The following is a 115,343-nucleotide window of genomic DNA, read 5'->3' as shown; positions in this document are numbered from 1 at the left end:
CACTTCGGGCCGATCCCTGGACTGGCGTTACGCTGGAAAATGGACTATCCGCCAGAGAAGGTGCTGAGGCGGTCAATCTGATTCAACGTTATGCGGTAGAGCATTCCAGACTGGGGATACCCATCCTGATTGGAGAGGAATGTTCGCATGGACATATGGCCATTGACGGAACGGTCTATCCAGTTCCCCTTTTACTGGGGAGTACATGGAATGTGGATCTATACCGGGAGATGTGCCAGGCAGTAGCACGGGAGACACGTGCCCAAGGTGGTGCGGTCACCTATTCTCCGGTATTGGATGTTGTGCGTGATCCGCGCTGGGGACGTACCGAGGAATGCTTCGGTGAAGATCCGTATCTTATCGGGGAACTGGCGGTTGCCTCCGTGGAAGGACTACAGGGTGAAAGTCTTGACCGTGGGGATACAGTAGCGGCAACGCTGAAACATTTTGTTGGTTATGGCAGCTCGGAAGGTGGACGTAATGCAGGGCCTGTACATATGGGCTGGCGCGAACTGCTGGAAGTGGATCTCTATCCATTCCGCAAAGCGGTGGAAGCGGGCGCTGCGTCGATCATGCCAGCATATAACGAAATTGATGGCACGCCTTGCACCGTGAATACGGAATTGCTGGAAGATGTTTTGCGTAAGGATTGGGGCTTTGACGGTCTGGTCATTACGGATTGTGGTGCGATTAACATGCTGGCAAGTGGGCATGATGTCGCGGCGGATGGAATGGAAGCTTCCGTACAGGCGATTGAGGCAGGCATCGATATGGAAATGTCCGGTGAGATGTTTGGGCAATATCTGATGCAGGCTGTGACAGAAGGCAAGCTTGATATGCAGGTTCTGGATCAGGCTGCCTCTCGTGTGCTGGCGTTGAAGTTCAGACTGGGCTTATTCGAACAGCCTTATGTGGATGCCGATCGGGCAGCAGAAGTCATTGGAAGTGAAGCGCATATTCAACTGGCACGCCAGTTGGCTGCGGAAGGGGTTGTACTTCTCAAAAATGAGGCTGACACGTTACCTCTCTCGTTAGCAAATGTGGGCCGGATTGCCGTGATCGGCCCAAATGCGGATCAGGCCTACAATCAACTGGGCGATTACACATCTCCGCAACCGAAGTCGAAAGTGGCGACGGTACTGGATGGGATTCGCATTAAGCTGGCTAATCATGTGGATGGGCAAACGGAGAAGAGTTCTGTTGGTGCTTTGACTGGTGACAGCAGTACAGATCAGGTTCTTTATGCACCAGGCTGCCGGATCAAAGGTGATTCGAAAGAAGGATTCGAGCGTGCCCTTGAAGTTGCCAGCCAGGCAGATACGGTCATTATGGTGGTTGGTGGCTCCAGTGCACGTGACTTTGGAGAAGGAACGATCGATCTGAAAACGGGTGCTTCCAATGTGTCCGATAACTCTTGGAATGATATGGAGTGTGGCGAAGGGATCGACCGGATGACGTTGGGTCTTGCCGGAGTACAGTTGGAACTCATTCAGGAGATTCACAAGCTCGGCAAAAAACTTGTCGTTGTTTACATTAATGGTCGTCCCATCACTGAACCTTGGGTAGATGAACATGCCGATGCGATTCTGGAGGCGTGGTATCCGGGTCAAGAGGGCGGGCGTGCCATTGCAGATATTTTATTCGGTGATGTGAATCCGTCAGGCAAATTGACGATCTCCATTCCGAAGCATGTCGGCCAATTACCGATCTATTATAACGGCAAACGTTCCCGAGGCAAACGTTACCTCGAAGAGGATTTGGAGCCACGTTATGCATTTGGATACGGACTTAGCTATACCACATATGAGTACAGTGAACCGCAGCTGAGTGCTGCATCTATGACAACTGATGATTCAGTTACGGTATCGGTGAACGTGACCAACACCGGCCGTTATGCAGGTGCAGAAGTTGTACAGATGTACATCTCTGACGTGGTCAGCTCACTAACTCGTCCGGCCAAGGAACTGAAGGGGTTTGCAAAAGTGAACCTGGAGCCGGGAGAGACACAGACCGTGGAATTCCACATCGGGGCCGAGCAACTGCAGTATATTGGTGGTGATTTGAAGCCTGTCGTTGAACCGGGACAATTCCATATTCATATCGGCAGCAGCGTAAACGATACGCAAATAGCCGAACTGACCGTAGGGGAGGCGTAAGACGTTGGAACGTATCAGACGATTTATTCGCGAGTTGTCCGAACATCAGTGGCTGGAGCAATTACAGCTGCGCAACTGGGACATTACCCGCGCTTATTATCATGTGCCAGGACAGTATGAGGATCAGGGTGAGTACCCCGAAGGGCAAGATTTTGAGCGTTTTCCGAGCAAACAGGGAACGACTTATTTTTTCAGAACACGTTTGGAGATTCCTGCTACATGGCAGCAAACACCTTATGGGCTTGTATTTGAGACAGGCGGAGAAGGCTTGCTTCGGGTAAATGGGAACTCTTATCAGGGCCTTGACCGCAATCATACCTACGTCACGCTTGATCCATCCAAAGTCGGAAACGCTCCAGAACTGGAGATCGAGATGTTTGATCCGGTACCTGAACCTGTAGACCCGTTGAATCAACAGGCGGTTATTCAGCCGCCAATCACATCAATTACGAGCTTGCTGGTGAGACCCAATGAAGCGGTTCGTAGTCTGATGTATACCGTCATTATTGTCCGTGATTCGGCTGTGTTGCTACCGGAAAGTGACTTTCGGCGGGTTCGCCTGTTAGAACTGGTGTATCGTGCGATGGATCAATTTGTAGGCATGTCAGCAGAAGAGATTGAGCAGGGAGAGGGTATTCGTCAGATTGAGAATAATCTGAAGCATCATGTGCGTGAGATTGGTGGAAACGCGGAAGGTCTGGAGCATATGGTGGGACAGTCCCATATTGATATTGCCTGGCTGTGGCCTGTACGTGAGACGGTACGCAAAACGAGCCGTACTTTCTCCACCGTGGATGCACTCATGAATGAATATCCGGACTATGTTTATTCCCAGAGCCAACCCTTACTATATGCGTTTCTGAAGGAGCATGATCCCGAGCTTTACGCGCGGGTGAAGCAGCGGATTGTAGAAGGCCGCTGGGAACTGGTTGGCGGCATGTGGGTTGAGCCGGATCTGAACATCCCGAGCGGGGAGTCCCTGATTCGCCAGATGTTATATGGTCAGCGTTTCTATATGGAGGAGTTTGGCAAGACATCACAGATTGAATGGTTGCCGGATACGTTTGGGTATTGTGCCTCCCTGCCACAGATTTTGAAGCATGGCAATGTGGAATATTTCATGACAACAAAGCTCGGATGGAACGACACAAATGTGTTTCCATACGATCTCTTCCACTGGGTGGGCATTGACGGCACACCGATCCTGTCCTACCTCAATCATGGTGTTAACGAGCATACGTTGCCGAAGGATATTCATGATCACTGGCAGTCCTACCGTGAGAAAGCGGCTCATCCGGAGCATATGCTTCTATACGGACACGGAGATGGCGGCGGTGGCGTAACACGCGAGATGCTGGAGTATGTGGATCGCGCAGACTTGATGGTTGGACAGCCTGCGAGCCGATATAGCACAGCTGGAGCTTTCTTTGCCGGAATTGAAAAGGAGCAACCTGTACTTCCGAAGTGGCATGGCGATCTGTATCTTGAGTTACATCGGGGAACCTACACGACCCATGCGCGCAATAAGCGCAACAACCGGAAAGCGGAGGTTCTGTATCGAGAAGCTGAGCTGTGGAATACACTCGCTCTGCCAGATATGGAGGCAGATGCAGAAGCTGAAGTGCGTTCGAATCTGCATGAAGGCTGGAAGCTGATTTTGCTGAATCAATTTCATGATATTATTCCGGGCTCGGCAATTACGGAGTCCTACGTCACTTCGAATGAGGAATATGTACAGGTATTTGAATTGGGCAGAACCGGACTGGATCAAGGCATTGCTGCATTGACAACGGGTATCAACACAGAGGGACCGGAAGGTTCAGTAGCCTATGTTGTATTCAACAGCCTGGGCTGGAAACGGAGTGCAGTCGTTCAACTTCCTGTGCAGGATGGCTTGGATCGCTACGGCATCGATGAAGAAGGTCAGCGCTTGCGGATGGATCGGGAGGATGGCAACATGTCTATTCTCGTGACAGACATTCCGGCGTTTGGATATAAAACGATTTGGCTTGTACCGGAAAATACAAGGGAAACGAATGTACGGGAAATGACCACCCTTGCCGCACAACCAACCTTTAATGATACATGGGATACCGCCTTTTACCATGTGCAGTTCAATGAACGTGGGGAGATCACCCGCCTGTGGGATAAAAATGCAGAGCGTGAGATGCTGAAGCCGGGAGAACGTGGTAATCAACTTCACTTCTTCCACGATCGTCCAACGCTCTGGGATGCATGGGATATCGACAGTCGTTATGAGGAACAGATTGCTGGCGAAGTGGAACTGTTGGAGAAAAAGCTGGTGCTGGCGGGTTCAACGAAAGATGTCCTGCGCTTCCGCTGGAAGCTACATCAATCGGAAATCACACAAGATATCGTCTTTTATCATGATTCACGACGTATCGACTTCCAGACACAGGTGAACTGGAACGAAAATCACAAACTTCTGAAAGTTGGTTTCCCGATTGATGTGGTGACCTCCAAGGCAACATTTGAAATTCCATTTGGCTCACTGGAACGCCCAACACATCGCAACACAAGCTGGGAACAAGCGCAGTATGAAGTCTGTGGACACCGCTTCGCGGATGTTTCCGAATATGGATACGGCGTGAGCCTGCTCAATGATTGCAAATACGGGTACGACGTGCAGGGAAGCACCATTCGTTTGTCCTTGCTGCGAGCACCAAAATGGCCTGATCGCACGGCTGATCTGGGAGAACATGAATTCACCTATTCCCTGTATCCACACGACGGAGACTGGAGAACAGCACACACCGTACGTCAGGCCGCCGAGCTGAATCATGAGGTGACAGTACAGCAAGTGAAACAAGTGCATCAAAAGGGTCAGATACAACAAGAGCAGCAGATAGAGCAGGTACAGCAGAGCGGAGGTACTGAAGTCGATCCAATTGCAGATGCAACTGCAACTGCAAATGCAAATGCGGCACCTGTACGTCCAGCAACAGGCTCCTGGATTAACTTTAATAGTAATCACGTCATTCTGGATACCGTCAAAATGGCAGAGGATGGACAAGGCACTGTGCTGCGTTTCTATGAATCATCAGGCAAACGCGAAACCATCACATTGCAATGGCCACATGCCTTTGAGCAAGCGTACCACTCCAACGCACTGGAAGAACCCGTCCAACCACTGGCCCATACCCATGGCCAGATTACACTATCTTTTAAACCTTACGAAATACAAACCGTGCTACTGCGGTAAACCTTTTTGAAATATTTTTGAGCTATACATGTTCAACTAAACATTTACACGATAACGGAGAGGACAGAAAGAATTCGAAGAAGCGAAGCGTTCGCCTTTATCCCCGGATTTACCCTTTAGAAAAGGGAATCAAAAAAATCTGGGGATAACAGCGATCGGAGGATATTTCTGACCGCGCAGTGGTCCCGTGTAAATTTTGTTTCATCCTATAGCTACACCATTCAATTTGTTTAAGGAGTTGCACTCATCCATGGAACAGTTCAGATTACCCAAAATACCCATGCCACCTGTTGCTTTGCCACAATCCATTCAGGCCGTGCTCGAAGAAGCAGAACAGAAACTGGCTCACCGACCAAAACTGCTTCAATTATTCAAAAACTGCTTCCCCAACACCATCGAAACAACAACCAAGTTGATGGAGGACGGTACGACTTTTGTTATCACGGGAGATATTCCGGCTTCCTGGCTGCGTGATTCCGTGGAGCAGGTGGTACATTACATTCCGTTTGCAAAGGAAGATGAGGACCTGCAGCGCATCATTGGTGGGCTGATCAAACGTCATATCCAGTATGTTCACATCGATCCATATGCTAATGCCTTCAATGAGACGGCCAACGACTGGCATTGGAACACCACGGACGAGACCGAGATGTCACCTTGGGTGTGGGAACGCAAATTTGAGATCGACTCATTATGTTTCGTTGTGCGCCTGGCCTATTTATATTGGAAGGAAACCGAACTGACTGACATTTTCGATTCAAGCTTCAAAGCAGCGATGCGTAAAATCGTGGACCTGTTCAAAGTCGAACAGCATCACATGGAACAATCTCCATATCGCTTTACTCGCAATAACGGTATCCCAACAGATTCCCTGCGCAATCACGGAAAAGGTATGCCAGTCAACTACACGGGTATGATCTGGTCCGGTTTCCGTTCCAGTGATGATGCGTGTGATTTCCACTACAATATCCCTGGCAATATGTTTGCGGTTGTTGCATTGCGCCAAATGCAGGAGTTTGCGGAGTGGGTGTTCCGGGATATGGAACTTTTGCAGGAATTGAAGGATCTGGAGCAGGACGTGGATCACGGTATTCAGTTGTACGGGATTTATCGTCATCCGGAATTTGGACCGATCTATGCATACGAGACGGACGGTTATGGCAACCACTGTCTCATGGACGATGCCGGTACACCTGGACTCATGTCCATTCCATATCTGGGTTACGTTACAGCGGATGATCCGATCTATCAGAATACGCGCCGCTTCGTTCTGAGCAAAGAGAACCCGTTCTATTATGAAGGCAAGGTTGCCAAAGGAATTGGTAGCCCACACACACCGCCCGATTACATCTGGCATATGGGCTTATCCATGCAGGGACTGACTGCGCAGTCTGCCGAGGAGAAACTGGAGATTATTCGCATGCTCGAAGCGACAGATGCAGATACGGGGTATATGCATGAAGGCTTCCACGCCGATGATCCAACGATTTTTACACGAAAATGGTTTGCATGGTCCAACAGCCTGTTCTCCCAGTTGGTCTATAAATCCATGAAGGATGGCCTGTTATGAGTATCCAAATTAATGATCAAAAGCTGATTATCTTCGCTGACCCTGCGTTTCCAGTGGATGGTGCTTTTCCAACGGAGCAGGCTCTGAATGCATGGAAAGCAGTCAAAGAGATCACCGTTGTAAACGCCGATGAACTTGCAGAGATTTTGAAGGCCACGGCTGGTGAAGGATGTCTGGTCAATCTGCATGCACCCTATTTTCCCAAGTCCGCCTGGACGGAGATTGCAGCTTACCTGCACCAGGGCGGAAGCCTGATCAGTGTGGGGGGCGAACCCTTTAAACGTCCGGTTCGATATGAGAATGGGGCATGGGTTGTAGAGTCCGAGCAGACCGCGTATCATCAGGAACTCTATATTCATGAGGCGTTGAACGTATCTGCTGCGAATGTGCAGTCGTACACGTCATCTGAACAGATCCTGCTTCTCACTGGGAAAGAGGGACTGTTCGAGAAGGCAGATACATGGAATCTGGTTCCACATACAACCAAAACAAGTGATCTGCCCCACCAGATGGGTTCATCCGGCCCCATGAGTACGCAGATTTATCCGTTACTTCGTGGCATGAGCAAGGATGGACGCAGTGTCGCCGCTCCGGTCGTTCTGTGGGAAAACTCCCGCGGGACTTTCGTTGGTTCACGATGGATATTTGTGCAGCTGCCGCTGACTACCTCATTCTGGACGCAGGATGGCGCTGACGAGATTGTGAAGTGGGCGCAATTCTGTGCGCAAGGTGTAACGGAGTTATCCCTGAAAACAAATTATGCTTCGTATGAGCCAGATGAACGGGCTGTACTTACACTTCAAGGCCAGATTTTACAGCGTGCAGGCAGCAGGCGTACAACGTCTGAGCTGTGGACATTCGACATAACGGTCGAGCATGAGGATCGCACAAGTGGCACGACGGAAACGGTATGGAGCCATCGACTGGAGATGGAACTTTCCGGTGAGCAGCGTTTCGAACGTATACTTCTCCCGGTTTCCCTTGAAAGTGGGCTGTATCGAATCATATGCCACGCGCAGGCTCCTGACGGTGAAGTTCGGACCTTGCGTCAAGGCTTCTGGGGACAAGATGCAGCATTGCTGGCAGAAGGGGAAGTGATTACCCGCAGCAGGGACTATTTTGTAAAAGACGGACGTCCTCTCCCTGTTGTAGGCATGACCTACATGACCTCCGATGTGGCACGGAAATTTCTCTTTCTACCGAATGCGGATGTCTGGGATCGGGACATGGCTCAGATGGCAAAAGCCGGCATCAACTGGATTCGGACCGGAATCTGGACCGCCTATCGCAACATGATGCAGGTAGACGGACATATGGCAGAGGATGTGCTTCGTGCTATTGATGCATTTATTTTAACGGCGAAACGCCATGGCTTACAGGTCACATTCACCTTTTTCTCCTTTACACCGGAGACATGGGAAGGCACGAATCCGTATCTGGACTTGCAGAGTGTCGAGGCTCAGAAACGTTTTATCCGCAGCATCGTCAGTCGTCACACGCATACAACACATGTGGACTGGGATCTGATTAACGAGCCATCCATGTTTGATCCGGTGCGTATCTTCTCAGCTGGCCCACGCTCGGCGAGGGATTCATGTGAACAGCAGGCTTATATCGCTTGGCTTCAGCAGCGGCATCAGACGATTGAAGCGTTGCAGGAGGCATGGAACATGTCACCGAAGCAGCTTCCGAACTTTGCAGCCGCGGTGATCCCGGAGGCAGAAGAGATTAACTTTGATGTACAGGACATGCACAAGGCCAAAAAGGGAACACGCTGGCTTGATTACTGTCTCTTCTCTATGGAGATGCACAATGTTTGGGCAAGAGAGCTTGTAGGTACGATCAAAGACCTGGTTCCCGATCATCTGGTTACCGTGGGACAGGACGAAGCCCTTGGTGCACAGCGTCCTTCTCCGTTCTTCTATGAACGTGAAGTGGATTATACAACCGTGCATTCCTGGTGGTTGAACGATGATCTGATCTGGGATGGCATTTTCGCCAAAACGCCATCCAAACCGAATCTCATTCAGGAGACGGGCATCATGTATGTGGAAACCCCCGATGGGCGAGCTAAGCGTACGGAAGAGGAGCTTCGTGGTATTCTCGAACGAAAGTACGCCTATGCTTTCTCGACAGGCGGCGCTGGCGCCGTGCAATGGATCTGGAACACCAACTTCTATATGGATAATGCCAATGAGTCCCATATTGGGGCCCTTCGTGCAGATGGTACGGAGAAACCCGAGGCGGATGTGTCTTATGATTTTGGCCGATTCATGGATGGCATTCGTGATCTCTTTGAAGACCGCGATCTGGAGGATATTGCAGTGGTGTTCCCGTATTCCAATGACTTCTCCAACCGTGCCCTCGCCTATGATGCCACAACAAAGCTTACTCGCGTGATGTCTTATGATCTGAAATTGCCATTCCGTGCGTTATCCGAATATCATCTGGAAGCGTTGGAGCAGCAGCCGCCGAAGCTGATTATCGTACCGAGTCCGCACAATATGGAGAGCGATGCACTTCAACAATTGCTCACGTTTGCGGAGAAGGAAGGCACGAGCCTGCTCATTACAGGGCCGCTGGGACTGGACGCATACTGGAAGGCAACTGACCGGGCCGATCATATCGTAGGCAAACGGAGTCTGGGTAATGTGCAACGGGAAGAATTGCTGAATATTAATGGCGTGAATCACCGGGTGACCTATGGACGGCGTCGTATCGCCGAGGTGGCAAAGGAGACGTTGCTTCATGGGGATAAAGGTACAGCAGATGAAGTACACGTTCTGCCTTTGGGCAAAGGGAAATTAATCTGGACTCCACTGCCGCTTGAGTTAAATGGACGGGACGAGCCACTTGCTGAATTGTATCGTTATGCAACCGAGATTTCGGGCATCGAACAGGAGTTGGAATGGATATCTGGCGGAGATATCGCAGGGATCTATGGACGGAAGCTTAGTTTTCCAAAAGGAAATATGTATGTATTTGTATCGGAATTTGCCTTGAACCATGAAGTTCACGTGAGAGATCAACGTACAGGTGTATCGTACTCGTTCCAATTGGAGAAAAATCGTTCGGTGCTGTTTGCCACGGATGCTTCCGGAAAGCTGACTGCGGTGTATCGCCCTGATGAGGTTGAGATTGTACAACAAGATGAAAGAGGTGGGATAACACGATGACCAAGAAGAAGAGAGCACATATTATTTCGCATACCCACTGGGATCGGGAATGGTACTTGCCGTATGAGAAGCATCATATGCGTCTTATTCAGCTCGTCGATTCACTGTTGGATCAGCTTGATGAGGGATCGGACTATAAAAGCTTTTATTTGGATGGACAAACGATTATTATCGATGACTATCTTCAGGTTCGACCGGAGCAGAAGGAAAGACTGGAGAAGCATATCCGCAATGGGCGGATTGTGATTGGACCATGGTACATTTTGCAGGATGCGTTTCTGACGAGCGGAGAAGCCAATGTGCGCAACATGCAGGTTGGACATAAGGACGCCAAACGTTACGGCACCCCTTCGAAAATTGGTTACTTTCCCGATACATTTGGATTGGTCGGGCAGACTCCACAGCTGATGCAGCAATCAGGCATTGATAATGTGTTTTTTGGACGTGGTGTGAAGCCGACGGGATTTAACAATACGGTATCGGATGCCGGATATGAATCAAGCTTCTCGGAGCTGATGTGGGAAGGACCAGACGGATCAAAAGTGCTCGGCGTATTGTTTGCCAACTGGTACTCCAACGGAAATGAAGTTCCTGTAGACGAGGAATCGGCCCGCAAGTTCTGGGAAACCAAGCTTGCAGATGCCGAGAAATATGCATCGACCAATGAGTTGTTGTACATGAACGGATGTGATCACCAGCCGATTCAGCGAGATCTGCCAGAAGCGATTCGCATGGCTGAACAATTACATCCCGATATCGAGTTCATTCACTCCAACTTTCCGGATTATCTGGAAGCTTTGAGAGCATCGTCTGAACATGAACTGTCCACGGTCAAAGGCGAACTGCGCAGCCAGCGTACCGATGGCTGGGGAACTCTGGTGAACACGGCCTCGGCTCGTGTGTATCTGAAACAGATGAACCAGCTGGGCCAGACTATGCTGGAAAAAGTGGCTGAACCCCTGGCATCCTACGCCTATCTGCTTGGACATGCCTATCCACATGACCAACTGACGTATGCCTGGAAAACGCTGATGCAAAATCACCCGCATGACAGCATCTGTGGATGCAGTGTGGATGAGGTGCACCGCGAGATGGTGACACGGTTTGATAAGAGCCGTCATGTAGCAGAGGCTTTAATTGAAGAGAGCACCAGCCAGATTACTACAGCTGTCGATACCTCCATATTTGAGCGTTACGGCGAGCAGGCTCGACCTGTTGTGGTATTTAATACAACGGGTTGGGAACGCAGCGGTGTAGTTCAGATGGAACTGGACGCGGCTCGGTTGTATTTCCGGGATGGACATACGTTGGAAGAGATGGCGACGCAGATGAAAGCCGTTGACCTGTCAGACCGCGTACTTGTAGATGAAAATGGTAACCACATTCCATGTACGGTGGAGGATCTGGGTCTGCAATTCGGCTATGATCTGCCGGATGATCGCTTCCGCCAACCGTATAGTTGTCGGCGAGTACGTATTCGTTTTGAAACAGAGCATGTAGCTGCATTGGGCCTGAAGACGTATGCTTTGGTGAAATCAGTGGATCATGCTAAGAGTGGTACTTCGTCGAAAAAGACTACGCTGTTGCGTGGTGAACGTGGCATGGAAAATCAACATATGATCGTCACGATTGAAGACAATGGTTCATTCACACTCACAGACAAACGAACAGGCCGGACTTACAAGGACCTTGGCGTGTACGAAAATGTGGGCGATATCGGTAATGAATACATGTTCAAACAGCCAGAGAACGAAGTGGCGCGGACAACACAAGCGCTTCAGGCAGAGATTCGGGTCCTTGAGAATACATCATACTTGGCCTCATTCGAAGTAATTCATCATTGGGAAATACCGGAGTCTGCGGATGAGATGCTGGATCAGGAACAGCGGGAACTGATTTATTATCCACATCGCAAAGCCCAGCGTTCAACTAAAATGATTCCGCTCCAGATTCGCACGGTTGTATCCCTCAGTCGTAATGGAAAAGGAGTGCAAATGGAAACAACCTTTAACAATCAGGCGAAGGATCATCGGGTGCGTACTCTTTTCCCAACGGATCTTGTATCTGCTGTTCATCATGTGGATTCTATGTTCGAAATTGCAACACGTGATAACAAGCCTGCACCGGAGTGGCAAAATCCAAGCAATACACAGCATCAACAGAATTTTGTGGATGTGAGTGAAAAGGACGCCGGATTGGTCGTTGCCAATCTGGGCCTGAATGAATATGAAGTCCTTCAGGATGGTCGCAACACCATCGCCGTTACGCTGCTTCGTGCTGTGGGCGAACTTGGAGACTGGGGTTTGTTCCCGACACCTGAAGCACAATGCCTTGGTGAACATACATTTAAAGTCGAGATCATTCCCCACGATGGCAATGGTGCAGCATCAGGTGCATATATCGAGGCTTATCAGTTCCAGGTTCCTTGGACGCTGGCACAAACCGAAGTACACACGGGTTATCTGACACCTAACAACACACCGTTTGCATGGCAAGGAGACGGCTTGGCTTTTTCTTCACTCAAGGTCAATGAAGATTCCGGTGATGTGATGCTCCGCTGGTTCAATATGACCACCGACTCTGCTACGTTGAAGCTTGCTGCTTCGCAAGCGAATGCACAGTCATTCGAAACGGCGTACAAGAGCAATATCCTGGAGGAAGAGGGCGAAATACTTCATCTCAACAGCATAGAAGAGGCATCAACATTATCATTTGCCACCAAGGAATGGAACATACAGACAGATTCATGCGAGATCGTTACTGTCGGCTTGCGCCGCTGATCAAAGTTGTTTATAGAGTCGAAAAACGGACTTTTGAACACACACTAAAAGGTACAGGACTGCAAGTGTACTATAAACTAGGCATTACGTACGGTGGCAGAAGGGTTACGCTATTTACCAGATCTATGAGTTGAGTTATTGGTTGTTTTTCTATAGAATGAACAGTAGAATTGCAAATGATCGAAAGTTCCTATGCCATCAAGATGGTCACAGGTACACTTCATTGTTCATTCTATATTGAAACATTAAGGGGGCTTGAAGCCATGGAATCCTTGGGAGGACTGCTTCAGCAGCTGAACCCTGCCTTTCGTGAGCAATCGCGGCGGATTGCGGCGGAATTGATGGAAAATCCGTACGTACGCGAATTCCGCGCAGGTCATCCTGAACTGCAAGATGCACAGCTCATGACCGATCTGAGCAAGCTGTTTCAGTACGCCAAAGACTCTAAGAACTGTGCGAATTGTCCGGGACTCGACAACTGTCCTAACGATTTTCAGGGCCACTTTTGCAAACTGGAAGTAGAACATTTTAACGGTAAACCCGAAATCATAGATATAAAAGCACCTTGTTCCAAACATATCGCCCGGCAAAATGAACATATTATTAAGCAACGCATTCGCAGTTTCTATGTGGACGAGCGTGCGCTCAGTGCCGGATACAACGACGTGGAGATTATGGGCAAGGATCGGATGCGTGCTCCGGCAGTAAATCAGGTGCTTCGTTATATTAGCGAGACCAAGGAGAATGGATTATCTCCGCAAGGACTGTTTCTGGAAGGAACATTCGGGACGGGTAAGACGTTTCTGATGTGTTATCTGCTGCATGAACTGGCGGTTGCAGGCCACACGGGTGTCATTATCTATATGCCTGACTTTGTGGAGGATCTGAAATCCATGATCAGTGAAGGGCAGAAGCTGAAGGAAATGACGGATATTTTGAAAAGTTGTGATCTGCTCATCTTTGATGATATCGGGGCAGAGAATCTAAACCCTTGGGTTCGAGATCATGTGATGGGGTCCATTCTGAACTATCGGATGAATCGCAAACCAACGTTCTATACGTCCAATTACAATCTGGATGGGCTGGAGAAACATCTTAGTTTCACCAATCGGGATGGCGAGGAAATGAATAAAGGCCAGCGTCTCATGGACCGGATTCGTCCATTCGTGGATGTCATCTCCGTTCGGGGTGAGAATCAGCGTGGCAAACGTTAATTGGTTAGTCTTTTGGTCTGATCTACAAATCATACTTTTTAAACGATAAATAGTCCCAAAAAAAGCCTGGCTTTCGCATTGTCGCGAAAACCGGGCTTTTCTGGTCCTGCGTGAGCCTGGAAGCATCCTATTCGGTGAGGAATTTGAAGATAACCATACCGAAAAAGATCACTGTCATCAGGCCGGCCATGCCGGCAACACCCGCGATCAGATCAAATAGATCGTTGCGGGGTTCCTCGTTCACATGTTCACGCGGGTCGCTGATCCGCACATTTGCATCCATGTTATTGCCTCCTTATGGGGAATACAGCTTGCCCGTATGGGGGCTGAAACCCGGAGTAATTTTAGTATACTTGGAAAAGAAAGCGTTTGTAAAGATTTTGCAGTTGGTATGCCACATCCTGTAATTGTGAAGATTTGATGTTGGGAAGATGAACATTGCAGCGTTCAATTCACAAGTTTGACGTACCTGTGTTATACTGGAAGTGTCGTTCACGACGTTACAGGTTAAAATAAAACCGTAAGTATATATAAGGAGGACAATTTCATGGCTATTGTTAACGTATCCGATCAATCCTTCAACGCTGAAGTAGAAGGCGAAGGAACGGTTCTTGTTGATTTCTGGGCGCCTTGGTGTGGTCCTTGTAAAATGCTCGCTCCAATCCTGGAAGAGCTGTCCACAGAAGTTGGCGATGCAGTGAAAATTGCTAAAGTTAACGTGGATGAAAATCCGGAATCTGCTTCCCGCTTTGGCGTAATGAGCATTCCAACTTTGATCTTCTTCAAAGACGGTCAACCGGTAGATAAAGTGGTTGGTCTGAACTCGAAAGATGCGCTCAAAGGAATTATCGCAAAACACCAATAATTTACAGGCTTACACATACGCCTCCGGTTTACATGCCGGGGGCGTTTTGCGTCGAATACCTTTATATAGGACAATATAAAGTAAAAATATTTTTTACACTTGAATGTAGAGTACAGAACCGATCTGGAGAAGCGAAGTGCTCGCGTTTATCCCGGATTCATCTCTGATATATAGATGGAACTAATTATTTACACAGTAACGGAGAGGACAGAAAAAACCTGAAGAAGCGAAGCGTTCCCCTTTATCAACAGATTTTTCCCTTGAGAAAAGGGAATGAAAAAAATCTGGGGATAACAGGGATTGGAAGGTTGTTCTGTCATCGTAGTGTCAGTGTGAATTATCTTTAGTTTCTTCTTATAAAAAAGGTGACTCAGAGACAATCCGATAACGGATTGGAAGACGGTACTGTAATCAGAATGGCTTAGTGTAACCTTTTATTTATATTTTTTTCGGGAAGGAGGATTCACCGAATTATGGACCAATTCATGAATGATTTGCAGGATCAGGAGAAAGCATTGGAGCAGATTCGTCACAAGCTCGCTTTGCTGCCAGACATGTCTGGATGTTACCTGATGAAGAACAGTGAAGGCACCATTATCTACGTAGGGAAGGCCAAAGTGCTGAAGAACCGCGTACGCTCTTATTTTATCGGCAGTCATAACGGAAAGACCCAGCGTCTGGTGTCTGAAATTCGTGATTTTGAATATATCGTGACGGGCAGTAACATGGAAGCACTCATTCTGGAGTGTAACCTGATCAAGAAACATATGCCGCGGTACAACGTGTTGCTTAAGGATGACAAGACATTCCCATATCTTAAAATTACAAATGAAAAGCACCCCCGGCTGGAAGTAACCCGGCGTGTGCTGAAAGATAAAGCCAAATATTTCGGACCTTATCCGAACTCGTATGCGGCACACCAAACAAAAAAATTGCTCGACCGCATGTATCCACTGCGCAAATGTGGTGTAATGCCCAAAGAAGTCTGCCTGTACTATCACATGGGACAGTGTCTTGCCCCTTGTGTGAAGGAAGTGGAGAAGGAGCAATATGATCAGATTTCACAAGAGATTGGTTCATTTCTGAGCGGCGGTCACGAAGAGATTAAGAAGGATCTGCAGCGTAAGATGCAAGAGGCTGCGGAGGATCTTTATTTTGAACGTGCAAAGGAACTGCGCGACCAGGTAATCGCCATCGATGCGATGATGGAAAAACAGAAAATTACGATGGCCGACGCCAGAGACCGTGATGTATTTGGTTTTGCCATTGATAAAGGCTGGATGTGTGTCCAGATTCTATATATGCGTCAGGGTAAAATGATTGAACGTCACGTATCAACCTTCCCGTTTTACGGTGAGGCGTACAGTGATTTCATGTCTTACGTAACACAGTATTACAGCGATAATCCGGCATTGCCACAAGAGATTTTGTTGCCGGAAATGCCCAAGGATCTTGCAACGGATAACGACAGTTTGGATACGGGTTCTGATGCTGATGAATCGGTACCTGCCGCAGTTACGGTAGAGTTTGATCAGACGGGACAAGTAGAGCACAGTAACGCTTTCCAACCAATGGTTGCTGAGACTCTTGCAGCTTACGGAGGTTCCGCTGAGGCTGAAGGTGAACAGCCTGACAGTATGCAAGAGGATGCTCCAATAATGGATACAACCGATTCAACGGAGAAACTTCCTGCAGGTCTGGAAGACCCCACTCAGGTTGCCGCTGCTTTACAGGAGTGGTTGGAGATCAAAGTGCTCATCCCGCAACGTGGATTGAAACGCCAGATGATCACTATGGCCGTGGATAACGCACGTGTGGCATTGGAAGAGAAGTTCCGTTTGATTGAGCGAAATGAAGAACGGACATCCAAAGCTGCCGAAGGACTGGGACGTTTTATTGGATTGGATCAGCTTCACCGTATTGAAGCGTTTGATAACTCGAACATCCAGGGTACGAACCCGGTATCTGCGATGATTGTATTTACCGATGGTAAACCGGATAAGAAGGAATATCGGAAGTACAAGGTCCGTTCGGTTGAAGGACCGGATGATTATGAAACCATGCGAGAAGTCATCCGTCGCCGTTACGAGCGGGTATTAAAAGAAAACCTGACCCAGCCTGACCTGATCGTGGTCGATGGTGGTAAAGGACAGATCTCGGCTGCGGTCGATATTTTGGAAAATGAGCTGGGGTTGTTTATTCCGGTATGTGGTCTGGTGAAGGATGCGAAGCATAAGACTTCACAGTTGATGATCGGTAATCCACCAGAAGTCATCTCCCTGCCACGGGATAGTCAGGAATTCTACCTGTTGCAACGGATACAGGAAGAGGTCCACCGTTTTGCGATCTCGTTCCACCGGGAACAGCGTGGCAAATCGATGGTGACATCACGTTTGGATGCCATTCCGGGAATTGGAGAAAAACGGCGTAAGTTGCTGTTGAAGCATTTTGGCTCTTTGCGCAAAATAAAAGAGGCCAGCGTCGAAGACTTCCGGCCTCTATCTATTGGTGACAAGTTGGCAAATCAGATTATTGCAGCACTTCGTGATGAGGAGTCGTAACATACGGCTTCTCTTTTTGTTTTGGATTGAATTTGTAGACCACATATCCAACAATGGCCGGCAGTACAATCCAGAAGAGTCCGGCAGCCATATTCAGGGCATCGCCCATAAAGACCAAGCTGAGTCCCATCAACAAGCTGTCGAAGATCACATGCGCGAATACAACGGCAATGAAGCCGTGACGCAACATGATCAGACTGAACAGCAATCCAATCACCATCAGCTCAATGGGACGGGTGATTACTGGATAGATCGGATACAATGTGTGTCCAAGTGCCCAAATGATGGTTGGGATCAGACAGGCAATAAACGTGTTACGCACAATCTTCTGCATCATGCGAATTCCGAACAGTCGATAGACGGTTTCTTCACCAATACCGGCCATCCAGGCCATGATCGGGAAGAGCCAGGCATAGGTCATATTAAATGTAGATTGATCTGCTGAAGTTGTTGACCATGTGCCGATGCTTCGCTCCAGAATGAAGAACAGGATGGATTGCACACCCAGTAGAATGAATGCCCACAGGTAACCAGCAACCATGCTGTGAAGTACATATTTTCCATATCCGGGTTCTTTGGCACGAGGCCATGGGTTCAGACCTATTTTACGCCACATGCCATCACCTGCAACAAGGGACAGATAGATGGTTGCACTCATGACCAGTGTAATACCCGTCTGCATTAACATCAGGAACGCTAACATGAAGCTGGAGAGCCCTTGTGCCTGAAAGAGTGGAATCATGTTCAGCGTACCAATTACTGAAGCTGCGAAATACACCAGCGAGAGAATGATTCCGCGTTTGAAAGACGTATGTGCTCGGGTCAGAATGCTATAGATGATTGCCAGCACGCCCAGAACAAAGGTCAGGAATGCATAGCCGCCATAGGTCATCCAATTGGCTTGACGCGTTTGATCTTTCACATAATCGGTATGGGATTCAGGGACCGAGAAGCCAGGATCGAAGGATCGTACCGCCCCCTCTTCAAACGTAAAGTTCAGTTCAAGCTTGGAGTCTCCAATGGCTTTTGCAGAATCTGTATACTTCAGACCCGCTTCACCATCGCGAGTATCCAGTTGAAGTGTTGGCACTTCATAACCGAATTCGGACAGAACGCCAGCCGCGAGCTGTTGTTTCTCGTCCAGAGATATATTGCCTTCAGCAAGTACTTGCGATGTGGTCACTCGTCCACTAACCTGCTCCGCCTCAATGGCGGTATACAGGGAAGAAGGCAGTTCCCGTTTGAAGCCGACCACTTTTCCTGTTTTCATATGTACGTCAACATTAAGATATCCGCCTTTGTGTTGATCAGGCAAACGAACGCGGAATACATCGTAAGGATAGTTTGTTTCCCATTTCTGGTTATAGGTATCAAGTTGTTTGGTTTTGGCCATATACCCATAGATATCGGAATGTGTCTGGTAGGTTACCAGAGTTTTTTCATCATCATTTGGCAGTGTATAGTCATTCACAGAGGCTGCGAATGATCGTGCGGATTGCTTCGCCTGCTCCTTGGTTATGAAGGACGTGGACGGAATTTCTGTCGTTTGTGATGAGGTAGCTGGAAAGATCTGAAATACAAAAAATAGAATCAGGCCAATCGCCGCAAGCAACCCCAGCCGCTTGAAGTTAGCCTTGAGTAGCAAAGGCTGCCCTAAGGGATTCATGTAATGGTGTTCCTCCTTAATCTAATATGGATATTAAAGTTAACATAGCACAGGCCAAGCACCGAATGCCAATGATGTAACGAAAACAGGTGTAAATCCTTGAAAATGAATGAAAAGGACCGAAAGAATCTGATCCATCCGTCGCCATATCTGAGTTCTTCCCTTTTTGGCGGAATTCGATGCTATTTACACAAAAAACGTTTTGTCTACAAACGTCGCAGCGCTTATAATTTTGAAGCAAATGTGCAATGATTCGCATTTCTTTCGCCCAACAAGGGAACGAATAGAATATATTCCAACTTCATTATATATGTCGTATTAATCTGAATCATACTTGTTTAACGTTTGGCAACAGCATTTCAAATGAAGAAGGCTCCACCGGTGTGGAGTTATTTTCATTTTAGAAGAGGTGGAAGATACTCAAGTGAAACTGAATGTTCAATGGATGCGATTATCGCCACCCCGTATTCTTGTGTTAGGGTTTGCTGGCATCATATTGGTAGGCACACTGTTGTTAATGCTTCCGGCATCCAGCCGAAACGGCGACAGCCTTGCATTTATTGATGCGCTTTTTACCGCAACTTCGGCCGTCTGTGTCACTGGTTTGGTTGTAGTTGATACAGGGACTCATTTCTCTGTGCTGGGTCAGGTTGTGATTGCGATTCTGATTCAGATTGGCGGACTGGGCTTCATGACAATGTCCACATTGGTTGCCATTGCGTTCAAACGGCGGATTTCGCTTAGAGAGCGGTTGATTCTACAGGAAGCGATGAATCAAAGCACGATGGAGGGCATCGTCCGGCTGATTCGTAAAGTTGTGATTTACTCACTCATTATCGAAGGCATATGTGGCACACTGTTTGCCATCCGCTGGTCGTTCGACATGCCGGTCGGACAGGCGATCTATTATGGCTATTGGCATGCGATCTCCTTGTTTAACAATGCGGGCTTTGATATGTTTGGGGAGTTCCGCAGTCTGACCGGTTATGTGTATGACCCGTTGGTTAATTTTACAGCAATGTTCCTCATTGTCTCTGGCGGTATCGGTTTTGTGGTGTTGTCAGACCTGGTGGATTACCGTAAAACACGGAAGCTGTCTCTGCACTCCAAAGTTGTACTGTTAACAACTGGATTGTTGATTGTGTTTGGTGCACTTGTCATTTTCGTATTTGAATTCAGCAATCCCCGGACATTGGGTGGCCTGAACTGGGGTGGCAAAATTCTCGGTTCATTCTTCCAATCCATTACGCCGCGAACAGCAGGAGCTAATACGGTAGATATTGCCGGGCTGAGACAGGCAACACAGTTCTTTATGATCATTCTGATGTTCATTGGTGCTTCGCCGGGTTCTACCGGAGGCGGGATCAAAACAACGACATTTATGATTATGGCTGGAGCGGTCATCGCCATGATGCGTGGACGTGAAGATATCGTGTTTTTCCGCTATCGGCTCGTACAGGAACGGATTTTCAAGGCGCTTACCATTACATTGCTGGCGCTTTTGTTCATCATAGCTGTAACGATGGCACTGAGTACCACAGAAGACGCCAGTTTTATGATGATCTTATTTGAAACGACATCAGCTTTTGGTACTGTCGGATTATCGCTCGGACTGACGCTGAAGCTGACTACTTTGGGGAAACTCCTGATCTGTTTTACGATGTTTGCAGGAAGGCTTGGACCGATCACATTAGCGTATGCACTTGGGCAGAAAAAGGGTAAAGAGTTATACAGGTACCCGGAAGGCAAAATGATTATTGGATAAATCTATTTTTAGTGAGTTATGAAATTGATTTGGATAAGGGGTTCGTGAAGAACAATGAAAACACAGCAGTTTGCGGTGATTGGGCTTGGGCGGTTTGGCTCCAGTCTGGCGCAGGAATTAATGGAACTCGGCTACGAGGTGCTCGGGATCGATAAAAATGAAGAAGTCGTCGAAGACATAAGTGAACTGGTCACCCATGCCGTTGTAGCTGATGCCACAGATGAGGAAGTGCTGCGCTCCCTGGGTATTCGAAATTTCGACTGTTGCATCGTAGCCATTGGGGATGATATTCAGACGAGCATTCTCACTGCCATCCTGTTAAAAGAACTGGGCGTCAAGACGGTCGTGGCCAAGGCCATATCCGTCCTTCACGGACGAGCATTGGATAAACTGGGGATTGATCGTGTCGTTTATCCAGAGCGGGATATGGGCATTCGGGTTGCCCACCAGCTGGTTACCCCGAGCTTGCTGGATTACATTGAATTATCCAATGATTACAGTATTGTCGAGATGAAGGTACCCGCCTGTCTGCACAACAAAACCCTTTCGACCCTGAATGCACGCGTACGTTTTGGTTGCAGCATTGTAGCGTTACAGAAGGAAGCCGGGGTTATTATCGCTCCGACGGCACTGGATTCGCTTCAAATGGGGGATATCATGGTCATTATTGGTAATAATGCAGATATCGACCGATTTGAAGAAGAGGTTATCAGCCAGGAGAGCTGATAATTATCATAAGTTAAAATGGAAGAGCCAGGCGTTAGAGCCTGGCTGATTCAAAACTAAGGCGTCGTAGTCCTCCGTGAGGGCAATGGCGCCTTAGCTGTAAAGAGTGCAGCCGTCTCCTTGACCCATTGTCTGGAGGTCTCGCTGAGGTCCTCTTTTTCCCCATAGATCATGCAAGTTGTTCTGCGGGTCTGCTGTAATTGAGGCAAATGAACAGAAACAAGATCATTGTCTGCGAGCAATTGTGGACGAAGATATGACTTGGGCAATAGAGCAGCTGCTTTGGCGGAAGGCAGAAGTCGGATGATCGCTTCAAAGGAGTCAATCTCCATGCGAATATCCGGCATCACGGCACAGCGCTGGAAGAGATCGTCCGTTAATTTGCGGTACCAGGTGCCTTTGGAGAACGTAATCATCGGCAGATCCTGCAAATGCTCCATCCCGGCTTCCTTGCCGGACAAGGGGTGTGTAAGCGGCACAACCAGTTCCAGGTGATCGTCAAAGAGCGGCACACAGTTAAGCCCCACTTCGCTGATGGAGGAGGCGACAATGCCCACATCGGCTTTTTTGTCACGCACAAACGAGACAATCTCATGTGTTTTACCCGTCAACAGTTTCAGTTCGGCATTTGGATGTTTCTCCATAAAGGCATTGACGAGAGGTGGTAACGTAGTTTGAAGCGTCGTCAGACTGGCTCCGAGTGTAATGGTGCTCTGTTCTTCGTCTTTATACTGGGCCAGCATGGTGAGGAACTTCTGTTGCTGCTGCTTCTGTTCTACAGCGTAGGTATAGGTGAACTGGCCCACACTGGTTAACTCCAGCCGTTTGCCACGGCGGTGGAACAGGGCAACCCCGAGTTCATCCTCCAATTTGGCAATTTTACGTGAGAGTGCGGGTTGGGACAAGTTTAGTAACTTGGATGCACGGTTCAGGCTGGACTGCTCCACGACCGCTGCAAATGCATTTAACTCCTCAAACATGAACAATAACCTCTTTTCCATGAATGTGATTCTTGCCCTTGCTTAATCGTTTTCCATGTTGTATAGCCTGTAAACCCAATGTTTCACTGCTTATACCTATAGGTTATAACATTTAATAATTATATTGCAATTCCCTTATAAGAAAAAAAGGAGTAACATGAATCGTGACACAAGTTGTTCACACCTGGGGAAAACGGAACAATTTGTCGAACCTTTTCAGGGAAAAGGATTCGTGTCATGATAAGTGAAATCATTTATGAAAACGTTGTATTTAGCGAAAGGGGATCGACATTTTATGAAAGGGTTTTACTCCAGAAAGCTGCACTCCTTGCTTGGCGTCATTCCGCTCAGTCTGTTCTTTGTTGAGCATTTGGTGACGAACTTCACGGCAGTTGAAGGCGGCAAAGAAGCTTTTTACGGTGCCGTTGCATTTCTGAACGGTTTGCCTCTTGTTATTGTAATTGAGGCATTACTTATCTGGCTGCCGTTGTTCTATCACGGTGTTTATGGTCTTTACATTGCCTATCAGGCCAAGCCTAACGTTGGGCGTTACGGTAATGAGCGCAACTGGCGCTACACGTTACAGAGGGTAAGCGGTATTATTACATTTGTATTCGTCATCTGGCATGTATGGGAGACGCGAGTACAGATTGCGCTGGGTAATGTATCCCATGAAGAGATTGGCGGCGTTATACATGATGCAGTAACGAATCCGATAACCTTTGCGATATATATGATCAGTGTGGTTGCGGCGTCATATCACTTTGCCAATGGTCTGTGGTCGTTCCTCGTTAGCTGGGGAATTACAGTTGGTCCGCGTGCGCAGCGTGTATCCTCTTACGTATGTATGAGCTTGTTCGCTATTGTTTCCATCATGTTTATTGCTTCACTATTTGCTTTCCGGAGCATTGATTTCCAGACAGCTACTTCGATGATTGATGCAGTAAAAACAGTTCTAATTTAAGCATTTAGCGTATAAATGCTGACTTATAAGGGAGTGAACAGCAATGGCATCAACGAATGTAATTATTGTGGGCGGCGGTCTCGCAGGCTTGATGGCGGCGATCAAATCGGCTGAAGCCGGAGTCCATGTTCATTTATTTTCACTGGTTCCTGTTAAACGATCCCACTCTGTATGCGCACAAGGCGGCATTAACGGAGCGGTAAATACCAAGGGTGAGGGTGACTCCCCTTGGGTACACTTTGACGATACAGTATACGGCGGTGACTTCCTTGCGAATCAACCTCCGGTTAAAGCGATGTGCGAAGCAGCACCTGGCATTATTCACTTGATGGACCGTATGGGCGTAATGTTCAACCGGACACCGGAAGGTTTGCTTGATTTCCGCCGTTTCGGGGGAACGAAGCATCACCGTACGGCGTTTGCCGGAGCGACAACAGGACAACAATTGCTCTATGCATTAGACGAGCAGGTACGTCGCTGGGAAGCAGCCGGCCTGGTTACGAAATATGAGAACTGGGAGTTCCTGCAGGCAGTTTTGGATGATGAAGGCGTATGTCGCGGGATCGTGGCTCAGGATCTGAAAACGATGAAGGTACAGACCTTCCCGGCAGAAGCGGTTATTCTGGCGAGTGGTGGTCCGGGTATCATCTTCGGTAAAACGACCAACTCAGTTATCAATACAGGTACAGCGGCAAGTGCGGTGTATCAGCAAGGTGTTAATTATGCGAACGGTGAGTTCATTCAGATTCACCCGACAGCCATTCCAGGGGATGACAAGCTGCGTCTCATGTCTGAATCCGCGCGTGGTGAAGGTGGACGGATCTGGACGTACAAAGACGGCAAGCCTTGGTACTTCCTTGAAGAAAAATATCCATCCTACGGTAACCTGGTTCCGCGTGATATCGCGACTCGTGAAATCTTCAGTGTCTGCGTAGACATGGGTCTGGGTGTGAACGGTGAGAACATGGTTTATCTCGACCTTTCGCACAAAGATCCGAAGGAACTGGACGTTAAACTCGGCGGAATCATTGAGATCTATGAGAAGTTCATGGGCGATGACCCGCGTAAAATCCCAATGAAAATCTTCCCGGCAGTCCATTATTCCATGGGCGGCATGTGGGTAGATTACAACCAAATGACTAACATTCCGGGGCTGTTCGCAGCTGGTGAATGTGAATATCAATACCATGGTGCGAACCGTCTGGGTGCAAACTCATTGGTATCTGCGATCTATGGTGGTATGGTGGCTGGACCAAAAGCGGCTGAATATATCAAAGGACTTAAAAAATCGTCCGCAGATATCCCATCTTCCGTATTTGAGAAACACACCAAACAACAGAGCGACAAATACGAAGGCATCTTGAAAATGCAGGGCACGGAAAATGCCTATGTCATTCATAAAGAGCTTGGCGAGTGGATGACAGCCAACATGACGGTTGTGCGCTACAACGACAAGCTTGAAGCCACGATTGGAAAAATCAAGGAATTGAAAGAGCGCTATGGCAAAATCAACATGTATGACAGCTCCGGTTGGAATAACCCAAGCGCAGCATTCACTCGCCAATTGTGGAACATGATTGAATTGGCAGAAGCAATGACTCTCGGTGCTCTACTCCGTAACGAAAGCCGCGGCGCCCATTACAAACCGGAATTCACGGAACGTAATGACGAAGAGTTCCTGAAAACGACTATTGCAAGCTGGTCGAAGGAAGGCCCGAAAATCTCGTACGAGCCAGTAGACGTATCCTTGATCCCACCACGTATCCGGGATTACTCCAAGGATTAAATATCACGGATTTATTTATAAAATTAAATATTAAGCACCTGAACGAAGAGGCAGGACAACTTTGGAGAAGCAAAGCTTCTTCAAAGTTACTGCCATCAACGTGAGGGAAATGCCCAGAAGAAGCAAGCGCCTAGCGATGCTTCAGAACTTGAATACTGCTCATCCAGCATGAATGGAGTGCAGTTTCCAGCAAAGTAACCCACGTGCACGGCGTAGCGAAGGAAACAGCAATGCCCAGAAGAAGCAAAGCGCCTTGCGATGCTTCAGAACTTCAATACTGCCTCCAGCATGAATGGAGTGCAGTTTCCAGCAAAGTGACCCAGTGCACGACGTAGCGGAGGAAGCGGAAATGCCCAGAAGAAGCGAAGCGCTCGCCTTTATCACCGGATTTTAACCCTGGAAAGGGTTGATCAAAAAAATCCGGGGATAACAGCGATCAGAGGGGCATTCCGCTGACGAAGCGCCACCCGTGCACCAAACCATTTTGCGCATCAGCAATACAATCATCGTCACCAGAGGAGGGGACTACGATATGGCGGAACAAGCTACAGCCAACAAAACCGTCAAGTTTATCATCACCCGTCAGGATAGCCCGGAGTCATCTTCGTACAACGAAGAATTTGAGCTTCCGTACCGTCCCAACATGAATGTGATCAGCGCCCTGATGGAGATTCAGCGGAACCCCGTCAATACAGATGGCAAATCCATTGCTCCCGTGTGCTGGGATTCCAACTGTCTCGAAGAAGTCTGCGGTGCCTGCTCTATGGTCATCAACGGCAAGCCACGTCAAGCATGTGCAGCCCTGATCGACAAGCTCGAACAGCCCGTTCGTATTGAACCGATGAAGACATTCCCGGTGGTTCGTGACTTGGTCATCGACCGTAGCCGGATGTTTAGCGCCCTGAAACGCGTAAAAGCATGGATTCCGATCGATGGTACCTATGACCTTGGTCCAGGTCCACGGATGCCTGAGAAGAAGCGTCAGTGGGCATACGAGCTGTCCAAATGCATGACATGTGGTGTATGTCTGGAAGCATGCCCGAACGTCAATGAGAAAACAGACTTTATCGGTCCAGCAGCACTGTCCCAAGTGCGTCTGTTCAATGCTCACCCAACAGGGGAGATGAACGCCGACGATCGTCTGGAAGCATTGATGGAAGACGGAGGCATTGAGGGCTGTGGTAACTCACAGAACTGCGTGCAATCCTGTCCAAAAGGCATTCCACTGACAACCTCCATTGCCGAAATGAACAAACAAACGACCAAGCATATGTTCAAACGCTGGTTGGGAGTTTAATCTCGTCATAACATGTGCAGAAGTGTAATCTGCAACTTAGAAGAAGTCGTGATCCCGTGCAGCAACATGCCGGAGATCCCGGCTTCTTTTTGTGATGAAGCAGAGGAACCGGGCTATCCATGCAGAATATGGTATACTAAGGGGATGGATTAAGAGCGTAGAAGGAGGGGGAGATATGGCAGAGACACCGCGTCAGGGCAGGAACAACTCGCCGTCCCAGCGCTCGTACAAAGCACTAGGTGCAGAAGAGTCTGTGTTTCCTGGAGAAGAAAAGGATCATGATCCCTCTCGCCGAAGTTTCTTATTGCGTATGGTTTTGATGACAGCGGGTGCCAGTTTGCTCACAGGAGGTTATGCCTGGCTATGGGAACCGCGTCGTCTGGAGATCAAGCAAGTGGAGCTGAAACTTCCAAAGTTTCCAAAGGCATTTGACGGTTTGCGTGTAGTTCAGTTCAGCGATGCCCATCTTGGTTTTCATACCGGGGTGAAAGAGCTGAAGAAGCTGGCAGCAACGATTGAGGAGCAGCAACCAGACTTGATTTGTTTTACCGGAGACATCGTCGAGAGGGAAGCAGAGCCGATGCGTGAATGTATTCCCGTACTCGCCTCCATGCAAGCCAAGTATGGCAAATTTGCTGTTTTGGGGAATCATGATTATCGGGGCGGACAGCAGAATGAAGTGACAACCATGTTTCGTGAAGCCGGATTCACTTTGTTACGGAACGAACATGTGGTGATTGAACAAGGGGGCGAACGTCTGGCCATAGCTGGTCTGGATGACGCACTTACAGGCAGGCCTGATCCTGCACAAGCCATCAAGGGATTGGATCATGATGTGTGGAAATTGTTACTTATGCATGAACCGGATTATGCCGACATTGCCACTCCCTATGGTTTCGGATTACAACTTTCCGGTCATAGTCATGGTGGACAGGTACGTTTCCCCTGGATCGGGGCACTGACAACTCCGCGAGGTTCACACAAGTATGTTCAAGGATTGTACTACACGGATGTCCAGGGGGTATATTACACCACCCAGACACAGATGCCTGTGTATGTGAATCGTGGTTTTGGCATGACTCAACTGCCCATTCGTTTTCTGTGCAGACCAGAATTGACGGTGTTTGAGCTTAAAGGATTAACCACATAAAAGAATATAAGATGAATGTAAAACATAAAGGATTCAACATGAATGGAGGTTATCCAGATGGAACGAATTGCGATTGTATCCGACATTCATGGCAACATGACTGCCTGGGAAGCAGTGTTAGGAGATATCCGAAGTCGTGGCGTGGAGCGAATCTTTTGTCTTGGTGACCTTGTGGGCAAGGGGCCAGAACCGGTACAGGTTGTGGATCAGGTGAGAGCGACGTGCGAACTTGTTATCCGTGGCAATTGGGATGAACTGGTTGCGGTTAACCAAGACAACGAGAACTTTACGTGGCAAGCAGAACGGCTGGGTGAGGAACGATTGGCGTACTTGGCGGGCCTACCCTTCAGTCATCAATTTCAACTGAGCGGTCGCACCATCCGTCTGGTCCATGCTTCACCTCAAAGTGTATACCATCGTGTACAGCCGTGGGACGCGATGGAAAAGAGGTTGGCAATGTTTGATCCTCCGGCTGATGAGCCTGAGCAAGGTATTGCAGATGTTGTAGGTTATGGGGATGTGCATAACGCATACTTGCAGTATATGAACGGCAAGTTACTGTTTAATGCAGGCAGTGTTGGTAATCCACTCGATCTTCCCCAAGCTTCCTACTGTATTCTGGAGGGTGAAGACTGCAACGATAACAACACCCCATTCAATGTTCAATTTGTGAGGGTGCCTTATGATATTGAGCGAGAAGTAAAGGTTGCGCAGTCGGCGAATGTTCCTGCATTGGATTTCTATATTCGTGAGATTCGTACGGGTATCTATCGCGGGCTGCAGGAGTAGCAGCATCTGGGCTCTTTGGCGTCAGGAATTGAATGATGCAATATATTAATACTAAAATGCGAATACTAAAGTTCGTGGATCAGTTCAAATGGTATTACGCCGGATCATCTTCAGAGCATGCTTGTCTTACCGGACTAGAGCCCGTTTAGGCAAAAGGAGCGATTGTCATGCTTACCCGAAAAATGCTGGTTCAAGGCCTGCCGGCTTTGTGGACAGAGCGTCTTGTCCTGCGATCATTACGTCAAAGTGATTACAGCACATTATCGGAACTCTTCTCCGATCCTCAAGTCATAAGATATGTGAATAGGGGAAGCCAGCCCACGTCAATCCGAGCGAGACGGTTATTGAACCAGATACGGAGCAGCAGCGCCAAGCTGGATTCGTTACATTATGGGATCTGCTGGAGAGGCAAGGAACAGGTGATTGGGATCACCTCATTCCAACACTGGAATGATCAGAATGGTACCGCACAGATTGGTTATATCCTGAACAGGTCCTGTTGGGGCATGGGTGTGGCTACCGAGGCGGTACAGCGGCTGCTGCAGTTTGGATTTGACGATCTTCATCTGGGGAGGGTGGAAGCACGTTGTTATCAGGCCAATGTATCTTCACAACGGGTGCTAAGCAAAATAGGGATGTCCTATGAGCGGAGTCTTCCCTCGTTCGGACTGCATGATGAGGATGACGAGGGATCAGAATCCCTGATGGATGTTAAAGTGTACAGTATGTACCGGGAACAATACGCCAGACCGCTTCAGGAAAAAGACCTACAAACCCTGGTATCTGACAAGCCGCAATGACATAGAGTAAGAGTAGTCAAACGTGAATGAATCGAACTTCAATCATTTGTTACACAATTGAAATATAGCTGCAATTGAACTCTAACAGACAGGGGGTAAACTTATCTCATGACCCCCTTTTTGATAATAGATAATGCTGTTGGGACCCGCGTGAGCGGGTTCATTTTTTTATCCATATAAGTTAACTGTGGATTATTTACACTGGCCACTCCGATGACAGATTAACCTTCCGATCGCTGTTATCCCCAGATTTTTTGATTCTCTTTTGAAAAGGGAAAATCCGGGGATAGCGTATGCTTCCGATGCAGCTTTCTTTCAGAAGGCTTTTAGGCGACCGCTTAGCTTCTTTAAGTTATTTCTGTCCTCTCCGTTATCGTGTAAAATATAGTTATATTTCCTTTATAGGACTACAAAGCCCCCCACGGCGTGAACAAGCGCGCTGTGGGGGGCTTTGTGTTTGCTCTATTTTACAGTGATACAACCTGCATCTGTTTCTGCTTGAAGTATACCCAGTCGGTGAATCCGATCTCCTTGAGACGTGTACGAACGTCATCCAGCTCGTCTGCAACCCGCTGCGGTTTATGAGCGTCCGATCCAAATGTCACCTTCACCCCATAATGATGGGCCCGTTCCAGAATGGCATCTGAGGGATACCAGCCACCACTGATCTTGGTTTTGCCTGAAGTGTTAATTTCGATGGCTACGTTGGATTCTGCAATAACCTGCAACGTTTCATCAATGGCCTGATCAGCGATAATTTCCGAGAAGGGTGGATAGTTTCCTTTCATCGCATCAATATGCCCTAGGATCTGGAACATACCGCTGCGAGCCGATTGCCGGATCAATGAATAATAACTCTCTTTCACTTCAACTTTGCGAGCATCGCTCAGTCCTTTCCACCGGGTTTTGTTGAAGATACTCACATCCTCGGTATGATGAACTGAACCAATAATATAGTCAAAAGGATACTGTCCCAGTGTGGTACGGTACAATTCTGCATGAACAGGGAAATAGTCGGATTCAATGCCGAGCAGCACATCGATTTTACCAGCGTATTCTTCTTTCAAAGCAAGGACTTCTTCCACATAATGCTGCAATTCAGACTTGCCCATTGCGATCCGGGGAAATGCCTGCTCAAGCTCACTGCCAAAGTACGGCGTATGATCCGAGATACCGATCGCCTGAAGTCCTGCCTTAATACCTGCCTCTATATAATCGCGGATGTTGCCGTCTGCGTGACCACAACGAAAATGATGTGTATGAAGATCAAATTTCATATGGAATCCTTCCTTTCTCATGGCTCATTGTCATTCTGAACTGATGAATTGGGTTTCCGGCATACCTTTGAGGTCACTTATGAATTGTTGCATTGCTGAGTTAAGGTATCGACTGGACTTATAGATGACACCAACAGGGTGACTGACCTCCAGCTCACTTAAGGGTATCATTCGCAATGTACCTTGACGCAACTCATGCGCAACAGATTGTTTGGAGATGACAGCTGCCCCGAGATCAATCTCGACCATCCGTTTCACTTCTTCGCTGCTCGATAACTCCATTACAATATTAGGTTCAATATTATGTTTCTTGAAGATAGTTTCCGTAAACCTTCGTCCTACTGTATCAGGGGACAGCAGAATCAATGGTGTACTGCGGAGCACATCCACTGCAGCATGTTTTTTCTTCGCCAGCGGATGGGAAGGAGATACCACGAGTTCAAATGTGTCATAGTACAGCACAGATGTATTCAGGTTGGGATTACGCTCCGTGAGATAACCGATACCAATATCAACCAGACCATTTTCGACCTGGGTATAGATCTGTGATGAAGGAAGGGATTGGATACTGGTTTTGATCAGCGGGAATTGATCTTGGAAATAGGATAACACCCTTGGCAAGATCTGAATAGCAATGGAAGTTGTTGTGCCTAATACGATACGTCCCTGAGGCGTTTCATCAAGATCGGACAATTTTTGTTTCAACTCATCAACGATATCGAGCATCCGTTCAGCGTGCTCAAGGAATACCTGTCCACGGTCTGTCAGGGTAACGGGTTGGTTACGATCCACAAGCACGGTGCTGAATTCGTCCTCCAGACTTTTGATCTGGGCCGAGACGGCAGGCTGGGTCAGGTTCAGAAGTTCTCCCGCTTTGCGGAAGCTCATCGTTTTGGAAATGGTAATTAGTGTCTCCAGTTGGCTTATGTTCATAGGTGACCTCCTTGCAGGCAAAATTTCTTGATTATGTAGTGTTTCGTGCGATGTAATCCCGTAACTGGTTATTGTTCCGTTATCTTAAATTATAGGTGATTCAGGACAGCAGAGCAATGAAGGCAATTGTCATGATCAAAAGTAGTTCAAGAGACTGTGAAAAAAACGCGAATACAAGAATTTGATTTTTTTAACAGTAGTGAGAAGCAGTAATAAAGTCCTAAATGCCTTTTGCCACGCACAATGAACGAAAAGCTTTCTTCAAAAGAAGTGAAAAGCGCTGTTTATTCGCTAGAATCAGCTATAAACATTTGCCCCACGGATGACGATAAATTATAGTACACATGGTTTAACGAATTCTTAATGAATTCTTGTACGTGATAAAGTATAATAAATTTAATGAATATGGGACTTTTGGTGTGTGACCAATAACCCAGTGTGAGGGGGACATAGACAGTGAAAGCGGAAGTGATTAATCCTTTCCTGGAATCGGCACGGAACGTATTTGAACAGCTCATCCAGGTTTCGCCTTCCACCGGGAGTCTTGGCGTGAAAAATGTAGAGTACATTGCAGACCATGTCTGGATCGTGATCGGAATGACCGGACAACTTAGCGGGAACATTGTATTTGGAATCAATGAACAAGTTGCATTGAAAATTGTATCTGCGATGATGGGTGGTTTTGTCATTACAGAAATGGATGAAATGAGCAAAAGTGCGATTTCCGAACTGGGGAATATGATCAGTGGTAACGCCAGCACGATCCTGTCAAACCAGGGTGTTGTGGTCGATATTACACCTCCACAAGTGATGAAGTCCGAACATCTGACTACATTTAGTGCAACGAAAGCACTGAGCATTCCTTTGCTGATGGACGGCATTGGTGAGATGGATATTCAGGTCATGATCTCGTAGAATAGAACCAAACGCCTCAAAAGGCAATATGTGTTCAATACGGGAGGACATCACGGATGCTGAAAGATCAGGTAGTGTTTATCACAGGTGCATCGAGTGGTATCGGTGCGCTGTGTGCGCAGATGCTGATAGAAGAAGGAGCCATCCCGATTCTGGCTGCCCGTTCACGGGACAAGCTGGAAGAGATTGGTGCCTCGCTGAAAGGGCCGCATGAATTACTCACACTTGATGTTACGGATAGTGAGCAAGTTCAGGCAGCTGTGGATGCGATATTGCATAAATACGGACGAATCGACATTTTGCTGAACAACGCAGGTTACGGGAAATTCGCAGCGATGACTGAGATGTCTGTACAGGAATTCGATGAGATGATGAACGTTAATTACATGGGCATTGTCCGCTGCACCAAAGCAGTGCTTCCACAAATGCTGGAACGTGGCAAAGGTCAGATTGTGAACGTGGCCTCCATGGCTGGCAAAATTGGTACCGCCAAATCCGCTTCCTATACAGCTACGAAACATGCTGTACTCGGATTTAGTAATGCGCTGCGTCAAGAGCTTCGCAAGACTGGCGTCATGGTGACAACGATTAATCCAGGTCCGATTGATACACCATTTTTCCATCGGGCTGATCCTTCTGGCAATTATGTGAATAATGTACGCTGGATGATGTTGAAACCGGAAGACGTTGCGGGTCATATGATTCGGGCGATGAAAAAGCGCAAGGAAGAAGTGAATCTGCCAAGACTTGCTTCTGCTGGCATATGGCTGTACCAGCTATTTCCTCGTCTTGCAGATCGATTGTCGCACGGTGTAATGAATCAGAAGTAAATGTGATACGAGGCATCATATACGGAATGAAAGAAAGGCTCCGCCGAGGGGCTTTTCTTTTTTTTGGCGTGTATATATACAATTCTGTAATAAGATTTGGTACACGGGCTTTTTTCGCATATAATGAAAGGTAATGTGATGACAGGCTTCGGTTTTATACAAGCAACTTATATGTTCAACTAAACTTTTACACAATAACGGAGGGGACAGAAATAACCTGAAGAAGCGAAGCTAAAAGCTTTCTGAAAGAAAGCTGCATCGGAAGCATATGCTCCGCGTTTATCCCCGGATTTTTCCTTTTGGAAAAAAGGAATCAAAGAAATCTGGGGATAACAGTGATCGGAAGGTTGTTCTGTCCTCGTAGTGTCAGTGTAAATATTCATTAGTTGAACTTATATAACATCAAAATGAATAAATTTAAAAGGATGGACATACATGACGAATCAAACATTTGCTTCAATTGGCGTGGAACAGGATCTGGAGGCCGTTTTGGCGAAACATGGCATTAACGAACCTTCACCTGTACAGGCTCAGACGATCCCGGTTATTTTGGAAGGCCGGGATGTCGTATCCAAATCCCAGACGGGAACAGGAAAAACGCTGGCATATCTGTTGCCATTGCTACAATCCATCAAAATGGATATCAAAGGCACGCAGAAACTCATTATTGCACCTACACAAGAGCTGGCGATGCAAATTGTACGTGAAGCGCAGCGTTATGCGGAAGAACGTAAGATCGGCGTATTAGGTCTGATTGGAGGCGCAGCGGCTAAACGTCAGATCGAGAAGCTGCGTGAGCATCCGCAATTAGTTGTGGGTACACCGGGACGACTGAAGGAATTGATTACACTCAAAAAACTGAAAATGCACAACGTCTCTACGATTGTTATCGATGAAGCAGACCAAGTATTCCAACTTGGCGGCGTAAGTGACGTGAACTTTGTACTTAAGAGCGCATTGCGGGACCGTCAGCTGATCTTCCTGTCAGCAACCATTGATGAGCATACAGCTGGACTCGCAAAGCGTGAGATGAAAGAGCCTGTTCAGATCGGAATTGAACCGGATCGAGCTACGGCTGCGGGCCTGGAGCATTATTATTTTGTAGAAGAAAACCGTAACAAAATTGACATGCTGCGTCGTCTGGTTAGACAGTACAATCCGGATCGCGCAATCGTATTTGTGAATGCAACCGAAGATATCGGTGAAGTTGAAGCAAAAATGAATCATCTGGGCTTGTCCGCTGCAGCGCTGTATGGGGATGCTGATAAAGTGACCCGCAGTAACGTATTGTCTGCCTTCCGTAATGGCAAACTCCAGTTGCTGATTGCCAGCGAAGTCGCTGCCAGAGGTTTGGATATCGAAGGCTTGCCAATGGTCATTAACTATGACCCTGCCTTTGATTCGGAGCACTATGTTCACCGTGCAGGTCGTACAGGCCGGATGGGACGCTCGGGTATCGTTTTGTCCATTGTGGATGAAACACAGATCTTTATTATGCGTAAATTCGCACGCGAACTCGGAATCGAACTGTCAGAACGTGTACTCTTTGGCGGTAAAGTACTGGAGGCTGACCCGCGTCCGGACACTCGGCCTGAGGGACATTCGTTCTCCAGAAAACCAGGGCAATCCAGAGATCGCAAACCAGGTCAGGGCAATCGTAATGGGGGAACCAGAGCTACAATCTCCAATTCGCGTCCGGCAGGTAGCAAACCAACGGGCAATACAGGCCGCACGGAGCGCGACCAGGATCGTAAAAACAAAGGAGCACCCAAGTGGAGTAAAGATAAAACGCCACGCTCCGAAGAATAGAATCTGACGAAAGGGGTGCAGGGATAGATGGAAAATGTTCAATCGCCTGTTCTGCAAATCAGCGGGTTAAGCGGAGGTTATAGTGCCAAACGGCCGGTCCTTCACGGCATCGATCTGGAAGTTGGACGTGGAGAGATGGTCGGACTAATCGGCTTAAACGGTGCAGGCAAAAGCACAACCATGAAACACATCCTCGGCTTGATGACCCCTCAACAGGGCGAAGTACGAGTGATGGGCAAGAAGCGGGACGAGGATGCGCAGATCTACCAATCGGCCATGGCATTTGTACCGGAATCACCCGAACTGTATGATGAGATGACGGTAATGGAGCACCTGGAGTTTACGGCAAGAGCGTACAATGTGTCGGAGGCTGATTTCAAACAACGTACGGAGAAACTGCTGGAACTGTTCCGTATGAATGAGAAAAGCACAAGTTTGTCGACTCACCTGTCCAAGGGGATGCGACAAAAGGTTATGATTATGTGTGCTTTTGTGGCAGGACCACCACTGTACATCATTGATGAGCCTTTCCTGGGACTGGACCCGCTGGGTATTCGCTCTTTGCTTGATTTTATGCTGGAGATGAAAGCTTCGGGATCATCCATCCTGCTCAGTTCACACATTCTGTCCACGATTGAAAATTACTGTGACCGTTTTATCGTTCTGCACCGTGGGCAGGTTATTGCTCAAGGGACGCTGAATGAACTGCGCTCCCAATTCGGGGAATCGGATGCCACGCTGGAGCACATGTTCTATTCCCTCGTACAAGGCAGGGATTGAGCATGGATCTCAAGCTGCTATGGAAGCAAAGACGCACAGGATTCTGGAACGGAATTCTTCCTTATCTGGGTTATGTGATCCAGAGTGGTGTAGCTATGGTCTTTTTATTTCTGGTCATTGCGTTCTCCGCCTGGTATACATCGTTTGTCCAGAACATTCCGGCGGAATTTCCGATTCGCTGGATTGCATTGCTGCTGCTGGCACCACTAGTGCTGTTTAGCAGTTATCGTACATATCTGCTTCCGGCAGATATCGTGTTCCTGCGACCACAGGAATACCGGATGCAGGAATATTTGAAGAACAGCTTTGCCCGGGGCATCATCTATAAAACTCTGGGCTTGCTGCTTGTATTTGTTACACTGTGGCCGCTCTATGTCAGAGCAGATCTGGATGCACGGCCATTTGGCTGGTTCATCGTATTCCTGCTGCTGTGGAAAGGGTTGTCCAGTTATGGAGCATGGCAAGAGCTAAGAATGGTTCAGGTTGGGGCAGCAAGAGGATATCGTCTCTTGCGATGGGCTCTGGCAGTGCTGGCGGTTGGCGCCTGGTTATGGCAACCACCGCAGCGTAGCGTCTGGTTCCTGCTGTTGCTGGCTGTGGTCTACATCGTCGCCCTGCGTATACCGGTGAAACATCGGGTAGCGTGGGAACGACTGATTCAGGTAGAGCAGGGTCAGGCTGGCAGGGTTATGCGGACGCTCGGCTGGTTTGTGGATGTACCTTCATCCGGACAGAAAGTGAGTTCGCGTCGCTGGCTTAGCAAATGGGGGAGCGGTCTTCCCTGGAATGCAGGGAAAGCTTACCGATATCTGATTACCAAAACGTTTATTCGAACCGAAGTGTTCTCAATCGTGTTACGCCTAGTTGTACTGGGCATGTTACTGTCCTGGTGGACAGCAGGCAGCTACTTTGGTGTAGGTGTGTATCTGTTCTTCCTGTTGCTTGCAGGTGTACAGCTTGGTGCACTGCGTCGCAGTCATAGTGAATCGTTCTGGATTATGATCTATCCGATCTCGGGAGAAAGTCGTCGTTCTCAGGTGTTAGGATTCATATTCCATCTGCATGCACTGGCTGCATTGCTCATGTGGTTGCCTATGCTGGCTGCCGGAGCAAGTGGATTGACTGTCACCGGAGTAGCGCTTATTTTGGGTATACTGGTGATTGTGATCATGCGGCGTTCGCAAGGCAACAAATGGTTGAAGGAAGAAGAAGACGAGTAAACGATCGGACACCTGATCAACTCGGATTATTACATTGGGTTCATCAGTGAGAGGTACAAAAGATAACAAAAGAAGGGTATGCCGGGCTGTATCCCGGTATACCCTTCTTTGTGCTGTGATGGAATCATGCAATCAGATCACTTGGTTCTCGCGCAAGTGTGTATTGGGTACTAACAGAGGAATGATTTAGTGATAATCACGAGCAAGATGAACAGAACGAGAATAGCACCTGTGTTAGTAAATCCTCCGTAACCGCCGCATCCATAACCGCCTCTTGTATCTTCAACTCCAGACATGGTCATTCCCCTTTCAAGTGGTTGTTTGGCACGCCCTTGCGTACATCGTATATTATGTGCAGTTGGGGTAGGCTGATTGGGCCGATGCCCGGTAAAGCCAGAAATTAAAGCTTTTGGGCAGATAAAACACAAAAGAACCCTTCGTATATCCAGAGACATGAAACGTCGCCGTTATACAAAGGGTTCTTATATCATTCAGGGTACAGGTCTGTGTTAACTAAGTCGTCCGCAGATCCTGAACTCCACGATAGATGGTTTCATACAGATCTTCCAATCCGGATTCTTCAATACAGGAGAAAGCGATTCGAAGATCCGATTCACCCAGCGCGATTGTACCCACACCATATTTGTGCAGCAAATGGCTTCGAAGTTCTTCAGCGCCAACTTCTTTCAGCTTCAGGCACATGAAGTAACCGGAGTTGAACGGATAATAGTCCCATGCATCTCCATACTTGCCGCTATCGAGAATGGCTTTTACCTTATTGGCGCGGCCTTTCATAATCTCGAACTTCTCCTGTTTCTGTGCTTCAAACTCCGGTGCTTTGAGCGCATCCAGTACAAAAGTCTGGGAAGGATGCGGGCCACTGGAGATCGTTGCCCGGATAATACCGAGTGTTTTTTGCTCCAATGCATGCAGAACGGCTGCATCTTCATGGGCATACGTAATGAATCCAACGCGGAAGCCCCATACGAATTCTTCCTTGGTTGCACCATCCACTTTTACGGTCAACACACGAGGATGAATGTTGGCAAGTTTGCCAAACAGGGATTCATGAATGGAATCTTCGAAGAACAGCCCGAAGTAGGCATCGTCTGTTACAGCAACCACGTTAACGCCGGCTTCAGCTGCCTGAAGAATCGTGTTCACAATTGCATCTGCTTCTTCGGCTCCAGGCGTATAACCTGTAGGGTTATTCGGGAAGTTGAGCAGAACGATCGCTTTACCTTTGTCCTTTTGATCAAGCAAAGCCTGAAGCAGACCATCACTGTTGAAGTTCAACTGATCATCGAACAGGGGATAATGAACCAACTGGCCATGACGACGAATTCCGAAGGTCAGCTCGTAATTTTCCCAGTTTTTATCCGGATATATGACAGCGTCCCCTTCATCGGCGAACAGGTCGGCTACGATACTTAGTCCATGGGTTAATGCATTGGTTACAATTGGATTACCAAACGTTTTGCCTTTAAGCGAAGGTGTTTCCTTCAGCATCTTGTCTCTCCAGACGGTCCGCAATTCAGGTTTGCCTGCAGGTGGAGCGTAAGGATACAGATCTTTTGGCTGGAATGCAGACAGCTTCTCCTGAATAACCTGAAGATGCATCGGCACACCACCCTCCAGGGCGATACCAATCGTGGCATTATGGGTCTTGGCCAAGCTTGCTGCTTCAGCAGATTGACTCAAAATCCCCTCTTTAGGAAAATAAATTTCTTTGCCAAGCTGTGACAGCATGGAGTAGACGTGACTGCTGCCTGTCTGAATACTTTCGTTCAACTGTTCAGCCAGTGGATTCATTCTTTTCATCCTTCCAAGTCTTTGTGATTCAACTGCCTAACATTATATCACCTTGACATGCCCCCGTCACGGAAATTACGCAATATGACAGTTATATCGCTTTACCGCGTTGTTGCAGAGGGTTTTCGGGTGGGTTATCGTTGAATTCAACCTTGGAGTAATCCTCAGAAAATGAAACTTACTGCTGATGAAATGGACAGTATTTCCGCATCATTTCAGCAGTTTCAGTATCTCTTCCTTCATTGCGCTGTTCTAACTGACCACTGATATGATCGAATCTTTCACTGGAGAGGTTTTGTCCGAATTTAAATTTGGCACTGATCTTTTCAGGAATAATTCGGACTACGGCTACAGCTTTGAGGTTTCCTGTGTAACGCGAGTCAGTAGCGTCAATGGGTACATATCCGCCTTGCGGCTGGAGTTTCTCCATAAATCGTTGTAGTACCTTACCTTTGATGTCCAGATCTTTAACCGGTTCAGCCTCACCGAAGGCCATGACACTTTTGAAGAAAGAAGTCGCCGGACAAGCAAGCTCAGGATCACTGAAGTAGGATGGAATTAGGGAGAACTCTTCAGCTACTGTGAAACTGACCGACGAATCCTGTTTGATCTGTTTCATCTTCTCGCCAGCCAGACTGCCGTGGAAATAAAAGCAACCGTCCATATATACGAAATTCAGCGGTGTAACCCGTGGTTGTCCGTCCGGACTGACCGTTCCCAGAAACCCGAAGGAGCACTGATCCAGAAATGTGGTAATCTCCTGTTCTTCATCTACTGTGAATTCTTTCCGTCTCATGTGTATTCCCCCATCATTGAAATGTATAATAGAACGCCATATCTTATGGATAACAATAGTTCATACATTGACAATGAAATAGATCCAATTTACATTCACTTTAGTAGGCCAATTTGTCGGGAATCACATAATGAAGAAAAATGAAGAGAGGTGCATGATGGAATTGTGGCTGCCCATGGATACCTATGAACTTCAGCATCGATACAAGTATGAGGCACTGTACCATGCGTTACGTGATGCCATTCATGCAGGCACATTGGTAGGAGGCACGCGGCTTCCTTCCACCCGTGAGTTGGCAAGGCAATATGAGATGTCACGTGGTTCGGTAGCTCAGGTATACGACATGCTGCTTGCGGATGGTTATGTCCATGCACATCGGGGAAGAGGTACATTTGTAACTGAAACATTATCCACTCAGGAAAATGAAAAACAGGAAGCCGTTTTCAAGTTGTCTGCCTGGGGCGAACGAGTACAGCGGTTGAATATGCAACATGAAGTCCTACGGACTCAGATGTATTCAACGAAGCCGTCCGTCATTAATTTTCAAATGCAGCGCATGCCTGCAGAACATTTCCCGTTAGGGGAGTGGAAGAGTGCACTCGCTGCGGTTCATCGCAGTGGTTGGCGAGAATCGAGCGGTGCAGCCGGTGATCCGGAGCTGCGTGAGGCCATCGCCTCCCATCTCAGATGGACACGTGGAATCCAGGCTGAACCCTCTCAGATTGTATTATTCAGTGGTTCAATGCAAGGCATCACCTTGCTATCTCAGTTGCTGATTACGGAGAATACAGCAGTTGTATTAGAGAATCCGGGTTATCCGGGCATTGCCCATGCCGTCAAGTCCTGTGGTGGATATATCATCCCGGCAGAGGTGGATGCCGCAGGCATTATTCCTCAGCCTTGGGAGGCACAGACGTTATTTGTCACCCCTACCCGGCAGTTTCCAACAGGGGCCGTATTGGGATTGGATAGAAGACGTGCCTTGCTTGCGTGGGCCTCAAAGCGGAATGCGGTCATCATTGAGGATGATTATGACAGTGAATTCCGATGGGGAGGAAGACCCATTGAACCCCTCAAAGTGCTTGATCGTGAACAGCGCGTCATCTACGTTGGTTCATTTTCGCAAACAATGGTTGCTTCGTTCCGACTTGGCTATGCCGTACTGCCACCTGGTCTGGTAGAACCTCTCCTTGCCGCCAAGGCGCTGTATGAACCGGTACCTCCGGCGCTGTTAGAGCAGCGCGCACTGGCGAAGTTTATGACCCGAGGAGGTTACCTGAGGCATTTACGACGGTTAACCCGGTTATATGGGGAACGGCATGATTTTTTTGTGCGAGAGATGGAACTACAGTTGCCGGAAGCATTCAAGATGCAGCTTGGTGATGCAGGACTACATATCTTCGCTACCTGGAATGGCGATGTGGACAGTTATCATCGATTTAAAAAGCTTGCCGAGGAGGATGGCATATTGTTCCGTGATGCAGAGCGATATCGGCTGACTTCAGGTCATCCGGCTGCCTGCTTTGCTTTTGCACATCTGGAGAAAGAAGAGATGACAGAGGGAATCCGGCGAATGCGGCTAGCCTGGGAGAAGTGCACATTTTCGTTTCGGTGAATTCCGCTGTATAATGGGATAAGACATTTCGCTCCTGTAGGAGCAGAGATCATATATGAGCAGGTTGTATTGAATGATGCAAGATACTGATATACATATGGCCTTGATTGAAGAAGTAAGATTCAGATCAGAATGATGCCATATGCAGAGAGATTAACTATCAAGGGGGAGTGGCGACATGCTGCAGGCATCGCCGTCATCATTTGTTATTTTGCCCGCTGTCGCCAAAATTGTCTGTGAACCGGGCTGGAAGTGGCAGAAGCGCGAAAAACCGATGCAAAACTATGATTTATTTTATGTATGGAGTGGTGAAGGAACGCTTGTACTGAATGACCAGTCGTATGAAGTTGGCAAGGGTAGTTGTTTTTTGTTCAGGCCAGGAGATCATCCTACTGCAACACATAATAAGCAAAAACCGTTGGTACTTACGTATATTCACTTTGATGTGGACGTGCCTGTTGCTGACGTTCCCCAGTCCTATCGCGAGGTACAGGAAACGGTGGAGTTTGAGCACTTGCTGGCACGTTATGTAAGACTGTTCTTATCGGATGTGTACGGACGTGATGAAGAGAGCCGATTGATTCTGAAACAATTGATGATTCATTTGCTGCGCGCTGATACGGAAGAACCTGTGGAGAAAAAGGTGAGCAACCAGTTATCCGATGTGATCCAGGAGGTCGCCAATTATGTGCGTCAGCATCCCGGGATTACGCATCGGGTGGAAGATCTGGCTGCGCGGGCTGGCTTATCGCCCCGATACTTCTCGATCAAGTTCAAGGAACTGGTGGGATCATCGGTGCAATCTTATATTATCCGCATGCGTATTGAACGGGCGGAACATCTGCTGGTGCATACCGGCATGAATGTGACCGAAGTGGCGGATGCTCTGGGTTACCGGGATATTTTCTTCTTCAGTCGTCAGTTCAAGCAATATACCGGCAAAAGCCCGTCCGAGATTCGTTGAAATTCTGATGAGAAAAACAGGAAACCGTTTCAAGTCTGAAACGCAAGGGTAATGATCTAGCATTCCAGATGACCAAAAGGGGGAACTTGTGATGAACGGAAAACGTCGGGTCCGCAACCGGGGATGCTCTACGAAGGGATGCAATATTTTCCGGAACCGTCTGCGTCGCTTCAAACCGGCAGAGGACTTGCAAGATGTGTGGTTTTGAGGAGAACTCAGCAGACCAATAACGACGGAGCGAAGCTTCGTATTGCATGTATACATGGATGAATATGAATGCATAAAGAGGATGGCGCAATACCTGGTTACAGGTGCTGCGCCATCCTCTTTATTTGCGTATGGACTCATTAGTTCTTCGGTTTCAAACGACCAAGCAATGCGCCCATTTTGACCGAATCGCCTGGCTGTAAGCCCGGTTTCGGTTCGAATGTGCCACTCTGCGTCAGCAGAACAACGGTGGAACCGAATTCAAAATAGGCCAGATCATCGCCTTGTGCCCAGGTACTTGTGTCCGTATCAGCATATTGTATGCTACTCACGTTCATCGCACCTACTTTGACAACCGCCACTTCACCGTAATCATGTGCGATATACGTAATGAGCCGTTCGTTTCGACTAAGCACGGATCTCATATGGGTCAGGCCAAAGTCATTCACGGGATAAACTTTGCCCTTGATGTGTTCGCTCTCTATTTTGCGGCCGCTGACAGGTGCATGAATGCGGTGATAGTCGCGAGGGCTGAGATAGAGGACGAACCCGTACCCGTGCTTGTACTTCTCCAGATGGGGAGAATGGTTTAATAATTCAGCAAGTGTATAATTTTGTCCCTTAACATTCAGGAGTGTCCCTGCAGATATTGGACCGGCTGCCGTAATCTTGGCATCTACCGGGCTGATCAGTGCATGCTCTGAAAGTTCCAACGGGCGCATGCCCGGCTTTAATTTGCGGGTAAAGAAATCGTTCAGTGAACGGTATTCCTTCCAGTCTTTCTCGGCCTCCTGAACAGGGATGTCGTAAGTCCGGACAAAATAAGGGATAAATGCCTTACTTCCCCGGCTTTTGGAGAAGGCTCCCACAGTCCGGGAGATCCATTTGCGCGAAGAAAGCTCGGTCATTAATCGCAACAGCGTTTTTGCCATGAATATCCCCCTTAGGGTTAATGCGAACTTCAAGGCCGGCAAGACCGGCCGTTCTGCATAATATTGACACAGAATGCACACGAAATCAATATAGTCTCCTATCGTATGTCTGCGGTTGTCTCGGAATTCTCGAATTCTGTTCCAGCAGCAGACGCCCATAAGCCATCGGTTTGCTGTACGTTGCCTTCCAGTGTTCCGACATTCCCGCCTTGCGAAAACCGTAACGCTGATCCCGTCCATTGCATTCAATAAAGTAGATCTGGCCGCTGCGCGTTATCCCGAGATCAAGACCCAGATCAGCCAGATGTGGCAGACTGGCAGCCAGGTTCTGGGCAATTCGAAGTGCAACGAGTCCGATTCTGTATTCCAGTCGAGCCAGGTCGAAGCCAGATTCCCCTAATCCAAGGGCCTCCGCGAGCTTCATGACTTTACCTCCCTGGGCGATATTGCTGACAAACGTATGGGCAGGAGCCGCTTTGGCAAACATGCCTGTTATTCCCCAAAGACCATCGCCGCCACGTTGTACAGATACCCGCAAATCTACCGGCCTGCCCTCATAACGTACCAGTGGGATACGCTCTTCAATGAGGTAGGCATGGTGAAATATCCGCCTTAGGGTGGCGGAAGGAAGCTGTCCTTTGCTCAATCGGAAGGTAGCCCACCCTTTGCGTGCAGCCTTCGTCTCACAGGTTAGTTTCCACTGTCCATCTCGCTCAAAGACTCGCATAATCCCATGACCGATGCTACCGCTGCATGGTTTGATGACGAGGTCATCATGTTGTTCCATCATATAGGCCAGAGATTCTGGCGTAGCTTTAACTGCATGGGGCAGGTGTTCTCTCAAGGCGGGGTCCTGCTGAAGCATGTCATGAATGTGATCTTTACGGTACCGGTTGCGAACGTTGAATACCTGGATACCCTGCAACATCAGCTTGGTAATCTGATGCTGTTCCGTCCGGCGAAGCTGGAGTGAGCGGTTATGAATGACGGAGGGCAGTGGCATGCGCTCGCGAACATATCTGCCTTCTTTTTTTACATAGGCAAGACATGTTTTTTGATCCGAATCGATATCTTCCAGCCTCAAAAAGCAGGGAGTTAATCCATAACTGGCCGCTGCCTGTTCATAATTCGCGAGTGATTCCTGACCGGTCCTTCCGGCCGGTATCCCCCGGTACATGCGTGAATCGAACATAATGCCGATCGTTTCTTGGAGCATGACCGTTCCTCCTTCGATGTTATCGCGACCATGGATCGTCCATTCATGGAATGCCGGCCTGTCACCGCATGGCTCAGACATCGCGATAACGCAGACCGGTGTATATATGCATAGCCATGCACTAGTGCTAGCTCAGCGCGTTTTCAGACATGACCTAGACATAATATCCTATGACATGACTGGGACGGGGGCGTGGACAGCCGCCTTTCCTCAGCTGCCCTGACACGCCTATTTCCACAAAGATCATCGAACCTTCCTGTCTTGACGCCTGTACATTCGTGCTCTGGAATCCGCAAAAGTCATAAATGAAGTGGCAGATGCCCATATGGGAGCATATGATGCCGGAGATGAACGTTAGAGGAAGGAGCAAGCTGCATGAGTAAAAATGGCAAAAAGAAGGTTCCAACGCCGAAACTGCGGCATGTGAGCCCGAAATTTAAGGAATTGGAACTGACTGATCGCCGGGCAGACAAGATGAACTCAGGTTTCACTGTGAATAGGGAAGAACGCTTGAATACGAATAAAAGGGATTCGAGAGCTGTTCAGGAGTCGGAAGAATTCCTATTCGAATCAACGGAGCTACCTGCTTCAACAAACGAGCTGGAAGAGCCAGAGATTGAAGCCAAAATCAAGCCGGAACCCGTAGAGTCTGATCGCAAGGAAGTCGAGACACAAGATAGCTCGGAAAAGCAGATTCAGGTTAGCAGCTTGGCTCCGCTTGCTCTGGAAGAAGAGCAGGACATCAACAAGCAGGAGGTGACAAACAAGGACCGGCTGCAGATCCTGAACCAAAACCAGATGCCGGGTCATACCGGACACTACATCTACACGGACGACTTGAGTGAATTTGCTGTTACGGAGAGCAAGTTGGCTCCTTTCTCTGTAGATGCTTCCAAGCTGAAACCGGATGCGGTCGGCAGTGAGGCATTGCAGGATTATGCGGTGACCAGCATTCACATTGCCGACGGGGCCATTGTTTCGGCGAAACTTGCGGAAGCGTCTGTATCTGAGGAGCACCTGATTGACGGTTCTGTGTCTGGTCATAAAATACGAAATGCTTCTATTGCCGGTGAGAAAATCAGAGATGGCAGTATTACTTCTCAGAAGCTTGGCAACCAGGTCATCGATTCGGCCAAAATTGCCGACGGTTCCATTGGCACAAGACATCTCAGCCGCATGCTGGTCACGGAAGAATTAATCAAGAATCATGCCGTGACCGGAGACAAGATCGCGATTAGCGGGGTGGATACAAGACATCTCACGGGGGGAGCTGTGAATACCTCCAAACTGGCTGACGATGCAGTGACTACATCCAAAATTCGGGAAGCTGCTGTCACAGGCAGCAAAATCGAAGAACTATCCATCGAATCTCACCACATTCAGGCAGGTGCTGTTAAACAGACACATCTGGCAGAAGGGTCTGTCGGTCGTTCACAACTATTAAGTGGCAGTATTGGAAGTGACCAGATAGAGGATGGATCCATACAAACAAGACATTTAGCTGAGGGTTCACTAACTGGAAGACATCTCCTGGACGGTTCAATCGGATCAAGTCAGATTCGCGCTCATTCCGTTGGCAAGGAACAGATTGGCAATGGAGAAGTGGGCAGTGAGCATTTGACGGAAGGTGCAGTAACCAGCAGCAAACTGGCAGACCAGTCTGTGGGAACAGCAAAATTGCTGGAGCAGTCCATTACGGCATCCAAGATCTCTGATCAGAGCGTCATTTCTTCCAAAATTGCGGATGAAGCCGTACAGGGTAAACATCTTGCCAAAGGGTCCATTCGGGCGGAACACATTGCAAATCGGGGAATCACACCGGTACATGTGGACAATTCCGCAATTCACTCCATTCACATTGCAAGTGGAAGCATCGAGGCAACTCATCTATCTGCCGGAAGTGTGTCCGGAGATGCTCTCGCAGACGACGTGGTGTGTGAGCGGCATCTTGCAGAGTCGGCCGTGGGTACGTATGAATTGCAGGATGCTGCCGTTACAGACGTTAAACTCGCGGATGGAAGTGTGACAACAGAAAAGCTTGGAACGGCATCGGTGAGTAGCAGAGCGCTTGCCCCGGGAAGTGTTATATCCTCGCATCTTGCGAGTGGTGGAGTCACAGGGACACATCTGGCTCCAGGTAGCGTGGGTTCCGAGGCCCTGAGACCTTATGCAGTGAAATCGGAACACTTGACAGAACATGCCGTAGGTGTACCTCATCTTCAGCCGGGCAGTGTTGAAACGGATGCGATTGCACGGGCCGCGGTCACAACAGACAAATTGGCTATTGATAGTGTAACTTCAGCCCAGCTGGCTGGCGGGTCTATTTTTCCGCCTCATCTAACAGATCATGCGGTTACCTCCCCCAAGCTCTCACCAGAAAGTGTTGCCACAGATAAACTGGCGGATTTTGCTGTTACGTCAGCTAAACTGGCAGACGGCAGCGTGACTTCTTCCAAGATTATGGCAGAGAGTATTAACGCCAAACATATTCCAGCAGGAACCATTCGCGGATATCACCTGAAGCAGCATGCCGTTTCACTGGAACATTTGTCGGAAGAAATACGCTCGCCCGAGTTATTCGCTGATGGCAGTATTACCGGCAACAAACTTCGGCATGGCTCCATAAGTGCGGACCATTTGACAGCAGACTCGGTATCCGGGACAGAACTGCAACAGGCTGCTGTAGGTAGCGAGCACTTGCAGCCATCCGTTGTACAATCCGTCCATTTGGCTGAAGGCAGCGTGAAGTCTGATCATTTGGGGACTCAAGTAGTGGGCTCACAGCATCTGAAGCCAGACATCATTCATGAGGAGCATATTGCTGAACAGGTGGTCACATCGCATCACTTGGCACCTGGATCTGTCGAAACAGACCACCTGGCACCTTTATCCATTACAGCGGCTCACCTACAGCCAGGTTTGATCAGTGGTTTGCATCTTCAGGCAGAGTCAACAAGTGCTGTTCACCTGCAGCAAGGAGCTGTGCATTCCCGTCATATTCAAGATGGTGAGATTCTTCCTCATCATATCCATGAACGCAGCATCGGAACATCTCATCTGGAAGAAGAAGCGGTAAGTACGATTATTTTGCAGGATGAATCTGTAACACGCTCCAAATTAGCAACGGGTAGTGTGGATGGCAGCAAATTAGCTGCAGGAACCGTATCGGCTACTCACATTGCCAATGAAAGTGTGCAAACCCGTCATATCCAAGAAGGCGCAATCCTTGCTGATCATATTCAAGAGTGCAGTATTGGCTCAGTTCATCTGGATGAGGAGGCTGTAAGTTCGGTTCATTTGCAAAATGGATCTGTAACAAGTGCCAAACTGGCGGATGGCAGTATAAACGGCAGCAAATTGCTTGAAGGAACCGTATCGGGGATTCATATTGCGTCCGAAAGTGTGCAACCCGGGCACATTCAGGCAGGGGCTATTCATGCTGACCATATTCAGGAGCGGAGCATCGGCACAACCCATCTGGAGGAGGAAGCAGTAAGTGCGATTCACCTGCAAAATGGGTCTGTCATCAGTGCCAAACTGGCCGACGGCAGTGTAACCGGCAGTAAGTTGATCGAAGATGCGGTGTCAGGAATCCATATCGCCTCTGAAAGTGTGCAATCCCGCCATATCCAGGCAGGAGTAATTCTTGCTGACCATATTCAGGAGCACAGCATTGGCATGCTTCACTTGGAACAGGAAGCAGTAAGTGCCATTCATCTGCAAAATGGATCTGTAACAAGTACCAAGTTGGCCGACGGGAGTGTAACCGGCAGCAAGTTGCTTGAAGGAGCAGTATCAGATATCCACATTGCAGACGATAGTGTGCAATCCCGTCATATTCAAGAGGGAACAATCCTTGCTGATCATATTCAAGAGCGGAGCATCGGCACAGCACATTTGGAAGAGGAGTCGGTAAGTGCCATTCATTTGCAAAATGGATCTGTAACGAGTGCCAAACTGGCAGATGGCAGTATAACTGGCAGCAAGTTACTCGAAGGCACGTTATCCGGGATTCATATCGCATCGGAAAGTGTGCAATCCGGGCATATTCAGGCAGGAGCTATCCATGCTGGTCATATTCAGGAACGAAGCATCGGCACAGCCCATCTGGAAGAGGAATCAGTAAGTGCGGTTCATCTGCAAAATGGGTCCGTCACAAGTGTCAAATTGGCTGATGGTAGCATTAGCGGCAGCAAATTGCTCGAAGATGCTGTATTGGGGAGCCATATCGCATCGGAAAGTGTGCAAACTCGCCATATCCAGACAGGAGCGATCCTTGCTGATCATATTCAGGAGCATAGCATTGGTACGTCCCATCTGGAGGAGGAAGCAATAAGTGCGGTTCATCTGCAAAATGAATCCGTAACGAGTGCCAAACTGGCGGATGGCAGTGTGAGCAGCGACAAACTGCTTGAAAATGCGGTGTCGGATGTTCATATTGCCAATGGAAGTGTGCAATCCCGTCATATCCAGGAGAGAGCCATACATGCTGACCATATTCAAGAGCGAAGCATTGGGATCTCCCACCTCAAAGCGGAATCGGTAAGTGCGATTCACCTGCACAATGGTTCCATAACAAGTGCCAAAATGGCTGACGGCAGTGTGAACGGTAATAAATTGCTTGAAGGTGCGGTATCGGCTATTCACATAGCAGACAAAAGTGTGCAATCTCGTCATATTCAGGATGGAACCATTCTTGCTGATCATATTCAGGAACGCAGTATTCGCACAGTCCATCTGGAAGAGGAATTGGTAAGCGGAATTCACCTGCAGAATGGATCCGTAACGAGCGCCAAACTAGCTGACGGCAGTGTAACTGGCAGCAAACTGGGTGACCAAAGCATTACCTCCAATCACTTGAATGCGGGAATTGTTGGTCCTGCCCATTTAAGTGTAGAGATCTGGAATGCGATTCGTCAGTTCAGTGGAGAAACGCTGGAACAGCTGGCAGCGATCAAAAGACAAGAGGGATTGCTTCAATCAGAAAATGAAGGTGTACAGCAATCACAGCAGGTCATTGTCGAGACATTGCCGAGTGCTGGTCTGGAGCAACAACAAGAGCTGATATCCCAAACAGATCAGGCTCAGCAACCACAGCTTGAACGGTCACAGGAAATCGCTGGAACTACAGAGTTTATGTTGAGTGAACACTCGATTACACAAGAGCATCTGTGTGATGATGCCGTGGGCAGCAGCCAGTTGCAATCGGGGGCAGTTCAGACCAAACATCTGGCCTTCCAGCCCGTTCGCAGCGTAAGCAAACAACCGGTTGTACAACAATTCGGGATGGAAGCTTTTGTACTGCCAGAGAGTGAAGCATGCACAGAGGTAACTGTTGTTTTTGAAGAATCATTTGCTTCAGAACATTATGTGATTGTGGGCATGAGCAATGATCGGGGATTCCAGATTTCCCTGCTCTCGCAGAGTGAGGATGAAGCGGTACTTGAGGTGTCGCGTACGGCAGATTGCAAGCATACGTACGGGTTGTTGTCGTGGATTGCTGCGGGACCTTCGCAAGGATAGTGCAGGATTGTATCCGTAATATACAAATGACAAAAGCGGTGTCCAGAGTTGTCCGGGACACCGCTTTTGGTTGATATAAGCTTAATCCGTTCGGACGGTGAGGGGTGTCTGAACGTTTCCTTACCATTAGGATGATTACATTATAAGTTCAATCACATTAATTAAAGTAAGATTTACAGGCCTACAGCTTGATACGCTTTGGTAATGGCAGTAGCTTCAGCAGAATTCGCTCTGTACAGATCTTTGGCTGCTTGAATGGTAGCTGTTTTGGCAGCGGCAAATTTGGACGTTGGTGTCAGGTAGTTCACCAGTGTGCTGTAGAAAATCTGGATCGCTTTATCCCGACCGATTCCGGTAACAGTTACACCATTATGTGTTCCGCCTTGAGCAGCAAGGTAGTAAGCTTTGTTAATGATACCACTGTTGATATGGACACCGCCGTTGTCCTGTGAGCCTGTGTAGCGATCGCTGTATTTGTCAGGTTGCCCATACAATGTAGGGTTGGAGAGGGAGCGCAGCGCATCTCCTGGAATGTTAGGTGTGTAGATATCATCACCGAGCAGCCAGTTTTTGCTTTGGATCGTATTACCGAAAATATCGGCAAAGGCTTCATTAAGTGCACCTGGTTCATTGCGGTACTCCAGATCGGCTGTATATTCAATAACACCATGCGTCAATTCATGGCCCACAACATCCAGATCACCAGACAGGGATCGGAACGTCGTTCCATCTCCGTCACCAAAGACAATCTGTGCCCCGTTCCAGAAGGCGTTATTGTAATTGGAGCCGTAGTGCACGGTTGATCTGATCAACAATCCGTTACCATTAATACCGTTACGGTTGAATTTGTTTTTGTAGAAATCATACGTAGCAGCCGCATGAGCATGAGCATCTACACCTGCACGATCGGTCCATACATTATCCGAATCCGTGAGCAAGCTACCAGGCAGTGAGGAGCCATTGTTTGCCGTGTACGTTTGGATGCCATTGCCACGAGTGGTGTCTTTCAGTTGGAAGGTGCTGCCGGATTGGGTGGTTGTCAGGGTTTTGGTATCTCCAAGTACACCTGTACCTGTTCCAGTGGCAAAGTTAATGAGGTCAAACTGGGATACGATACTGCCATCTACTGCGTTAATGAAATATTTGGTCCGTAGAGGGGCAGGTTCCAGTACGTTTACTTCCGTAATGTAAACCAGATACGTCTGACCATCTTCTTCATGATGGTAGATGTTCAATTCAGCTTGAGGTGTGATTTCCGCTGCACCAAGCTCTCCGATCCGGGAGGTTGCTTCTTCGGTTGCAATACGGATCGCGTCTTCTCCGCTGATCTCGGCTACACCATCATTCGGAATGGCCTGCTCTTCAATCGGTGGAAGATCGCCAAGTGCGGAGCTAACGGCTCCGGTTTTGTCCAGGTGGACCGTCTGTTCTGCACCATAAACCGGGATACCTTTAATATACTGTTTCAGGCGGAAGTGTCTTACGCCAGATGTGTCTGTGTTTCTTTTGACAATTTTGAGCTGGGATTTCACATCGGAATTCAGGAATTGTTCCTGCTGTCCAAGATAATTAAAGATGGTATCATCTGTTCCACTGTTCAATGGAATACCCTCCTCAGAGGCATAAGGGGCCTGAAGTGGAATGGATTGATCAGACACTGGAGCTGCAGTAGCAGAGGATACGGAAGCGAGCAAAAGAGCTCCTCCAAGAATTGTTGGCATAACTTTGGCAAATTTCATAGTAAACTCTCCCATTCTTATACTTATTTTTTGGTTGGAAAATGTTCATGCCAGTCTCGGTTGGAATTCCGTCTGCAACTTGGGCAGCGCGGAGCGTGGGGCTGGACCGCCGGGGGTTGTCCAATTGCGCAGGTAGAAGATACGTTCACGGAAAACTGGGGTGTTCAATCCGGGTTTGCGTAAATGACAAAGGCAGTGTGTTGTTGAACGGCATCACTCCTCTCAAGAGTAGAATGTATCTGCTTAACAAGTTCTGTGAATGAGGTCATAATCTAATCAACCTAAGGTCAATAAATTGATTTAAAAAATATATGGGAACTTATGTTCGCCACAAGGTTATTTTTGTAAATAAAACTGCTTGGAACGTATATTATCACAATGTAAAACTTTGGAAAAGATACAATTTTAGATTTTTGTTAAATTTGTGTCTGAAGTAGGGGAGAGGTAGCGTTTTTCACATATTTTGACGTATTTTGTCTAAAAGAAAGGCCTGTACCCTCGTGTTACCAGGGAGAACCTGCTTAGTGCAAGGACAAACGCCGTTTCCACTGCTCCACGAATACATAGAATAACGTGTACTCCCTTGGCATGCCGATGATCGAATGCGGGAGGTGAAACTGTTGCGCAAAACCCGTACCACAGCACGTTATGCAACCCGAACCAATGTGACACGAAGAAAAACAGTGCTGAAGAAACGAAGATGGAAGTCTGGACACAAAAAGGGTACAAAGGCCTATACGTTCGTTATTCCATCCAAACAGCTGATGTCACAGGCTAAGGATGGAGTAGAGAATGGAGCGGAAAATGGCATGAGTGATGCTCCTTCACACAGGGGGGGTTCTCAGCGACCGATGCTCTCGGTCATTATCCCTGCTATGAATGAGGAGAAAAGGATTGGTGCAGTTGTCCGTGAAGCGCTGCGGATATGCCGTGATGCTGAAGTGCTTGTCGTTGTGAATGGTTCAACAGACGGTACGGCTAACGCAGCCAAACGGGCTGGAGCACGCGTGCTCACGTATGCCGAAGCACTGGGGCATGATGGAGGACGAAAAGTAGGCGCAGCGGAGGCGCGCGGTCAGGTACTGTTATTTACTGATGCAGATATCGCAATTCCCGCAGAGCACCTTGCCCCTTACGTGAAGGCTGTGCTGAAGGGAACGGATGTGGCGCTTAACGACTACCATGGGCCGGTCACTCATCATCCCGTTCATCCGGTAGTGGAGGCCAAACACATGTTGAACAGCATACTCGCAAGATCCGATCTCCGGGGGGCATCCATGACAGCTATTCCACATGCAATAAGCCGAAAAGGACTTGAGGTCATGGGCATATCCTCACTGGAAGTTCCGCCACTCGCACAAGCCAAGGCCGTGATCGGCGGACTTCGGGTACGCGCTGTTCATCACGTACCTGTGGGTAGAATGAATGCAGTACGAATCAAGAAGCGAAGCGGACCTGATCCGCTCAGTCAAGTGGTACTGAATGATCATATGGCAGCGATCAAGTGGATTACGGATACGCTCGGTCCCCGCGGAGGTTATACCGATCTGAAACGTGTTCGCAACCTGGCGAGGTAAGCATGTCGCATCGGACGATGCAGCATGCTGGAGGTGAGGAAATGAAGGGACGTTCAGGGGTTGTCCGCCGCAGGCGGACAACAAATAGACAAACGACAGCAGGAAGAACAGTAATGAACAAGCGTTTTAGGAAAAAGAAACATGTAGATATTCAAAAAACAAGAAGAAGCCGAGCAAAGTCTGGCCAAGTAGATCTGCACTTGATGTGGAAAGCGGGGCAAGTTGCAGGAAGCGAGGCAAAGGCAAACAACACAGTATCAGAAAAACATGCACGTCTCGTATGGAATGCACACGCGGTGAACGTTGCGGAGCTAAGCAACTTCGAGCTAGCCCTGAAAGCAGGTAAGGCATTTATGCAGGGTTATGCTCAGGCCTCGGGACATTCATTCCAGATCGTGCCGCTCCCTCTTCGTCATTCGGCTGCTGCCATTGTCTGTGCCTGTAATGAGGAACACACACTGGGGCAGGTGTTATTGCAACTAAAGCGGTTGCCTCTGACGGATATTATTGTGGTACTGAATGGAACGACAGATGACAGTTTGAAGCAGGTACTAAGGCAGCCGGGACTTACAGTAATCTATGAACCTGATCGGGCAGGACATGATGTCGGCCGGGCACTTGGAGCCAAGATGACGGATGCGGAGACGGTACTTTTTGTGGATGGAGATATGGTCGTCTCGGCTGAACAGCTTGCACCCTTTCTGTTCGCGGTTGATCGGGGACAGGATGTGGCGTTGAATAATCTGACGTCTTTGCTTCCTGCGTTTGCAGGGCAGGATGAGGTGAGCCGGATCAAAGCATATCTGAACCGAACATTAGGCAGGGCAGATCTGGGTTCCAATTCCATGACAGCTGTGCCCCATGCATTGTCTCGTCGTATGATTCAGACCGTGAAGCCAGCATCACTGGCCGTTCCACCTAAGGCACAAAGTCTAGCTATTCAGCATGGAATGAACGTCTCGGCACCAAGTCAGGTGGATGTTATTCGTTCCAATCGGTTGCGTCCTGGTAACACGGGAAGTGGGAATGATGTCGCCAAATTGATCATCGGAGATCATCTGGAGGCACTGGCTACATTGCTGGGTACAGGTTGGAATCCAGCCCAGGCACATACACTCTCCCGTGTAGAAGTGGCTTACAGGAGGAACGCCTAATGACACTGACGAGTATGATTATCCCAACGTACAATGGTCTGGATCTGATCAGGCCCTGCATCGATGCCATGCGTCAATACTCGGGCGATCCTGCGTCATATGAAATTATTGTGGTAGATAACGGTTCGACGGATGGAACGGCTGAATATTGTGCGCTGGAGCGAATTCGATTTGTAAGGTTCCCGGACAATCGGGGGTTTCCGGCAGCGTGTAACGCTGGACTTCGTGCAGCTTGCGGGGATGAGCTGTTGCTGTTGAACAATGATGTTACGGTCACGCCCCGTTGGCTTGAGAACCTGCGAACGGCTCTGTACAGTGACGCAAGTGTTGGGATCACGGGTCCTGTTACGAATTATGCAAGCGGCATCCAGCAGATTAAACTGGCGTTTCGGGACATGGAACATTTTCAGGAGTTAGCCAATGCCAATAATGTTGCGGATTCTTCAAGGTGGAGGGAAGTACGCCGGATCGTCGGTCTGTGCATGCTGATGAAACGAGATGTCGTGGAATCGGTTGGACTGCTTGACGAGGCGTACTCCCCGGGACACTATGAGGATGACGATTATTGTTATAGAGCAAGATTGCAGGGATATCGCCTGCTGGTATGTGGAGATGTTCTCGTGCATCATCAGGGAAGTGCCAGCTTCCAGAAGACAGATCCGGTAGCGTGGAAACAGCTGCTTGAGCGTAATCGTTCGATTTTTATGAACAAATGGCATGTCGATCCGCTTGAATATATGGACATATCCGATGAAGGAGGGAACGTGGAATGAAAGGTGTAATTCTTGCCGGCGGAACAGGAACTAGACTGTATCCGCTGACCCGGCTCATTAACAAACATCTGCTTCCAGTCGGTAAACATCCGATGATTATGTATGGCATCGACAGGCTCCGCCAGGCAGGCATTGATGAACTATTGATTGTGATCAACAAACATTCCGCCGGGTTATATACAGAGTATCTTGGTGGCGGAGCAGATCATGGGGTCAAGTTGACTTATCGCATTCAGGAAAAGGCAGGCGGGATTGCGGAAGCATTGGATCTGGCAACCACTTTTATTCTTCCTGGCGAAAAATTCGTTGTGCTTCTCGGAGATAATCTCTTCAGCGATGATCTGAAGCCTTATGTGGACCGTTACATGCAGCAACCTGCTGGTACAGCGCGAGTTCTGCTCAAAGAGGTGGATGATGCACGACGTTACGGGGTGCCTGTTTTTGATCCAAAGCATCCAGAGCGAATCTCGTACATCGAGGAGAAGCCAAGCCAGCCGAAAACCTCTTATTGTGTGACGGGCATATACATGTATGACGATCATGTATTTAACCTGATTCGCAACATTGCGCCGTCTGCGCGCGGAGAACTTGAAATTACGGATGTGAATAATCACTACGCATCTGCTGGCGGACTGGAATACGACATTTTGCAGAAATACTGGAGTGATGCAGGTACATTTGAATCGCTCCAGGAAGCAGCTGTCCATATGAAAGGACAATTGCCCTAAAATATATGCGCCTGATGCTGCCGCTGTGCGGTGCCCCATGGGAGCAGAACACTCTGCGCCGGAGCTGGAAGGATGCTCCGGCGCTTTGCGCAGCGACAATCCTCGTGCATGCCAAAGGAGGGAATGGCGTGAGAGTAGTGACACGTACCGGGGCCGCTAGGGCCTCCGTGTCGGGTAAGCCCCGGGGCATCCACCCGGCCGTATTTATGGGCAGTGGCACTCCGGCAGCAGCAGGTACAGGGTCTGCTGGAGTCAGAGGTGTGAAGTCAGGGAAACGGAGTACCCTGTCCAAAGTGGGTACATCTGCAGGCGCAGCGCGTAAGGTCCGTGCAGGCAAAGCGAGCAGCGCAGGCAGTATTGTTGGCAGAGCAGGCAAAGCTGGCTCTGCGAGCGCGAGTAAAGCGGCAAGAGCCAGCCGCACAGGCAAAGGCAAAGCCGGCCTGCGCCAGGCCACTGCTGGGCGCAGGCCGGCATCAGCGCGGGGCCGGCGTGCCGCTGCCCGCGCCAAGCAGCGCACGGCGATGCGCCGTGCGCCCATGCCAGCACCGCAAGCCAGCACGCCACAGGCGATGCCTGCCAGCGGTGCTGGCCCCGCCCCGCGCCAGGCGACACACCCGAAGGGTGTCGCCCCCGCAGGGCGGGGAGGCGCTGCCGGCGCGAATGCGGGCAGCGCGAAGGGCTTGCCGCCTCCGCCCGCGGAGCACGCAGTGCAGGCGGAGGCCGTGCCCGGCGGCTACGCCGAGGGCTACCGCGACGGCGTATTCGCCGGCGGGGAGGCGCTGGTGGCGCAGCACATCCCGCCGGATCACATTCTGCCTGCCGTGGCGGCGGCAGATCTGATCGCGGCGGGATTCCGCCAATATGCGCCCAGCCTGGCCCGGCTGTCCAGCCCTCATGAGATGGCTGGACACATCACGGCGGCGCTGGATGCGCAGCGCCCCTTGTCTGTCGTTCGCCTCGGAGATGGCGAACTGCTCACGCTGGCAGCCGATACGGTGCTGCCAGGTCAGGAAGTGCAGGAGCTGGCACCGTTTCTGCCCTATGCAGGGGTGCCATGCTCAACCCCCGACATCCGCGCGATGCTTGCGGAAGCCATACAGGCCGCCGACTGGGTTGGCGTGCCGATCTCGCGGGCACCGACATTCCAGGGTCTGTTATTCCCGGTATTACGCCACTTCGGGATCGACTGGTCCCGGCTGAAATTGACCAGTTCCACGATCAATTACAGTCTGCATCAGTCTGGCCTGGTGTTGCCCTTGCTGCAAGGACGGCGGGTTCTGCTCATAGGCAGCCAAGCACCAGAGCTTGCGGCACTGCTGCATAGCCGAGGGATTCATGTCACAGGCATCATTGGTTCTGTGGCGGGAGTTATGGATATTCCGAGGGTGATGCAGCAAACCGCAGAACATGCTTTTGATATCGCTTTGGTGGCGGCGGGAATTCCGGCGGTCATTCTGTGTCGGCGAATTGCAGGTGAACTCGGCAAGGTCGCTCTGGATTTTGGACATTTGGCTGACAAACTGGTAACAGGAGAGCTTCAACTCTAGTGGACCGTCCGGGGGCTGGTCATGTGCGTGTTGGCCTCACGGACAAGTGGAAATGGAGGGAGCAACATGAGCACACCCGATCAACAGCGCGGGGAAAAACGTCATAGCCGCAACAACAAGGTTAAGGCACGAAACGTCGTCCGTCGAAAGGGTCACAGTCATCTGAACATCATTCCAAATATCAGCACTCACAGTGACAAGAGCCGCAGTGAAAACAACCGGAATGGCAGCATAAGCAGCGAAAAAAAAGCGGCCCGCCGTGCCAGACAGCACGATGTCTCGCGATCGGCCATGGCAGTCCTGCATGCAGCAGGTCGTCGCTCAATGCAGAAATCCAGACGCAAAGGCAAAAGCAGGCGCACAGCCAAAGGCGCCAGGCTCTACAAACAGGGGTATACCAGAGGATACAACGAAGGTGTCCGCCAGGGACAGAGCTCGTTTGGTCTTGTTTTTGAAGGAGTTAGCATCATTATCCCCACGTACAATCAGCGAGACTATGTACTGCAATGTGTGTCCAGTATCGAGAAGCATACCCCTGCCCCCTTCGAGATCATTGTTGTGGATAATGCCTCCAAGGATGGAACTGCCGAGGCTATGCTCCGCAAAGGTGGCATGGTGAGGGTGGCTGCTCTAGATCAGAACCGGGGGTTTGCCGGAGGTGTCAATCATGGGCTGATGATGGCGAGAGGACGACATATCGTCGTACTGAACAACGATACGCTGGTTACTCCAGGCTGGCTGGATAACATGATGACTTGTCTTGCCAGTGATCCAAAGATTGGTGTGGTGGGTCCGGTGACCAACTATATTGGCGGGGATCAGCAGATTGAGGTTCCGTACCGTGAGGTAGAAGAGATGTGGTCTTTTGCCGCCACACATAATCGTCCGGATGCAGACAAACATCGAATAACCGATCGCCTGGTCGGGTTCTGCTGGCTGTTCTCACGGGAGCTGCTGGAACGGGTAGGTTATCTGGACGAAGGGTACGCGGTGGGTAATTTCGAAGATGATGACTGGATCATCCGGGTGAAGCTGGCAGGATACCAGCTTGCGGTAGCCGGGGATGCCTTTATCCACCACTTCGGAAGTGTCAGTATGAAAGCCTTGGGTGAGCAAGACTTTGCTGTAGTGAATAAGGATAACGAGCAGTTTTATAGCCAAAAGTGGGGAGATCCCCATGCGCTGGTTGCCGAAACCTCCCGCTTGGCTAGACAACAAACCTCTGGTACCCCATCCGGTCAACAAGAGGAGGGTGACACCAACCCAATTGATCCGCGTCAGCGAATCTCAACGCAGGGTAGCCAAGATCCAGCATTACAGTTCAGACACAGTTATGACTTCTACCCGGAAGGTTCGTTCCTGTCCGATGCCAAAGGAGATGTCTATACTTTAACCGGCGGTCGGCGGCGTAAGTTGAACATCCCTGTACCGCGTGGAATATCTCCTGTTCAGGTTGCCAAACCGGATCTGCTCGCCATTCCTGCCGGAGAAGCACTGATATCAGCGGGGGACGTGCAAGGATGGCCGAGGGAATCACAACAGGTGCATACGACAGCGGTTCATGGTTCTCACCATGGCTGGGCAGAAGGAAGTATTGTTGCCGCAGTGGATACACCCGAGATTCGATATCAGATCAGCGGAGACAAGCGGAGACGATTTGTATCGGTCTATGCAGCAGAACGTTGGGGTGTACATTCCGGGCATATTGTCAGCGTGCCTGCGGACCAACTGAATTCGATGGAAGAAGGTTGGCCCATTATCGCCCCACCTCAGCTCTTGAACCCCGATCTGTAATGTCAGGCGATCTGTTTATGCGAATCAGTAGCATGATGCGGAATGGAAAATGTAGCGGTACCCTGTGTAATCGCTCTGATTCATTCCGCATCCGAATATTACATATGAGATGGTAACTATATAATTGGAACTAAAGATTATTTATACTGACACTACGATGACAGAATAACCTTCCAATCGCTGTTATCCCCAGAATTTTTCGAATCCCCTTTCTCAAGGGAAAATCCGGGGATAGCGTATGCTTCCGAGGCAGCTTTCTTTCAGAAAGCTTGTAGCTTCGCTTTTTCAGGTTTTTTCTGTCCTCTCCGTTATCGTATAAATGATTAGTTCAACTTATATAGACCACTTAAAATAAAGCGATTGAGGGAGGATGCGGGATGAAGAATTCTATAGTCAGACAAGCCGAACAGATTGCCAGTGAGTTTCTGCTGGAACAAGTAAAATGCTCACATCATATCATAGGTAAAGGTTTTGTTAATCAGGTCTGCTTGGTGGAGACGGCAAGTCATAAAGTGGTTGTACGCATGAACGATCCAGATACATATTCTACCTTTGTGAAAGAAAAATGGTGCATCGAACAAGCGGCGAGTGCCGGTATTCTTGGTCCAGAGACATTGTCCGTTGGGGTCAACGCTGAACATGCCTATATGATTCAAACGTATATCGAAGGGGACAACGGATTAGACACGACCGTGCCTGCTTCCGTAATCTGGAGGAAACTCGGTGAGTACACACAACGTATGCAATCCATCCCGGTGGCTGGTTTCGGAAGGGAAATGCATGATCACGTACAAAACAAATTTTACTCTCCCCCTCATGCAGGATCAGATGGCAGTTGGCAAGGATATGTGCAATACAATATCAATAGTCTCACGGAGCAAGATCCATTGATTGAGCTTGGTGTCATTACCATGAAGGAATCACAGCTCGTAAGGCAATGGTTCGAACAATTGAAATTGCAAAATTTCCGCTTTGGTTTATGCCATGGCGACTTCTCCTTGAAGAATACAATCGTAAGTTCAACGGGTGAGATTACCCTTCTGGACTGGGGGAATGCGGAGGTCACCGCCGTGCCGTATGGCGATATCATTCAACTTATGCAATGCGAGCTACGGGGTGAGGGTCCTGACAAGGAAGAATTGAAAGCGTTTTTAGAAGGCTATGTGACAAGTACACAAGAGCAGGAGCGTGAACTGAATCAGGCGAGGCATGTGTTGCTATTGAAGCTTTTGACACCCTAAGGTGGGCTATAGATCGGAGTCCGGATCAGATCGAGTTCTACACTGATTTAGCAAAACAAGCTTTTAACCAGGTTAGGAGGGGCCAATAACGATTCATTCCTGTAAATTAAGCCATCTTTCAAATTTATAATTTAATCTTTCTATTTGGTTATAGGTTTATTCTATTAGCAGATCCATTGACGCCTGAAGGGTGCAGGAGTACATTTATAGCCATAATTCTTATTTAACAGATGGGAATTGAAGGTCTAGGGCATTCGCCATCCATCGCTCAGATCTTAATTTTAAAACCAACCAGGAGGTATGTCGATGTCATCATCAACCAAAAAAGTCGTGCTGTGGAGCAAAACAGGCTGTCATTTCTGCGGGGAAGTAAAAGCATTTCTGACAGAGCGAAACCAGCCTTTTGAGAACATTGAAGTGCAGGGTCATGACGTGCTGCGTGATGTGCTTGAAGCAAAATATGGCATTCGGCATGTACCTGTCATTGAAGTGGGAGGGGATGGCAAGTTTGAAGCCTTGCTGGAACCTGATCTGGAGAAGCTGGCGGAACTTCTGGCACGAGCGGACGAAGCGGCAGCAGTCTAACGGGAGTTGATATATACCTTTGGAGCAAGCCGTTCCGGCTGCTGCATGATGCAAGATCGCATTTGTACAGCAGCTGGAACGTTCAAAAGCTATGGCTCACTTGGGATGTAAATAGTCATATTTACATCTTCAATGTTCATATAGAAAATATCTATTAGTCACGCTGTTGACCCTTTTACGGGGCAGTGATAAGATTTGTGAAATTAAAACAAACCAAACTCATAGGAATAGTTAACTTTCAAGTTATTTTGCATACGTAATCAGTTCAGTTGGCCCTTGATCATTCTTTTGAAGATTCTAATCCAAGGAAGGCGGAGTGCATATGACAGCGAAACGCAGTTTGAAATTTGGAGCCATTATTCATGGGGTTGGAGGAAGCAACACCACATGGAGACACCCGGAGGTTCTGTCGGATGCCAGCGTTAACTTTGGATTCTACAAACGTCAGGCACTGAAAGCAGAGGAAGGCAAGTTCGATCTGGTCTTTATCGCAGACGGTCTGTATATTACCGAGAAATCCATTCCGCATTTCCTCAATCGCTTCGAACCAATCAGTATCCTCTCCGCTTTGGCTGCCGTTACTTCACGCATTGGACTGGTGGGTACCCTCTCCACATCCTATAGTGATCCATTCACCGTAGCCAGACAGTTCGGTTCCCTCGATCAGATCAGTGATGGCCGTGCAGGCTGGAACGTCGTGACTTCTCCGCTGGAAGGTACAGCGAAGAACTATAGCAAGAGCAGCCACCCTACGCATCCGGAACGTTATCGCATTGCCGCGGAATATTTACAGGTAACCAAAGGGTTGTGGGACTCTTGGGAAGATGACGCCTTTGTAAGAGACAAAGAGAGCGGCGTATTCTTCGATCCATCCAAGCTGCACACGCTTAATCATGAAGGAGAATTTTTCTCCGTACAAGGTCCGCTCAACATTGCCCGTTCACGGCAAGGACAGCCGGTGATTTTCCAGGCAGGTTCATCGGAAGATGGCAAAACCCTGGCGGCGCAAGAAGCGGATGCTGTCTTTACTGGACACGATACGATTGAAGATGCACAGGCATTCTATAAGGATGTCAAAACACGGGCGGCTTCCTATGGACGTTCTGCACAGGATATTGTTATTCTGCCAGGCATCAATCCTATTGTTGGACAGACCGAAGAGGAAGCAGAACAGAAATATCAGGAGATCGCAAGCCTGGTTACCATTGATAAAGCGCTGGATTATCTGGGACGTTTCTTCGAACACCATGATTTCTCCCAATATCCGCTGGATGAACCATTCCCGGAGCTGAATGGCATTGGAAGCAACAGTTTCCGCAGTGGCACGGACAAGATCAAGAAGGATGCCAAAGAGCAGGGATTGACGTTGCGTGAAGTGGCTCTGCGGGCAGCAACACCACGCAGCAAATTCCTGGGCACACCGGAGCAGGTTGCTGACAAGATTCAGGAATGGTTTGAGACGGAAGCAGCGGATGGTTTCATTATTGCTTCGGAACTGCCAAGTGGATTGTCTGATTTCGTGGAACTCGTTGTTCCGATTCTGCAAGAACGCGGGCTGTATCGTACGGACTATGAACACGATACATTGCGAGGTAACCTTGGGGTGCAAATTCCAGTTAACCGTTATACGGCTGCCAAGGAACAAGTTGTATCTGATTTGGCATAACGGATAGGGAGCGAACGAGCATCTGATGTTGTCTGTTGTGTTCTCCAAACGGTATTAAAGTAATCACTACGTTTCGTACTACTTTAAAACCGACTTAACTCATAGGATATATATAGTATTGGTATAAACATCAATTTTATGACACCTGTATACACAGAGGGGGAAGCGATATGAACAGGTCTATCTCATGGATGAAATATATGACATTGGCAGCAGTATTGGTGATGGTATTATCTGGTTGCGGAGCGGCGGGAGGCAACACGAACAGTACGGCACAGGCATCAGGCGGGGGGCAGGCCGGGCAAGCCGAAGGAGGCAACCTGACTTTTGCACTCGCCACTTCACCGGATACGCTGGACCCTCATCGCAGTGGGCTTGCCGTAACAGTACGCGCCATCCGAACGATCTACGACAATCTGGTTGTGCAGCTGCCTGATGGTTCTATCAAATCTTGGCTCGCCACGGAATGGAGCGTATCCGAGGATGGCAAGAGTTATACGTTCAAGCTGCGTGAAGGTGTGAAGTTCCATGATGGTACACCGTTTAATGCGGAAGCCGTGAAATACAATCTGGACCGGGTGATCGACCCGGTCACCAAAGCTGCCAATTCTCTGGCCCTGATTAGACCGTATAGCTCCTCCGAAGTCATTGATGAATATACGATCAAGGTAAATCTGGAATCACCATCGCAAGCCTTTCTTGGCAACTTGAGCCAGGCACTTCTGGGGATCGTATCCCCTACGGCTGCCCAAAAATATGGTGACCAGCTAGGTAAAAATCCGGTGGGCACAGGTCCGTATACCTTTGTGAAATGGGATGAAAATGCGGATATCGTCGTTGCCAAAAACAAGGATTACAACTGGGGACCTGAGACGGTTGAAAACAAAGCCGCGCCCCATGTGGATACGATCACATTCAAAATTGTACCGGAAGAAGCAACGCGTATCGGAAGTGTACAGAGTAGTCAGGTACTCGCTGCCGAGACGGTTCCACCGCAAAATATCGCTGCATTAAAAAACGATCCGAACCAGCAATTGTTGCAGGCCAACACGGTTGGGTTGCCATATACACTCTTTTTCAATCTGCGCAAAGCGCCTTGGGATGATGTGAAAGTAAGGCAGGCGGTACAATCCGCCGTAGATGTAGAATCGATTGTTAAAACATTGTATCTGGGCAACTACGAACGTGCGTGGTCCGCACTGTCTCCTGGAATCCTTGGTTATGATGCATCGCTGGAAGGAAGCATCAACCCGGACATCAACAAAGCCAATCAGCTGCTCGATGAACAAGGCTGGGTGAAAGGTGCTGATGGAATTCGTGCCAAAGACGGCCAGAAACTGACCCTGCGGTATGTCGATGGTTCGCCCAATCGGGAGAAACGCAATGACATTGCCGCCATTATCCAACAACAGTTGAAACAGGTTGGCATTGCCGTTGAAGTCGAGATTACAAAAGATATCGCAACAGTCATCTATCAGAACTGGGATTATGATCTCTATGGCAACAGTCAGGTCAATTCTGATCCTAATGCCTTGTATGCTTTCTACCATACGAGTGCAGAGGGCGAGCGTCCGACATTGTCCGGTTTGTCTGATCCGAAGATCGATGAACTGTTAGAGCAGGGAGCGGTTGAGACAGATCCTGATAAACGTGTCGAGATCTACAATCAGATCCAGCAATACCTGATTGAGCAAGCGGTAATTCTGCCGATCTATGTATTCCCGTATACCGTCGCAGCATCCAAAAAGGTCGAAGGCATCAAGTTTGATTCACTGGGGTATCCACTCTTTAACGACGTCCGCATTCAGCCCTAACATGAACGACCAATCCAGATTCAGGAAGGAGATATCCCGGTATGGTTCAAACGATACTGTCACGACTCGCAACATCGCTTCTGGTTATTTTCGGAGCTTCGGTGCTGGTGTACTGCATCATGTATCTTCTGCCGGGTGATCCGGTTCTGCTCATGCTGGACCCGTCCTCGGCTACCCCGGAGATGATCGAAAATCTGCGGGTCCAGCTTGGACTGGATCAGCCGTTTTATATCCAGTTTGCGAACTATTTTGGTGATATGCTGCGTGGGGATTTCGGTAAATCAATGATCAATTCCGATCCAGTTCTGCCAAAAATACTGGAACATTTTCCAGCCACACTGGCTTTGACCGCACTCAGCTCAATCATTGCCATCACGATTGGAATTACACTTGGTGTATTGTCTGCGATTCATCGCAATGGCGTGATTGATTTCGTTGCCCGGCTCGTTGGACTGTTCGGCATTTCCATGCCAACCTTCTGGACGGGGATACTGCTCATCCTGTTATTTTCAGTACAGCTTGGCTGGTTCCCGGCGATGGGTTCCGACGGATTCAGCTCACTGGTTCTTCCGGCAGCTACGCTGGGTCTCGTGGGTGCAGGATTTATTGTACGGATGGTGCGGAACAGCATGCTGGAAGTGATCAATGAACCGTTTATCGTGGCGTTACGGGCCAAAGGACTTTCGGAACGTGCCATCATGTATGGTCATGCACTGCGTAATGCGCTTATTCCTGCAGTAACGGTAATTGGCATGCTGATCGGTGATCTGCTTGCGGGAACCGTTGTGGTGGAGACCGTCTTCTCCAGACAGGGGATCGGCCGAATTATTGCGGATGCACTAATGGCCAAGGATCTGCCAGTGGTGCAAGGGGTTGTTTTCTTTACATCCATTATCTATGTGGTCTTGAACCTGCTGGTGGATATCTCGTATTCGTACATTGATCCCCGGGTTCGGCGTGCAGTCCGCACATGATATCGGATAGAACAGTCAGAAGTGTCCTGACGCGGAGTATGAAAGGAGGAGTTGTTGCTCATGAGCATGAAACCTTTGGCTGGTGACAAAAAAGCATGGGCCGGCAGTATAGGACGTATCCATCTGTGGAATCGCCGCCCTTGGCGCTATCGCGTCTCATTCGCGGTATCCCGATTATTCTTTTATGCAGCATTGCTGGTGGTGGTGTTTACCGTGGCATGTGCGATTGTACCGGGCTGGATTGCGCCCTATGATCCAACTCAGATGATGACGGATGTTATCCTGCAGGCTCCTTCTGCTGCGCATCTGTTCGGGACGGACTACTTTGGCAGGGATATCTTCAGTGTGGTTGTGCATGGAAGCAGGGATTCGCTGCTCATTGGATTTGCTTCGGTGCTTGTGGGCGGTATTGTCGGTAGTGCTCTTGGTATTATCTCCGGTTATGCCGGAGGAATTGTTGATACCATCACGATGTGGGCTGTCGATATTCTGATGGCTGTACCCGGCGTGCTCCTTGCATTGTCTGTTGCAGCTGCTCTCGGGCCAGGACTGATGAACATTGCACTGGCTGTTGCGGTTTCCTCTATTCCGGGCTACGCACGGGTGATGCGAGGGTAGGTCATATCAGTTAAAGGTCTGCCTTTCATTACAGCGACACGTTCACTGGGCGGTTCCAATGCACGTATTTTCTGGAAACATGTACTGCCACATTCGTTGTCACCCTTGCTGGTCATGGCTACGCTGGGCGTAGGGACATCAATTCTTACGGGCTCCGGACTCAGTTTTCTGGGACTTGGGGTGTTGAAGGAAATTCCGGATTGGGGCGCATTGCTCTCACAAGGTAGAGGTTATCTGACGGTTGCCTGGTGGATCTGTACGTTCCCGGGTCTGGCGATCACGTTGTTTGTACTGGCGGTTAATCTGATTGGAGACGATATTCGCGATCGGCTGGACCCCAAAGTAAAAGGAGCGGCTTGACCGCTATTCCAAAAAATAAGAATTTATAAGTTTCACCCTATCCATTTTTATATTTCACTGCGAAACGGTAGCTGTGCCACCAGAGGACGGCGACAGCCGTTTACGCTTGAGGAGGAGAAATTAATGTCACATGTTGTCATTATTGCAGGATCACCTTCCAAACGTTCGCGTTTGACAGGTCTGACGGATTACAGCAGCCAAAAATTAACGGAGGCAGGCATCACTGTTGAAGTCATTCATGTTGTGGACCTGCCCGCTGAGGATCTGGTGCAAGCCCGGTTTGACAGCTCATTCATTCGTGATGCACTCGCTGTCGTGGAAGCGGCGGATGCAGTTATTGTGGCTACACCGGTATACAAGGCATCGTACTCGGGAGTGCTCAAGCTGTTCCTGGATCTGATTCCGCAAGAAGGGTTACGGGGCAAGTTGACACTTCCGCTCGTTATCGGTGGCTCTATAGCTCATCTACTCGCGATTGATTATGCATTGAAGCCTGTTCTGGCAGCCCTTGGTGGAAGACATATCTTGGGTGGTGTGTATGCTGTAGATCAGGGAATTGAGCGATTGGATGATGGAAAATTTGTACTCTCGGCAGATGTGACTACACGTTTGGATCGCTCGCTGGATGAATTGATATTGACACTGGATGGGATTACGATATCGTAAAACCAAGTAAATATATTGGATAAATCAATATAAGATCAAACGTCTGCGGACGTGGATACGGAGGCGCTCATGAATATCGAGAATATTGAAGCATTTGTATATATCAATCATTATGGAAGCTTCAATAAGGCTGCTGAAGTACTCTTCTTGTCCCAACCTTCGGTTACAGCTCGCATTCAGTCACTGGAAAGGGAGCTGGGCTGCAAGTTGTTTGATCGGCTTGGCAAGCAAATTGTGCTGACAGAGGAAGGTCGGAAATTCCTGCCATATGCGCAGCAAGTGCTGCAAGTGATTCAGAAGGGCAAGCAGAAGATTCAGCAACGGCGATCAACACCGGATGCTCTTCGACTTGGTAGTACAGTATCGGTATCCAACTATGTCATTCCCGATTTTTTACCCAAGATCAAGGAAGCTTACCCCGAAATTAATATCAAATTGACGACCGCAACGACGGATCAGCTGATTGCCAAACTGCTTGGTCAGGAGATCGATCTTGCTTTTGTGCGCAAGGTCATGCATCCTGCGATCCGTACGGTTGCTTTTTATGAAGATCCGATTCAGCTCTATGTGTACAAAGGGCATCCATTCATTGAGAGCGGGCATGTCAGCATGGAAGCTATCCGGAATGAGCAACTGGTCTTTTTTGAATGTGGTTCACTGGACTGGCTTCGCATTCACCGGGCTTTCGACTCGCTGGAACATCCGCCGAATATTACATACCATGTCGATAATTCGGAGACGGCGAAGAAACTGGTTATGCAAGGGGCAGGCATTGCCTTTCTCCCGGGACTCACGGTGAAGAAGGAAGTGCAAAATCAGGAGCTATTCCCCATTCAGGTACATGAGGTAGCAGGTGTATCGTTGCAGATCAGCGTCGTTACTTTAAAAGAAGAATATTCGCCATTGGCAGAGCCCTTCGGGGAACTGCTGCGGAAGTTATAGATTGTTTGTAAGATTCAAGAACAGCGGTTCAGCACAATCAAGGAGGAGAAGGATATGAGTATTCGTGTTGGCATTTTGGATCAGACTCCCATCTATGAAGGGGAAACGGCGGTGGATGCTTTTCGGCATACGATTGAGCTGGCACAGCGGGCAGAGCAGCTTGGATTCCATCGGTTCTGGGTGTCGGAGCACCATGATTCAGGGCATGTTGCAGGTTCCTCCCCGGAAGTACTCATCTCCCACTTGCTTGCGCATACAAAGCGGATTCGGCTGGGGTCTGGCGGAGTAATGCTCCAGCATTATAGTCCATACAAAGTCGCCGAGAATTTCAATATCCTCGCCGCGCTCGGACCAGGAAGAGTTGACCTGGGAATCGGTCGTGCACCAGGCGGGTTACCACGTTCGACACAGGCGTTGCAGGAAGGTATTCAGGAAGCCGCATCTCTGAAGGAGAAAATTGTTCAGGTGAAACGATACATCCACAATGAGCCGCTTGAAGATCCATCACATCCACTTGCAGGTCTCAGCGCCTCGCCCTTGTCCGACATTCCAGCGGAGCTGTACGTGCTCGGAGCCAGTGTTGATAGTGCAGGCATGGCTGCTGAACTGGGACTCCCATATGTCTTTTCACTGTTCATTAACAGTAATATAGAGGTAGCACTTCAAGCGATCCGTGTATATCGTGAACAATTTGATCGTTCCCAGGGACGGGAGCCCTACGCTGCACTAGCCATATCGTTAATTGTGGCCGAGAGTGAGGAAGAAGCGGAAGGACTTGCGAGCGAGCATATGCTGGTGAAGATTCATCTGGAGAGTGGGAAGGTGCTGACGGTTGGTTCTGTGGAACAGGCGGAAGAATTCGGCCGTCAATCAAACGAAACCTATCGGATCGAAATTTTGGAGCCAAGTGTGACCCGGGGTACGAAGGAAAGCGTAGGTCAGGCACTGCTGAAGTTCCAGCAGGAGTTTGCTGTGGAAGAGTTCATTGTGACTACAGCTACACGGGACTTTACCAAGCGAATTCGTTCATTCGAATTGTTGCGTGAGATTCTGGCAGAGCAGGGACTAAGTGAATTTGCACTGGAATCCAAGGAACAGGAAGCTGCAATCGGATAGAATTAGGCAGTTAATATAGCAGTGAATATATACGAATGGGAGGCCATGTGATGAAAAGTGATCTGGAACAGCCCAAGCAGCATTCTGAGCAACAAGCACAGGGCCACGAGCATGAACTTCACGGTGAACGGGCGGAAGAATTCGCGGAACGCTTAATCACCATTCGACGACATCTGCATCGTAACCCGGAATTGTCCGGCGAGGAAAAGGAGACGACAGCTGCCATTCGCAGTTGGCTGGAAGAGGAAGGCGTCCGTATTGCAGACGAATATGCGCTGCGGACTGGGCTTGTCGCTGAAGTGGGTCAAGGGGACGGTCCTGTTGTCGCCCTAAGAGCAGATATTGATGCACTGCCCATTCAGGAAGAGACAAAGCTGGAATTTGCCTCCCAGGTAGATGGAAAGATGCACGCATGCGGACATGACGCACACACGGCAATTCTGATTGGTGCTGCACGATTACTGAAACAGCGTGAGTCCATTCTACCGGGAAAAGTACGGTTGATATTCCAGCCATCGGAGGAAAAAGCAACGGGTGCTCGGCAAGTGATCCAGAGCGGCGCATTATCCGATGTTCGGGCCGTATTTGGGTTGCATAACAAGCCTGATCTCCAGGTAGGTACGGTGGGCATTCGAGAAGGCGCATTGATGGCAGCAGCAGACGGTTTTGTTGTCAAAGTGGAAGGTGTAGGCACCCATGCAGCCGTGCCTGAAGCAGGCATTGATCCAATTGTGGTTGCTGCACATATTGTTACGGCATTACAGGCCATTGTGAGTCGTAATGTGGGAGCACAGGAGAGTGCTGTAATCAGTGTCACCAAGCTCCACAGCGGCACAGCCTGGAACGTCATTCCGGATGAAGCAATCCTCGATGGCACAGTGCGTACCTTTGATGAGAAAGTGCGTGCACGGATTCGCGAGCGTTTCAATCAGGTAGTAGCGGGTGTTGCGGCGGCATATGGCACTCGTGCTACGGTTCGCTGGATTCAGGGACCACCTGCCGTGGTCAATGATGAGTCTCTGGCATCTGCGGCGGAGCAAGTTGCAAGTGAGATTGGATTAAACAGTGTTAGACCGCTACCTTCTCCAGCAGGTGAGGACTTTTCCTTTTATCAAAAAGAAGTTCCCGGCCTGTTCCTCTTCCTGGGCACCTCTGGCCCGCATGAGTGGCATCACCCTGGCTTTGATGTGGATGAACGGGCTCTGCCGCTGGGAGCACATCTTCTGGCAGCACTGGCTGAACGGGCACTGCACAATGTGCAAGCACATCAAGAGTGATGAGTATAGTGAACCACTGGATCATATCCAGATCGAAACGGTTCCGTTCGACGGCAACCGTTTTTCGTATTCCCTTTTTAAGTGAGAGCAAGGTAGGAACGACGATTCGTTGAATCTTATCAGACGGTGTAGTTATGGCTAGGGCTGGCGCATAAGCGTCAGCTCTGTTTGGGTTTTCTTACAGGAGGGGCAGCTAAAGGTATTATGAAATTTTATTTTTTAAAATGGAAATATTTGTTGACGCTTTCCAAAAGGATGTGCTATATTTTTCTCGACGTTTAATCGTAATAATTACTATTAGATAAAAAAGGAGAACAGGAGTAGTCGCTGCGATGAAACAGGAGATCGATTTTATCAAGTTCAGTCCCACTCAAAACATGACGATTCTGGTTAAAACGGATCATGCAGCCGAGCAATACAGTCATATTGCGACCCGCCTAATGTCGTATGATAACGTTTACGCTGAACAAGTGGGATTCATTGAACCAACGACGAGACCGGAAGCTGCTGCCCATCTGGAAATGGCCGGAGGCGAGTTCTGTGGCAATGCCTGCATGGCACTCGCAGCACACCTCGCATCTGAAGCAGGACTGGTACAACAGGAGTCTATGGATATCATGTTGGAGGTTTCCGGAACCGACCAATTGATCATGTGCCATGTGAAGAAGCAGCAGAACGAATACGACTGTCAGGTAACCATGCCGATTCCGAAGCAGATCGAACAACGAACAATCCGATATGAAGGCATCGAGCTCGATATGGTGATCATCCGGTACGCTGAGTTCATCCATATCGTGATCGAAGTTGATGACTTCGACGATACGATGAAGAAGAGGGCACAGACCCTTGCAAGATTACTGGGACTAACCCTTGGAGATAAGCTGATTGGTATCTTGTTATATCAATCACACTTGGAAGAAATGGCCCCACTCATCTATGTTCCGGAGCTGGACAGTCTGATCTGGGAAAGAGGGTGTGGTTCGGGTACGGCCTCCGTAGGAGCGTATCTCGCATGGAGCCAGCAGAGGCAGATTACGCAGTACATCAAGCAGCCCGGTGGTGCGATCAAAGTGGTAGCCCAGTGGGATGGCGCAGAACTTGGGAGTATTACGATTGAGGGATCGGTTGGCATCGTGGCACAGGGCAAAGCCTTCATAGATGCTCCAGCAGAATGGAGCGTTGTAAACGCATGAGGTACATGATACATGATCGAGACAACGTATAGGGGGAAAAGAAATGATCACTTTGGTTCATTTTCAGACATGTTTGAGTGAATTTGCAGAGAAATTCGATAAGCTCGCGAGTAAGTATGATCATACGATTCAGCATAGTTCAGAGCTGGAGGCTGTGATCAATGACTACTCCCGCTTTGTGACCGATCCGGAGAATAAGGCAGCCTGGGAACAGTTAGAGCAGTCGGAGCTCGAAGAGCTGGATACGCTTGTATGGGAATTAAGAAATAAATCAGCCCTGTGTGTGGCGATCATGGAGAAATATCGTGCATTGAAGTTAGAGAACGGGGATGTGCAGATTGCCGATTATTTCAAAAATATCGAAGAGTGCATCGATAAAGAATTTGGTAGCTTCCATGTTACCTCCGATTCCAACGTATTGCTGGTAGGCTCCGGTTCATTCCCCATGACACCATTACTCATTGCCAAGCGAACAGGTGCACAGGTTGTCGGAATCGATATTGATGAAGAGTCCATTACACTCGGGCAAAAAGTGGTGGAGACGCTGGGCGCAGGCTTGAAGATTCGTTTGGAGTCAACATTGCTGGAGAATTTGGATTATACAAGGGAAGCAACCCATATTATTTTCAGCTCTACCGTAGCCCCTAAATATGAGCTGCTTGATCAACTGCATGCCCTGACGAATGTACAGGTGGTTGTAGCCATGAGATACGGTGATCAGTTGAAGTCCTTGTTCAATTATCCGATGAGAGAGACGGACAGTAACAAGTGGAAGCTGGTGGATACGATCCTGCGCCCGGATGATGTGTTCGATATTGCGTTGTATCAAAAAGCATAGGTATGCAAGTGCATCCAAGTGCGTCCAAATGGATTACAGATTGAACTTTGAATATAGGAGGCTTATATGAGCAATCTTCAGCGAATTCTGATACTCGGAACCGGACCTGCATCCATTCAGCTTGCGATAACACTCAAAGATCATCTCAACTGCTGTATAGGCATTGCAGGGAGACAATCGGTTCGTTCAGCGTCCGTATTCTCAGCCCTCGAACAGAGCAATGGGCGTATTCAGGTCAGCATTCAAAATGAGAAGCATCAACCGCTCGAAGGTGAATGTGTCGTTGATCATGTGTTCAAGGGATATGACACCATTAAGGGGGAATGGGACACACTCATTTTGGCGGTTACCACCGATGCATATATCGATGTATTGGAACAAATGAATGATGAATTCATCAAACAACTGAAATGTATCATTTTGATTTCTCCAACGTTTGGATCGAATCGACTCGTGACCCATTACATGAGAGAGCGGAATGCAGCGCCGGAAGTGATCAGTTTCTCTACCTATCTTGGAGATACCCGTTGGATGTACGAACATCCGTCGAATCATGTGATTACTACAGGGGTTAAGAAAAAGGTCTATATCGGTTCTACTCTTTACCCGTCTGAACAGGTCAGCAAGCTATGCCAAGTTTATGACCGTTTGGGTGTTGTGCTGGAAGTGATGCGATCCCCACTGGAAGCGGAAACGAGAAATATCTCGTTGTACGTGCATCCGCCCTTGTTCATGAATGACTTCTCATTAGAGGCCATCTTTGGAGCTTCGGATATTCAGAAGTGCGTATACAAAATGTATCCTGAAGGTCCGATTACACAAGTTTTGATACGGGAAATGCGGGCACAGTGGCAGGAAATTATGAATATTACGGACCGACTTGATATTCAGGGAGTCAACCTGCTTCAATTCATGACGGATGACAACTATCCGGTTCGATTAGAGAGTATATCACGTCAGGATATCGAGAGTTTCAATCAGCTGCAGGTCATTCATCAAGAGTATTTATTATACATACGGTACACCTCATTATTGATTGATCCATTCTCGGAACCCGACTCGGAAGGGAAATATTTTGACTTTTCAGCAGTCCCATTCCGTCAAACATTCATGAACCGCGAAGGGGAACTGGACATCCCCCGCATGCCCAAGGAGGATTACTATCGCATCAAAATCATTCAGGGCATAGCCAGACATCTCGATGTGAGCTGTCCAACCATTGATCAATTTATCGCCAGATATGAAGCGAAGCTTCAGGAAGTAGCTGACGCACACCCGAATCAACGCTTGTCCGAAGCCTTTGTAATCCAATCCTTTGGCGAGGATATCCGCATGATCTGCACCGGACTTTGAGTAATAGGGTTAATTACATCTCAAATTAATCAAGTTGAACCTGATGTTTACATCATAACGGAGAGTGCAGAACCAATCTGAAGAAGCGAAGCGTTCGCATTTATCACCGGATTTTCTCTTTGGAAAAGAGAATCAAAAAAATCTGGGGATAACAGCGATCGGAAGATGGTACTGCAATCGGAGTTGCCGATGTAACCTACAAGGTCTGCTTGTAACTTAATCATCAGGAGGAAATGTTGTGAAAAAGGGTCTTACTTTTACATCCATACTATTGCTGGTGTCTGCCATTGCGCTGCTCGCCGGATGCGGACAGAGCCCAAAAGAGACAGAGAGCGCCCAAACGGAGCCTGCCAATAGCCAAGTACAAACAGAACTTATCTATGCTTCTGCCAAGGATATTAACGATATGAACCCCCATCTGTATCCCGGCTCGATGCCTGCCCAAGGGATGGTATACGAGTCTTTGGTTGAAAACACGGTTGATGGGATCAAGCCTTTGTTGGCGGAATCATGGGATATCTCCGAGGATGGCAAAACCTATACGTTTCATCTGCGACAAGATGTGAAATTCCATGATGGAGAGCCGTTCAACGCAGAGGCGGTTAAACAAAATATCGATGCAGTACAGGCGAATGCCGAAAGACACGCATGGATCAAGCTGTCTACCAAAATCACGAGTGTAAAAGTTATCGATGAGCATACGGTGGAGCTGACGCTGTCGGAAGCCTATTATCCGGCACTTGTGGAATTGTCCATGACAAGACCTTACGTCTTCATCTCGCCCAAGGATTTCAAGGATGGGGGAACCAAAGACGGAGTAAGTGGTTTCAACGGGACAGGGCCCTACAAGCTTACAGGACATAAAATCGACGAGAATGCTACCTTTGAAGCGAATGAGGCCTACTGGGGTGGTGCACCTGCAATCAAGAAGATCACATCCAAGGTTCTTCCTGCTGGAGAAACAACATTCTTGGCATTGCAAAAGGGAGAGATCAACTTTGTGTTCACCGATGACCGGGGAGCAGACAGCATTGATATTGAAGCGATGAATCAATTGGCTGAGTCTGGCGATTATCAAATCGTTCGAAGTGAACCTATGAATACGGCCATGATCGTAGCCAATAGTAGCAAGATGGATAGCCCTGTTCAAGATCAAGCTGTTCGTGAAGCTGTATGGTATGGCATCGACCGTGAAAGCATCAGTAACGATATTTTTGATGGAACGCAAACGGTAGCGGACAGCTTGTTCTCATCCAACGTAAATTACGCAGATGTCGACCTAAAAAGGCGCAATTATGATCCGGAAACTGCGAAACAACTTTTGGAGAATTCGGGTTGGACGCTGGCGAATGGTGAAGCTGTGAGAACGAAAAATGGTAAGTCTCTAGCCATGAACTTGTATTATGACAGCAACTCCTCTTCCCAAAAAACACAGGCAGAATTTATCCAAAATTCGTTAAAAGGAATAGGGATGCAAGTGGAAATTGTTGGGGAGGAGTCCACTTCCATCGCAAACAGAAGATCAACCGGTGAGTATGATCTATTATTCAATCAGACCTGGGGACTCGCGTACGACCCACAGAGCACAATCTCTGCGTTTACTTCGGATGCATCTTATAAACATACGACAAGCGGCCTTCCCCAAGCAGAGGAATTGTATAAAAAAATTGAGGAAGTCATGGTGTCAACAGATGAAGAAACAAGAAAAGCGTTATATGCGGATATTATGAAAATCGTTCATGACGAAGCGGTATTTATTCCTCTTACCAACGGGCGTGTCACGGTAGTGGCTCCCCAAAGTCTGGACGGAATTTCATTCAAGCAGACTCAATATGAATTGCCATTTGAGCAGATGAATTTTAAATAGGAATGACATCAATAGGGGGGAGGGTAATCCCCCCTTTATTTGTAAATAAACTCGAATTCGTCCGAAAAGGAGATGGATATGGGAAGTTATATCGTCAGAAGAATATTACTGGCCATACCTTTGCTGATCATTATTTCATTTATAACGTTTGTTTTAATTAATCTCTCTCCTCTGGACCCGGCCGTAGTGGTCTTACAGGCACAGGACGTTCCCCAGATCACAGATGAATTAATCGCCCAAACCAATGAAGCATTAGGGTTCGATAAACCGTTCATGATCCAGTATATAAACTGGATGATTGCCGTATTGCAGTTTGACTTTGGCCATTCCTATGTATCCGGTGAAACCGTATGGTCTATGGTAGGTCCGGCCTTTCTGAATACGCTAAAGTTAACACTGGTCTCATCCATTTTTATTATTGTGTTCTCGATCCTTTTGGGCGTGATCTGTGCCATGAGAGAAGGGAAAGTCATCGATAAATCGGTAAGAGGCATCTCCTTTTTCCTCACGGCGATGCCATCCTATTGGCTTGCGGCAATCATGATTTGGTACTTTTCTGTCAAGTTGGATCTGTTGCCAACCAGCGGGATGGACTCCTACAAAAGTTATATCCTTCCGGTGATTGTGATTACGGTAAGTTACACGGGCATTTATTTTAGAACAGTACGAAGTTCTATGTTGAGCAATCTGAATGAGGACTATGTGCTCTATGGAAGAGCCAGCGGATTAAGCGAGAAAAAGGTGACCCTGCATATTTTAAGAAACTCACTTCAAGTAGCAGTGTCAATATTTTGCATGGCGATCCCCATCGTGCTCGGGAGCACGGTCGTCATCGAAAATGTGTTTGCATGGCCGGGACTCGGGAGACTCAGCGTGCGATCGATTCTAAGTCGGGATTTCCCGATTATTCAGGCATATGTTTTGATTTTGGCGGTAACGTTTGTGTTGTTTAATACACTTTCGGACATCATCAATGCTGCGATGAATCCCAGGTTGAGAAAGGATATCTGATGAGAATATTGAAAAATTTGAGCAAAGACAAGCTGGCTATTACATCATTGGCGATTATCGTGGTCACTATTGTTGCTGGCATATTTGCCCCTTTATTTGCACCACATGACCCCGAGGCAGTGAATATGAAGCTTCGATATGCATCTTCATCCTGGGAGTACCTGTTAGGGAATGATCACTTGGGCAGATGTGTTTTATCCAGGCTCATTTACGGTATTCGTCCCAGTGTTTTATGGGTCTTGGTTGCATTGAGCTTCTCTGTTTTTGTTGGGGCTATTGTCGGATTTATCGCGGGTTACTTTAAGGGGAAAACAGATGCTTTGATTATGAGGATCTGTGATATCATGCTGTCCTTCCCTGGATATGTCATGACCTTGGCAGTAGTCGGCATTTTGGGTGCAGGGCTGGAAAATATTTTAATTGCCTTTGTATTCATGAAATGGGCCTGGTTTGCCCGCGTCATTCGCACCTCTGTGATGCAGTTCTCCGAAATGGATTATGTGAAATTTGCGAAAGCCTCTGGCACGCCCAATCTGAGAATTATAACCAAGCACATTGTTCCGGTTACATTTGCCGATATCGCGGTGATCTCAAGTGGTTCCATGTGTTCGATGATGCTGCAGATCTCGGGGCTCTCCTTTCTCGGACTCGGCATTCAGGCTCCCCATGCTGAATGGGGCATGATGTTAAACGAGGCAAGGGAGGTCATGTTCTCCAGACCTGAATTAATGTTGGCACCTGGCTTGGCCATTGTCATTGTGGTGTCCGCTTTTAATTTTCTGTCGGATGCACTTCAGGTTGCTTTGGATCCCAAATTAATGACCTATCAAGGCAAAGTTCGCAAGAAAGAGGTGGGACAAGCGGCTTATGAATATAGTAGAGGTTGAAAATTTGAAAGTATGGGATACGCGTACAGGCAAAGTTATTATTCATGATAGTTCATTTCAGGTAAAGCAAGGAAGCTGTCTGGCCATTGTGGGGGAGAGCGGGAGTGGCAAGTCCGTGACGTGCAGGTCCATTATTCGATTGAATAAAGCGTGGCTTCACCAATCTGGAACCATTTTATTCAAAGGTGAGAATCTGAACCAGCTTACTGAAAAAGAGATGAGAAAAAAAAGAGGAAGAAATCTCTGCCTGATTTTGCAAAATGGCATGAGTGCATTTGATCCTTCCTGTGTGATTGGTGTTCATATCATGGAGACACTTCAGGAACATTTTGGCTGGAATACCCGGGAGATTGAGCGGAAAATAAAAAATGCCATGGAAAGCGTCATGTTGAAAAATCCGCAAGACATCCTGAATCAATACCCGCACGAACTGTCTGGCGGGATGCTGCAGCGAATTATGATCGCGCTGGCACTGGTGTTGGAGCCGGATATGATTATTGCGGATGAACCGACAACGGCGCTGGATACGATCTCTCAGTACGAGGTCGTTGAACAATTGATTCAATTACGCGAACGCATGGGATGTTCGATGATGTTTATATCACATGATCTCGGTGTGGTGCAGAAAATTGCGGACGAAGTTATGGTCATGAAGGACGGAGCTATTGTCGAAAGAGGAGATATTCAGTCCGTGTTTTCAGAACCGGAACATGCATATACCCAATATTTAGTGTCTACCCGACTGGAGCTGAGCAACCATTTCAAGAAATTGATGCAGGAGGGGTTATAAGTGCTGAAGGTGGATGGCATTGAGAAATCCTATAGACAGAGCGGGCTGTTTTCCAAACAAAGACAGCAGGTTCTGAAGAATGTTGCATTTGAATGCTATCATGGTGAATGTCTCGGCATTATCGGTGAAAGTGGAAGTGGCAAGTCCACCTTGGGACGGTTGATCCTGGGCATTGAAAAGCCGGATCGAGGAACTATTTTGTTTGAGGGGAAAAACGTGAAGGATCGCAGTGTGAGAATGGGAAACATCAGTGCGGTATTTCAAAATTATACGTCGTCCATTAATCCGTTCTTTAACGTTGAAGAAGCGATCATCGAGCCCTTGAAGGCTCAAAAAAAGGTTCAGCAAAATATGCAAAGCAAGGTTGATGAGTTGTTATATCAAGTTGGATTGGACCCGTCCTACAGACGGAAATATCCTCATGAATTATCCGGAGGAGAGGCTCAGAGAGTATGTATTGCAAGAGCCATTTCCACAGCACCAAAATGTATTTTATTGGATGAAGCCATCAGTTCTCTGGATGTGTCTGTTCAGATCCAGGTGCTGCAATTGTTAAAACAATTAAAGGAAATCTACAAGATGAGTTATGTGTTTATCACGCATGATATTCAGGCGGCAGCCTATATTTGCGACCGGGTCATTATTTTTAGAGAGGGTCAGATTGAGGAAGTGGTCCCGATTGGGCAACTCAAGGATGTCCAATCCGAATATGCGAAGAAATTGTTGAAGCATTTAATTACATTTTAGGGGGAAACCCATTGTGAGTGGAGCGATGTCTTGGCCTTTTCTGCGTTTGTACATACTGGTTCTTTTATATTTTAGTGCAAATGCTATTCTCAATGTAATTATCCCTTTACAGGGGGAATCCCTGGGCGCCAGCAGTACAACCATCGGGCTAATCATGGGAGCCTACATGTTTACAACGATGTTTTTTAGGCCATGGGCAGGTCATATCATTCAAAAAAAAGGGCCGATCAAAGTATTACGCTTTATCCTGATCGTCAACGGATTTGCCCTGATTTTATATACGTTTACGGGACTCGGTGGCTATTTGGTCGCTCGTATTTTACAAGGGGTATCGACCGCTTTCTTCTCCATGGCGTTACAGATCGGCATTATCGATGCCCTCCCGGAGAAAGATCGTTCTCAGGGCATTTCATATTATTCGTTATTTAGCTATATACCGGGCATTGTGGGTCCTGTTCTTGCATTGGGAATTTGGCAGACAGGAGGAATGGATTATTTTACAGTGGTTCTGATTGGTATTGCCATCTGTACAGGCGTGTTTGGATATAGCGCCAAAATGGACAAGAGCACGGAGCAGCCAGCCGAAAATGTTCCTGCTCAGAACGTAGGCGTATACCAATCCTTTAGTCAGCTGGTTAAAAATCCGTTCCTGTTCAAATGTAGTGTATTGATGCTTAGTGCCTCCGTTGTATTCGGAGCGGTTACGACCTTTATTCCTTTATATGCCGGCCAACTGCCAAGCGGTAATGCGGGTATCTATCTGATGCTTCAAGCAGGAACCGTAGTGCTAGCCCGGATTATGCTTCGGAAAAAAATCCCTTCGGACGGAAAATGGCACGCTCCATTTATTATGGGAACGATGTTTCTTTTGGCAGTGGCTGCGCTGTGTGTAAGCTTTTCGATAACAGGAGGAGCTGTTTTTTTCTATGTGGGGGCGATATTGATGGGAATAGCTCAATCTATCCTGTATCCGACGTTAACCACCTATTTATCCTTTGTGTTGCCACAGCTTAATCGAAATGTGCTGATTGGATTATTTATAGCGACGGCAGATCTGGGCGTTTCTCTGGGCGGTGTCGTTATGGGACCGGTTGCTGACTTCTCTTCCTATTCATTTATGTACATGATCTGTGCTATCCTAGGAGCGGTAATGATCGTTTTTGCCTATGAACGGCGAAGACCCGTGACAGGTACATCTGTGAGTTGACTGCCAGGAGAGAAAGTGGTGACGAACGTTTGAAGGCTTCAATGACGGCAACATCCAATGGAAAATTAAATCCGGTATCCATTTCGTTTATCCGGTTTTATATGCTGGCCTTTTTATTTTTTGCGGCAAATTCAGCTTTGACGATTATTCTGCCTCTGAGAAGTGAGGCCGCTGGATTAAATCAGGCCGAGATTGGTCTGATGATGGGGGCATATATGTTCACCTGTATGCTCTTGAGACCTTTTGCAGCGCAGTTGCTGGGTAAGCATGGGCCGCTTCGAGTGATGCAATGGTTATTGCTTTTGCATGCCGGGACGTTGCTGCTGTTTGTTGTTTTTGGTGTGGAGACATATCTGTGGTTGCGAGCCCTGCAAGGGGTAGCTACGGCCTTTTTCTCCATGACGATGCAGGCAGGCATTGTGGAAAAGCTGGAGGACAAGGACCGGGCACAAGGGCTGTCCATGTACACCCTGTTTACGATGGTTCCTTCTCTGGTCATTCCGATCCTCGCCATACAAATCTGGGAAAATGCCAGTGATCTGGCGTTTACGCTGCTGATGATCGGACTGGCGGCGCTGCCACTTCTGATCGGGTATAATGTGGATCTGCCGCGGAGTACCGTGCAGAACAAATCGTACACCTTGGGTGATATGTTTCGTTCATTCGGCGGCATCTGGCGCAGTACGCCACTGCTGATTAGCAGTGTGGTGATGTTGTTTGCGTCCTGTGTCTTTGGGGCGACAGCGACCTTTCTTCCCCTGTATATGGTATCCACCGGAATGGCGAGTGCAGGGGTATTTCTGACGATACAGGGATTGGTTGTGATCCTGTGCAGGTTTATTTTGCGTAAAAAAATTCCGTCTGACGGTAGCTGGAATACCTGGCTGATGGCAGGATTAATGCTGTGTGCAGCACTGGGAACCCAGTTGCTTAGTCTATTGGAGATTATCGGGCCACTGGTGTATCTTTCTGCGGTGTTTAGCGGCTTTGCCCTGGCATTGTTGTACCCGACATTAACCACATATCTGTCTTTTGTGCTGCCTGCGGATTCCAGATATGTACTCATGGGGATCTTCATGTCCTCGTATGACCTTGGATTCTCTCTGGGTGGACTGGCGATGGGACTTATTGTACAGGTGAGTTCATATTCGACCATGTTTATGATCTGCACGATGCTCTCTATTGCGGCTATGCTTCTGGTGTTGGTGTTCAGGCAACGCATGGAAGCCGGCAATAAGGCCAGATCTGGGGTGGCTATATAAATTGAACTAAAGAACATTTACAGAGGAGGTTTATGACTCACTTCTTGCCAAAACGTATCCTCAGGATGCGAAAGTGCAAGGGCTGGTCATCAGCCTTTTTTTGTTTTTTTGCAGGTTGAAATCAAAAATAGTTTGACAACGACCGTGAAACAGGATTATAGTCAATGTTGTTAATCGTAATAATTACTATTAAGGTCTGGATTACACAGACTGCACATATAAGGAGTAGATTTCTATGACACAAAAGCAAGTTCCGGTAACCGTACTGAGTGGTTACCTCGGTTCAGGGAAAACAACGGTTTTGAATCATGTGTTGAACAACAGACAGGGGCTCAAAGTTGCGGTGATTGTCAACGACATGAGTGAGGTGAACATTGATGCTGCACTGGTCAAGGGGGAGGCAACCTTGTCTCGAACCGAAGAGAAGTTGGTGGAGTTGTCGAACGGTTGTATCTGCTGCACCTTGCGTGATGATCTGATGCAAGAGATTGAGAAGTTGGTGAACGAAGGCAAGTATGACTATATTTTGATCGAATCCACGGGCATCAGTGAACCTGTTCCAGTTGCACAGACCTTTACATACGCCGATGAGGAGTCGGGTATTGATCTGACTCGCCTGGCCCGATTGGATTGTCTGGTAACGGTGGTGGATGCCAATCGATTCTGGCATGATTTTGGATCAGGACAGAGTCTTCTGGATCGTAATCAGGCAACTGGAGATGAGGACACCCGTGACGTCGTAGACTTGTTGATCGATCAGATCGAAACCTGTGATGTGCTGCTACTGAACAAATGTGATCTGGTCGATGACACCGAGCTGAACAAGCTGGAAGGCATCATCCGCAAGTTACAGCCTAACGCCAAGATCATTCGGACTGAGAATGGACAGGTGAATCCATCTGAGATTCTGAATACAGGCCGCTTTGATTTTGAGAAAGTGAGCATGTCCGCTGGATGGATTCAGGAACTGGAGAAGGAGTCGCACACACCGGAAACGGAGGAGTATGGCATTGGTTCCTTCGTTTATCGTCGCAGAAAGCCATTCCATCCTTCCCGTCTGGCTGAGTTCATGAGTTACTGGCCGGAAGAAGTGGTACGTGCCAAAGGTTTGGTATGGCTCGCGGCTGAAGGGGATGTTGCTGCAAGCCTCAGTCAGGCAGGGCCATCCATTCAGTTCGGTCCTGCGGGACATTGGGTCGCGGCGTTGCCGGAAGCGGACAAAGAAGAGATTTTACGTAACGAACCGGATGTTCTGGAGAAATGGGATGCCCAGTGGGGAGATCGTCAGACGGAGCTTGTCATGATCGGAATCGAAATGGAACGTGCGAGCATTGAAGACGAGCTGGACCAGTGCCTGCTTAGTGATGAAGAAATGCTGGCTGACTGGGGCCATTTCGACAATCCGCTGCCATGGCCTGTGGAAGGCGTATAATTCGGAAGTTGATGTTTGCATTGGGAGTAGCGTTGTATAAGCACATCTATATAAATTGAAATAACATTTACACAAAACGGAGAGGACAGAAAGAACCTGAAGAAGCGGAGCGTTCGCCTTTATCCCCGGATTTACCCTTTATAAAAGGAATCAAAAAAATCTGGGGATAACAGCGATCGGAAGGTTGTTCTGTCATCGGAGTGTGTAGTGTAAATATTCTTTAATTCAATTTATTTAGATAAATAAACATAAATTCAATGGATAAAGGAGCTGTCATTCATGGCTAAAAAATCAAAAGTGGTACGTGAGAAGCAACGTCAGGCGATCGTGGCAAAATATGCGGACCTGCGCCGGGAGCTGAAGGAAAAAGGGGATTATGAAGCATTGCAGAAATTGCCACGGAATGCATCTCCAACTCGTTTGAAGAACCGTTGTGAAGTGACAGGTCGCCCGCGGGGTTATCTACGCAAGTTCAAGGTATCTCGAATTAAGTTCAGAGAACTGGCTCATCAAGGTCAGATTCCTGGGGTAACAAAATCCAGTTGGTAAAATGATCAAAGGGTGGTATTTTGCTGAAAGGATGTGCATGTTCATGCTGGACTCGTTTACGTTACGAAGAATTCAGTCGGTAATGAACGGATATATTCACGAGAAGGTACCTGCGCCACTGCGTACGATGGTGAAGTTGACATATGAGATGAATGACAATGAATTGATCTTGACCGAAGAAAGACCCGCCGAGGAACGGTATCAATGGGACAAGATGCATATTGCCCGATTTTACTGGGAAGAAAATCAGTGGAAAGTGTATGCCAGAGATGAACATAGCAGCTGGAATCCGGTAGATGTTATTACACCTTGTTCCGATTTTGAGAATGTGCTTGAACAGGTGGAACGGGATGAGGCGGGGCTGTTCTGGCGTACATGAGCGAGTTCAAAGATAACCACATGCAGTGGCTATCTTTGGGCTTTTTTTGTGTCCAAGAAACATTGAAGCAAAGAGGGGGCGATCTTTTGGTCTTCCTTCCTTAATGGACAAAAAATAAATAAAATCTGTTTTGCAATAAAAATTTATTGTAAAACGATAAATGATGTGATAAATTCATATCACTTAAAACAAGTGAGGTGCTTTTTGTGAAGCGAGGTACGACCCTCTTTTTAAAATTGGCTGTGTTGCTTATTGGTGTTCCCATTCTTGCCTTGTGTATATTCGGCATACCCTGGTTAGCGAACAATCCAGTGAATCCGAATTATGCAGGTGCACTATACCCCATAGTGATTATTATGTATGTGTCCGTTATTCCGTTTATTGTTGCACTGTACCAGGCATTCCGTCTGCTAAGTTACATCGACAAAAATGAAGCATTCTCTCTAATGTCAGTGAAATCCTTAAAAACAATAAAATATTGTGCTATTGTAATCAGTAGTCTCTATTTTGTGATGTTGCCATTTGTTTATGTTGTCGCAGAGAAAGATGATGCCCCAGGCCTCATTCTTATGGGGATGGTTCCTGTTTTTGCTTCATTGGTCATTGCAGTATTTTCCGCTGTGCTCCAAAGATTGTTACAGGAAGCGATTGATATCAAATCAGAAAATGACCTAGTGGTCTGAGGTGAATATATGGCCATTATAATCAATATTGATGTGATGTTGGCAAAGCGGAAAATGACAGTTACCGAGCTTGCCGAGAGAGTTGAGATCACGATCGCCAATATTTCCATATTAAAAACAGGAAAAGCAAAAGCGATCCGTTTATCCACTCTGGATGCCATCTGTAAAGCACTGGATTGTCAGCCTGGAGATATATTGGAATATAAGGCTGACGAGGACGAAGATACGAATGAGCATTTATAAAAATGACCGACGAAGACTCTGCATGTTGTATGCAGAGTCTTCTTTTACGTCGTCTTGATCAAGAAATACGTGCCATGCCTATAACGAATGATTGTGCATCATTCGAAATTGCATAGGTGTTACGTTTTCCTGGGTTTTAAAACAGCGGATGAAGTAGCTTGACTGTGAAAATCCCGTTTCCAGTGTAATTTGTTTAATGGAAAGGTTGGTTGTTGCGAGCAGTTGTTTCGCATGTAGTAGTCTGGATTCCAAGAGGAATTCCGGGAAAGAGATTCCAAACGTCTGACTGAACTTTCGGCTAAAGTATGTTGTACTGTATCCGGCAATCCCGGCAGCGTGGTCTAGTGTAATGTGCTCGTTACTATGGGAACGAATATAATTCCCTGCTTCTCGAATTCGCTCTGAAGTGTGATTGAGCGAAACATTAATTTGGCTCGCTGCGGATTGCAATCGGGTCAGAAGTTCATATAGTGTAGCTGCCACACTGTGCTCGTCCTCCACCTGATAGCCTCTTCCTAGCTCCAGTAATCGATCCATGAGCGCGGTAACCACCGGGAAGTTGGAACATTGAAATAGCCAGGGCTCGTCAACGCCTTTTCCATTTAACAGTTCTTCGAGACGAATTCCGTAGAAGTGAATCCAACGAATACTCCAAGGATCATCCAAATCTGAGTAGTAGGTTTGTCTGAGACCGGGACCATAGAGGAATCCCTGCCCTCGTGTTAGCTCATAACAAGTGGTTCCCGTATCCAGGAATCCTTTACCGTCCAGGACAAGGTGCAAATTGTAGCATTGATCCAAGTTGATTTCGGTTGTGCCATATTCTCGATGTACACGATGTTTCGGAAAGTCACTGTATCCTCCAATAAAATCGGGAAAGCATACATGTCTGGGAAAAATCGGCTTGGGGAGAAAGATGTGTTCTTTCACGTGCATCCTCCGTTTGAACGCAATATTTTTATGTAGTGAACTGAAATGAATTCATCCCACTGTTATTTGAATATTCAGGCAATGACAATATTTTATTATAAGTCGCATAATCTTGTCATTTATTATATGTGAAGGTTCCAATAGAATGGAGGCAATATGGCAGGTTAAGGGGGCAATTAAAGGTGGCAAAATCAATCCAATTGGATGAATTGAAAATGGGGGTCTGTTATTACCCTGAGCACTGGTCGGAAGCGTTGTGGGAGGACGATTTCCGCAGAATGAAAGAGATGAATATCACAGTTATTCGGATGGCTGAATTCGCATGGTCCATCTTTGAACCAGAAGAAGACCAGTTCGATTTTAGTTTTTTCCAAAAGGCACTGGATCTGGCGCATCAATACGGTTTGAGTGTTATTTTGGGAACACCCACTGCAACTCCACCAGCATGGTTAACATCCAAATATTCTGAAGTATTAAACGCAAATAAGGACGGGGTGTTGTATCAACACGGTATGCGGCGTCATACCAATTACAGCAGCCCAATCTACAGACAGAAATGTGAGAAAATCGTGCGCAATATGGTGATTGCCTATAAAGATCATCCGGCTCTTATTGGCTGGCAGATCGATAACGAATTCAATTGTCATATGGATGTTTTCTATGCTGAGGCTGACCATGTCGCCTTCCGTGAATGGTTAAAGGATCGTTATGAATCGTTGGAGAACCTGAACCAAGCATGGGGAACCGTTTTCTGGAGTCAGACCTATACTGACTGGGAGCAAGTTCACCTTACCCGAAATATGGTCAGCCAATCGCCAAATCCTCATTTGGCACTAGATGAAAAGAGATTCATCTCCGCCAATACCATTTCATTTGCCAAGCTTCAGGTGGACATCATTCGCGAACTGGACCCGGAACATTGGATCACAACAAACGGTACGTTTGGACACTTGGATAATCATGAAATGACAGAGGATTTATTGGATTTCTTCTCTTATGATTCGTATCCGCAGTTTGCCACGATCTTCCCAGGGACAGACGATAACTCATTACAAGATCGGGCCTGGAGCATGAAACTGTCCAACGTACGCAATATGTCACCGAACTTCTGCGTCATGGAACAACAGTCTGGGCCGGGAGGCTGGGTCGACAGTATAGGCATGGGAACTCCGAGACCGGGGCAGATCCGATTATGGTCATATCAATCTGTTCTTCACGGAACAGATCTGCTCGTCTACTTCCGCTGGCGGACGGCAACATTTGGCACCGAGATGTACTGGCATGGCATCAATGATTACCATAATCAACCCAACAGAAGGGTACGCGAGGTTGCGCAAGTAGGGGAAGAGTTTGCCAAGATCGGGCGTGTTATTGCAGGCACTACATATCAAGCCGATGTTGCGATCCTACAGGATTACGATAACCTGTGGGACGGGGAGTTGGACGAGTGGCACGGTCCGCTTCAGCAACAGAGTGTACGCTCCTGGTATAAGCAGCTCCAGTATCGTCATATTCCGACGGACATGGTTACACTGCAACCAACGACAACACTGGAGGAGTTATCCGAATATAAGGTGATCATCTATGCTCATCCGGCCATCATGACAGACGAGACAGCAGAACTTCTGCAAGCCTATGTCAGTCAAGGAGGCACGCTGTTTTTTGGTGCTCGCACCGGATATAAGGATCTCAAGGGGCATTGTTACATGAGACCGTTCCCTGGGGCTGTCGCTGAGTTGTGTGGTGTAACCGTAGAGGACTTTACCTTAATCAAAGGAACCATTCCAGCAGCCAGACTGCAATGGAGTGGGGCGAGTGAGCGACTTCAGGAGGGAACGTCAACGGCCGGATTTAACGAAGTTCTTCATGTGGAGCATGCTGACGTACAGGTTGTGGCTGAGTATGCATCCGAATATTATGCAGGTAGTCCTGCATTGACCAAACGTACGGTAGGTCAGGGGCAAGTATGGTATTATGGAGCGGCTTACAATGAACCGGTCGTAGACGCTCTCCTGGATGAAATAGGGCTATCTTCACCTGTGGGTGATCTGGTAGAGGTACCGTCCGAAGTTGAGCTTGGTATCCGTTCCGGTAAGGATAAAGCTTATGTATTTTTACTCAACTACTCGGATCAACAATTGGCTATCAAGCTTAAGAAGCAAGCAAAAGAGTTACTGTCAGGTACAACACTTCAGAATGAGATCAACATGCCCGCGTATGGTGTGTTCATTTTTGAGATCGATTTGCCACATTAAGAAATTCATTCATATATATAGAAAGAAACACCAAAAACGCCTTGCAGCCATTGCAAGGCGTTTTATATATGCAGGATGTAATGTTGAATACACGATGAGTATGGGCTGTTATTGTCTACATTTGGTATAACTATGCTTCGTACAAAATCTCACCTGTCCGGGATACATCATATCCCTCGAATGATTGCAGTTCCTGTCTGAACTCCGGCGATTGGAGAATTCGCAGTACAGATTCTGTCCAGGCTTCATTACCTTGCTTCCTCAGCATGACCAGATCATAACGTTCCTGAATGAGCGGGATAAAATCAACCTGTCCCACAAGTCGCGCAGCCTTCTCAATGCCAACTCCGACATCAGCTTCACCTGAACTGACTTTGGCCGCCACGCCCATGTGACTGGTTTCTTCGACTTGATATCCGATCAGACCTGCGGCAGGAATTCCATGCAGTCGAAGTTGCTCATCCAGCAATACACGCGCGCCAGAACCTATCTCCCGATTAGCGAGTCGAAGCTCAGGCTTGCTCAGATCGGTCCAATTCTGTAAGTTCTGCGGATTACCACGCTGTACGTACAGTCCGGCAGGACGTGATAGCAAGTTCACCACAACATAAGATCGTCCTGTCAGAATTTTGCGAATATACGGCAGATTATACTCACCGGTATCTCCGTCGAGCAGATGGGTGCTGACCAGATCGGACTCACCGCGATACATCGAGATAAGCCCATCCAGACTACCCATGAACGAACGTAGCGGACGAATGTCCCGAGTTTGTTTTTCCATATGGCGCATTAGAATATCCAGACTGACATCCTGACCTGTTATGACCAGATGCCGTGGTACAGCAGTCATTGCATGAGCAGAACTCGCTGGAGTAATCCCATGTGGAGACCCAACGGGTGTAGTCGATTGTAAGGAAGTTCCCTGAAAATCACCCTGACTTGGCTGAGTCCCTGATTCCGAGGTCTGATGAGGAGTCGGGATACGCTGACCTGAGGACTGAAGTTGCTTGGAGCGACGTTTATATGCCTCCAGATCGGTAGCATCAATCCGCATTTGTTTACCCACACGGTATGCGACGAGGTCTCCTTTTTTGATCAGGTCATAGACCGTCAGTTTCGATATTTTGAGCAGCTTGGATATTTCTTCGGTTGTGTAGGATTGCTCCTCCGTCATAAGTGAAGATCCTCCTTCAAAGGTATAGAGCAATGATGGTTTTGTTATGAATGTTTCTTGTACTATATCATTAATTGAGGGATGCCATAAACCTGAGAACACGCAATAAACGCATAGGACAGATAACAAAAATCAAATGTGATCTTAATCACCTTCCCATTTTTTTTGTCTTGTGTATAATTAGATATAATCAATTATAACTAGTTATAACCAAATATAACGTTGGGGGAGAAATGAATGAGAAAGAGAATCGGATATGTGTTGGGAAGTATGTCACTGGGACTGGCTCTTGTATTGGCTGGTTGTGGCGCAAGCACGGGCACTACGGATACATCCACGGGTGCAGAACAAACGACCTCAACGCCAGCGGCATCAGGTGAAAGTTCATCAGCAGGAAATACCGATCCGCAGGAAACGGTAGATCTGACAATCTCTGCAGCGGCCAGTCTGACCGATGCGATGAAAGAGATTGAAACCAATTATGAGCTTGCTAATCCTTATATAGAACTTAATTTTAACTTTGGTGCCTCGGGTGCCTTGCAACAGCAGATTGAACAGGGTGCCCCGGCTGATGTCTTTGTATCGGCGGCAACAAAAAATATGAATGTGCTAGTGGATGAAAACCTGATTGCATCGGGCGATCAGAAGAATTTGCTACAGAATTCACTGGTGGCGATTGTGCCAGCAGATGGGACCCACACAGTAACCAGTGAAACGGATCTCACCAGCGACTCCATCAGGACGGTAGCGATTGGGATTCCGGAAAGTGTGCCTGCGGGAACCTATGCCAAGGAAGCTCTGACCAATGCCAAGCTGTGGGATGAACTGGAAAGCAAACTTGTGCAGGGGAAAGACGTTAGACAGGTTCTTCAATATGTAGAGACAGGTAATGCAGATGCAGGATTTGTATATAAAACGGATGCTCTTACTTCGGATCAGGTGAAAATTGCGTTTGAGGTGGACAAGAACAGCTACACACCAGCCAATTATCCGGTAGGTATTATTGAAGGAACGAAACACCGTACGGAAGCCGAACAATTCTATGCGTATTTACAAACCCCTGAAGTGCTCGATATCTTCGCGAAATACGGATTCACAATTCCGAAATGAATGTGAACGCCATAGACTGGACCGTATTCTGGTCACCGGTGCGCCTATCGCTTCAGGTTGCGTTATTATCCAGCGTAGTGGCCACGGTGCTCGGAATTGCGATAGCCTGGAAGATGTCACGTTCTTCATTTCGGGGAAAGATTCTGCTGGAAACGGCATTTATGCTGCCGCTAGTCCTTCCTCCGACGGTGGTTGGATTTCTGTTACTTGTCGTATTGGGGCGTAAAAGTCTGTTTGGACAATGGATCGAAGCCATATTCTCCGCACCGGTTATTTTCACCTGGTGGGCTGCGGTGATTGCTTCGGTGGTGGTTGCTTTTCCACTTGTGTATCAGACGATGAAATCCGGATTCAGTGGTGTGGATCGTGATCTGGAAGATGCGGGGCGTTCGATTGGGGCGAATGAATGGCAGGTATTTCGTTACATTTCCTTGCCGCTCGCAGGCAGAGCATTGATGACCGCCTTCATCCTGGGCTTTGCCCGGGCACTCGGCGAATTCGGTGCGACACTGATGATTGCAGGCAATATTCCGGGCAAAACACAAACGGTACCTACGGCAATCTATGTCGCTGTGGATTCGGGCAATCAGACCATGGCTTGGACGTGGACTGTCTCCATTATCATCATCTCGTTTCTCATGTTACTGATGACCAGACAGCAGCGAGATGGAAAAAATGACTGATTTTATATGTGTTAATATTATATATAAAATGATGAAAAACCCGTTTTGAGAAAAGAACTTTTTTCCTTAACGCGGGTTTTTATTACCAATTTCATATGTACCAATATCAATATCCTGCCAAATTGGTCTTAATGGAAATGTAAAGCTGTTTTAACATAAAAAAATAAAAATTTTCCCGAAATTTAATCGTTCAGTACTCGCTTTCAGTGGGCTTATTCCTGTAAGATAGAAGTAATGGATTCCAGCCAAGTACTGAAATAAGGAGAGACGACGATGAACACTAAATCTGATTGCGGCGTTTCGTTGCAAATTGATGACTATCTGGATCTTTTGCATTTTGCCATCCAAATTCAGGATCAGGAATGGCAACAATCCCTTATCCGCCAACTCAAAATATTTCAGACGGCGACGGAGCAGCAGCGCACACCTGAAGAGGAATTATGGACACGGTTTGATTACATCAACAGCAAACTGACAGGTCTGTGCCACCAGATTCATGCCGCTCATTCCATGGACGAACGCAAGAAGTTCGAGGAACGGATCGGTCTCTTACAATTACAGCGAGTGGAAGTTGCACGTAAAATTAAATGGGCGAGTCGCAGATAGATGAGTAGTGTATACACCAGGTGATGCACCGCCAAAATGGTATAATCAGTGAGAGTCATACAAGAAGAAGCCATCCACCAATCGATATGGGGGATGGCTTTTTCTTGTGCCATAGAGAAGTTCTATAACCTTATCAGGATGTCCTATTAGCTTAGTTATTGCCCTAAGATGACTTGTAATGATATTCTTTGTTCAACCTAATTCCGACTATACAAGTAAGAATTGTTTGTTAATAGGATAGAGGAATAGGAGCACACATCATATTTGCTGTGATAACAGCCTGTGGAGGAGATTGGGAATGGTTAAAAAACGGGGGATTCAAAAATTCCGGACAGCACTGCTGTTCATTACAATGTTGGCGGTCCTGGCTGGATGCAGCACAGGTACTGCAGGCAATGAGTCAGAATCTGCTTCAGCAGCAGGCAACACAAAAGTAAAAAAAATCATTGTAGGAACAGGTACACAGTTTCCGAATGTCTGCTTCATTGATGAGAATGGCAAGTTAACAGGTTATGATGTGGAACTGATCCGGGAGATCGACAAACGTTTGCCTGAATATGAATTCGAATTCAGCACGATGGATTTCAAAAACCTGCTGCTGAGTCTGGAAACGAAAAAAATTGACCTGATCGCTCACCAGATGGAAGTGAATGATGAGAGACAGGCCAAGTTCCTGTTTAATGATGAAGCCTATAATATTTTTCCAAATAAAATTGTCGTAAGTCAGAAAAATGAGGAAGTAAAATCGATTGAGGATCTCAAAGGGAAAAAACTGATTGTTGGTGCTACAAGTAATGCGGCTGTACTTGCTGAGAAATGGAATGCAGCGAACGGCAACGGGATTGATATCGTTTATTCCGGAGCGGGTGAGGATTCCATTACCCAGATCAAAACAGGCCGGGTGGATGCCACCATCAGCACTCAGTTTGCCATTGATTATCAGAATAAGGCGGTTGATGCTCAGCTGAAAACGGTAGGAGATGCCCTCTCCAACTCCAAAGTGTACTTCATTCTGAACGAAGATGAGCAGGAGCTCAAAACCAAAGTGGACGAAGCCCTCAAAGCGATCAAAGAAGATGGAACGTTAGGCAAACTGAGCACAGAGTGGCTTGGAGCTGACTATACGGTTGAAGAGTAGTCTGAGAAAGGTGTGCAGCGGTAATGGGAAAATCATTTGATCTGTCATTGGTTCTGGATTTCATCCCGGAACTGCTACGATATTTGCATATAACACTGATTGTACTGGGTGGTTCCATCGTGCTCGGACTGGTGGGCGGCGTGCTTCTGGCCGTTCCCCGGCTGTATCGGATTCCGGTACTAAGCCAGTTGGCTACCCTGTACGTCTCATTCATGCGGGGCACACCGATCCTGATCAAATTGTTCCTGGTGTATTACGGACTTCCCGAGCTGCTCAAACCCATTGGCATCGACCTGTCGAGAACCGACCCGTTGTTATTTGTCATTGTGACCTATGCGCTTAGTGACGCGGCATCCTTTGCCGAGATCTTTCGCGGAGCGGTGCGTAGTGTGGATAAAGGCCAGACGGAAGCAGCCAATGCTGCGGGTATGACCACATTCCAGTCTTTTCGGCGGATTGTTGTTCCGCAGGCACTGATTGTTGCTTTTCCGAACATGGCCAATACGTTAATCGGTTCATTGAAGGATACGTCTCTGGCCTTCTCCATTGGTGTCATGGATATGGTGGGCAGAGGGCAGACGTTAATTTCGGCTACATCGCACGCACTTGAAGTGTATATCAGTCTATCTGTGGTCTATTATGTCATTGTTATTGTGCTTGAAAAAGGATTTGCGTTTGCAGAACGCAGACTCCAGCGTCATGAACGCAAGAGAGTTGTACACAAACCGGCAATTCGAGCCAAACGCCTGAAAGAGGTTTGAACTCTCACTGAAACGAATAGCGGGGTGAGCATATGTCGATTGATCTCCAGTTTATCTATACATCTTTTTTTCAAATCCTGAAGGCATTCCCACTGACACTCGTCATTACGATTGTTCCGTTGATTGCAGGCTTCGGGATCGGTCTCGCTACAGCTCTGATCCGTATTTATCGCGTGCGGTGGATTCACCGCATTGCTGACTTCTACGTTTCATTCCTGCGTGGCACACCGATGTTGATGCATCTATTCCTCATCTATTACGGTATTCCGATGATTATCGATAAGCTGGCGGAACGTTACGGTTGGGCTTTCCAATCCTCGTCGATTCCAATTCTCGTATTTGTACTGATTGCTTTCTCGCTCACAGCGGGCGCCTATATGTCCGAGATTATCCGTTCAGGCATTCTTGCTGTGGATATCGGCCAGTTGGAGGCGGCTCACGCTGTAGGCATGAGCACATTCCAGGCTTTGAGGCGCATCATCATCCCTCAAGCGATCGGGGCGGTATTGCCTAATCTGTGCAGCATGTTTGTCGGGTTCCTGCATGGATCAACGCTCGCCTTTACCGTGTCACAGATGGACATTCTCGGTAAAGCGGATGTGGTGGCATCCGTCAGTCTGAAATTTCTGGAGGCCTTTATCGCCGCCGCGTTCATCTACTGGGGGCTGACCCTCATTGCCGAGCGGATCACCGCTTTGTTTGAGCGTCGGGTTGCCGTGTACAGCAAAGGAGGCGTGTCATGATTACACTAACCAACATACACAAAACTTTTGGCAAGCAGGAAGTATTGAAGGGAATTGATCTGACCGTGGAACAGGGCGATGTCGTAGCGATCCTTGGACCGAGCGGATCAGGTAAAACAACGCTGCTGCGCTGCGTCAATTTTCTGGAACGTGCCGATGAGGGCGAGGTTCAGATCAGTGGATTAACCGTTGATTGCAAGCATGCACGCAAACATGACATTGTGCAGTTGAGACGAAAAACGGCGATGGTGTTCCAGCATTATAATCTGTTCAAACACAAGACGGTGCTGGATAACGTCACGGAAGGTTTAATTATTGCCCAGAAAATGTCCAAAGCCGATGCCCGTAATCGTGCCTTGCGAGTGCTTGAACAAGTCGGACTGTCTGCCAAAATCAATGAGTATCCAAGTATGTTGTCAGGTGGACAACAGCAACGGGTGGGCATCGCCAGAGCATTGGCACTGAATCCCGAAGTGATTTTGTTTGATGAACCGACCTCTGCGCTGGACCCCGAGCTTGTGGGTGAAGTGTTGTCTGTCATCCGCTCCATTGCTCAAGAGGGGATTACCATGATTGTAGTCACCCATGAAATGGGGTTTGCCCGTGAGGTGGCAAATCGGGTTGTTTTCATGGATGGAGGTTCCGTTGTGGAGGAAGGAACCCCGGAAGAGGTGTTTGTACGTCCCAAGCAGGAACGTACTCGCCAATTCCTCAGTCGATATTCTTCCGACTGGAGTTATGTCATCTGACGATATAGGCGCAAGCTGTAGTAACTGACGATCCCGGCCCGGCATATGCTGTAACAGGCAAATGCTGATAGGCCGGGTTTTTCTATGGGTGAAGCAGGCCGTGACGGTAAGGAGGAGGACCATGCAGAGCAAAATCGATGAAATCATCACACATATTGCACACTCTCACCAGCAGATCGCACGTGTGCTGGATGCCAAACGCCAAGTCGCTGTACGCATGTCTGAAATCATCAATCATTTGCCAGATATCGAACCGGAGTTGGACGGCGTTGACGGTCTGCTGGATAGCTCTGGGCAAATCAACAAAAGCATTATCTCTTACTTGGGGGGCCTTGCAGATCTGGAAGAGGCTGTAGCCGAAACGCTGACCCAAGTCATGCGGGAGATCGCGGTTCAAGAAGAAGAATAAGCCCGGAAGGCGGGTGAAGGAACATGAGTAGAGAACAGAGCCTCATTCTGATGCTGGACGCAGCAGCCAAAATGCAGTGGAATATTGCCCTGATCCTGGAGGCAAAAGCGATTGAGGCCGAGAAGGTACGGAACTGGACGCTGAATCATTTGAATGGGGATACCTTTCTGACGCATGGGGATCAGGTAGGCGAGCCGCTCAAAATGCATGATCAGCTAGTGGAATTGCTGGAAGGATTAACCCGGATGGAGACCGGACTGTGCAACAATCTCAAAGCGGTGATGGTACAGAACGATAGCGAAGATGGCGGCGGTATGGACGGTGGCATGTTTGGCGGCATGGATCTGGGAGACATAGGAAAATGAGTCTGATGCGGCGTGAGCAGGAAGCCAAACTGGCGCTCATTGAATCCATTGCACACAGTCAGCAGGCGCTGGCACGCATTCTGGACAGTGTAGCCAGTGTAACCGCTCATTCGGAAGTATCCGCCCGCAGTCTGGCCGAGAACATTCGTTTGCTGAGTCGCTATCAGGAAGAAATGTCTCGTATGGTTACGGGAATCAGGCTGGCCCGAATCCAGCATGGGGAGCCTGGCTTGCCGTGGCTCAAAGACCCCGGGTGTGCAATTCGTATCGTTCGGGACATACAGGAGGAATGTTGACATGTTAAAGAAGAAGAAAATACGACTGAGAACCAAAAGAGCTTTGTTAATCCGTGGAGCCCGTCTGCGCAAAATTCGCAAACTGCGTGCGCTCAGAGCCAAACGTGTTCTTCACAAACGCCCACTTAAAGGACGCAGTGCGTGGCTCAAAAAAAAGAAACGTGCGGTACGGCGGCACCGGAGTCCAAAGCCCGTACAACCAGTCGTCCCGGCTACCCCTACCGATCCGAACCCGGACGGTGCGTACAGCCAGGGATACAACGAGGCGTACAACGAGGGATTCAACGCGGGTTTCGCCAAGGGATTCGAGGACGGACATCAGCTGGCTTACAAAGCACAGTAACCGAGTAGACACGATTATTCCTGCATGGAATGATACCTGTATAACAGTTAGCCCGGGGGGGACAGATCCCTCCGGGTTATTTGCATCGCCGCAAAAGCGGACATGCCCGTACAGGCTGATGTGGAGGGCATGCGCCAATTTTGCGCCTTGCAGGACACCCGTCCATGATGCATCTGACCCCGAGGCATATCCTTTAGAGGGAAGACCAATCTCGGGGAGAGTCTGGAAGTGAGATCTCCTGAAGGAAGACAGGGTGAATAATGTGGCAAAACGAAGGCACCGTCCGCTGACCGAAGCGGAAACGGCTTACCGCGGCGGATATGCAGAAGGCCGCAGATTTGGCGGCTGTCAAGCCATGATGGAGCGGGTGCAGATGTTTGAACCGACCCTGCGGGACATGAAGGTGTTATATATCCCGCAAGGATTCGATGCCATTGATGAAGGTGTCACCTTGGCTCTGCAGCAATCTGTACGTGAATGCGTTGTTGGATCGCCAGCAGCGATGTTGCAGGAAGCCAGTCATCATCGGCCCGATGTTGTGCTCGTCATGAATGGTCTGCATGTATTTCCCGCAGATCATGTGGAGCAGGTGAACGGCATACGTGCCCTCGGTATCCGAACTGCCGTGTGGTTTGTGGATGATCCGTATTTCACCGAAGATACAACGTCCCTTTGCCAGCATTATGATGTCGTGTTCACGCATGAAGAGGCCGCCGTACCCTTCTATCTGGGACATGGAGCGAACCAGGTTATCTATATGCCACTCGCGGTGAATCCAGGCATGTTTCAACCGCGGCGCGCCGCACCGCAGCATCAACATGACATTTGTTTTATCGGTACCGGATTCTGGAACCGGATTGCCTTGTTTGACGAGCTGGCCCCTTTTCTTGCGGACAAAAAGGTATTCATTGCGGGTAGCCAGTGGAACCGGTTGGCACGTTTTGATGTACTAGGCCGTTTCATCCACGAAGGATGGATTGCTCCTGGAGAGACAGTAGATTATTACAATGGCGCCAAGATTGTCATTAACATTCACCGGACTTGCGAGAATGGGGAAGACAATCGCAATACACATCATCTTGAAGGTCACTCGATTAATCCACGCACGTATGAGATCAGCGCCTGCGGCACAATGCAGATTACGGATGCACGTGCAGATTTACCCCGTTATTATAAGCCGGGATATGACATCGAGACGTTCAACAACGCAGCGGAACTTCAGCGCAAGATCCACTATTATCTGAAGCATGAAGAAGAACGACAGGCGATGGCGTGGCGTGGACTTCTCACCACAATGAACCAGCACACATTCACTCGGCGCATCGGTCAGTTGCTGGAACATTTGTAATCCCCGTCTGAAGTGCAGCATCAACAAGAACCCTATCCCAAAAAATAAAGGAGTGGCGGTATGTCTCTCAAACACCGTAAAACCAAAAAGGTTCATTCACCCGTACTGAGCCTGGCTGATCAAGCGCGCAAAAATGGGCAACATGCCGGATATGACGCAGGTAAGGAAGAAGGATATCTGCGCGGTCGCGCCAACTATATTGTGAATTGTGCACAGGAACCGTTGCCTTTCCGACAGCTTCATGTGCTGTATGTATCCTCGGGTAAAGGCTTCCCTTATTCCCCGTTGGATGAGGCCATTATGGCCACGCTACAGGGTATGGTAGCTCAAGTAACCCTCTCTGATCCGCGTCAACCGATTTCTGAAATTGCGCTGCAGACGCGTCCTGATCTTGTGCTTGTGCTGGATGGAATGGATATTCCCATCGAGCATATCGATGCGATTCGCCAAGCGGGCATTCAGACGGCGATCTGGCTGACGGATGACCCGTACTATACAGATATGACGCTGGATATTGTGACACATTTTGACCATGTCTTCACGTTGGAACTGAACTGTATCGATCTATATCGACAAATCGGCTGCGCGTCAGTTCACTACCTCCCTTTTGCCGCATTCACTAATCATTACTTTCCGATTACAACCCCTTCCCCGTTAAAACGGGATGTTAGCTTTATCGGCTCGGCTTACTGGAACCGTGTATACTTCTTCAATCCGATCATGCCTCAGTTGATGTCACACAATACGGTATTTAACGGAATCTGGTGGGACCGCCTGCCTGACTATACTGCCTATGGCGAGAAGATTGAACTCGGTCGCTGGATGAGTCCGCCGGAGACCAATGATGTGTACAATGGCACCAAAATTGTCATCAACCTGCATCGATCCCACGAAGATGATTCCGTCAATAATAATCACCTCAAAATCGCGCCAGCCTCACCAAACCCGAGAACGTTTGAAATTGCCGCGTCCACGACACTGCAGCTGACCGACGCCCGGGATGACATTGCGCGCTTCTACAAACCAGGTGTGGAGATTGAGACGTATTCCTCGCCGCAGGAGTTACTCGACAAAGTGGAATATTATCTTACTCATGAAAAGGAACGCCGTGAGATTGCACTTCGTGGACTCGAACGTACACTGAAAGACCACACGTATGGCAAAAGAATTAATGAAATGTTAACCATCATATTCCCTTAATTCTGGCCGGGAGGAGGTGTGCACAGTACCCTGTATCGGATACCCGTGTACAGGGTCCGTGCGGCCATGGCAACGAAACCAAAGCTGATGTTATTTTCACATGTGTGTAATACTCGCAGCATTACAGGCGCCGAGAAGCTGCTGCTTCATTTTATGAGAGAGATCGGTACGATCTTTGAATGTGTGCTCGTAGCCCCTCAGGAGGGGAAGCTTGCGGGGCTTGCGCGAAGATTCGGCATTCAGGTCAAAATATGCACTCTGCCGATGCTTCACGGTGTGTACACACCTTACTTGGGCATTGCAGATGATGCGGAGCAACTTCGCCATACACCAGCGTATCAGGAAGCGGTCTCCCTCATACGGGAGACTGCTCCCGATATGGTGTTAACGAACACCTGCGTTAATGTACTGCCGGCTGTAGCGGCAAAGTCCCTTCAGATTCCGGTCATCTGGAAGATTACCGAGATCATTCATACGAATGAACATACAACCGAGGCGATCCAGATGATTGGCCGTTACGCGGATTGGATTATCGGTATATCCGAGACAGCGGTAGCCCCATTCCAAGAAGCCGGCATAGGTGACAAAGTGACCATTATCTCCCCAACTTGGGAACCCGCGCTACCAGAACCGGACCGCTGGGTTCATCTGCGCGAACGCAAGCGTAAGGAGCTCGGTTTCAAATCATCACAGACCTGTATCGGTTATATTTCTTCATTTATATATGATGCCAAAGGGTTGAAACCTTTTGTGGATATGGCCTTGAGGATCTGTGAAACGCATTCTCGCTGTCGCTTCTGGATTATCGGGGCACCATCGGATAAAAAGTATTACGACGAGTGTGTATCACGGGTGAGAAAATCCGGGTATTCACGCCGGTTTACCTTCACTACGTTTGAAGAGAACGTATCTCTGGCATATACCGCGATGGATATCCTGGTCATCCCAAGCATGGTCAAAGAAGGGTTTGGCATGACCGCACTGGAGGGTCTCTATTTTGCCAAACCGGTCATCGCTTTTGCTCAGGGTGGACTGAAGGAGTTAATGGAATCCGTAGGCAGTGATGCATTTTTGGCCCCGCCGGGCGATACCGAAGCGCTTGTCACCTTGGCAACAACCTTGCTGAATGATGCAGAGCTGGCCTCAAATACAGGATGGCGTAATCGGACAGAAGCGGAAAGGCTCTACGGCGTTGAAACCTACCGAACGAAACTGCATACGATGGTGACACAGTGGTTATTGCGTTTTCCCGGATGGTTTGCTTATATCCAACCTCCGAATGGACCTGTGTATACCCATGGGGAGGGAGGACTACGCACTGTACTGGTTCTGGAGCCGACTACGGTTCGGGCACTATTATTCCCACTGACCGTCATACAGGCGTTGCCACATTCCTCATTACCTCCAATCGCATTGGGTCACAATGCTCCTGTTGCCTCAGGTACTGGCCCAGCTGCAAAGCCGATTCAACAGAGGGGCAAAACACGGAAGCGTCGTCGCAAGCCACTTGCACCTCATTCTCGCCGAGACCGTGGGGGGCTGAAACGTACTTCCGGAACTGGCAGACGTAAGGGGAGAATCCGTACAACGAAGGGACCGCGTCCACATATGGGGAAATCGGCTAGTCGCAGACGCAAATCTGCCAAGGCAGGACGTAGCCGAGCAGGGCGCAAGGGTTCCAATACAAGATGAAGGCAGGGATTACGATGAAGATCATGACGGTGCTGGGTACGAGACCTGAGATCATACGGCTCAGCCTGATCATCTCCAAGCTGGACCAGTACGCGTCCAAACATATTCTGGTGCATACGGGACAGAACTTCACGGAAAGTCTCAGCGGTCTCTTTTTCAAGGAAATGGGCTTGCGCGCACCGGATTACGTTCTTCAGGATGAAGCGGCCACTCTGGGACGACAGCTATCCTCGATGTTTACGCAGATGGAAGATCTGATATTGCAGGAGAAACCCGATAAATTGCTGCTGCTTGGCGATACCAATAGCGCATTATGTGCAGTATTGGCTGAGCGCATGGGTGTTCCTGTTATTCATATGGAAGCAGGCAATCGTTGCTTCGACCTGGATGTGCCTGAGGAGAAAAATCGTAAGGTTATTGATGCCATCTCTACCGTTAATATGCCTTACACGGAACAGAGCAAGAAACATTTGGTCAGTGAAGGGGTACCAAGCAGGCGCATCGTGCTAACGGGCAATCCCATCTATGAAGTCATGCAGCACTACGACGCGCAAGTAAGTTCCAGCAAAATACTCAAAAAGCTCAAGCTGAAGTCCGGGCAATACTTCCTGGTTACTGCCCATCGAGCCGAGAATGTGGATCATGCCCCTCATTTGCTGGAGATTATGAAAGGACTGAACCAGGTCGCAGAGGAACACGGGTTGCGTGTAATCTGCAGTATTCATCCCCGTACAGCGATCCGGATTGCGGAGCATCTGCAATTGGAGATGAACCCGCTGGTGGAGTTTCACGAGCCGTTTGGATTCTTCGACTTTGTAATGCTTGAACGTCATGCACGCTGTGCACTTACGGATAGCGGTACTGTGCAGGAGGAGTGTTGTATTATGGGCGTGCCGACCGTAACGATGCGTCGAACTACCGAACGGCCGGAAACGGTCGATTGCGGCAGCAATGTAGTCTCCGGTCTGGATGCCGCGCGCATCGCTGATTGCGTGAACGTCATGACAAAGATGTCTAGCGACTGGGATTGCCCGCAAGGTTACAAAGCCACAGATGTATCCAGTAAAGTGGTTAAATTTCTGCTTGGAGGGAAAATGCATGTTTGAAAATAAGCGTATACTCGTGACTGGCGGTACGGGATCATGGGGTTATGAACTTGTGGCTCAACTACTGCCCCAGCAGCCCAAAGAAATTATTGTATATTCCCGGAACGAGTCTAGCCAAGTAGCTATGAGTCGTGAATTTGAAGACCCACGTCTTCATTTCCGGATTGGAGATATTCGTGACAAGGACGCCTTGACGGCGGCTTGCCAGCATGTGGACTATGTATTTCATCTGGCTGCGCTCAAGCATGTTCCGGTGTGTGAAGACCAACCGTACGAAGCACTCAAAACCAACGTGATTGGTACACAAAACGTAATTGAGGCTGCTATTGAGAACAAGGTGGAAAAAGTAATCTATATCTCGACTGACAAGGCTGCCAATCCGTCCAACTTCTATGGCATGACAAAAGCGATCGGCGAGAAATTAATTGTATATGCAAACTTGTTACACAGTGATACCAAGTTTGTTACGGTACGGGGTGGGAATGTACTGGGAACAAACGGTAGTGTGGTACATCTGTTCAAGAATCAGATCCGCCAGAAAGGGCAGGTCTCCATCACGGATATGAGTATGACTCGATTTTTTCTTACGCTGAAGGATGCAATTACCTTGCTGTTCAAAGCTTCGGTGGAAAGTGTCGGCGGAGAAATCTTTGTCATGACGATGCCTACCTGCAAAATCGTTGATCTCGCGGAAGTACTGATTGAGGATTCCGGTGTGGAGAATGTGAGCATTGTGGAACGTGGCATTCGTCCAGGGGAGAAAATTCATGAAATATTGATGAGTGAATTCGAGAGCATGACCACCGTTGTCTACGATGAGCAGTACCTGGTAATTCTTCCTACCCTGGGCATACCGGGTCTGCGTGAACATTATACCAATTGTCCTCCGGTCTCCTTTAACAGTTTCAGTTCTGAACACCAACTCATGACCAAAGAGGAGATTCGTGAAATTCTGAAACGCGGAGGATTCTTGTCATGAAACTGCTGATACTTGGTGGAAACGGAATGGCCGGCCATATTTTGGTCGACTATTTCCGCCGTCAAGGTGTACACAGCGTCTTCTACACATCTCGGGATGTAACAGACCCCAATGGTCTGCTCCTGGATGTGAACGACAGCTTCATGGTTGATCGATTGGTAGAAGCTGTGCACCCGGATGTGATTATTAATGCTGTAGGTGTGTTGAACAACTTTGCAGATGAGGACAAAATTACTGCATATCATATTAATGGTTTCCTGCCACATCGTCTGCGTCGGGTTGCAGATACGATTGGTGCACGCCTGATTCATATCAGCACAGACTGTGTGTTCAGCGGAGAACGGGGATCATACCGGGAAGATGATGTTACGGATGGGACTTCAGCTTACGCCATCACCAAAGCACTTGGCGAAGTTCAGGATGAAGGTCATCTGACGATCCGTACGTCCATCATTGGACCCGAGATCCGCCAGGGCGGCATTGGTCTGATGCAATGGTTTATGTCCAGCACAGGTGAAGTCGGAGGGTATACTCGCGTATTCTGGAACGGTGTGACCACACTTGAGCTGGCTAAATGGGTAGACCATTACATGGCCTCATCGGTTAGTGGTCTGATCCACTTAGCTCATCCGGCACCTGTCAGCAAGCATGACCTGCTTGTATTGTTCAAGCAGACCTGGGATAAGCAGGATGTGACGATTGTTCGTGATGATAGTGTAGTGCAGGACCGTACGCTGGTGTCCACTCGCGAGGATGTGAAGACAGACCTGCCGGATTATTCTACAATGCTGAAGGAGTTGGCATTATGGATGGAGCAGAGCTGAGAGGCAAGAAAGTTCTGATTACAGGCGCCTCCGGTTTTACCGGGCGACATGCCGTATCTTATTTTCGGGAAGCGGGTGCAGTGGTTGCGGCGGTAGTCCGGAGGCCGGATGTGTATTCATTTGGTAAAGGTACTCAGGTCCATGTCTGTGATCTGAATGATAAACAGCAAGTGCGTCATCTGATCGGCGAGGTGCAGCCCGACTATGTGCTGCATCTCGCTGGCAAAAATTCAGTGCCTGATTCGTGGTCTGATCCGCTACTGGTCCTGGAGACCAATGTGATGGCCGTGCTGTATCTGCTGGATGCGCTTCGCAGTTGTCCGACAGCACGAACCGTTATTGTAGGATCGCGGTTAAAATATACGCCGGAACCTGGCCGGATTCCCCAGCCTCCACATCCATACAGCCTCAGTAAAGCGCTGGAAGAGATGGTGTCCTTGTCGTGGATGTCGCTCTTCGGACAACAGATCATGCTGGCGGAGCCAGGCAATCTGATTGGTGCGGGTCCTTCCACAGGCATCTGTTCACTGCTTGCACGCCATGTTGTTGCCTGTGAGCAGGCGGGCAAAACCGAGGCATTCCGTCTGTCCGGACGGGACAATACCCGTGACTTTCTGGATGTGCGGGATGCCGTCAGAGCGTATGCGACCCTCCTGGTACACGGGTCCAGCGGTACAGTATACCCGGTGGTGTCTGGAGTCGAGCGCAGTCTTGGTGAAATTGCAGATCTGCTGTTGTCCATGACAGAAGCGGAAGTCCCTGTTCGCTGGGATGGGGCATCCTCTGGTCCGGATGGTTCGGGGAAACAGGAGGAATTATCACTGCTGCGCAAGCTTGGCTGGCAGCCGATGATTCCATTTGCCACATCACTTCAGGATATCCTGAGTGATGTTCGGGTCCAGCAAGGGAGGACGACAAGTTGAATCCAAGAGTATCCATTGTCATTCCATTCTACAACTGCCCTTATGTGCCTCAGGCAATTCAGAGTGCGCTGAACCAGACGTATCCCCATGTGGAGATCGTTGTTGTGAATGACGGTTCAACCCGGCATGCAGAGTTGCTTCAACCCTATCTTCCTTATATTAATGTGCTTGGCAAAAGCAATGGTGGCACGGCTTCAGCACTTAATCATGGCATCCGCCATGCCTCTGGTGAATATGTGGCCTGGCTCAGTTCGGATGATTATCTGTACCCGGATAAAATTCGTTATCAGCTGGAGTTTATGCAGCGTGAGAATGTGCTCGTCTCACATACCAACTTTCATTATATCAACGAGCATTCGGCAGTTACCAGAATGCATGGTGGGCCTGAACCGATGGACGATCTCGATTGGCTGCGAGTGTTCGTTAATAGCAATCCGGTCAACGGTTGCACTGTCATGATCCGCAAGGATCTGTTCAGCGGAGTGGGATTGTTTGATGAGCTTCTGCCCTACACCCATGATCTGGATCTCTGGATGCGGATTTTGCTGAATGGTCATCGGTTCCCATACCTGAATGAACCACTTACTGCCTATCGGTGGCATGGGGGAATGGGATCGGTACGTCATGCGGATGTCATCGGCAGAGAGGCATCCATGGTATGGTCCAGATATCGCGAACCGCTGTTGCAGCGAATAGCGACGCTTGGCGGGTAGCGTAGGGAGGGCGGTTAAGAAAGCCAAAAGATGGCTGATTAACGCCCTCTTTGCGCAGCATTTTACCTAAGACAGTAAGAGGAGGGGAAGGCCCGAATGGAGCCAAAAGTATCGATCGTCATTCCTTTTTACAATTGTGCTTATATCGAGCAGGCTGTTCACAGTGCCATTCACCAGACGTATCCGCATATCGAAGTCATCGTGGTGGATGATGGGTCAACCGAGCACGTGGAGCGGCTACAGCCATTCATGGATTCCATCCGCTATATTCACAAAGAAAACGGTGGAACCGCGACAGCATTGAATGAGGGCATCAAACATGCAACAGGGGATTACTTTGTCTGGCTCAGCTCGGATGATGTGATGCTGCTGGACCGGGTGGAGAAACAACTGAAGTTTATGCGAGAGGTCAAAGCTTCATTCTGCCATGGTGCCTACCATTATGTGAATGAGAAGAGTGAATGGTTGGATACGGTGCATCCGGAAGTGGGAAGTCGTCTGGAGATGTTGCAGGTACTGCTGGAAGGTTGTCCGATCAACGGCTGTACTGTCATGTTAGAGATGGAAGCATTTGAGCGGTTTGGACTGTTCGACACTGATTTTCGCTACACCCATGACTATGAGATGTGGATGAGGCTGTTTCCAATGTATGAGCTGTTCTACTACAATGAACCTCTGATGTGTTACCGATTGCATGAGTCGATGGGAACCAAACGTCACTTCAAGGCACTGGTTGCCGAGATGGAAAAAGTTCAAGAGAAGCATCGGCCTATTCTGTTTAACTTACTTCAGGTTGGCGGGTACTGGAAGTAGATGGTTTTGGTAATGATGGCTGAATGAAATAGGTATTAAATGGACAGGAGAGCACCCTTATGAAGCACTTTTTAAGTGTTATAAGTGGAAGCTCTTTTTTTGCTTTATGGACAGATACGTGGACACAAAGGGTGATCGATTGCTGAAGTCTCTGTATAATGAAATGATTCATACACGGAAGGGACTGGACTATGCGCAGATATCAATATCTTAAACCCAACTATTAATAAACTAATGGAGGTAAGAGTATTGATTACAGAGTTACACACAGAACGGTTATATTTGCGAAAAATGAACGTATCGGATGCGGCCAGCTTGTTTAAAATTTGGTCTGATCCGGATGTAACTAGATTTATGAATATCAGTCATTTTACGGATGAAAATCAAGTTATAGCCATGATTAATCTTCTGAATGATCTTGCTCAGGAAAACAAGGCTATTCGGTTCTCTATCCTTGCGCAAGAGTCCAACGAAATCATAGGTTCATGTGGTTATAATTCACTGGATTTTGACAATCTTAAAGCAGAAATCGGGTATGACATTGCCAGATCACACTGGGGGAAAGGATATGCGACGGAAGCGATCTCTTCTTTGGTAGCTCATGCATTCTCGACTATGAAGCTGAATCGAATGGAAGCAAAGGTTGACCCTGACAATGTGAATTCTATCAAGCTATTACAAAAGCTGAATTTCACATATGAAGGCACTCTTAGAGCATACGAGAGGGTAGGCGAAACGTTCAGTGATCTGAATATGTATTCCAAGTTGGCGACAGATTAGAGAGATCTGTAATAGCGTGTTCTAGGTCCGTTAGAACACATTTGAAGCAAGTAAGGGGTGTCCTCAGTCATTCATATGACAGATGGGGCACCCCTTGTTTGATATTTCGGCATGTTATATGAAGACGGCATATCATTGGACAACTCAATCTTTTGAATTCATGATCGCCATGGATGCAGGATCGGGAAATACATATCCTTTAGGCAGCTTCTTCATCAATTCATTCATTACAGCGTAATCCACGTTGATGTGAGGTGTGGAAACTGGAGTCGAAAACCAGCGATTGTATAGATCACTTGGTACAAGTAACGTCATATTGTATGTCCTCCTCTGTAGATGGCTTCTTGGTAGACTTGAAATGTACGAAATCCCATCACTTCCAGTGAACGATTTTGTTCAGCCCAAGCTTTCGCCGCCGCCCCCACTGTTCTTCGGGTAACATCATCCTCAAGTAGTGCATCCAACAGTTCACGGAGCGAGTCGACATCCTGCGGAGGAACAACCCATCCCGTACGTCCAGGTTCAACCATCTCAGGCATGCCAGCTGTACCACTGACGATAACGGGTACACCCGCCAGTTGCGCTTCGGTAACGGAGAAAGGCTGGGTGTCCTGCAGGCTGGGCTGGACATATATATCTGCATGGCGCAGGAAGGAAGGAATATTGTCCAGCTTGCCCCAGAACACAACATCGGCTCCAATCCCCGTTGACGCGGCCTGTGACCGCAATTCATCGGTTAGATTGCCTTCTCCTGCGATCCAGCAGACCCAATCGGAACGTTTATTTTTCAGACTGGCTAAGGCCTTGATTAACACATGAACGCCCTTGATGTATTCAAGTCTTCCGGTAAAGGCAATGACTTTCTTGCCCGCAGGTGGTCGCTGGCGGAACTTCACAGCTGCTGAGGCACGGTAGGCTGGGAGATCTACAGCATAGGGAATCTGTCTGAACTTTGATTCAGGAACGGCAAGCTCTGTAAGCGTACTCTTGATCCAGTGGCTTGACACGAGAATGAGCTCGGACTGTGCTGCACTTCGCTCTTCCAATGAGAGAAAATAACGTCCACGCTTGGATTGCAAATATGAAGGGAGAGTAAGCTGTGGGTTGGAATTTTGAGCATCGTAAAAGGCTTCGCGTGCAAGAGCGCCATGATAGCTTGTAACCAGTGGGGTATTGCGGTTCAAGATGCGCTTTATGGCTACGGCAGCTACCGGATCTTGTGCATGAATAACGTCATAATGGTCCACCCCCAGATAAGCGGCCGCCATCTCGAAGGCATATCTATTCAGTTCATAATAAGCGAGAAGAGGATCGGCAGTGAATTGTGGCAGATCAGTCGGATTGAGTTTGGCTTGCAGCATGGGCCACACCTTATCCTTGGAGAAAGCGCGGTTCAGATTACGAACATATACTTCGTTATTGGCACCATTTGTGCCCATGATATCAACCTCTACACCAAGTGCGATTAACCTGTCGGCCAATTGTTTAACATATGTCCATATGCCTCCCATATGTGTAAGCTCCCAATACGTAACGAGCAGAACTTTCATAGCTACCTCCTTGTCACGGCCTGCACCGGCCGAGCTTCTATCCTTTTATTCTATGAAAAAAGAGGACCGGAAGGTCGGGCATTTCCGTGTAATTGGTCGAAAATGGGTGAATGCAAATGGCAATGGACGAGAGGAAGCATATCCTATGTACAGGAAGGTTCATGTGCTCCGAAGGAGGGATCTACAGTGGCGGTATATTTACTTGAGATTCATGAGAATCTGTTACACACATTTGTTCCCGTCAAGTACATGGATGTGGAGTTGGCCTATGTGGGTGGCGAGGGAGGGACAGATGTATTTGTTGGTGGAGCCAGTATTCACGGAGAACTGTACCGACAGCTTTTTCACCTAACGTCAAATTCGGGGGGAGCGGGTGGTAATCAGGTCATTCATAATCTGGATGTGTCATCCGAGCCTTATGAACTGAGGGTCATCAGCAACAGTTCTTCACCGAATCATCTGGTTATTCGAATATATTGCAGAAGTATTCACGGTCAGACATTGGGCATACTGTCAGAATATCAGATGATGAAGCTTGCAGATTGATATGGACATCATTGCATAGTCATGATTACCTACGTGTGGAGCAGGGAAGGTGCCTGTTCCATTTTTTTGTGGTGCATCCATAGTAGAATTGTCTAAAAAAATAGCTTGACAGCAAAGGTATTTTCATTAGAATTAGATCAGTATTAAACGAAAGTTTAAAACGATGATTTAAAACGATAGTTTGAAATTGGTCGTCAATATAGGCTGAGTGAGACGCATGGATACGCCTGCGATCTCCTGGCTGGAAAAGAGTGTGGAGAAAGTGAAAGAACAGACAGCAGGACTACAGGAGCCCGCAGAGTTTTCAATCAAAACGATTATACTGCCACTCCTGGCTATTATCGTCGGTATGATCATGGTTATACTGGACAGCACGGTGGTGAACGTAGCCATTCCGAATCTGGTTCAATATTTCGAGACCGACCTGAAGACCATCCAATGGACGGTTACGGGTTATACCCTGGCTTTGTCTGCGGTTATTCCACTGGCAGGCTGGTTAACGGACCGTTTTGGTGCCAAAAGAGTGTTCCTATTCACCATTGCTATGTTTACCTTGGGTTCAGTGTTATGCTCGATCGCCCAATCACCTGAGCAATTAATCATTTACCGTATCATTCAAGGCCTTGGTGGAGGCATGGTTGCTCCTATTGGTATGGCGATGGTCTTTCGTCTGGCTCCGCCTGAGCGAAGAGGTTCCATCATGGGGATGCTGGGAATTCCGATGTTGCTTGCCCCTGCATTGGGTCCGGTGTTGTCCGGGTGGTTTATTGAATCACTGAGCTGGCACTGGATTTTCCTGATTAACTTGCCAATTGGTATTGCAGCATTCATTCTATGTATCAAGTTTTTGCCTGATACAGATCGTGGACGCACACCTGCACTGGATCTGCTCGGCATGATTCTGGCACCAATTGCGTTCTCGATGCTCGCTTACGGTGTGAGTGAGGGTGGAACGAGCTGGACGTCTGCAACAACTTTGACGGGTGTCATTGTGGGTGGTGTAGCGCTCATTTTGTTCATTATTGTGGAGCTTCGTCATCAAAATCCATTGCTCGAACTCCGGGTATTCAAATCATCTGATTTCTCACGGGGAATTATTCTCGCATGGGTGTCACAAGTGGCGCTGTTCGGTGCGATGATCCTGATCCCGCTTTATTTGCAGCAGATCAAAGGGTACACTGCACTGGAAACAGGATTGATTCTGCTGCCACAGGCATTGGCTTCCGGAGTGGGTATGCCGCTTGGTGGTCGATTGTTTGATAAAATCGGTGCTAGACCTCTTGCCTTTGTGGGTCTGGGTATTATCTCGGGAGCATTGTTTATTCTGTCCTCCATCACGGCAGAGACAGGTCTTGGCCTGATTATAACGGCTCTGGTCATGATGGGTCTGGGTATGGGCTTGTCCATGATGCCACTCAATACGCATGTATTAAATGCTGCACCGCGCAAGTTGGTTGGACGGGTTACACCGCTCACGGCTGCTGCACAGCAAGTGGTTGTGTCCTTTGCGGTTGCAGGGCTTACAGGCTTCCTTACTTCAAGAATCGCAGACAATACAACGAGTACAGAGCCGACCGCAATCGTTCATGGTTTGGTGGCTGGTTTCAATGATACGTTCTTCCTGGCCGCTTGTATTGCATTGTTCGGGTGTTTGCTCAGTCTGATTCTGCGCAAACCTAAGCCGATGCAGGAAGAAGAACTTCAAAATGGCGATAAGCCTGATCCCGCGATGATGATGGGACACTAAGACTCTATAAAAACCATACTAAGGCAGTTCAGAGAAATTTTGCTGAACTGCCTTTTTTGCTATACTCAATGGAAAATTCGCAGTGCTGTCATCATTTCACGAAAAGAAATGGCATATCGATCTGGTGAAAAAGACAAGCTCATATGCTGTCTGCCCTGAATGCGAATATACTCACGCAGTTTCTTGTTATTCATGAGGTCCCTTGCTTCGGCTACAGCGGCCTCTACATTTCCAATTGGATAAAACTTACCAGTCTTATTATGTGTGATAAATGAACGCACACCATCCGAATCCGTGCTGAGCACCGGGCATCCACAACTGATGGCTTCAGCGACGGCATAACCGAATCCTTCAAGCAGGGAAGTGGATAACATGATGCCCCCTGAAGCGGCAATCATGGAATAATATGCAGGCATCTGAGAATGAGGAACATTGATGAAGATCCCAATCCGATCCTCAAGTCCGTATTCTGCCAGCATGTGCCGGAACATGACTTCATCTTCTGGATTAGCCAAAGTTGGATCGTGGAATAACCAAAGTCTGGCTTCCGGATTCTTTTTGACGATTTCACTCGATATGATTAAATATTCACGCCAGTTTTTGTTGTGTTCAAGTCGTCCTACCCAAGCCAGCACCGGATAGGGTGGGGTATCCACCAAGATTGGTGCGAAGGTGTCCGTATCCAGCATATTGGGAATAACAAACCGATGAAGCCAAGGACAGATATGAATGAACATATCCAGCAGGTGGTCTGTGGGAGGTATAACGGCAGCATCACAATGAGCTTGAAGGTAAGGGACACCCATCAGTATTGTTTCGAGAGCCTGATCGCGTGTTCCGAGTCCCTGCGCTTCAAAAATAATTCGTCCCGTATAACCAAGTCCTCTCAAGCGGCCGGGCATAGCGATGTCTGAAGTGGCAATGATGGCATCATAATGATGAGTATGGATGATATGATGGATATCCTCGTCACTGGACGCGGTGAAAATGGGTGTATCACTGTTGTTCTGCAATCCCGAGCCTGTGTTGAGATACAATAGGTGCGCTTCAATGCCATGGCGTTTCAGAACAGCGGTGCGCAGTCGATTTAACGTATCCACGCCACCGCTCGGAACATAAAACGTGAATAATACTTTCACACGATTCACCCTCTGACTTTTGGTCAGGAGCACATTCTCCTGTACTCTATGTTACGTTGGCTTTAAACGCAGGGTGTGGGTGTTGGTCAGAATGTTCACATTTTGGACAAAAATTTTTAAGCTATCTTTTAAGTGTCATTAAGCTGAGGCTAGGATAGCTCCCGTAATATACAAGGAACTTCCCGTGCCCATCATCTATTACATAAGTTCAATGTAACATTAACACGATTACGGAGAGGGCAGAAATAACTTGAAGAAGCGAAGCGTTCGCCTTTATCCCCGGATTTTTCCTTCTGAGAAGGAATCAAAAAAATCTGGGGATAACAGTGATCGGAAGGTTATTCTGTCATCGGAGTGCAAGTGTAATATTTTCAGTTGAATTTATATAACGAACGATGGTGCACGGGTATTTTAACGGGAAAGGATGAATGATGTGCTCGAAGTGAAACAGGTCAGCAAAGTTTACGAAGGGCAACGCGGCGTACATCAACTGGATTTCACCATGGAACGTGGTGAGATTGTTGGCTTTCTCGGGCCCAATGGTGCCGGAAAAACAACGACGATGCGTATGATTACGGGTTATGTGCATCCAACCGCGGGTTCCATTATAGTGGATGGGGTATCGGTCCATGAGCAGGGTCAGCGTGTTCGTTCCAAGATTGGGTATCTGCCTGAAACGCCGCCACTGTATCCGGATATGACGGTGCAGTCCTATCTTAAATTCGTAGCCAATTTGCGAGATGTCCCGGCACGTGAGGTTAAGCTGCGGGTCAGTGAGATGGTTAGCAGACTGGGACTTCAGGGTCGGGAAAGACAAATGGTACGTGGGTTATCCAAAGGATACAAGCAACGCCTCGGGCTGGCAGGAGCCATTATTCACAAGCCAGATCTGCTGGTTCTGGATGAGCCAACATCGGGCCTGGATCCAAATCAGATTATCGAGATCAGAGATCTGATTCGTGAACTTGGGGAGAACCATACGGTGCTGCTTAGTACGCATATTTTGCCTGAAGTGAGCACGCTCTGTAATCGAATGTTGATCATCAATCAGGGACAGCTCGTGCTGGATGGTTCACCTCAGCATTTCGGATCAGCAATGGGGGATCAGTTCAAGGTGTCGATTGAAGTGAAGGCGACTGCGGAGCAATTACATAATGTGCTGACACCATGGGAGAAGGTGCGGATTGAAGTCATTCAAGCGTCGGATGCGAATACCAGCAAAGATGCTTCACTTAATTCAGATTCGGCGAATACGGTTAAAATGTTGCTTACTGGAGAAAACTCGGAAGATTTCCGGGAGGAGCTGTTCTACCTTTTGTCAGGTGCAGGATTACCGATACTGGAGATGAAGAAGGAGAACCTGAGTCTGGAGCAAATCTTCCTGAAGCTGACCACAACCGATGCAACAGACACAGACACAAATTCGGACATCGACTCGTCCAGTATATCGGGAACATCAGTTAGTACATCAGCCGATACTTCGCCCCAAGCTCACAAAGGGGAGGACTCCAAATGAGACGAATGATGGCGGTATGCAATAAAGAGTTGCAAGCTTATTTTCTGTCACCAACGTCTTATTTTGCTTTTGCCGTATATGTACTGATGACCAGTCTGCTGTTCTATTCAAGCTTTGTATATTACCAGCCGAGTATTGTCGATTATCGTCTCGTGTTGGGCGATACGTTGTCCATGCTGCTGTTTGTCGTGCCATTGTTAACGATGCGACTGGTTGCAGAGGAATTTAGACAGGGAACGGATGAATTGTTGCTGACTTCTCCGGCACGAGTAACAGAAATTATTTTTGGCAAATATCTTGCTTCTCTGGCCATTCTGGTCGTGCTCATCCTGTGCAGTCTCGTGTACCCTTTCATCATGTCGTTCTATGGGACATTGGATATGACGACGGTATGGATGTCTGCGCTGGGGTTATTTTTCCTGGGCGGAAGCATGATGGCGATTGGACTGTTCGCTTCTACATTATCCCAGCATCAGATGGTGTCTGCGGTGGCGGGTTTTATTATTTTGCTCGTTTTGTGGATGCTTGATTCATTCGCAGGCAATACAGGTTCTGCTTTGCAACAGTGGCTGGACCCGTTTGCCCTGACTAACCGGTTCGACAGCTTCATGAAAGGTGTGCTTAGTGGGCCGGATATCTTGTATTATGTCACCCTTTCGGGTGTGTTTCTGCTGTTAAGCATTCAAATTGTGGAACGGAAGCGGTGGAGGTGAGAAGATGAAAAAATGGTTAAGTCATACCAACAGTACCGTGCTGTCCGTAGCGGTGATTGGCATCTTTATTTTGTTAACACTGTTCCTGAATTCACTTGGCGGCTTCCAGCTGGATCTGACCTCGAACAAACAATACACGTTATCTGACCAATCCCTTACTGCGATCAAAAATGTGAAGGATGACGTCAACATTCTGGTGTTAACTGTCGAAAATGCCAACAACACCGTCCTGAACCGTGAGGTCACGGATATGGTCGAGGAATACACGAAACGTAACAGCAAGTTGAAGCTAAAACAATATAATCTGACGCAGGAACCTGCGCTTGCATCCAAATATGGCATAACAGGCAGCTCCATTGTGCTGGAGCAGGGAGATCAACACAAAGTGATTGATATCGCCAGTCTGTTCACCGCGACAGGGGACGGAAGTGACGGATCATATCAATTCACAGGTGAGGAAAAACTTACGCAGGCGCTCATGAATATGTCATCAACGGAGATGCACAAAATGGTCTTTTTGACTGGGCATGAAGAGCTGAGTCTCGCTCAGATGACTACGCTGCAATCCTCCTTGGAACAAAATAATGTGCAGACGGAAGAGTTGCAGCTGAATCAAGCTGGTAAGGTTCCAGAAGATGCAGATGTGCTGGCCATTATTGGTCCACAACGTGATCTCAGTGATACGGAAATGAAAGTCATTCGCACATATCTGAGTAATGGAGGCAAGCTGTTATTATCCCTCGGATTTGTAGAAGATATGAAATCCAGTTGGAAAAACATCGATGCTCTGATGGCTGACTATGGCGTCGTTGATGAGCATGCAGTCATGGTGGATAACCAGCAAGCCAGTACGATGGGGCCACTCTGGGTGGTGCCGGAGTAT

The 115,343-nt window shown here is 48.2% G+C and carries 98 protein-coding genes and 1 pseudogene (2 of these 99 cut by a window edge); 82 read left to right on the top strand and 17 right to left on the bottom strand.

Annotated features, from left to right (window positions below; genetic code table 11):
* The 6 genes from AC6CIF_RS21430 to dnaI all read left to right on the top strand — a co-directional run.
* A protein-coding gene (locus AC6CIF_RS21430) for a glycoside hydrolase family 3 N-terminal domain-containing protein (RefSeq protein ID WP_498201477.1) crosses the window boundary here: on the top strand, positions 1–2,156 show its 3' portion. The gene continues 199 nt to the left of window position 1, outside the view; only the last 2,156 of its 2,355 coding nucleotides appear in the window; its start codon lies off the left edge, out of view; it ends in the stop codon at positions 2,154–2,156.
* A gap of 4 nt (positions 2,157–2,160) precedes the next feature.
* Positions 2,161–5,379 carry an alpha-mannosidase gene (locus tag AC6CIF_RS21425; protein WP_498201465.1) on the top strand — a complete coding sequence of 1,073 codons (3,219 nt, stop codon included), beginning with the start codon at positions 2,161–2,163 and terminating at the stop codon, positions 5,377–5,379.
* Between the two features lie 250 nt (positions 5,380–5,629).
* A complete protein-coding gene (locus AC6CIF_RS21420) occupies positions 5,630–6,949 on the top strand; it encodes a glycoside hydrolase family 125 protein (protein WP_498201464.1) in 1,320 nt (439 codons plus the stop codon).
* Positions 6,946–10,125, top strand: coding sequence for a beta-galactosidase (locus AC6CIF_RS21415; protein WP_498201463.1), 3,180 nt, complete (start codon positions 6,946–6,948; stop codon positions 10,123–10,125). Before AC6CIF_RS21420 ends, AC6CIF_RS21415 begins: the two co-directional genes overlap by 4 nt.
* Positions 10,122–12,905 (top strand): alpha-mannosidase, encoded by a 2,784-nt coding sequence (locus AC6CIF_RS21410; RefSeq protein WP_498201462.1) that lies wholly within the window; start codon positions 10,122–10,124, stop codon positions 12,903–12,905. Before AC6CIF_RS21415 ends, AC6CIF_RS21410 begins: the two co-directional genes overlap by 4 nt.
* A 263-nt stretch (positions 12,906–13,168) precedes the next feature.
* Positions 13,169–14,119, top strand: a complete 951-nt coding sequence (gene dnaI, locus AC6CIF_RS21405) for a primosomal protein DnaI (protein WP_036605787.1) — start codon at positions 13,169–13,171, stop codon at positions 14,117–14,119.
* Positions 14,120–14,246: 127 nt separating this feature from the next.
* Here the strand turns inward: dnaI and AC6CIF_RS21400 are convergent, their stop codons facing one another.
* Complete coding sequence (locus AC6CIF_RS21400; RefSeq protein ID WP_017692450.1) at positions 14,247–14,402, bottom strand: hypothetical protein; 156 nt, start codon at positions 14,400–14,402, stop codon at positions 14,247–14,249.
* Positions 14,403–14,666: 264 nt separating this feature from the next.
* On the opposite strand from AC6CIF_RS21400, the gene trxA reads away from it, so the two are divergent.
* Positions 14,667–14,984 (top strand): thioredoxin, encoded by a 318-nt coding sequence (gene trxA, locus AC6CIF_RS21395; RefSeq protein WP_017692451.1) that lies wholly within the window; start codon positions 14,667–14,669, stop codon positions 14,982–14,984.
* Positions 14,985–15,457: 473 nt separating this feature from the next.
* Positions 15,458–17,545, top strand: a complete 2,088-nt coding sequence (uvrC, locus tag AC6CIF_RS21390) for an excinuclease ABC subunit UvrC (RefSeq protein ID WP_498201461.1) — start codon at positions 15,458–15,460, stop codon at positions 17,543–17,545.
* Here the strand turns inward: uvrC and AC6CIF_RS21385 are convergent.
* The gene (locus tag AC6CIF_RS21385) at positions 17,514–19,211 is read right to left on the bottom strand and encodes a CPBP family intramembrane glutamic endopeptidase (RefSeq protein WP_498201460.1); all 1,698 of its coding nucleotides are present in this window, start codon (positions 19,209–19,211) and stop codon (positions 17,514–17,516) included. The two genes, uvrC and AC6CIF_RS21385, sit on opposite strands and share 32 nt — an antisense overlap.
* 445 nt (positions 19,212–19,656) lie before the next feature.
* On the opposite strand from AC6CIF_RS21385, the gene AC6CIF_RS21380 reads away from it, so the two are divergent.
* Both AC6CIF_RS21380 and AC6CIF_RS21375 read left to right on the top strand, forming a co-directional pair.
* The gene (locus tag AC6CIF_RS21380) at positions 19,657–20,976 is read left to right on the top strand and encodes a TrkH family potassium uptake protein (protein ID WP_498201476.1); all 1,320 of its coding nucleotides are present in this window, start codon (positions 19,657–19,659) and stop codon (positions 20,974–20,976) included.
* A gap of 54 nt (positions 20,977–21,030) precedes the next feature.
* A complete protein-coding gene (locus tag AC6CIF_RS21375) occupies positions 21,031–21,702 on the top strand; it encodes a potassium channel family protein (RefSeq protein ID WP_498201459.1) in 672 nt (223 codons plus the stop codon).
* A gap of 56 nt (positions 21,703–21,758) precedes the next feature.
* Here the strand turns inward: AC6CIF_RS21375 and AC6CIF_RS21370 are convergent, their stop codons facing one another.
* Positions 21,759–22,682: a LysR family transcriptional regulator gene (locus AC6CIF_RS21370; RefSeq protein ID WP_074096338.1), complete on the bottom strand. Its 924-nt coding sequence runs from the start codon at positions 22,680–22,682 to the stop codon at positions 21,759–21,761.
* Between the two features lie 295 nt (positions 22,683–22,977).
* On the opposite strand from AC6CIF_RS21370, the gene AC6CIF_RS21365 reads away from it, so the two are divergent.
* Both AC6CIF_RS21365 and sdhA read left to right on the top strand, forming a co-directional pair.
* Entirely contained in the window at positions 22,978–23,646 is a 669-nt protein-coding gene (locus AC6CIF_RS21365; RefSeq protein WP_036605792.1) for a succinate dehydrogenase cytochrome b558 subunit, read from the top strand.
* Positions 23,647–23,689: 43 nt separating this feature from the next.
* Positions 23,690–25,432: a succinate dehydrogenase flavoprotein subunit gene (gene sdhA / locus AC6CIF_RS21360; protein ID WP_036673387.1), complete on the top strand. Its 1,743-nt coding sequence runs from the start codon at positions 23,690–23,692 to the stop codon at positions 25,430–25,432.
* Positions 25,433–25,591: 159 nt separating this feature from the next.
* On the opposite strand, the gene AC6CIF_RS21355 is transcribed toward sdhA, so the two are convergent.
* On the bottom strand, positions 25,592–25,816 hold the full coding sequence (locus tag AC6CIF_RS21355) for a hypothetical protein (RefSeq protein ID WP_498201458.1): 225 nt from the start codon (positions 25,814–25,816) through the stop codon (positions 25,592–25,594).
* A 148-nt stretch (positions 25,817–25,964) separates the two neighbouring features.
* On the opposite strand from AC6CIF_RS21355, the gene sdhB reads away from it, so the two are divergent.
* The 4 genes from sdhB to AC6CIF_RS21335 all read left to right on the top strand — a co-directional run bounded on the left by sdhB (position 25,965) and on the right by AC6CIF_RS21335 (position 29,468).
* Positions 25,965–26,729, top strand: a complete 765-nt coding sequence (gene sdhB / locus AC6CIF_RS21350; RefSeq protein WP_036605794.1) for a succinate dehydrogenase iron-sulfur subunit — start codon at positions 25,965–25,967, stop codon at positions 26,727–26,729.
* 175 nt (positions 26,730–26,904) lie between these two features.
* Entirely contained in the window at positions 26,905–27,879 is a 975-nt protein-coding gene (locus AC6CIF_RS21345) for a metallophosphoesterase (protein ID WP_498201457.1), read from the top strand.
* A gap of 57 nt (positions 27,880–27,936) precedes the next feature.
* On the top strand, positions 27,937–28,668 hold the full coding sequence (locus AC6CIF_RS21340) for a metallophosphoesterase family protein (RefSeq protein ID WP_076211110.1): 732 nt from the start codon (positions 27,937–27,939) through the stop codon (positions 28,666–28,668).
* A gap of 167 nt (positions 28,669–28,835) precedes the next feature.
* Positions 28,836–29,468: a GNAT family N-acetyltransferase gene (locus tag AC6CIF_RS21335; RefSeq protein WP_498201456.1), complete on the top strand. Its 633-nt coding sequence runs from the start codon at positions 28,836–28,838 to the stop codon at positions 29,466–29,468.
* A 467-nt stretch (positions 29,469–29,935) separates the two neighbouring features.
* Here AC6CIF_RS21335 and AC6CIF_RS21330 read toward each other — a convergent pair whose 3' ends face one another.
* Entirely contained in the window at positions 29,936–30,745 is an 810-nt protein-coding gene (locus tag AC6CIF_RS21330) for a histidinol-phosphatase (RefSeq protein ID WP_498201455.1), read from the bottom strand.
* A gap of 30 nt (positions 30,746–30,775) precedes the next feature.
* Positions 30,776–31,678, bottom strand: coding sequence for a LysR family transcriptional regulator (locus AC6CIF_RS21325; protein WP_036605798.1), 903 nt, complete (start codon positions 31,676–31,678; stop codon positions 30,776–30,778).
* 456 nt (positions 31,679–32,134) lie between these two features.
* Here AC6CIF_RS21325 and AC6CIF_RS21320 point away from each other — a divergent pair, with 456 nt between their 5' ends.
* The 5 genes from AC6CIF_RS21320 to AC6CIF_RS21300 all read left to right on the top strand — a co-directional run bounded on the left by AC6CIF_RS21320 (position 32,135) and on the right by AC6CIF_RS21300 (position 37,232).
* Positions 32,135–32,593, top strand: a complete 459-nt coding sequence (locus AC6CIF_RS21320) for a chemotaxis protein CheX (RefSeq protein ID WP_036605799.1) — start codon at positions 32,135–32,137, stop codon at positions 32,591–32,593.
* 56 nt (positions 32,594–32,649) lie between these two features.
* Positions 32,650–33,423 carry an SDR family NAD(P)-dependent oxidoreductase gene (locus AC6CIF_RS21315; protein WP_498201454.1) on the top strand — a complete coding sequence of 258 codons (774 nt, stop codon included), beginning with the start codon at positions 32,650–32,652 and terminating at the stop codon, positions 33,421–33,423.
* Positions 33,424–33,858: 435 nt separating this feature from the next.
* On the top strand, positions 33,859–35,232 hold the full coding sequence (locus AC6CIF_RS21310) for a DEAD/DEAH box helicase (RefSeq protein ID WP_047841268.1): 1,374 nt from the start codon (positions 33,859–33,861) through the stop codon (positions 35,230–35,232).
* A 27-nt stretch (positions 35,233–35,259) separates the two neighbouring features.
* On the top strand, positions 35,260–36,012 hold the full coding sequence (locus tag AC6CIF_RS21305) for an ABC transporter ATP-binding protein (RefSeq protein WP_036605802.1): 753 nt from the start codon (positions 35,260–35,262) through the stop codon (positions 36,010–36,012).
* A gap of 2 nt (positions 36,013–36,014) precedes the next feature.
* On the top strand, positions 36,015–37,232 hold the full coding sequence (locus AC6CIF_RS21300; protein WP_498201453.1) for an ABC transporter permease: 1,218 nt from the start codon (positions 36,015–36,017) through the stop codon (positions 37,230–37,232).
* Positions 37,233–37,402: 170 nt separating this feature from the next.
* Here the strand turns inward: AC6CIF_RS21300 and AC6CIF_RS21295 are convergent, their stop codons facing one another.
* The 3 genes from AC6CIF_RS21295 to AC6CIF_RS21285 form a co-directional block, all read right to left on the bottom strand.
* Positions 37,403–37,528: a YjcZ family sporulation protein gene (locus tag AC6CIF_RS21295; RefSeq protein ID WP_206759599.1), complete on the bottom strand. Its 126-nt coding sequence runs from the start codon at positions 37,526–37,528 to the stop codon at positions 37,403–37,405.
* Positions 37,529–37,745: 217 nt separating this feature from the next.
* Complete coding sequence (locus AC6CIF_RS21290; protein WP_105601251.1) at positions 37,746–39,044, bottom strand: aminotransferase class I/II-fold pyridoxal phosphate-dependent enzyme; 1,299 nt, start codon at positions 39,042–39,044, stop codon at positions 37,746–37,748.
* A 178-nt stretch (positions 39,045–39,222) separates the two neighbouring features.
* Positions 39,223–39,840: a pyridoxamine 5'-phosphate oxidase family protein gene (locus AC6CIF_RS21285; protein ID WP_076211126.1), complete on the bottom strand. Its 618-nt coding sequence runs from the start codon at positions 39,838–39,840 to the stop codon at positions 39,223–39,225.
* Positions 39,841–39,997: 157 nt separating this feature from the next.
* Between AC6CIF_RS21285 and pdxR the strand changes: the two genes are divergently transcribed.
* Entirely contained in the window at positions 39,998–41,455 is a 1,458-nt protein-coding gene (gene pdxR / locus AC6CIF_RS21280; protein WP_498201475.1) for a MocR-like pyridoxine biosynthesis transcription factor PdxR, read from the top strand.
* A gap of 178 nt (positions 41,456–41,633) precedes the next feature.
* Positions 41,634–42,419: an AraC family transcriptional regulator gene (locus tag AC6CIF_RS21275; protein WP_036605807.1), complete on the top strand. Its 786-nt coding sequence runs from the start codon at positions 41,634–41,636 to the stop codon at positions 42,417–42,419.
* 347 nt (positions 42,420–42,766) lie between these two features.
* Here the strand turns inward: AC6CIF_RS21275 and asd are convergent, their stop codons facing one another.
* Together asd and AC6CIF_RS21265 are read right to left on the bottom strand one after the other, a co-directional pair.
* Positions 42,767–43,558 (bottom strand): archaetidylserine decarboxylase, encoded by a 792-nt coding sequence (asd, locus tag AC6CIF_RS21270; RefSeq protein ID WP_062837904.1) that lies wholly within the window; start codon positions 43,556–43,558, stop codon positions 42,767–42,769.
* An 85-nt stretch (positions 43,559–43,643) separates the two neighbouring features.
* Positions 43,644–44,774: a YheC/YheD family endospore coat-associated protein gene (locus tag AC6CIF_RS21265; protein ID WP_498201452.1), complete on the bottom strand. Its 1,131-nt coding sequence runs from the start codon at positions 44,772–44,774 to the stop codon at positions 43,644–43,646.
* Between the two features lie 375 nt (positions 44,775–45,149).
* Between AC6CIF_RS21265 and AC6CIF_RS21260 the strand changes: the two genes are divergently transcribed.
* Entirely contained in the window at positions 45,150–50,297 is a 5,148-nt protein-coding gene (locus AC6CIF_RS21260; RefSeq protein WP_498201451.1) for a WIAG-tail domain, read from the top strand.
* A gap of 173 nt (positions 50,298–50,470) precedes the next feature.
* On the opposite strand, the gene AC6CIF_RS21255 is transcribed toward AC6CIF_RS21260, so the two are convergent.
* Entirely contained in the window at positions 50,471–52,036 is a 1,566-nt protein-coding gene (locus tag AC6CIF_RS21255) for a M4 family metallopeptidase (RefSeq protein ID WP_498201450.1), read from the bottom strand.
* A gap of 620 nt (positions 52,037–52,656) precedes the next feature.
* Between AC6CIF_RS21255 and AC6CIF_RS21250 the strand changes: the two genes are divergently transcribed.
* From AC6CIF_RS21250 to AC6CIF_RS21100, 31 genes and pseudogenes are all read left to right on the top strand, one after another.
* Positions 52,657–53,613 (top strand): glycosyltransferase family 2 protein, encoded by a 957-nt coding sequence (locus AC6CIF_RS21250; protein ID WP_498201449.1) that lies wholly within the window; start codon positions 52,657–52,659, stop codon positions 53,611–53,613.
* A 41-nt stretch (positions 53,614–53,654) separates the two neighbouring features.
* On the top strand, positions 53,655–54,767 hold the full coding sequence (locus AC6CIF_RS21245) for a glycosyltransferase family A protein (RefSeq protein WP_179088521.1): 1,113 nt from the start codon (positions 53,655–53,657) through the stop codon (positions 54,765–54,767).
* On the top strand, positions 54,767–55,540 hold the full coding sequence (locus AC6CIF_RS21240) for a glycosyltransferase family 2 protein (protein ID WP_498201448.1): 774 nt from the start codon (positions 54,767–54,769) through the stop codon (positions 55,538–55,540). The genes AC6CIF_RS21245 and AC6CIF_RS21240 overlap by 1 nt, the downstream gene beginning before the upstream one ends.
* A complete protein-coding gene (locus AC6CIF_RS21235; protein WP_498201447.1) occupies positions 55,537–56,268 on the top strand; it encodes a sugar phosphate nucleotidyltransferase in 732 nt (243 codons plus the stop codon). Before AC6CIF_RS21240 ends, AC6CIF_RS21235 begins: the two co-directional genes overlap by 4 nt.
* Before the next feature lie 5 nt (positions 56,269–56,273).
* Positions 56,274–57,815, top strand: a complete 1,542-nt coding sequence (locus AC6CIF_RS21230; RefSeq protein ID WP_498201446.1) for a GT-D fold domain-containing protein — start codon at positions 56,274–56,276, stop codon at positions 57,813–57,815.
* A gap of 66 nt (positions 57,816–57,881) precedes the next feature.
* On the top strand, positions 57,882–59,609 hold the full coding sequence (locus tag AC6CIF_RS21225; RefSeq protein WP_498201445.1) for a glycosyltransferase family 2 protein: 1,728 nt from the start codon (positions 57,882–57,884) through the stop codon (positions 59,607–59,609).
* A 377-nt stretch (positions 59,610–59,986) separates the two neighbouring features.
* Complete coding sequence (locus AC6CIF_RS21220; protein ID WP_498201444.1) at positions 59,987–60,850, top strand: aminoglycoside phosphotransferase family protein; 864 nt, start codon at positions 59,987–59,989, stop codon at positions 60,848–60,850.
* A gap of 306 nt (positions 60,851–61,156) precedes the next feature.
* Positions 61,157–61,435, top strand: a complete 279-nt coding sequence (locus AC6CIF_RS21215; RefSeq protein WP_145325164.1) for a glutaredoxin family protein — start codon at positions 61,157–61,159, stop codon at positions 61,433–61,435.
* A gap of 322 nt (positions 61,436–61,757) precedes the next feature.
* Positions 61,758–63,101 carry an LLM class flavin-dependent oxidoreductase gene (locus AC6CIF_RS21210; RefSeq protein WP_145325165.1) on the top strand — a complete coding sequence of 448 codons (1,344 nt, stop codon included), beginning with the start codon at positions 61,758–61,760 and terminating at the stop codon, positions 63,099–63,101.
* A gap of 170 nt (positions 63,102–63,271) precedes the next feature.
* Positions 63,272–64,915, top strand: coding sequence for an ABC transporter substrate-binding protein (locus AC6CIF_RS21205; protein ID WP_498201443.1), 1,644 nt, complete (start codon positions 63,272–63,274; stop codon positions 64,913–64,915).
* Between the two features lie 41 nt (positions 64,916–64,956).
* A complete protein-coding gene (locus tag AC6CIF_RS21200; protein ID WP_036605816.1) occupies positions 64,957–65,889 on the top strand; it encodes an ABC transporter permease in 933 nt (310 codons plus the stop codon).
* A gap of 60 nt (positions 65,890–65,949) precedes the next feature.
* A pseudogene (locus AC6CIF_RS21195) lies at positions 65,950–66,867 on the top strand (ABC transporter permease).
* A gap of 123 nt (positions 66,868–66,990) precedes the next feature.
* The gene (ssuE, locus tag AC6CIF_RS21190) at positions 66,991–67,533 is read left to right on the top strand and encodes an NADPH-dependent FMN reductase (protein ID WP_498201442.1); all 543 of its coding nucleotides are present in this window, start codon (positions 66,991–66,993) and stop codon (positions 67,531–67,533) included.
* A gap of 69 nt (positions 67,534–67,602) precedes the next feature.
* Positions 67,603–68,475: a LysR family transcriptional regulator gene (locus AC6CIF_RS21185; protein ID WP_076253264.1), complete on the top strand. Its 873-nt coding sequence runs from the start codon at positions 67,603–67,605 to the stop codon at positions 68,473–68,475.
* Between the two features lie 54 nt (positions 68,476–68,529).
* Positions 68,530–69,591, top strand: coding sequence for an LLM class flavin-dependent oxidoreductase (locus AC6CIF_RS21180; protein WP_498201441.1), 1,062 nt, complete (start codon positions 68,530–68,532; stop codon positions 69,589–69,591).
* Positions 69,592–69,641: 50 nt separating this feature from the next.
* Positions 69,642–70,868: an amidohydrolase gene (locus tag AC6CIF_RS21175; protein WP_498201440.1), complete on the top strand. Its 1,227-nt coding sequence runs from the start codon at positions 69,642–69,644 to the stop codon at positions 70,866–70,868.
* Positions 70,869–71,200: 332 nt separating this feature from the next.
* Positions 71,201–72,061, top strand: coding sequence for a histidine racemase CntK family protein (locus AC6CIF_RS21170; protein ID WP_498201439.1), 861 nt, complete (start codon positions 71,201–71,203; stop codon positions 72,059–72,061).
* Between the two features lie 43 nt (positions 72,062–72,104).
* The gene (locus AC6CIF_RS21165) at positions 72,105–72,899 is read left to right on the top strand and encodes an SAM-dependent methyltransferase (RefSeq protein ID WP_498201438.1); all 795 of its coding nucleotides are present in this window, start codon (positions 72,105–72,107) and stop codon (positions 72,897–72,899) included.
* A gap of 66 nt (positions 72,900–72,965) precedes the next feature.
* Positions 72,966–74,252, top strand: coding sequence for an opine metallophore biosynthesis dehydrogenase (locus AC6CIF_RS21160; protein WP_498201437.1), 1,287 nt, complete (start codon positions 72,966–72,968; stop codon positions 74,250–74,252).
* A gap of 238 nt (positions 74,253–74,490) precedes the next feature.
* The gene (gene cntA / locus AC6CIF_RS21155; protein WP_498201436.1) at positions 74,491–76,119 is read left to right on the top strand and encodes a staphylopine-dependent metal ABC transporter substrate-binding lipoprotein; all 1,629 of its coding nucleotides are present in this window, start codon (positions 74,491–74,493) and stop codon (positions 76,117–76,119) included.
* A 78-nt stretch (positions 76,120–76,197) separates the two neighbouring features.
* Positions 76,198–77,130: a nickel/cobalt ABC transporter permease gene (gene opp1B / locus AC6CIF_RS21150; protein WP_076211175.1), complete on the top strand. Its 933-nt coding sequence runs from the start codon at positions 76,198–76,200 to the stop codon at positions 77,128–77,130.
* Positions 77,130–78,017: a staphylopine uptake ABC transporter permease subunit CntC gene (cntC, locus tag AC6CIF_RS21145; protein ID WP_498201435.1), complete on the top strand. Its 888-nt coding sequence runs from the start codon at positions 77,130–77,132 to the stop codon at positions 78,015–78,017. The genes opp1B and cntC overlap by 1 nt, the downstream gene beginning before the upstream one ends.
* Complete coding sequence (gene cntD / locus AC6CIF_RS21140; protein ID WP_498201434.1) at positions 77,998–78,807, top strand: staphylopine uptake ABC transporter ATP-binding protein CntD; 810 nt, start codon at positions 77,998–78,000, stop codon at positions 78,805–78,807. The genes cntC and cntD overlap by 20 nt, the downstream gene beginning before the upstream one ends.
* Complete coding sequence (locus AC6CIF_RS21135; protein ID WP_498201433.1) at positions 78,808–79,554, top strand: ABC transporter ATP-binding protein; 747 nt, start codon at positions 78,808–78,810, stop codon at positions 79,552–79,554.
* A gap of 13 nt (positions 79,555–79,567) precedes the next feature.
* Entirely contained in the window at positions 79,568–80,761 is a 1,194-nt protein-coding gene (gene cntE, locus AC6CIF_RS21130; protein WP_498201432.1) for a staphylopine family metallophore export MFS transporter CntE, read from the top strand.
* Between the two features lie 29 nt (positions 80,762–80,790).
* Positions 80,791–82,023 (top strand): staphylopine family metallophore export MFS transporter CntE, encoded by a 1,233-nt coding sequence (gene cntE / locus AC6CIF_RS21125; protein WP_498201431.1) that lies wholly within the window; start codon positions 80,791–80,793, stop codon positions 82,021–82,023.
* Positions 82,024–82,258: 235 nt separating this feature from the next.
* Positions 82,259–83,455: a GTP-binding protein gene (locus tag AC6CIF_RS21120; RefSeq protein WP_498201430.1), complete on the top strand. Its 1,197-nt coding sequence runs from the start codon at positions 82,259–82,261 to the stop codon at positions 83,453–83,455.
* A 279-nt stretch (positions 83,456–83,734) separates the two neighbouring features.
* Positions 83,735–84,004 carry a 30S ribosomal protein S14 gene (gene rpsN / locus AC6CIF_RS21115; protein WP_036605831.1) on the top strand — a complete coding sequence of 90 codons (270 nt, stop codon included), beginning with the start codon at positions 83,735–83,737 and terminating at the stop codon, positions 84,002–84,004.
* Positions 84,005–84,047: 43 nt separating this feature from the next.
* Complete coding sequence (locus AC6CIF_RS21110) at positions 84,048–84,383, top strand: DUF3024 domain-containing protein (protein ID WP_179088522.1); 336 nt, start codon at positions 84,048–84,050, stop codon at positions 84,381–84,383.
* 206 nt (positions 84,384–84,589) lie between these two features.
* Positions 84,590–85,066 carry a DUF2975 domain-containing protein gene (locus AC6CIF_RS21105; protein WP_076211191.1) on the top strand — a complete coding sequence of 159 codons (477 nt, stop codon included), beginning with the start codon at positions 84,590–84,592 and terminating at the stop codon, positions 85,064–85,066.
* Between the two features lie 9 nt (positions 85,067–85,075).
* Positions 85,076–85,309, top strand: a complete 234-nt coding sequence (locus AC6CIF_RS21100; RefSeq protein WP_076211193.1) for a helix-turn-helix domain-containing protein — start codon at positions 85,076–85,078, stop codon at positions 85,307–85,309.
* 78 nt (positions 85,310–85,387) lie between these two features.
* Here the strand turns inward: AC6CIF_RS21100 and AC6CIF_RS21095 are convergent, their stop codons facing one another.
* Positions 85,388–86,245: a helix-turn-helix transcriptional regulator gene (locus AC6CIF_RS21095; RefSeq protein WP_076211195.1), complete on the bottom strand. Its 858-nt coding sequence runs from the start codon at positions 86,243–86,245 to the stop codon at positions 85,388–85,390.
* 176 nt (positions 86,246–86,421) lie between these two features.
* Between AC6CIF_RS21095 and AC6CIF_RS21090 the strand changes: the two genes are divergently transcribed.
* Positions 86,422–88,494, top strand: coding sequence for a beta-galactosidase (locus AC6CIF_RS21090; RefSeq protein ID WP_498201429.1), 2,073 nt, complete (start codon positions 86,422–86,424; stop codon positions 88,492–88,494).
* Positions 88,495–88,624: 130 nt separating this feature from the next.
* On the opposite strand, the gene AC6CIF_RS21085 is transcribed toward AC6CIF_RS21090, so the two are convergent.
* Positions 88,625–89,668, bottom strand: coding sequence for a helix-turn-helix transcriptional regulator (locus AC6CIF_RS21085; RefSeq protein WP_498201428.1), 1,044 nt, complete (start codon positions 89,666–89,668; stop codon positions 88,625–88,627).
* Between the two features lie 237 nt (positions 89,669–89,905).
* Between AC6CIF_RS21085 and modA the strand changes: the two genes are divergently transcribed.
* From modA to AC6CIF_RS20980, 21 genes are all read left to right on the top strand, one after another.
* The gene (gene modA / locus AC6CIF_RS21080; protein ID WP_498201427.1) at positions 89,906–90,778 is read left to right on the top strand and encodes a molybdate ABC transporter substrate-binding protein; all 873 of its coding nucleotides are present in this window, start codon (positions 89,906–89,908) and stop codon (positions 90,776–90,778) included.
* Positions 90,775–91,461 carry a molybdate ABC transporter permease subunit gene (modB, locus tag AC6CIF_RS21075; RefSeq protein ID WP_498201426.1) on the top strand — a complete coding sequence of 229 codons (687 nt, stop codon included), beginning with the start codon at positions 90,775–90,777 and terminating at the stop codon, positions 91,459–91,461. Before modA ends, modB begins: the two co-directional genes overlap by 4 nt.
* Before the next feature lie 273 nt (positions 91,462–91,734).
* On the top strand, positions 91,735–92,067 hold the full coding sequence (locus AC6CIF_RS21070) for a hypothetical protein (protein WP_017692504.1): 333 nt from the start codon (positions 91,735–91,737) through the stop codon (positions 92,065–92,067).
* A 298-nt stretch (positions 92,068–92,365) separates the two neighbouring features.
* Complete coding sequence (locus AC6CIF_RS21065; RefSeq protein WP_498201425.1) at positions 92,366–93,205, top strand: transporter substrate-binding domain-containing protein; 840 nt, start codon at positions 92,366–92,368, stop codon at positions 93,203–93,205.
* A gap of 23 nt (positions 93,206–93,228) precedes the next feature.
* Complete coding sequence (locus AC6CIF_RS21060; RefSeq protein WP_498201424.1) at positions 93,229–93,966, top strand: amino acid ABC transporter permease; 738 nt, start codon at positions 93,229–93,231, stop codon at positions 93,964–93,966.
* A gap of 32 nt (positions 93,967–93,998) precedes the next feature.
* On the top strand, positions 93,999–94,709 hold the full coding sequence (locus tag AC6CIF_RS21055; RefSeq protein WP_498201423.1) for an amino acid ABC transporter permease: 711 nt from the start codon (positions 93,999–94,001) through the stop codon (positions 94,707–94,709).
* The gene (locus AC6CIF_RS21050) at positions 94,706–95,458 is read left to right on the top strand and encodes an amino acid ABC transporter ATP-binding protein (protein ID WP_498201422.1); all 753 of its coding nucleotides are present in this window, start codon (positions 94,706–94,708) and stop codon (positions 95,456–95,458) included. Before AC6CIF_RS21055 ends, AC6CIF_RS21050 begins: the two co-directional genes overlap by 4 nt.
* A 121-nt stretch (positions 95,459–95,579) precedes the next feature.
* A complete protein-coding gene (locus tag AC6CIF_RS21045; RefSeq protein ID WP_017692509.1) occupies positions 95,580–95,867 on the top strand; it encodes a hypothetical protein in 288 nt (95 codons plus the stop codon).
* 23 nt (positions 95,868–95,890) lie between these two features.
* Complete coding sequence (locus tag AC6CIF_RS21040; RefSeq protein ID WP_498201421.1) at positions 95,891–96,232, top strand: alpha-helical endospore appendage domain-containing protein; 342 nt, start codon at positions 95,891–95,893, stop codon at positions 96,230–96,232.
* Entirely contained in the window at positions 96,229–96,528 is a 300-nt protein-coding gene (locus AC6CIF_RS21035; protein WP_076211204.1) for a hypothetical protein, read from the top strand. The genes AC6CIF_RS21040 and AC6CIF_RS21035 overlap by 4 nt, the downstream gene beginning before the upstream one ends.
* A 1-nt stretch (position 96,529) precedes the next feature.
* Positions 96,530–96,871: a FliH/SctL family protein gene (locus AC6CIF_RS21030; RefSeq protein ID WP_051446920.1), complete on the top strand. Its 342-nt coding sequence runs from the start codon at positions 96,530–96,532 to the stop codon at positions 96,869–96,871.
* A gap of 253 nt (positions 96,872–97,124) precedes the next feature.
* Positions 97,125–98,219 carry a CgeB family protein gene (locus tag AC6CIF_RS21025; RefSeq protein WP_498201420.1) on the top strand — a complete coding sequence of 365 codons (1,095 nt, stop codon included), beginning with the start codon at positions 97,125–97,127 and terminating at the stop codon, positions 98,217–98,219.
* A gap of 60 nt (positions 98,220–98,279) precedes the next feature.
* Positions 98,280–99,419 carry a CgeB family protein gene (locus tag AC6CIF_RS21020; protein WP_498201419.1) on the top strand — a complete coding sequence of 380 codons (1,140 nt, stop codon included), beginning with the start codon at positions 98,280–98,282 and terminating at the stop codon, positions 99,417–99,419.
* A gap of 18 nt (positions 99,420–99,437) precedes the next feature.
* Positions 99,438–101,111 (top strand): glycosyltransferase family 4 protein, encoded by a 1,674-nt coding sequence (locus tag AC6CIF_RS21015; protein WP_498201418.1) that lies wholly within the window; start codon positions 99,438–99,440, stop codon positions 101,109–101,111.
* A gap of 14 nt (positions 101,112–101,125) precedes the next feature.
* Complete coding sequence (wecB, locus tag AC6CIF_RS21010; RefSeq protein WP_076211326.1) at positions 101,126–102,217, top strand: non-hydrolyzing UDP-N-acetylglucosamine 2-epimerase; 1,092 nt, start codon at positions 101,126–101,128, stop codon at positions 102,215–102,217.
* Positions 102,210–103,196: a polysaccharide biosynthesis protein gene (locus AC6CIF_RS21005; RefSeq protein WP_017692517.1), complete on the top strand. Its 987-nt coding sequence runs from the start codon at positions 102,210–102,212 to the stop codon at positions 103,194–103,196. Before wecB ends, AC6CIF_RS21005 begins: the two co-directional genes overlap by 8 nt.
* Positions 103,193–104,020 carry a dTDP-4-dehydrorhamnose reductase family protein gene (locus AC6CIF_RS21000; RefSeq protein WP_076211210.1) on the top strand — a complete coding sequence of 276 codons (828 nt, stop codon included), beginning with the start codon at positions 103,193–103,195 and terminating at the stop codon, positions 104,018–104,020. Before AC6CIF_RS21005 ends, AC6CIF_RS21000 begins: the two co-directional genes overlap by 4 nt.
* Entirely contained in the window at positions 104,002–104,943 is a 942-nt protein-coding gene (locus tag AC6CIF_RS20995) for an NAD-dependent epimerase/dehydratase family protein (RefSeq protein ID WP_076211212.1), read from the top strand. Before AC6CIF_RS21000 ends, AC6CIF_RS20995 begins: the two co-directional genes overlap by 19 nt.
* On the top strand, positions 104,940–105,656 hold the full coding sequence (locus AC6CIF_RS20990) for a glycosyltransferase (protein ID WP_498201417.1): 717 nt from the start codon (positions 104,940–104,942) through the stop codon (positions 105,654–105,656). The genes AC6CIF_RS20995 and AC6CIF_RS20990 overlap by 4 nt, the downstream gene beginning before the upstream one ends.
* A 96-nt stretch (positions 105,657–105,752) precedes the next feature.
* Positions 105,753–106,469 (top strand): glycosyltransferase, encoded by a 717-nt coding sequence (locus AC6CIF_RS20985; protein WP_338588417.1) that lies wholly within the window; start codon positions 105,753–105,755, stop codon positions 106,467–106,469.
* A gap of 249 nt (positions 106,470–106,718) precedes the next feature.
* Entirely contained in the window at positions 106,719–107,249 is a 531-nt protein-coding gene (locus AC6CIF_RS20980) for a GNAT family N-acetyltransferase (RefSeq protein WP_498201416.1), read from the top strand.
* Positions 107,250–107,393: 144 nt separating this feature from the next.
* Here AC6CIF_RS20980 and AC6CIF_RS20975 read toward each other — a convergent pair whose 3' ends face one another.
* Both AC6CIF_RS20975 and AC6CIF_RS20970 read right to left on the bottom strand, forming a co-directional pair.
* Positions 107,394–107,564 (bottom strand): hypothetical protein, encoded by a 171-nt coding sequence (locus AC6CIF_RS20975; RefSeq protein WP_211084618.1) that lies wholly within the window; start codon positions 107,562–107,564, stop codon positions 107,394–107,396.
* Positions 107,561–108,799, bottom strand: a complete 1,239-nt coding sequence (locus AC6CIF_RS20970; protein ID WP_498201415.1) for a glycosyltransferase family 4 protein — start codon at positions 108,797–108,799, stop codon at positions 107,561–107,563. The genes AC6CIF_RS20975 and AC6CIF_RS20970 overlap by 4 nt, the downstream gene beginning before the upstream one ends.
* 186 nt (positions 108,800–108,985) lie before the next feature.
* On the opposite strand from AC6CIF_RS20970, the gene AC6CIF_RS20965 reads away from it, so the two are divergent.
* Both AC6CIF_RS20965 and AC6CIF_RS20960 read left to right on the top strand, forming a co-directional pair.
* On the top strand, positions 108,986–109,345 hold the full coding sequence (locus AC6CIF_RS20965) for a hypothetical protein (protein WP_076211222.1): 360 nt from the start codon (positions 108,986–108,988) through the stop codon (positions 109,343–109,345).
* 217 nt (positions 109,346–109,562) lie between these two features.
* Entirely contained in the window at positions 109,563–111,092 is a 1,530-nt protein-coding gene (locus AC6CIF_RS20960) for a DHA2 family efflux MFS transporter permease subunit (RefSeq protein WP_498201414.1), read from the top strand.
* 65 nt (positions 111,093–111,157) lie between these two features.
* Here AC6CIF_RS20960 and AC6CIF_RS20955 read toward each other — a convergent pair whose 3' ends face one another.
* Positions 111,158–112,231 carry a glycosyltransferase family 4 protein gene (locus tag AC6CIF_RS20955; protein ID WP_256704231.1) on the bottom strand — a complete coding sequence of 358 codons (1,074 nt, stop codon included), beginning with the start codon at positions 112,229–112,231 and terminating at the stop codon, positions 111,158–111,160.
* A 433-nt stretch (positions 112,232–112,664) separates the two neighbouring features.
* Between AC6CIF_RS20955 and AC6CIF_RS20950 the strand changes: the two genes are divergently transcribed.
* The 3 genes in view from AC6CIF_RS20950 to AC6CIF_RS20940 are tightly spaced (at most 4 nt apart) and all read left to right on the top strand, a layout consistent with a single transcriptional unit that may run on beyond the window.
* Complete coding sequence (locus AC6CIF_RS20950) at positions 112,665–113,747, top strand: ABC transporter ATP-binding protein (RefSeq protein WP_498201413.1); 1,083 nt, start codon at positions 112,665–112,667, stop codon at positions 113,745–113,747.
* Positions 113,744–114,460 carry an ABC transporter permease subunit gene (locus AC6CIF_RS20945; RefSeq protein ID WP_017692528.1) on the top strand — a complete coding sequence of 239 codons (717 nt, stop codon included), beginning with the start codon at positions 113,744–113,746 and terminating at the stop codon, positions 114,458–114,460. Before AC6CIF_RS20950 ends, AC6CIF_RS20945 begins: the two co-directional genes overlap by 4 nt.
* Positions 114,461–114,464: 4 nt before the next feature.
* Positions 114,465–115,343, top strand: partial view of a GldG family protein gene (locus AC6CIF_RS20940; protein WP_498201412.1) — the 5' portion only. Its footprint extends 516 nt past the window's final position; 879 of the gene's 1,395 nt are visible here — the first part of the coding sequence; its start codon is at positions 114,465–114,467; its stop codon lies beyond the right edge, outside the window.

It is taken from the genome of Paenibacillus sp. GQ49 (assembly GCF_059759055.1).
Note: the sequence above shows the minus strand (reverse complement) of the source record. Positions and strands in the feature narration are given on the sequence as shown.

Excerpts from the sequence above, each read along its gene's own strand:
- AC6CIF_RS21100 (WP_076211193.1), top strand. The coding sequence starts at position 85,076 with ATGGCCATTATAATCAATATTGATGTGATGTTGGCAAAGCGGAAAATG.
- AC6CIF_RS21085 (WP_498201428.1), bottom strand. The coding sequence starts at position 89,668 with ATGACGGAGGAGCAATCCTACACAACCGAAGAAATATCCAAGCTGCTC.
- AC6CIF_RS21265 (WP_498201452.1), bottom strand. The coding sequence starts at position 44,774 with ATGCTCCAAGAAACGATCGGCATTATGTTCGATTCACGCATGTACCGG.
- AC6CIF_RS20970 (WP_498201415.1), bottom strand. The coding sequence starts at position 108,799 with ATGAAAGTTCTGCTCGTTACGTATTGGGAGCTTACACATATGGGAGGC.
- AC6CIF_RS21340 (WP_076211110.1), top strand. The coding sequence starts at position 27,937 with ATGGAACGAATTGCGATTGTATCCGACATTCATGGCAACATGACTGCC.
- AC6CIF_RS21220 (WP_498201444.1), top strand. The coding sequence starts at position 59,987 with ATGAAGAATTCTATAGTCAGACAAGCCGAACAGATTGCCAGTGAGTTT.
- AC6CIF_RS21200 (WP_036605816.1), top strand. The coding sequence starts at position 64,957 with ATGGTTCAAACGATACTGTCACGACTCGCAACATCGCTTCTGGTTATT.
- sdhA (WP_036673387.1), top strand. The coding sequence starts at position 23,690 with ATGGCATCAACGAATGTAATTATTGTGGGCGGCGGTCTCGCAGGCTTG.
- pdxR (WP_498201475.1), top strand. The coding sequence starts at position 39,998 with ATGGAATTGTGGCTGCCCATGGATACCTATGAACTTCAGCATCGATAC.
- cntD (WP_498201434.1), top strand. The coding sequence starts at position 77,998 with ATGAATATAGTAGAGGTTGAAAATTTGAAAGTATGGGATACGCGTACA.
- AC6CIF_RS21170 (WP_498201439.1), top strand. The coding sequence starts at position 71,201 with ATGAAACAGGAGATCGATTTTATCAAGTTCAGTCCCACTCAAAACATG.
- AC6CIF_RS21285 (WP_076211126.1), bottom strand. The coding sequence starts at position 39,840 with ATGAGACGGAAAGAATTCACAGTAGATGAAGAACAGGAGATTACCACA.
- modB (WP_498201426.1), top strand. The coding sequence starts at position 90,775 with ATGAATGTGAACGCCATAGACTGGACCGTATTCTGGTCACCGGTGCGC.
- AC6CIF_RS21305 (WP_036605802.1), top strand. The coding sequence starts at position 35,260 with ATGGAAAATGTTCAATCGCCTGTTCTGCAAATCAGCGGGTTAAGCGGA.
- AC6CIF_RS21095 (WP_076211195.1), bottom strand. The coding sequence starts at position 86,245 with ATGCACGTGAAAGAACACATCTTTCTCCCCAAGCCGATTTTTCCCAGA.
- AC6CIF_RS21325 (WP_036605798.1), bottom strand. The coding sequence starts at position 31,678 with ATGAACATAAGCCAACTGGAGACACTAATTACCATTTCCAAAACGATG.
- modA (WP_498201427.1), top strand. The coding sequence starts at position 89,906 with ATGAGAAAGAGAATCGGATATGTGTTGGGAAGTATGTCACTGGGACTG.
- AC6CIF_RS21175 (WP_498201440.1), top strand. The coding sequence starts at position 69,642 with ATGAAAAGTGATCTGGAACAGCCCAAGCAGCATTCTGAGCAACAAGCA.
- AC6CIF_RS21110 (WP_179088522.1), top strand. The coding sequence starts at position 84,048 with ATGCTGGACTCGTTTACGTTACGAAGAATTCAGTCGGTAATGAACGGA.
- AC6CIF_RS21345 (WP_498201457.1), top strand. The coding sequence starts at position 26,905 with ATGGCAGAGACACCGCGTCAGGGCAGGAACAACTCGCCGTCCCAGCGC.
- AC6CIF_RS21050 (WP_498201422.1), top strand. The coding sequence starts at position 94,706 with ATGATTACACTAACCAACATACACAAAACTTTTGGCAAGCAGGAAGTA.
- AC6CIF_RS21160 (WP_498201437.1), top strand. The coding sequence starts at position 72,966 with ATGAGCAATCTTCAGCGAATTCTGATACTCGGAACCGGACCTGCATCC.
- uvrC (WP_498201461.1), top strand. The coding sequence starts at position 15,458 with ATGGACCAATTCATGAATGATTTGCAGGATCAGGAGAAAGCATTGGAG.
- AC6CIF_RS21000 (WP_076211210.1), top strand. The coding sequence starts at position 103,193 with ATGAAACTGCTGATACTTGGTGGAAACGGAATGGCCGGCCATATTTTG.
- AC6CIF_RS21380 (WP_498201476.1), top strand. The coding sequence starts at position 19,657 with ATGCGATTATCGCCACCCCGTATTCTTGTGTTAGGGTTTGCTGGCATC.
- AC6CIF_RS21235 (WP_498201447.1), top strand. The coding sequence starts at position 55,537 with ATGAAAGGTGTAATTCTTGCCGGCGGAACAGGAACTAGACTGTATCCG.
- AC6CIF_RS21070 (WP_017692504.1), top strand. The coding sequence starts at position 91,735 with ATGAACACTAAATCTGATTGCGGCGTTTCGTTGCAAATTGATGACTAT.
- AC6CIF_RS21245 (WP_179088521.1), top strand. The coding sequence starts at position 53,655 with ATGAAGGGACGTTCAGGGGTTGTCCGCCGCAGGCGGACAACAAATAGA.
- sdhB (WP_036605794.1), top strand. The coding sequence starts at position 25,965 with ATGGCGGAACAAGCTACAGCCAACAAAACCGTCAAGTTTATCATCACC.
- AC6CIF_RS21120 (WP_498201430.1), top strand. The coding sequence starts at position 82,259 with ATGACACAAAAGCAAGTTCCGGTAACCGTACTGAGTGGTTACCTCGGT.
- AC6CIF_RS20945 (WP_017692528.1), top strand. The coding sequence starts at position 113,744 with ATGAGACGAATGATGGCGGTATGCAATAAAGAGTTGCAAGCTTATTTT.
- opp1B (WP_076211175.1), top strand. The coding sequence starts at position 76,198 with ATGGGAAGTTATATCGTCAGAAGAATATTACTGGCCATACCTTTGCTG.
- AC6CIF_RS21300 (WP_498201453.1), top strand. The coding sequence starts at position 36,015 with ATGGATCTCAAGCTGCTATGGAAGCAAAGACGCACAGGATTCTGGAAC.
- AC6CIF_RS21275 (WP_036605807.1), top strand. The coding sequence starts at position 41,634 with ATGCTGCAGGCATCGCCGTCATCATTTGTTATTTTGCCCGCTGTCGCC.
- AC6CIF_RS21295 (WP_206759599.1), bottom strand. The coding sequence starts at position 37,528 with ATGTCTGGAGTTGAAGATACAAGAGGCGGTTATGGATGCGGCGGTTAC.
- AC6CIF_RS21165 (WP_498201438.1), top strand. The coding sequence starts at position 72,105 with ATGATCACTTTGGTTCATTTTCAGACATGTTTGAGTGAATTTGCAGAG.
- AC6CIF_RS21210 (WP_145325165.1), top strand. The coding sequence starts at position 61,758 with ATGACAGCGAAACGCAGTTTGAAATTTGGAGCCATTATTCATGGGGTT.
- AC6CIF_RS21385 (WP_498201460.1), bottom strand. The coding sequence starts at position 19,211 with ATGAATCCCTTAGGGCAGCCTTTGCTACTCAAGGCTAACTTCAAGCGG.
- AC6CIF_RS21215 (WP_145325164.1), top strand. The coding sequence starts at position 61,157 with ATGTCATCATCAACCAAAAAAGTCGTGCTGTGGAGCAAAACAGGCTGT.
- AC6CIF_RS21035 (WP_076211204.1), top strand. The coding sequence starts at position 96,229 with ATGAGTCTGATGCGGCGTGAGCAGGAAGCCAAACTGGCGCTCATTGAA.
- AC6CIF_RS21375 (WP_498201459.1), top strand. The coding sequence starts at position 21,031 with ATGAAAACACAGCAGTTTGCGGTGATTGGGCTTGGGCGGTTTGGCTCC.
- AC6CIF_RS21225 (WP_498201445.1), top strand. The coding sequence starts at position 57,882 with ATGAGCACACCCGATCAACAGCGCGGGGAAAAACGTCATAGCCGCAAC.
- trxA (WP_017692451.1), top strand. The coding sequence starts at position 14,667 with ATGGCTATTGTTAACGTATCCGATCAATCCTTCAACGCTGAAGTAGAA.
- asd (WP_062837904.1), bottom strand. The coding sequence starts at position 43,558 with ATGGCAAAAACGCTGTTGCGATTAATGACCGAGCTTTCTTCGCGCAAA.
- AC6CIF_RS21240 (WP_498201448.1), top strand. The coding sequence starts at position 54,767 with ATGACACTGACGAGTATGATTATCCCAACGTACAATGGTCTGGATCTG.
- AC6CIF_RS20975 (WP_211084618.1), bottom strand. The coding sequence starts at position 107,564 with ATGACGTTACTTGTACCAAGTGATCTATACAATCGCTGGTTTTCGACT.
- AC6CIF_RS21040 (WP_498201421.1), top strand. The coding sequence starts at position 95,891 with ATGAGTAGAGAACAGAGCCTCATTCTGATGCTGGACGCAGCAGCCAAA.
- AC6CIF_RS21400 (WP_017692450.1), bottom strand. The coding sequence starts at position 14,402 with ATGGATGCAAATGTGCGGATCAGCGACCCGCGTGAACATGTGAACGAG.
- wecB (WP_076211326.1), top strand. The coding sequence starts at position 101,126 with ATGAAGATCATGACGGTGCTGGGTACGAGACCTGAGATCATACGGCTC.
- AC6CIF_RS20985 (WP_338588417.1), top strand. The coding sequence starts at position 105,753 with ATGGAGCCAAAAGTATCGATCGTCATTCCTTTTTACAATTGTGCTTAT.
- AC6CIF_RS20995 (WP_076211212.1), top strand. The coding sequence starts at position 104,002 with ATGGATGGAGCAGAGCTGAGAGGCAAGAAAGTTCTGATTACAGGCGCC.
- AC6CIF_RS21065 (WP_498201425.1), top strand. The coding sequence starts at position 92,366 with ATGGTTAAAAAACGGGGGATTCAAAAATTCCGGACAGCACTGCTGTTC.
- AC6CIF_RS21185 (WP_076253264.1), top strand. The coding sequence starts at position 67,603 with ATGAATATCGAGAATATTGAAGCATTTGTATATATCAATCATTATGGA.
- AC6CIF_RS21330 (WP_498201455.1), bottom strand. The coding sequence starts at position 30,745 with ATGAAATTTGATCTTCATACACATCATTTTCGTTGTGGTCACGCAGAC.
- AC6CIF_RS21365 (WP_036605792.1), top strand. The coding sequence starts at position 22,978 with ATGAAAGGGTTTTACTCCAGAAAGCTGCACTCCTTGCTTGGCGTCATT.
- AC6CIF_RS21310 (WP_047841268.1), top strand. The coding sequence starts at position 33,859 with ATGACGAATCAAACATTTGCTTCAATTGGCGTGGAACAGGATCTGGAG.
- AC6CIF_RS21255 (WP_498201450.1), bottom strand. The coding sequence starts at position 52,036 with ATGAAATTTGCCAAAGTTATGCCAACAATTCTTGGAGGAGCTCTTTTG.
- AC6CIF_RS21260 (WP_498201451.1), top strand. The coding sequence starts at position 45,150 with ATGAGTAAAAATGGCAAAAAGAAGGTTCCAACGCCGAAACTGCGGCAT.
- AC6CIF_RS21290 (WP_105601251.1), bottom strand. The coding sequence starts at position 39,044 with ATGAATCCACTGGCTGAACAGTTGAACGAAAGTATTCAGACAGGCAGC.
- AC6CIF_RS21415 (WP_498201463.1), top strand. The coding sequence starts at position 6,946 with ATGAGTATCCAAATTAATGATCAAAAGCTGATTATCTTCGCTGACCCT.
- dnaI (WP_036605787.1), top strand. The coding sequence starts at position 13,169 with ATGGAATCCTTGGGAGGACTGCTTCAGCAGCTGAACCCTGCCTTTCGT.
- AC6CIF_RS21020 (WP_498201419.1), top strand. The coding sequence starts at position 98,280 with ATGTCTCTCAAACACCGTAAAACCAAAAAGGTTCATTCACCCGTACTG.
- ssuE (WP_498201442.1), top strand. The coding sequence starts at position 66,991 with ATGTCACATGTTGTCATTATTGCAGGATCACCTTCCAAACGTTCGCGT.
- AC6CIF_RS21420 (WP_498201464.1), top strand. The coding sequence starts at position 5,630 with ATGGAACAGTTCAGATTACCCAAAATACCCATGCCACCTGTTGCTTTG.
- AC6CIF_RS21055 (WP_498201423.1), top strand. The coding sequence starts at position 93,999 with ATGTCGATTGATCTCCAGTTTATCTATACATCTTTTTTTCAAATCCTG.
- AC6CIF_RS21180 (WP_498201441.1), top strand. The coding sequence starts at position 68,530 with ATGAGTATTCGTGTTGGCATTTTGGATCAGACTCCCATCTATGAAGGG.
- AC6CIF_RS21315 (WP_498201454.1), top strand. The coding sequence starts at position 32,650 with ATGCTGAAAGATCAGGTAGTGTTTATCACAGGTGCATCGAGTGGTATC.
- AC6CIF_RS21030 (WP_051446920.1), top strand. The coding sequence starts at position 96,530 with ATGTTAAAGAAGAAGAAAATACGACTGAGAACCAAAAGAGCTTTGTTA.
- AC6CIF_RS21045 (WP_017692509.1), top strand. The coding sequence starts at position 95,580 with ATGCAGAGCAAAATCGATGAAATCATCACACATATTGCACACTCTCAC.
- cntC (WP_498201435.1), top strand. The coding sequence starts at position 77,130 with ATGAGAATATTGAAAAATTTGAGCAAAGACAAGCTGGCTATTACATCA.
- rpsN (WP_036605831.1), top strand. The coding sequence starts at position 83,735 with ATGGCTAAAAAATCAAAAGTGGTACGTGAGAAGCAACGTCAGGCGATC.
- AC6CIF_RS21005 (WP_017692517.1), top strand. The coding sequence starts at position 102,210 with ATGTTTGAAAATAAGCGTATACTCGTGACTGGCGGTACGGGATCATGG.
- AC6CIF_RS21370 (WP_074096338.1), bottom strand. The coding sequence starts at position 22,682 with ATGTTTGAGGAGTTAAATGCATTTGCAGCGGTCGTGGAGCAGTCCAGC.
- AC6CIF_RS21410 (WP_498201462.1), top strand. The coding sequence starts at position 10,122 with ATGACCAAGAAGAAGAGAGCACATATTATTTCGCATACCCACTGGGAT.
- AC6CIF_RS20960 (WP_498201414.1), top strand. The coding sequence starts at position 109,563 with ATGGATACGCCTGCGATCTCCTGGCTGGAAAAGAGTGTGGAGAAAGTG.
- AC6CIF_RS21230 (WP_498201446.1), top strand. The coding sequence starts at position 56,274 with ATGCGCCTGATGCTGCCGCTGTGCGGTGCCCCATGGGAGCAGAACACT.
- AC6CIF_RS21205 (WP_498201443.1), top strand. The coding sequence starts at position 63,272 with ATGAACAGGTCTATCTCATGGATGAAATATATGACATTGGCAGCAGTA.
- AC6CIF_RS21060 (WP_498201424.1), top strand. The coding sequence starts at position 93,229 with ATGGGAAAATCATTTGATCTGTCATTGGTTCTGGATTTCATCCCGGAA.
- AC6CIF_RS21335 (WP_498201456.1), top strand. The coding sequence starts at position 28,836 with ATGCTTACCCGAAAAATGCTGGTTCAAGGCCTGCCGGCTTTGTGGACA.